General features: G+C 70.4%; 105 protein-coding genes and 1 tRNA gene (1 of these 106 cut by a window edge). 62 read left to right on the top strand and 44 right to left on the bottom strand.

Annotation, left to right across the window (positions count from 1 at the left end; all coding sequences use genetic code 11):
* The 3 genes from ACWEOW_RS12375 to ACWEOW_RS12365 all read right to left on the bottom strand — a co-directional run.
* Positions 1-352, bottom strand: the start of a protein-coding gene (locus tag ACWEOW_RS12375) for an alanine racemase (RefSeq protein ID WP_452269502.1). The gene continues 665 nt to the left of window position 1, outside the view; the window shows 352 of its 1,017 coding nt (coding positions 1-352); it begins with the start codon at positions 350-352; its stop codon lies beyond the left edge, outside the window.
* A gap of 6 nt (positions 353-358) precedes the next feature.
* Positions 359-1,477, bottom strand: a complete 1,119-nt coding sequence (locus tag ACWEOW_RS12370) for a lipid II:glycine glycyltransferase FemX (RefSeq protein ID WP_452269501.1) — start codon at positions 1,475-1,477, stop codon at positions 359-361.
* 83 nt (positions 1,478-1,560) lie between these two features.
* Positions 1,561-2,076, bottom strand: coding sequence for a winged helix-turn-helix transcriptional regulator (locus ACWEOW_RS12365; protein WP_452269500.1), 516 nt, complete (start codon positions 2,074-2,076; stop codon positions 1,561-1,563).
* A 78-nt stretch (positions 2,077-2,154) separates the two neighbouring features.
* On the opposite strand from ACWEOW_RS12365, the gene ACWEOW_RS12360 reads away from it, so the two are divergent.
* The 5 genes from ACWEOW_RS12360 to ACWEOW_RS12340 all read left to right on the top strand — a co-directional run bounded on the left by ACWEOW_RS12360 (position 2,155) and on the right by ACWEOW_RS12340 (position 8,474).
* Positions 2,155-3,678, top strand: coding sequence for an MFS transporter (locus tag ACWEOW_RS12360; protein ID WP_452269499.1), 1,524 nt, complete (start codon positions 2,155-2,157; stop codon positions 3,676-3,678).
* A gap of 84 nt (positions 3,679-3,762) precedes the next feature.
* Positions 3,763-5,361 (top strand): ABC-F family ATP-binding cassette domain-containing protein, encoded by a 1,599-nt coding sequence (locus ACWEOW_RS12355; RefSeq protein WP_452269498.1) that lies wholly within the window; start codon positions 3,763-3,765, stop codon positions 5,359-5,361.
* 75 nt (positions 5,362-5,436) lie between these two features.
* On the top strand, positions 5,437-5,628 hold the full coding sequence (locus ACWEOW_RS12350) for a hypothetical protein (protein ID WP_452269497.1): 192 nt from the start codon (positions 5,437-5,439) through the stop codon (positions 5,626-5,628).
* 25 nt (positions 5,629-5,653) lie between these two features.
* Positions 5,654-6,436 carry an enoyl-CoA hydratase/isomerase family protein gene (locus ACWEOW_RS12345; protein ID WP_452269496.1) on the top strand — a complete coding sequence of 261 codons (783 nt, stop codon included), beginning with the start codon at positions 5,654-5,656 and terminating at the stop codon, positions 6,434-6,436.
* Positions 6,437-6,566: 130 nt separating this feature from the next.
* The gene (locus ACWEOW_RS12340) at positions 6,567-8,474 is read left to right on the top strand and encodes an ABC transporter ATP-binding protein (protein WP_452269495.1); all 1,908 of its coding nucleotides are present in this window, start codon (positions 6,567-6,569) and stop codon (positions 8,472-8,474) included.
* Positions 8,475-8,519: 45 nt separating this feature from the next.
* On the opposite strand, the gene ACWEOW_RS12335 is transcribed toward ACWEOW_RS12340, so the two are convergent.
* Positions 8,520-9,344, bottom strand: a complete 825-nt coding sequence (locus ACWEOW_RS12335; protein ID WP_452269494.1) for an SURF1 family cytochrome oxidase biogenesis protein — start codon at positions 9,342-9,344, stop codon at positions 8,520-8,522.
* A gap of 33 nt (positions 9,345-9,377) precedes the next feature.
* Between ACWEOW_RS12335 and moaA the strand changes: the two genes are divergently transcribed.
* A complete protein-coding gene (gene moaA, locus ACWEOW_RS12330; RefSeq protein WP_452269493.1) occupies positions 9,378-10,400 on the top strand; it encodes a GTP 3',8-cyclase MoaA in 1,023 nt (340 codons plus the stop codon).
* A 44-nt stretch (positions 10,401-10,444) separates the two neighbouring features.
* On the opposite strand, the gene ACWEOW_RS12325 is transcribed toward moaA, so the two are convergent.
* Both ACWEOW_RS12325 and ACWEOW_RS12320 read right to left on the bottom strand, forming a co-directional pair.
* Positions 10,445-10,597: a hypothetical protein gene (locus tag ACWEOW_RS12325; protein WP_452269492.1), complete on the bottom strand. Its 153-nt coding sequence runs from the start codon at positions 10,595-10,597 to the stop codon at positions 10,445-10,447.
* A gap of 74 nt (positions 10,598-10,671) precedes the next feature.
* Complete coding sequence (locus ACWEOW_RS12320; RefSeq protein ID WP_452269491.1) at positions 10,672-10,965, bottom strand: DUF3099 domain-containing protein; 294 nt, start codon at positions 10,963-10,965, stop codon at positions 10,672-10,674.
* A gap of 132 nt (positions 10,966-11,097) precedes the next feature.
* Here ACWEOW_RS12320 and fabG point away from each other — a divergent pair, with 132 nt between their 5' ends.
* The 3 genes from fabG (at position 11,098) to ACWEOW_RS12305 (ending at position 15,004) form a co-directional block, all read left to right on the top strand.
* Entirely contained in the window at positions 11,098-11,817 is a 720-nt protein-coding gene (gene fabG, locus ACWEOW_RS12315; RefSeq protein ID WP_452269490.1) for a 3-oxoacyl-ACP reductase FabG, read from the top strand.
* An 83-nt stretch (positions 11,818-11,900) separates the two neighbouring features.
* Positions 11,901-12,662, top strand: a complete 762-nt coding sequence (gene fabI, locus ACWEOW_RS12310) for an enoyl-ACP reductase FabI (RefSeq protein ID WP_452269489.1) — start codon at positions 11,901-11,903, stop codon at positions 12,660-12,662.
* 62 nt (positions 12,663-12,724) lie between these two features.
* Positions 12,725-15,004, top strand: a complete 2,280-nt coding sequence (locus tag ACWEOW_RS12305) for a tetratricopeptide repeat protein (RefSeq protein ID WP_452269488.1) — start codon at positions 12,725-12,727, stop codon at positions 15,002-15,004.
* A gap of 15 nt (positions 15,005-15,019) precedes the next feature.
* Here ACWEOW_RS12305 and cphA read toward each other — a convergent pair whose 3' ends face one another.
* The 6 genes from cphA to glgC form a co-directional block, all read right to left on the bottom strand.
* Entirely contained in the window at positions 15,020-17,911 is a 2,892-nt protein-coding gene (cphA, locus tag ACWEOW_RS12300; protein WP_452269487.1) for a cyanophycin synthetase, read from the bottom strand.
* A 19-nt stretch (positions 17,912-17,930) separates the two neighbouring features.
* Positions 17,931-18,860, bottom strand: a complete 930-nt coding sequence (locus tag ACWEOW_RS12295) for a cyanophycinase (protein ID WP_452269486.1) — start codon at positions 18,858-18,860, stop codon at positions 17,931-17,933.
* A 9-nt stretch (positions 18,861-18,869) separates the two neighbouring features.
* A complete protein-coding gene (gene serB, locus ACWEOW_RS12290; RefSeq protein ID WP_452269485.1) occupies positions 18,870-20,108 on the bottom strand; it encodes a phosphoserine phosphatase SerB in 1,239 nt (412 codons plus the stop codon).
* A 91-nt stretch (positions 20,109-20,199) separates the two neighbouring features.
* Complete coding sequence (locus ACWEOW_RS12285; protein WP_452269484.1) at positions 20,200-21,060, bottom strand: LLM class F420-dependent oxidoreductase; 861 nt, start codon at positions 21,058-21,060, stop codon at positions 20,200-20,202.
* Positions 21,061-21,143: 83 nt separating this feature from the next.
* Complete coding sequence (locus ACWEOW_RS12280; RefSeq protein WP_452269483.1) at positions 21,144-21,776, bottom strand: class I SAM-dependent methyltransferase; 633 nt, start codon at positions 21,774-21,776, stop codon at positions 21,144-21,146.
* A complete protein-coding gene (gene glgC, locus ACWEOW_RS12275; protein ID WP_452269482.1) occupies positions 21,773-23,032 on the bottom strand; it encodes a glucose-1-phosphate adenylyltransferase in 1,260 nt (419 codons plus the stop codon). Before glgC ends, ACWEOW_RS12280 begins: the two co-directional genes overlap by 4 nt.
* A gap of 110 nt (positions 23,033-23,142) precedes the next feature.
* Here glgC and glgA point away from each other — a divergent pair, with 110 nt between their 5' ends.
* Together glgA and ACWEOW_RS12265 are read left to right on the top strand one after the other, a co-directional pair.
* A complete protein-coding gene (glgA, locus tag ACWEOW_RS12270) occupies positions 23,143-24,348 on the top strand; it encodes a glycogen synthase (RefSeq protein WP_452269481.1) in 1,206 nt (401 codons plus the stop codon).
* On the top strand, positions 24,345-25,271 hold the full coding sequence (locus ACWEOW_RS12265) for a hypothetical protein (protein WP_452269480.1): 927 nt from the start codon (positions 24,345-24,347) through the stop codon (positions 25,269-25,271). Before glgA ends, ACWEOW_RS12265 begins: the two co-directional genes overlap by 4 nt.
* Here the strand turns inward: ACWEOW_RS12265 and ACWEOW_RS12260 are convergent, their stop codons facing one another.
* Positions 25,272-26,012 carry a PIG-L deacetylase family protein gene (locus ACWEOW_RS12260; RefSeq protein WP_452269479.1) on the bottom strand — a complete coding sequence of 247 codons (741 nt, stop codon included), beginning with the start codon at positions 26,010-26,012 and terminating at the stop codon, positions 25,272-25,274.
* 53 nt (positions 26,013-26,065) lie between these two features.
* On the opposite strand from ACWEOW_RS12260, the gene ACWEOW_RS12255 reads away from it, so the two are divergent.
* On the top strand, positions 26,066-26,488 hold the full coding sequence (locus ACWEOW_RS12255) for a pilus assembly protein CpaE (protein WP_452269478.1): 423 nt from the start codon (positions 26,066-26,068) through the stop codon (positions 26,486-26,488).
* 15 nt (positions 26,489-26,503) lie between these two features.
* Here ACWEOW_RS12255 and ACWEOW_RS12250 read toward each other — a convergent pair whose 3' ends face one another.
* A complete protein-coding gene (locus tag ACWEOW_RS12250) occupies positions 26,504-27,268 on the bottom strand; it encodes a hypothetical protein (RefSeq protein ID WP_452269477.1) in 765 nt (254 codons plus the stop codon).
* A 481-nt stretch (positions 27,269-27,749) separates the two neighbouring features.
* Here ACWEOW_RS12250 and ACWEOW_RS12245 point away from each other — a divergent pair, with 481 nt between their 5' ends.
* From ACWEOW_RS12245 to ACWEOW_RS12220, 6 genes are all read left to right on the top strand, one after another.
* A complete protein-coding gene (locus ACWEOW_RS12245) occupies positions 27,750-28,535 on the top strand; it encodes an ABC transporter ATP-binding protein (RefSeq protein WP_452269476.1) in 786 nt (261 codons plus the stop codon).
* Between the two features lie 129 nt (positions 28,536-28,664).
* Positions 28,665-29,111: an NfeD family protein gene (locus ACWEOW_RS12240; protein ID WP_452269475.1), complete on the top strand. Its 447-nt coding sequence runs from the start codon at positions 28,665-28,667 to the stop codon at positions 29,109-29,111.
* A 103-nt stretch (positions 29,112-29,214) separates the two neighbouring features.
* Positions 29,215-30,414, top strand: coding sequence for an SPFH domain-containing protein (locus ACWEOW_RS12235; protein WP_452269474.1), 1,200 nt, complete (start codon positions 29,215-29,217; stop codon positions 30,412-30,414).
* Between the two features lie 77 nt (positions 30,415-30,491).
* Positions 30,492-31,259, top strand: a complete 768-nt coding sequence (locus ACWEOW_RS12230) for a sulfite exporter TauE/SafE family protein (protein WP_452269473.1) — start codon at positions 30,492-30,494, stop codon at positions 31,257-31,259.
* Between the two features lie 34 nt (positions 31,260-31,293).
* The gene (locus ACWEOW_RS12225) at positions 31,294-32,112 is read left to right on the top strand and encodes a TrmH family RNA methyltransferase (protein ID WP_452269472.1); all 819 of its coding nucleotides are present in this window, start codon (positions 31,294-31,296) and stop codon (positions 32,110-32,112) included.
* A gap of 87 nt (positions 32,113-32,199) precedes the next feature.
* The gene (locus tag ACWEOW_RS12220) at positions 32,200-32,520 is read left to right on the top strand and encodes a hypothetical protein (protein WP_452269471.1); all 321 of its coding nucleotides are present in this window, start codon (positions 32,200-32,202) and stop codon (positions 32,518-32,520) included.
* Positions 32,521-32,526: 6 nt separating this feature from the next.
* Here ACWEOW_RS12220 and ACWEOW_RS12215 read toward each other — a convergent pair whose 3' ends face one another.
* The 6 genes from ACWEOW_RS12215 to ACWEOW_RS12190 form a co-directional block, all read right to left on the bottom strand.
* The gene (locus ACWEOW_RS12215; protein ID WP_452269470.1) at positions 32,527-32,904 is read right to left on the bottom strand and encodes a DUF3037 domain-containing protein; all 378 of its coding nucleotides are present in this window, start codon (positions 32,902-32,904) and stop codon (positions 32,527-32,529) included.
* A complete protein-coding gene (locus tag ACWEOW_RS12210; RefSeq protein ID WP_452269469.1) occupies positions 32,901-33,671 on the bottom strand; it encodes a HipA family kinase in 771 nt (256 codons plus the stop codon). The genes ACWEOW_RS12215 and ACWEOW_RS12210 overlap by 4 nt, the downstream gene beginning before the upstream one ends.
* 5 nt (positions 33,672-33,676) lie before the next feature.
* Entirely contained in the window at positions 33,677-34,945 is a 1,269-nt protein-coding gene (locus tag ACWEOW_RS12205; RefSeq protein ID WP_452269468.1) for an MFS transporter, read from the bottom strand.
* A 76-nt stretch (positions 34,946-35,021) separates the two neighbouring features.
* Complete coding sequence (locus tag ACWEOW_RS12200) at positions 35,022-35,843, bottom strand: ABC transporter permease (protein ID WP_452269467.1); 822 nt, start codon at positions 35,841-35,843, stop codon at positions 35,022-35,024.
* Positions 35,803-36,612, bottom strand: a complete 810-nt coding sequence (locus tag ACWEOW_RS12195) for an ABC transporter ATP-binding protein (protein WP_452269466.1) — start codon at positions 36,610-36,612, stop codon at positions 35,803-35,805. The genes ACWEOW_RS12200 and ACWEOW_RS12195 overlap by 41 nt, the downstream gene beginning before the upstream one ends.
* A complete protein-coding gene (locus ACWEOW_RS12190) occupies positions 36,609-37,139 on the bottom strand; it encodes a MarR family transcriptional regulator (protein ID WP_452269465.1) in 531 nt (176 codons plus the stop codon). Before ACWEOW_RS12190 ends, ACWEOW_RS12195 begins: the two co-directional genes overlap by 4 nt.
* Positions 37,140-37,705: 566 nt before the next feature.
* On the opposite strand from ACWEOW_RS12190, the gene ACWEOW_RS12185 reads away from it, so the two are divergent.
* Complete coding sequence (locus ACWEOW_RS12185) at positions 37,706-38,101, top strand: hypothetical protein (RefSeq protein WP_452269464.1); 396 nt, start codon at positions 37,706-37,708, stop codon at positions 38,099-38,101.
* A 230-nt stretch (positions 38,102-38,331) separates the two neighbouring features.
* On the opposite strand, the gene ACWEOW_RS12180 is transcribed toward ACWEOW_RS12185, so the two are convergent.
* Positions 38,332-38,418: transfer RNA gene (locus ACWEOW_RS12180), tRNA-Leu, on the bottom strand.
* Between the two features lie 123 nt (positions 38,419-38,541).
* Here ACWEOW_RS12180 and ACWEOW_RS12175 point away from each other — a divergent pair.
* Positions 38,542-39,897, top strand: coding sequence for a M20/M25/M40 family metallo-hydrolase (locus tag ACWEOW_RS12175; RefSeq protein WP_452269463.1), 1,356 nt, complete (start codon positions 38,542-38,544; stop codon positions 39,895-39,897).
* Between the two features lie 56 nt (positions 39,898-39,953).
* On the opposite strand, the gene ACWEOW_RS12170 is transcribed toward ACWEOW_RS12175, so the two are convergent.
* The gene (locus ACWEOW_RS12170) at positions 39,954-40,139 is read right to left on the bottom strand and encodes a DUF5703 family protein (RefSeq protein ID WP_452269462.1); all 186 of its coding nucleotides are present in this window, start codon (positions 40,137-40,139) and stop codon (positions 39,954-39,956) included.
* 159 nt (positions 40,140-40,298) lie between these two features.
* Here ACWEOW_RS12170 and ACWEOW_RS12165 point away from each other — a divergent pair, with 159 nt between their 5' ends.
* Both ACWEOW_RS12165 and ACWEOW_RS12160 read left to right on the top strand, forming a co-directional pair.
* On the top strand, positions 40,299-41,087 hold the full coding sequence (locus tag ACWEOW_RS12165; RefSeq protein WP_452269461.1) for an LppX_LprAFG lipoprotein: 789 nt from the start codon (positions 40,299-40,301) through the stop codon (positions 41,085-41,087).
* Positions 41,088-41,228: 141 nt separating this feature from the next.
* Positions 41,229-41,723, top strand: coding sequence for a hypothetical protein (locus ACWEOW_RS12160; protein ID WP_452269460.1), 495 nt, complete (start codon positions 41,229-41,231; stop codon positions 41,721-41,723).
* 16 nt (positions 41,724-41,739) lie between these two features.
* On the opposite strand, the gene ACWEOW_RS12155 is transcribed toward ACWEOW_RS12160, so the two are convergent.
* Positions 41,740-42,675: an aldo/keto reductase gene (locus ACWEOW_RS12155; protein WP_452269459.1), complete on the bottom strand. Its 936-nt coding sequence runs from the start codon at positions 42,673-42,675 to the stop codon at positions 41,740-41,742.
* Positions 42,676-42,750: 75 nt separating this feature from the next.
* On the opposite strand from ACWEOW_RS12155, the gene ACWEOW_RS12150 reads away from it, so the two are divergent.
* Both ACWEOW_RS12150 and ACWEOW_RS12145 read left to right on the top strand, forming a co-directional pair.
* A complete protein-coding gene (locus ACWEOW_RS12150) occupies positions 42,751-43,902 on the top strand; it encodes an LLM class F420-dependent oxidoreductase (RefSeq protein ID WP_452269458.1) in 1,152 nt (383 codons plus the stop codon).
* Positions 43,903-43,986: 84 nt separating this feature from the next.
* Positions 43,987-44,847: an undecaprenyl-diphosphate phosphatase gene (locus tag ACWEOW_RS12145; protein WP_452269457.1), complete on the top strand. Its 861-nt coding sequence runs from the start codon at positions 43,987-43,989 to the stop codon at positions 44,845-44,847.
* A 114-nt stretch (positions 44,848-44,961) separates the two neighbouring features.
* Here ACWEOW_RS12145 and corA read toward each other — a convergent pair whose 3' ends face one another.
* Positions 44,962-45,963: a magnesium/cobalt transporter CorA gene (gene corA / locus ACWEOW_RS12140; protein WP_452269456.1), complete on the bottom strand. Its 1,002-nt coding sequence runs from the start codon at positions 45,961-45,963 to the stop codon at positions 44,962-44,964.
* A 110-nt stretch (positions 45,964-46,073) separates the two neighbouring features.
* On the opposite strand from corA, the gene ACWEOW_RS12135 reads away from it, so the two are divergent.
* From ACWEOW_RS12135 to mshC, 4 genes are all read left to right on the top strand, one after another.
* Positions 46,074-46,829: an MSMEG_4193 family putative phosphomutase gene (locus ACWEOW_RS12135; protein WP_452269455.1), complete on the top strand. Its 756-nt coding sequence runs from the start codon at positions 46,074-46,076 to the stop codon at positions 46,827-46,829.
* Between the two features lie 10 nt (positions 46,830-46,839).
* Positions 46,840-47,388, top strand: coding sequence for a DUF3090 domain-containing protein (locus ACWEOW_RS12130; protein ID WP_452269454.1), 549 nt, complete (start codon positions 46,840-46,842; stop codon positions 47,386-47,388).
* Positions 47,372-48,190, top strand: coding sequence for an SCO1664 family protein (locus ACWEOW_RS12125; RefSeq protein WP_452269453.1), 819 nt, complete (start codon positions 47,372-47,374; stop codon positions 48,188-48,190). The genes ACWEOW_RS12130 and ACWEOW_RS12125 overlap by 17 nt, the downstream gene beginning before the upstream one ends.
* Before the next feature lie 67 nt (positions 48,191-48,257).
* The gene (gene mshC / locus ACWEOW_RS12120) at positions 48,258-49,514 is read left to right on the top strand and encodes a cysteine--1-D-myo-inosityl 2-amino-2-deoxy-alpha-D-glucopyranoside ligase (RefSeq protein WP_452269452.1); all 1,257 of its coding nucleotides are present in this window, start codon (positions 48,258-48,260) and stop codon (positions 49,512-49,514) included.
* Between the two features lie 16 nt (positions 49,515-49,530).
* Here the strand turns inward: mshC and ACWEOW_RS12115 are convergent, their stop codons facing one another.
* Positions 49,531-50,385 (bottom strand): PAC2 family protein, encoded by an 855-nt coding sequence (locus ACWEOW_RS12115; protein ID WP_452269451.1) that lies wholly within the window; start codon positions 50,383-50,385, stop codon positions 49,531-49,533.
* A gap of 192 nt (positions 50,386-50,577) precedes the next feature.
* On the opposite strand from ACWEOW_RS12115, the gene metH reads away from it, so the two are divergent.
* A complete protein-coding gene (metH, locus tag ACWEOW_RS12110) occupies positions 50,578-54,363 on the top strand; it encodes a methionine synthase (RefSeq protein WP_452269450.1) in 3,786 nt (1,261 codons plus the stop codon).
* Between the two features lie 4 nt (positions 54,364-54,367).
* Positions 54,368-55,075: an HAD family hydrolase gene (locus ACWEOW_RS12105; RefSeq protein ID WP_452269449.1), complete on the top strand. Its 708-nt coding sequence runs from the start codon at positions 54,368-54,370 to the stop codon at positions 55,073-55,075.
* A 46-nt stretch (positions 55,076-55,121) separates the two neighbouring features.
* On the opposite strand, the gene ACWEOW_RS12100 is transcribed toward ACWEOW_RS12105, so the two are convergent.
* Positions 55,122-55,868: a LysR substrate-binding domain-containing protein gene (locus tag ACWEOW_RS12100; protein WP_452269448.1), complete on the bottom strand. Its 747-nt coding sequence runs from the start codon at positions 55,866-55,868 to the stop codon at positions 55,122-55,124.
* Between the two features lie 54 nt (positions 55,869-55,922).
* Positions 55,923-57,275, bottom strand: coding sequence for an aminotransferase-like domain-containing protein (locus ACWEOW_RS12095; RefSeq protein ID WP_452269447.1), 1,353 nt, complete (start codon positions 57,273-57,275; stop codon positions 55,923-55,925).
* Between the two features lie 60 nt (positions 57,276-57,335).
* On the opposite strand from ACWEOW_RS12095, the gene ACWEOW_RS12090 reads away from it, so the two are divergent.
* Positions 57,336-58,838 carry a CoA-acylating methylmalonate-semialdehyde dehydrogenase gene (locus tag ACWEOW_RS12090; protein WP_452269446.1) on the top strand — a complete coding sequence of 501 codons (1,503 nt, stop codon included), beginning with the start codon at positions 57,336-57,338 and terminating at the stop codon, positions 58,836-58,838.
* A gap of 13 nt (positions 58,839-58,851) precedes the next feature.
* On the top strand, positions 58,852-60,237 hold the full coding sequence (locus ACWEOW_RS12085; protein ID WP_452269445.1) for an aminotransferase class III-fold pyridoxal phosphate-dependent enzyme: 1,386 nt from the start codon (positions 58,852-58,854) through the stop codon (positions 60,235-60,237).
* 68 nt (positions 60,238-60,305) lie between these two features.
* Here the strand turns inward: ACWEOW_RS12085 and ACWEOW_RS12080 are convergent, their stop codons facing one another.
* Both ACWEOW_RS12080 and ACWEOW_RS12075 read right to left on the bottom strand, forming a co-directional pair.
* Complete coding sequence (locus ACWEOW_RS12080) at positions 60,306-62,282, bottom strand: asparagine synthetase B family protein (protein WP_452269444.1); 1,977 nt, start codon at positions 62,280-62,282, stop codon at positions 60,306-60,308.
* 148 nt (positions 62,283-62,430) lie between these two features.
* Positions 62,431-63,270, bottom strand: coding sequence for a RecB family exonuclease (locus ACWEOW_RS12075; protein WP_452269443.1), 840 nt, complete (start codon positions 63,268-63,270; stop codon positions 62,431-62,433).
* Positions 63,271-63,375: 105 nt separating this feature from the next.
* On the opposite strand from ACWEOW_RS12075, the gene ACWEOW_RS12070 reads away from it, so the two are divergent.
* The 4 genes from ACWEOW_RS12070 (at position 63,376) to arc (ending at position 68,054) form a co-directional block, all read left to right on the top strand.
* Positions 63,376-64,566, top strand: coding sequence for a site-2 protease family protein (locus tag ACWEOW_RS12070; protein WP_452269442.1), 1,191 nt, complete (start codon positions 63,376-63,378; stop codon positions 64,564-64,566).
* A gap of 125 nt (positions 64,567-64,691) precedes the next feature.
* Entirely contained in the window at positions 64,692-65,102 is a 411-nt protein-coding gene (locus ACWEOW_RS12065) for a single-stranded DNA-binding protein (protein ID WP_452269441.1), read from the top strand.
* Positions 65,103-65,113: 11 nt separating this feature from the next.
* Entirely contained in the window at positions 65,114-66,220 is a 1,107-nt protein-coding gene (locus ACWEOW_RS12060; RefSeq protein WP_452269440.1) for a tRNA (adenine-N1)-methyltransferase, read from the top strand.
* A gap of 55 nt (positions 66,221-66,275) precedes the next feature.
* The gene (arc, locus tag ACWEOW_RS12055; protein ID WP_452269439.1) at positions 66,276-68,054 is read left to right on the top strand and encodes a proteasome ATPase; all 1,779 of its coding nucleotides are present in this window, start codon (positions 66,276-66,278) and stop codon (positions 68,052-68,054) included.
* A 106-nt stretch (positions 68,055-68,160) separates the two neighbouring features.
* Here arc and ACWEOW_RS12050 read toward each other — a convergent pair whose 3' ends face one another.
* Entirely contained in the window at positions 68,161-68,574 is a 414-nt protein-coding gene (locus ACWEOW_RS12050) for a DUF3054 domain-containing protein (protein WP_452269438.1), read from the bottom strand.
* Between the two features lie 38 nt (positions 68,575-68,612).
* On the bottom strand, positions 68,613-69,602 hold the full coding sequence (locus ACWEOW_RS12045) for a ribose-phosphate diphosphokinase (protein WP_452269437.1): 990 nt from the start codon (positions 69,600-69,602) through the stop codon (positions 68,613-68,615).
* 189 nt (positions 69,603-69,791) lie between these two features.
* Between ACWEOW_RS12045 and ACWEOW_RS12040 the strand changes: the two genes are divergently transcribed.
* From ACWEOW_RS12040 to prcA, 5 genes are all read left to right on the top strand, one after another.
* The gene (locus ACWEOW_RS12040; RefSeq protein ID WP_452269436.1) at positions 69,792-72,416 is read left to right on the top strand and encodes a lysylphosphatidylglycerol synthase domain-containing protein; all 2,625 of its coding nucleotides are present in this window, start codon (positions 69,792-69,794) and stop codon (positions 72,414-72,416) included.
* 137 nt (positions 72,417-72,553) lie between these two features.
* Positions 72,554-74,074, top strand: coding sequence for a depupylase/deamidase Dop (gene dop, locus ACWEOW_RS12035; RefSeq protein ID WP_452269435.1), 1,521 nt, complete (start codon positions 72,554-72,556; stop codon positions 74,072-74,074).
* Between the two features lie 112 nt (positions 74,075-74,186).
* The gene (locus tag ACWEOW_RS12030) at positions 74,187-74,387 is read left to right on the top strand and encodes a ubiquitin-like protein Pup (protein ID WP_452269434.1); all 201 of its coding nucleotides are present in this window, start codon (positions 74,187-74,189) and stop codon (positions 74,385-74,387) included.
* Positions 74,384-75,217 carry a proteasome subunit beta gene (prcB, locus tag ACWEOW_RS12025; protein WP_452269433.1) on the top strand — a complete coding sequence of 278 codons (834 nt, stop codon included), beginning with the start codon at positions 74,384-74,386 and terminating at the stop codon, positions 75,215-75,217. Before ACWEOW_RS12030 ends, prcB begins: the two co-directional genes overlap by 4 nt.
* 2 nt (positions 75,218-75,219) lie before the next feature.
* Positions 75,220-76,098: a proteasome subunit alpha gene (gene prcA / locus ACWEOW_RS12020; RefSeq protein ID WP_452269432.1), complete on the top strand. Its 879-nt coding sequence runs from the start codon at positions 75,220-75,222 to the stop codon at positions 76,096-76,098.
* A gap of 101 nt (positions 76,099-76,199) precedes the next feature.
* On the opposite strand, the gene ACWEOW_RS12015 is transcribed toward prcA, so the two are convergent.
* The 6 genes from ACWEOW_RS12015 to ACWEOW_RS11990 all read right to left on the bottom strand — a co-directional run bounded on the left by ACWEOW_RS12015 (position 76,200) and on the right by ACWEOW_RS11990 (position 83,655).
* Positions 76,200-77,330, bottom strand: a complete 1,131-nt coding sequence (locus tag ACWEOW_RS12015) for a hypothetical protein (RefSeq protein ID WP_452269431.1) — start codon at positions 77,328-77,330, stop codon at positions 76,200-76,202.
* A gap of 308 nt (positions 77,331-77,638) precedes the next feature.
* On the bottom strand, positions 77,639-78,598 hold the full coding sequence (locus tag ACWEOW_RS12010) for an ABC transporter permease (RefSeq protein ID WP_452269430.1): 960 nt from the start codon (positions 78,596-78,598) through the stop codon (positions 77,639-77,641).
* A gap of 9 nt (positions 78,599-78,607) precedes the next feature.
* Positions 78,608-79,642: an ABC transporter permease gene (locus ACWEOW_RS12005; RefSeq protein ID WP_452269607.1), complete on the bottom strand. Its 1,035-nt coding sequence runs from the start codon at positions 79,640-79,642 to the stop codon at positions 78,608-78,610.
* A gap of 5 nt (positions 79,643-79,647) precedes the next feature.
* Positions 79,648-80,745 (bottom strand): ABC transporter ATP-binding protein, encoded by a 1,098-nt coding sequence (locus ACWEOW_RS12000; RefSeq protein WP_452269429.1) that lies wholly within the window; start codon positions 80,743-80,745, stop codon positions 79,648-79,650.
* The gene (locus ACWEOW_RS11995) at positions 80,742-81,746 is read right to left on the bottom strand and encodes an ABC transporter ATP-binding protein (RefSeq protein ID WP_452269428.1); all 1,005 of its coding nucleotides are present in this window, start codon (positions 81,744-81,746) and stop codon (positions 80,742-80,744) included. Before ACWEOW_RS11995 ends, ACWEOW_RS12000 begins: the two co-directional genes overlap by 4 nt.
* 94 nt (positions 81,747-81,840) lie before the next feature.
* The gene (locus tag ACWEOW_RS11990) at positions 81,841-83,655 is read right to left on the bottom strand and encodes an ABC transporter substrate-binding protein (protein WP_452269427.1); all 1,815 of its coding nucleotides are present in this window, start codon (positions 83,653-83,655) and stop codon (positions 81,841-81,843) included.
* A 243-nt stretch (positions 83,656-83,898) separates the two neighbouring features.
* Here ACWEOW_RS11990 and ACWEOW_RS11985 point away from each other — a divergent pair, with 243 nt between their 5' ends.
* From ACWEOW_RS11985 to ACWEOW_RS11975, 3 genes are read left to right on the top strand one after another with little or no spacing between them, the layout of a single operon-like run.
* Positions 83,899-84,582: a response regulator gene (locus ACWEOW_RS11985; RefSeq protein WP_452269426.1), complete on the top strand. Its 684-nt coding sequence runs from the start codon at positions 83,899-83,901 to the stop codon at positions 84,580-84,582.
* 4 nt (positions 84,583-84,586) lie between these two features.
* Positions 84,587-85,993 (top strand): ATP-binding protein, encoded by a 1,407-nt coding sequence (locus ACWEOW_RS11980; protein ID WP_452269425.1) that lies wholly within the window; start codon positions 84,587-84,589, stop codon positions 85,991-85,993.
* On the top strand, positions 85,968-86,648 hold the full coding sequence (locus ACWEOW_RS11975; RefSeq protein WP_452269424.1) for a GerMN domain-containing protein: 681 nt from the start codon (positions 85,968-85,970) through the stop codon (positions 86,646-86,648). The genes ACWEOW_RS11980 and ACWEOW_RS11975 overlap by 26 nt, the downstream gene beginning before the upstream one ends.
* On the opposite strand, the gene ACWEOW_RS11970 is transcribed toward ACWEOW_RS11975, so the two are convergent.
* Positions 86,621-87,688 (bottom strand): NAD-dependent epimerase/dehydratase family protein, encoded by a 1,068-nt coding sequence (locus ACWEOW_RS11970; protein ID WP_452269423.1) that lies wholly within the window; start codon positions 87,686-87,688, stop codon positions 86,621-86,623. The genes ACWEOW_RS11975 and ACWEOW_RS11970 overlap by 28 nt on opposite strands.
* Positions 87,689-87,756: 68 nt before the next feature.
* On the opposite strand from ACWEOW_RS11970, the gene pafA reads away from it, so the two are divergent.
* From pafA to ACWEOW_RS11955, 3 genes are all read left to right on the top strand, one after another.
* The gene (pafA, locus tag ACWEOW_RS11965) at positions 87,757-89,148 is read left to right on the top strand and encodes a Pup--protein ligase (RefSeq protein ID WP_452269422.1); all 1,392 of its coding nucleotides are present in this window, start codon (positions 87,757-87,759) and stop codon (positions 89,146-89,148) included.
* Between the two features lie 124 nt (positions 89,149-89,272).
* Positions 89,273-90,268 carry an FKBP-type peptidyl-prolyl cis-trans isomerase gene (locus ACWEOW_RS11960; RefSeq protein WP_452269421.1) on the top strand — a complete coding sequence of 332 codons (996 nt, stop codon included), beginning with the start codon at positions 89,273-89,275 and terminating at the stop codon, positions 90,266-90,268.
* 68 nt (positions 90,269-90,336) lie between these two features.
* Entirely contained in the window at positions 90,337-90,723 is a 387-nt protein-coding gene (locus ACWEOW_RS11955; protein ID WP_452269420.1) for an FKBP-type peptidyl-prolyl cis-trans isomerase, read from the top strand.
* 162 nt (positions 90,724-90,885) lie between these two features.
* On the opposite strand, the gene ACWEOW_RS11950 is transcribed toward ACWEOW_RS11955, so the two are convergent.
* The gene (locus tag ACWEOW_RS11950; protein WP_452269419.1) at positions 90,886-92,007 is read right to left on the bottom strand and encodes a DUF3866 family protein; all 1,122 of its coding nucleotides are present in this window, start codon (positions 92,005-92,007) and stop codon (positions 90,886-90,888) included.
* A 66-nt stretch (positions 92,008-92,073) separates the two neighbouring features.
* Here ACWEOW_RS11950 and ACWEOW_RS11945 point away from each other — a divergent pair, with 66 nt between their 5' ends.
* The 6 genes from ACWEOW_RS11945 (at position 92,074) to ACWEOW_RS11920 (ending at position 99,188) form a co-directional block, all read left to right on the top strand.
* Positions 92,074-93,060: a helix-turn-helix transcriptional regulator gene (locus tag ACWEOW_RS11945; protein ID WP_452269418.1), complete on the top strand. Its 987-nt coding sequence runs from the start codon at positions 92,074-92,076 to the stop codon at positions 93,058-93,060.
* Positions 93,057-94,064, top strand: coding sequence for a helix-turn-helix transcriptional regulator (locus ACWEOW_RS11940; RefSeq protein ID WP_452269417.1), 1,008 nt, complete (start codon positions 93,057-93,059; stop codon positions 94,062-94,064). Before ACWEOW_RS11945 ends, ACWEOW_RS11940 begins: the two co-directional genes overlap by 4 nt.
* 149 nt (positions 94,065-94,213) lie before the next feature.
* Positions 94,214-94,552, top strand: a complete 339-nt coding sequence (gene tatA / locus ACWEOW_RS11935) for a Sec-independent protein translocase subunit TatA (protein WP_452269416.1) — start codon at positions 94,214-94,216, stop codon at positions 94,550-94,552.
* 36 nt (positions 94,553-94,588) lie between these two features.
* Complete coding sequence (gene tatC / locus ACWEOW_RS11930; protein ID WP_452269415.1) at positions 94,589-95,395, top strand: twin-arginine translocase subunit TatC; 807 nt, start codon at positions 94,589-94,591, stop codon at positions 95,393-95,395.
* Positions 95,396-95,415: 20 nt separating this feature from the next.
* Positions 95,416-96,321 carry a diacylglycerol/lipid kinase family protein gene (locus ACWEOW_RS11925; protein ID WP_452269414.1) on the top strand — a complete coding sequence of 302 codons (906 nt, stop codon included), beginning with the start codon at positions 95,416-95,418 and terminating at the stop codon, positions 96,319-96,321.
* Positions 96,318-99,188, top strand: a complete 2,871-nt coding sequence (locus tag ACWEOW_RS11920; protein ID WP_452269413.1) for a DEAD/DEAH box helicase — start codon at positions 96,318-96,320, stop codon at positions 99,186-99,188. The genes ACWEOW_RS11925 and ACWEOW_RS11920 overlap by 4 nt, the downstream gene beginning before the upstream one ends.
* Before the next feature lie 92 nt (positions 99,189-99,280).
* On the opposite strand, the gene ACWEOW_RS11915 is transcribed toward ACWEOW_RS11920, so the two are convergent.
* Positions 99,281-99,643 (bottom strand): VOC family protein, encoded by a 363-nt coding sequence (locus ACWEOW_RS11915; protein ID WP_452269412.1) that lies wholly within the window; start codon positions 99,641-99,643, stop codon positions 99,281-99,283.
* A 126-nt stretch (positions 99,644-99,769) separates the two neighbouring features.
* Positions 99,770-100,711, bottom strand: a complete 942-nt coding sequence (locus tag ACWEOW_RS11910; RefSeq protein WP_452269411.1) for a 5'-3' exonuclease — start codon at positions 100,709-100,711, stop codon at positions 99,770-99,772.
* A 127-nt stretch (positions 100,712-100,838) separates the two neighbouring features.
* On the opposite strand from ACWEOW_RS11910, the gene ACWEOW_RS11905 reads away from it, so the two are divergent.
* Both ACWEOW_RS11905 and ACWEOW_RS11900 read left to right on the top strand, forming a co-directional pair.
* The gene (locus ACWEOW_RS11905) at positions 100,839-102,692 is read left to right on the top strand and encodes an adenylyl cyclase (protein ID WP_452269410.1); all 1,854 of its coding nucleotides are present in this window, start codon (positions 100,839-100,841) and stop codon (positions 102,690-102,692) included.
* An 85-nt stretch (positions 102,693-102,777) separates the two neighbouring features.
* Positions 102,778-103,236, top strand: a complete 459-nt coding sequence (locus tag ACWEOW_RS11900) for an Lrp/AsnC family transcriptional regulator (protein WP_452269409.1) — start codon at positions 102,778-102,780, stop codon at positions 103,234-103,236.
* A gap of 17 nt (positions 103,237-103,253) precedes the next feature.
* Here the strand turns inward: ACWEOW_RS11900 and ybaK are convergent, their stop codons facing one another.
* The 3 genes from ybaK to ACWEOW_RS11885 all read right to left on the bottom strand — a co-directional run bounded on the left by ybaK (position 103,254) and on the right by ACWEOW_RS11885 (position 105,893).
* A complete protein-coding gene (ybaK, locus tag ACWEOW_RS11895) occupies positions 103,254-103,751 on the bottom strand; it encodes a Cys-tRNA(Pro) deacylase (RefSeq protein ID WP_452269408.1) in 498 nt (165 codons plus the stop codon).
* Entirely contained in the window at positions 103,751-104,374 is a 624-nt protein-coding gene (locus tag ACWEOW_RS11890; RefSeq protein WP_452269407.1) for a TetR/AcrR family transcriptional regulator, read from the bottom strand. The genes ybaK and ACWEOW_RS11890 overlap by 1 nt, the downstream gene beginning before the upstream one ends.
* 76 nt (positions 104,375-104,450) lie before the next feature.
* Positions 104,451-105,893, bottom strand: a complete 1,443-nt coding sequence (locus ACWEOW_RS11885; RefSeq protein WP_452269406.1) for a KamA family radical SAM protein — start codon at positions 105,891-105,893, stop codon at positions 104,451-104,453.
* A 136-nt stretch (positions 105,894-106,029) separates the two neighbouring features.
* Between ACWEOW_RS11885 and kdd the strand changes: the two genes are divergently transcribed.
* The 7 genes from kdd (at position 106,030) to ACWEOW_RS11850 (ending at position 112,922) form a co-directional block, all read left to right on the top strand.
* Positions 106,030-107,145, top strand: coding sequence for an L-erythro-3,5-diaminohexanoate dehydrogenase (gene kdd, locus ACWEOW_RS11880; protein ID WP_452269405.1), 1,116 nt, complete (start codon positions 106,030-106,032; stop codon positions 107,143-107,145).
* On the top strand, positions 107,142-108,749 hold the full coding sequence (gene kamD, locus ACWEOW_RS11875) for a lysine 5,6-aminomutase subunit alpha (protein ID WP_452269404.1): 1,608 nt from the start codon (positions 107,142-107,144) through the stop codon (positions 108,747-108,749). Before kdd ends, kamD begins: the two co-directional genes overlap by 4 nt.
* Positions 108,746-109,519 (top strand): lysine 5,6-aminomutase subunit beta, encoded by a 774-nt coding sequence (gene kamE / locus ACWEOW_RS11870; protein ID WP_452269403.1) that lies wholly within the window; start codon positions 108,746-108,748, stop codon positions 109,517-109,519. Before kamD ends, kamE begins: the two co-directional genes overlap by 4 nt.
* Positions 109,516-109,950 (top strand): 3-aminobutyryl-CoA ammonia lyase, encoded by a 435-nt coding sequence (gene kal / locus ACWEOW_RS11865; protein ID WP_452269402.1) that lies wholly within the window; start codon positions 109,516-109,518, stop codon positions 109,948-109,950. Before kamE ends, kal begins: the two co-directional genes overlap by 4 nt.
* Before the next feature lie 83 nt (positions 109,951-110,033).
* Positions 110,034-111,617 (top strand): apolipoprotein N-acyltransferase, encoded by a 1,584-nt coding sequence (gene lnt, locus ACWEOW_RS11860; protein WP_452269401.1) that lies wholly within the window; start codon positions 110,034-110,036, stop codon positions 111,615-111,617.
* On the top strand, positions 111,598-112,389 hold the full coding sequence (locus ACWEOW_RS11855; protein WP_452269400.1) for a polyprenol monophosphomannose synthase: 792 nt from the start codon (positions 111,598-111,600) through the stop codon (positions 112,387-112,389). Before lnt ends, ACWEOW_RS11855 begins: the two co-directional genes overlap by 20 nt.
* A complete protein-coding gene (locus ACWEOW_RS11850; protein WP_452269399.1) occupies positions 112,386-112,922 on the top strand; it encodes an FxsA family protein in 537 nt (178 codons plus the stop codon). The genes ACWEOW_RS11855 and ACWEOW_RS11850 overlap by 4 nt, the downstream gene beginning before the upstream one ends.
* The last annotated feature ends 359 nt before the right edge of the window (positions 112,923-113,281 follow it).

Raw genomic sequence — 113,281 nt, 5'->3', positions numbered from 1 at the left:
TGACCCGTGCGTCGGGGTTCGCCGCGCGCAGGTCCGTGACGTCGTCGCTCGTCGTCACGGTGTGGACCACGCGCCGGTTGGCGAGGTCGGCAAGGTCGGCGTGGATCGCGCGGCGGTACGGCTCCATGACGAGGACGTCGCGGCCGAACGTCGCGAGCGCCTCCGGCAGCTCCGCGTAGGTCCCGATCGCGATGAGCTCGACGCCGAGGCGGCCGGACTCGGCGCAGAGGAGGCCACGGCCGAAGCCGTAGCCGTTGCCCTTGACGACCGGCACGAGCCCTGGGCGGTCCGCGACGAACCGGTCGTGGGCCGCGCGCCAGCGCTCCCCGTCGACGTGCAGCACGAATGACACGTCTGATCACCGCCGCTTCATGTAGAGGTCGAATGCCTTGTACAGCAGAGGGTTCAGGGGCAGGTCCCACTCACCCGCGAGCCGCACGGCCTCGCCGCCAGTGCCGACCTTGAACCGGATCAGCCCGATGTGCGGGTTGTCCTCGGCGACGGTGTTGGTGATGCCGCGCAGGTCATAGACCGTCGCTCCGGCCGCGAGCGAGTCGCGCAGCATGCGCCACTGGATCGCCGTCGAGCCCTGCAGCTCGCGCTTGGCGGCGGTGGACGCGCCGTAGGAGTACCACGCGTGCTCGCCGACCCTGATCCAGATCGTCGCTGCGAGCACGTCCCCGTCGTGCTCGGCCAGGTAGACGCGGATCCGCTCGGGGTCCTCGGCCGACATGACGGCATACATGTGCTCGAAGTATGCGAGCCCGCGCGGGGTGAACCGGTCACGCTCGGCGGTCTCGGCGTAGCAGCGGTGGAACGCCGGGAGGTCCGACGCGTCACCGACGCGCACGTGCACGCCGTTCTTCTCGGTCTTCTTGATGTTCCGGCGCCAGAGCTGGTTCATCCCGGCGAGGAGGTCTGCCTCGGTGCGCCCGGCCAGGGGCACCTGGAAGACGTACTCCGGCTGCCCGGCGGCAAAGCCGTCGTCGGCCGAGAGGTGCCGGAAGCCAAGCCGCCGAAGCGTGTCGACGACGGCCGTGCCGACCGGCTCGGTGACGTCCGGCGCGGCCTCGTCGTAGCGACGGACAGCGGGGTCGGCGATCGCTTCCTTGATCGTCGCGGTGTGCCAGCGGTGGGTGGCCACCGGCGGCCCGATCCGGAGCGCGAACGCCTTCTTCCGCTTGAGGTGGTCGCGGAGCGCTCGGAGCAGCTCGACCAGGCGCGGGGAGGACCAGTCGATGGACGGTCCCTCGGGGACGTAGGCCAGGGAGCGCCCGACGCGCGGCAGCGAGCGGTAGAGCACGAGTGCGGCCCCGACCATGGTGCCGTCCTCGAACCAGCCCACCGAGCCGTGCCGCCAGTCCTGCTTCACCTCACCCCATGCCGGGGTCTGCAGGAAGCTCGCCGACGGCTGCTTCTGCAGCCACAGGAGATGCTCCTCGGCGGAGATGTCACGAACGGTGATGCGCGCGTTCACGGTCGCTCACGCTACCCGAGGGGCGTGGTCGGGCTCGAAACGACGCCGGGGGTCGTCCGTTGGCAAGGGTCTGGGGTGCTGCCTCAGACGCGGATCGGGGCGAGCAGCCGGTGCGGCTTCCGGAGGGCGGCCGAGATCTCCGAGCGTGGCGGAGCCGTCGACGCTCCTGGACCGGGGAGGGTCTCGAGGTCGGCCGGTGGCGGCAGGGTGTCGCAGGTCGGGCAGCGGCCGGCGAAATCTAGGTCAGTGCCGCACGGGACGTGGCGGAAGAGGCGGCGCGGCCCGTGGGTGGAGGTCTGAGCATCCCCCCACTGGAGGAGGGCATACATCGCCGGCCAGAGTGCCTGTCCAGCGTCGGTCAGGACGTACTCGTCCCGTCCGCCATGCGCGACGCGCTCCATCACGCCAGCCTCGACGAGTGCTGAAAGGCGTTGGGTGAGAACGGCTTTGGAGATGTCCAGGCGGCGCGCGAAGTCGGTGAAGCGACGGATCCCGAACATGGCGTCCCTGACGATCAGCAGCGTCCACCGCTCGCCGACGATCTCGAGGGCGCGGGCCAGCGAGCAGTCCTGGCCGAGGTAGTCGGTGCCGAGAGCCATGGAATACATCGTAGGCGATGGTCTGTTGACCGTACTAATCCGCCGCGCAGGCGGGACGGCATACCTGAGGAGTGCACCGTGAACACGCCACCCCGGACGACCACCCGCAGCGCGAAGCGGCCCGCCGCCGGGCTCGATAATGCGGAGGTAGCCATGGCCGGTGATCCCGCGTCGGGGACCGCACCCGGGTCGGAGCCCGGGTCGGAACCCGGGCCCGTCACGCCCGGAGAGCCGCGTCGGGCACTCGCCCTCGCCGCTCTCGGCACGATGCTCGCGCTGGTCGCGTTCACGTCCCCCATCGCGACCCTCAACGCGGTCAGCCTCGACCTCGGCGCGGACATCTCCGGACGCACATGGATCCTCAGCTCGATGGGGATCGGGCTGGGGGCGGCCCTGCTCACTGCGGGCACGCTCGCCGACGACCGCGGCCGCCGTAGGGTCCTGACCGGCGGGCTCGTGCTCCTCGCGGCGGCATCGGTGGCCGGTGCTCTGGCACCGACGACCGTGGTCCTCGTGCTCGCCCGCGTGGCGCAGGGCATCGGTGCCGCTGCCGTGGTCGCCGCCAGCCTCGGGCTGGTCGCCCACTGGTTCCGTGCCGGCCACGAACGCGCCGCCGCGAGCGGCGTGTGGGGAGCCAGCGTGGGCGCCGGCATCGCTCTGGGGCCGCTGCTCTCGTCGTACCTCGAGCAGTGGGCGGCGTGGCGCGACGCATTCTGGGTCGTCGCCGTCGCCAGCCTCGGGCTCGCGGCGTGGGGTCGACTGCGCCTCGTCGAGGTCCGGTCGGCGACGCCGCGCGGGCTCGACGTCCCGGGTGCCCTACTCCTTGCCGCGTCGATGACCACCTTCCTGGCTGCCCTCGTCGAGGGTCGGCAGGGCTGGGCGAGCCCGTCGGTCGTGGTCCTGCTCGCCGGGGCCGTGGCCGCAGGTCTCGGGTTCCTGCTCGTCGAGCGGACGAGTGGGTCGGCCATGATCGACCTGTCGCTGTTCCGCAGCCCACGGTTCGTCGCAGCCACGGCCGGCGCGTTCGCGACCGGCGCGGGCATCATCGGCCTGCTGTCCTTCATGCCGGCCTTCCTGGGTCTGGCCTTCCGGCTGCCTGCCACCGAGGCGGCCCTGCTCTTCCTCACCTGGTCAGGGTCCAGCGTCGTGATGGCGCTGCTGGCGCGTCGGCTCCCGGCGAACGTGACGGGACGGGCGCGGCTTGCCGTCGGGCTCGTCGGCGTCGCCGCCGGGCAGCTCCTGCTCTTCGGGCTCACTCCTGCCACGACCTGGCCGCGACTGCTGCCGGGCCTGGTCGTGGCCGGGGTGGCCAGTGGGCTCCTCAATGCCGCCCTGGGCCGCGAAGCCGTCGCCAGCGTGCCGGCGGAGCGCGGGGGCATGGGCAGCGGCGCCAACAACACCGCTCGCTACGTCGGCTCCGCAGTCGGCGTGACGGTCGTGTCGGTAGTCGTGGCCGCGCACGCGTCGATGCCGCCGGCAGCGGGGCTCATCGCAGGGTGGAACGTCGCGGCGATCGTGACTGCCGCCATCTCGCTCGCCGGCGCCGGCATCGTGCTCGCTGCGCGCGAGCCGAAGCAGGGTGTCCTCCCGGCCGCCGGATAACGCGTCGAGACCACGCAGTCAGCGCTGGCAGAATAGAGGGGTTGTCCGGCCGGGACGGAGTCCGGCACTTGAGAGAGGTATGCCGTGATCGTCGCCACCGGGATCGAGCTGCGCGCTGGGGCTCGCCTGCTCCTCGAGGATGCGAGCTTCCGCATCGACTCCGGCGACCGGATCGGGCTCGTCGGCCGCAACGGCGCCGGCAAGACGACCCTGACGAAGGTGCTCGCGGGTGAGGGGCAGGCGGCAGCCGGCACGGTCACCCGCACCGGGGCGGTGGGCTACCTGCCGCAGGACCCGCGCACCGGTGATCTCGAGGTGCTGGCCCGCGACCGCATCCTGTCGGCGCGCGGCCTCGATGTGATCGTCCGCCAGCGCGCTGAGGCCGAAGCCCGGATGGCGAGCGAGGACGACAAGGTCCGCGAGAAGGCCATGCGCAAGTACGCCCGCCTCGAGGTCGAGTTCGAGACCCAGGGCGGGTATGCCGCCGAGTCGGAGGCGGCAGCGATCGCCAGTGCCCTCGGACTCGAGGAGCGCGTCCTCAACCAGCCGCTGCGAACGCTGTCGGGTGGTCAGCGACGCCGGGTCGAGCTTTCGCGAATCCTCTTCTCCGGCAACGAGACCCTGCTGCTGGATGAGCCGACGAACCACCTCGACGCCGACTCGATCGGGTGGCTGCGCGACTACCTGCGCGCCTACAAGGGCGGTCTCATCGTCATCAGCCACGACGTCGCTCTGCTCGACGAGGTGGTCAACAAGGTCTACCACCTCGACGCCAACCGCTCCGCCCTTGATGTCTACAACATGGGCTGGAAGACGTACATCCAGCAGCGCGAGACCGACGAGCGCCGCCGCAAGCGCGAGTTCGCCAACGCTCAGAAGAAGGCGAGCGCGCTGCTTGCACAGGCCGACAAGATGCGCGCGAAGGCCACCAAGGCGACCGCCGCGCAGAACATGGCCCGCCGCGCCGAGCGCCTGATGGCGGAGGTGGAGGGCGAGCGAGTCCAGGACAGGGTCGCCCGGCTGCGGTTTCCCAAGCCGGCGCCGTGCGGAAAGACCCCGCTGCGTGCCTCGGGGCTCTCGCGGTCGTACGGCTCGCTCGAGGTCTTCACGGACGTGGACCTCGCGATCGACCGGGGCAGCAAGGTCGTCGTGCTCGGGCTGAACGGCGCAGGCAAGACCACGCTGCTGCGAATGCTGGCCGGTGTCGACGAGCCGGATACCGGCGAGGTCGAGCCGGGGCACGGCCTCAAGCTCGGCTACTACGCACAGGAGCACGAGAACCTCGACGTCGACCGCAGCGTGCTCGCGAACATGAAGTCGGCGGCGCCCGACCTCGGTGAGACCGACGTCCGCAAGGTGCTGGGTTCGTTCCTCTTCTCGGGAGACGACGTCGACAAGCCTGCAGCCGTGCTGTCGGGGGGCGAGAAGACCCGCCTGTCGCTGGCGATGCTCGTGGTCAGCTCGGCCAACGTGCTGCTCCTCGACGAGCCCACGAACAACCTCGACCCGGCGTCGCGGGCCGAGATCCTCGGCGCGCTGTCGACGTACGAAGGCGCGGTGGTCCTTGTGACGCACGACGAGGGCGCCGTCGACGCCCTGGAGCCGGAGCGGATCCTGCTCCTGCCTGATGGCGTGGAGGATCTCTGGGGGCCCGACTACAAGGACCTCATCGCACTCGCCTGATTCATAAGTGGTTGTGATGGATCACATGATGGACGGTTATTGTATTTGGCGGGCACGGTCGGCACTCTGGTCACCATGCCGCTCGACCACCTCACCTGCCCGTACTGCGCGGGTGACGACCTGACGCCGTTCCCGGACCCGACCTCCGCATGGTCGTGCCTGGACTGCACGCGCGTCATCCGGGTGGAGACCGTGCAGCCCGCGTCGGTGACCGGCTGGGGAGTCCTGCGGGTCATCGCCCCGCGCCGCACCGCCGCGGCTGCCTGAGGCGGGCGTCGGTAGCCTGCGAGGCATGACGCATCCGCACCTTCGGGTCGAGACCGACGGCCCGGTCCGCACCATCACCTTGGACAACGCTGCGCGCCGCAACGCGCAGACGCCGTCGCTCTGGACCGCCCTGGCGCAGGAGGCGCGGGCGGTGCCCGACGAGGTGCGCGTTGTCGTGCTGAGCGGCGCGGGTCCGGCCTTCTCCGCGGGGATCGACACTGCCATGTTCACCCCGGCCGGAGTGCCGGGCGAGCAGAGCCTGGCCGAGCTGGCCCAGGGCGGTCCGAGCGGCATCCAGCGGGGCATCGCGGCATACCAGGACGGCTTCACCGCCTGGGGCGAGTGCCCTGCCGTCGTGGTTGCTGCCGTCCAGGGATATGCCATCGGCGCGGGCTTCCAGCTCGCCCTGGCCGCGGACCTGCGGGTGGCCACCGCGGACGCTCGGTTCGCGATGCGCGAGACGAGCCTCGGTCTTGTCCCTGACCTTGGCGGCACCAAGCCTCTGGTCGACCTCGTCGGGTACGCCCGCGCGCTCGAGATCTGTGCCACTGGGCGCTTCGTCGCAGCCGACGAGGCCCTCGCGATGGGTCTGGTCAACGTCGTCGCACCGGCAGAGGGCCGCGAGGGCCTCGTCGCCGCCACCGGGGCGCTCGTCGACGCCCTCCTTTCCGCACCGGCTCACGCGCTGCGCGCGCTCAAGCCGCTCCTGCGGTCAGCGGTCACCTCCGACCGCGGGCAGCAGCTGGCGACCGAGCGTGAGGCCCAGACCGGCCTGCTCCTGTCGCTGCTGTCCGAGCCGACCGCATGACCTGACCTGCCCGATCCGAGCCGCCGAGCTGCTGAGCTGGTCGGGCTGGTGGGGCTGGTCGGGCTCTGGTCGGGCTCTGGTCGGGCTCGGGCGCGCCGAGCGGGAATCGCTGTCGGTGCCGGGGAGTTTGATGGAGGAGAGGAAGGAGGCCCTGGCTTTGGGGATGCAGCCCTGGATGGCGATGCGGTCGATGTCGCGAGACTCGTCGGTCGCCGAGAAGACACTCGCGCCGGGCACCCGGCGACGGGTCCTGTCGTATGCCGCTCCGTACCGCGGGTCGATCATCGGCTTCCTGGTGGTCGTGGTCATCGACTCGGCCCTGGTCGTGGCCGTTCCGCTGCTGCTCAAGCGGCTCGTCGACGACGGCGTCATCCCGAAGGACTCCGGGGTGGTCGTCCGCCTGGCGGCGCTCGTGGCAGCCATCGCGATCCTCGACGCGGTGCTGACGATCGTCTCGCGGTGGTACTCCTCGCGGATCGGTGAGGGCCTCATCAACGATCTCCGCACCGAGGTCTTCGCTCATGTGCTGCGTCAGCCGATCGCCTTCTTCACCCGAGCCCAGACCGGATCCTTGGTCACCCGGCTCAACAGCGACGTGATCGGCGCCCAGCAGGCGTTCACCTCGGTGCTGTCCAACGTCGTGTCCAACATCGTGACCGTGGTCCTCGTCGTCGGCGCGATGCTCGCGCTGTCGTGGCAGCTGACCATCGGGTCGCTGCTGCTCGTGCCGCTGTTCCTGTTCCCCGCCAGGTTCATGGGCCGTCGGCTGGCCACACTCGCGCACCGGCAGATGCAGCTCAACGCCGACATGGGATCGCGTATGGCCGAGCGCTTCAACGTCGCCGGTGCGCTGCTCGTCAAGCTCTTCGGCACCCCGGCCCGCGAGGAGGCGGAGTACGCCGAGCGCGCCGGAAAGGTCCGGGACATCGGCGTCGAGATCTCCATCAACAGGGCGGTCTTCATGGTCGCCCTGGGCCTGGTGGCGGCTCTGGCAACGGCGATGGTCTACGGCTTCGGCGGCGTCATGGCCGTCAACGGCACGCTGTCCGTGGGCACGCTGCTCGCCCTTGCGGCCCTGCTGGCGCGCCTCTACGGGCCGCTCACCTCGCTGTCCAACGTCCGCGTCGATGTCATGACCGCTCTCATCTCGTTCGAGCGTGTCTTCGAGATCCTCGATCTCCAGCCGCTCGTCAAGGAGAAGCCGGGAGCGGTCGACCTGCCCGCGGGTCCCCTCGACGTCGAGCTCGACCACGTGTCCTTCGGCTACCCGTCGGCCGACGAGGTGTCACTGGCCTCGCTCGAGTCGGTCGCCTCGGGTGACCGTCGGGGGAGCGGGGAGGTCCTGCACAACGTCTCGCTCACCGCCCGCGCAGGGTCGCTCGTCGCACTCGTCGGACCCTCCGGCGGCGGCAAGACGACGCTGACCTCACTGGTGGCCCGCCTGTACGACCCGACGTCCGGCACGGTGCAGGTGGGGGGAGTCGACCTGCGCGACGCGACCATGTCATCCCTTCGCGACCGGGTCGGCGTAGTGACACAGGAAGCGCACCTGTTCCACGACACGATCCGGGCGAACCTCCTCTACGCACGGCACGACGCGACCGACGAGGAGCTGGACGCCGTTCTACGGGCCGCGCAGATCGGCGACCTCATCGACGAGCTCCCAGAGGGCCTGGACACGGTCGTCGGCGACCGCGGCCATCGTCTGTCCGGTGGTGAGAAGCAGCGGCTCGCGATCGCCCGGCTGCTGCTCAAGGCCCCCGACGTCGTCGTCCTGGACGAGGCCACCGCACACCTGGACTCGGAGTCCGAGGTCGCCGTGCAGCGAGCCCTCGACGCCGCCCTCGAGGGCCGCACCTCGATCGTCATCGCGCACCGGCTGTCGACGATCCGCCAGGCCGACCTCATCGTCGTGCTCGACCACGGCCGCGTCGTCCAGACGGGCCGGCACGCGGAGCTGCTGGCCGCGGGTGGGCTCTATGCCGATCTGCACGCGACCCAGTTCGACGTCGGCGAGGCCGCCTCGACCGTGGCCTGAGGGCGCCCGAGTCACCGTGTGCACGTCGGGCTCACCCGGCGCTGCTCAGGCATCCTCCTCGTCCCAGATCCGCACCTTCTTCGGCTTGGCCGGCTTCGCCGGTGAAGGAGCCGCCTGCGGGCCCGGACCCTCCAGCTCGGCCTCGCGGGTCGCGAGCTCGTGACGGATCGCCCAGAACACGAAGATCAGCCCACCGGGCATGAACAGCCACCACTGGAACGCGTAGGCCTGGTGCGGGCCGAGGTCCTCCTCGGGCTTCGGGAGCACGACGACCGGGTGGTCGCCCCGGAGCGCTGCGGGCTGTTGCGAGCCGAGCACGACATACGCGTCGACATTCGAGAGCGAGCCGAGCTGGGCTCGCGCGTCGTCGAGGCTGATGCTCGCCAGCTGTGGCCGGGGCAGCTCGCGACCGAGGCTCGGCTCGCCGGTCCGCAGCCACCCGGTGACCTCGACCGGCCCCACCGGAGGCGAGTCCGTTCCCGGGGTCGCCTCGGCGTTCTCGCCGTTGGGCACCCAGCCACGGTCGACCAGCAGCGTGAGGCCCTCGCTGGTCGTCATCGGGGTGAGGACCTCGAAGCCGACCGTGCTGTCGAGCGTCCGGTTGCGGACGAGCAGGTCCGAGCCAGCGGCATACGTGCCGGTGAAGGTCACTCGCGTCCACTGTTGCTCGGGCGTGAGGCCGCCCTGCAGCGGCACCTGGGACAGCGGCACGGGCCGTGACTGGTAGTTGGCCGCGATCGCGTCGACCTTCGTGCGCTGCTCGAGGTACCGGTGCCACTGCCACAGGCCGAGGTAGAAGCAGGCCACCGCGAAGGCGATCGCGAGGAGGGTCCCCACGAGCCAACGCCGAGTCAGCCAGAGTCGAAGCACGGATCGACGGTACCCCGGCTTAGAGTGGTGCTCATGACCCGCCTTCCCGATCCGACGGTTCGGCCGGCCGGGCTGGTCGACCAGTTCGGCCGAGTGGCCCGCGACCTGCGCGTGTCGGTGACCGACCGATGCAACCTCCGCTGCACCTACTGCATGCCGGCCGAGGGCCTGCCCTGGATGCCCAAGGCAGAGATGCTCACCGACGAGGAGATGCTTCGGGTCATCGGGCTGTTCGTGCGCGACGGGGTGACCCAGGTGCGCCTCACGGGCGGCGAGCCGCTGCTGCGCCGGTCGCTCGTCGAGCTCGTCAGCGGGATCGCCGCTCTCGAGCCGCGCCCCCGCATCGCGATGACGACCAACGGCGTCGGGCTAGAGCGGGTGGCGCACGGGCTGGCTGCCGCGGGGCTCGACCGCGTCAACGTCAGCCTCGACACCATCGATGCCGAGACCTTCACCCAGCTGACCCGCCGCGACCGCATCAACGACGTCGAGGCGGGCCTCAAAGCGGCTGCCGACGCCGGGCTCACCCCGGTCAAGGTCAACGCGGTGGCCATGCGGGGCATCAACGACGAGTCGGTGGCCGACGTCCTCGCGTGGTGCCTCGAACGCGGCTACGAGCTGCGGTTCATCGAGCAGATGCCCCTGGACGCCCAGCACGCATGGGACCGCGGCGACATGGTCACGGCCGACGAGATCCGAGCCCGGCTCTCCGAGCGCTGGCAGCTCACGCCCCTGCCGCAGAGCGAGCGAGGGAGCGCGCCGGCGGAGCGGTTCCTCATCGACGGAGGCCCACGCACCGTCGGCATCATCGCCAGCGTGACCGCGGCGTTCTGTGCCGCCTGCGACCGCACCCGGCTCACCGCCGACGGACAGGTGCGCAACTGCCTGTTCTCGAACACCGAGACCGACCTGCGCACCCCGATGCGCGACGGCGCCACCGACGACGAGCTGCTCGATCTCATCCGCGGCGAGATGTGGCGCAAGCGGCGCGGCCACGGCATCGGCGACCCGGGGTTCGTGCAGCCGGAGCGGCCGATGTCAGCGATCGGCGGCTGAGCACCGCCTGAGGTTCACCAGCAGGCGCCGAGCGCGTACGGCCGTCAGCCGTCCGCTGCCGTCAGCTGCTCGACCGGGATGACCTCGATGAGGAAGCCGCGCATCGCGACGAAGTCGGCCAGAGACTGGCGGTGGTCGTCGCACGCGAGCCACACCTTGCGACGGTCGGCCGCGTGGAGCTTCGGGTTGCGCCACACGACGGCATGTCTGGCGACCGCACGGCACCCTTTCGCGCTGCAGGCGTGGTCCGACGCGACAGGCCCGGCCTCGCTCACTGCTCGAGGCGGTTCGTGTCGTCCGGGGCCGGTGTGACGTGCTCGAAACGCCCTTCCTCACCCGGCCTGACGGCGTTCGCGATGACGACCGCGAAGTAGGGGATCGCGACCGCGCCGATGATCGCGGCCCACCGCACCCACCCCGAGGTGACGAAGACGAGACCGAAGCACGCCACCCGGATCCCCATCATCGTGAGGTACCGCTTGACCCGCTTGTCCTGGTCGTCGGTCGACGCCGTCGGCGCCGAGGTGACGGTGTGCACCACGGGATCGTTCTTCGGTCTTGCCACGCCTCCACCTTAGGCCGCCTGCCGAGAGGGTGACACCGTGCTGTCTACCCTTCGGTAGTCCGTTAGGTTTCGGGTCAGCAAGCGACACAGCAGACGAGCACCGGCGCACGCCGGACGGACGGAGGAAGCCAAGTGGCACCGAGCGAGCCGCGAAACGTGCTGGTCACGGGTGGCAACCGAGGCATCGGCCTCGCCATCGCCAAGGCGTTCGCCGAGGCGGGCGACAACGTCATCATCACGCACCGGTCCGGCGAGCCCCCGGAGGGCCTGCGCGGCGTCCGCTGCGAGGTCACCGACACGGCGTCGGTCGACGCAGCCTTCACCGAGGCGGAGCAGATCTTCGGCGGGCCCGTCGAGGTCCTCGTCGCCAACGCCGGCATCACCAAGGACACGCTGCTCATGCGGATGAGCGACGACGAGTTCGACTCGGTGATCGACACGAACCTCGCGGGCGCCTTCAGGTGTGCTCGCCGCGCAGCCACCGGCATGATCCGCAAGCGGCGCGGGCGGATCGTCCTGATCTCCAGCGTCGTCGGACTCTACGGCTCGCCCGGGCAGACCAACTACGCCGCCAGCAAGTCCGGGCTGGTCGGGCTCGCCCGGTCGATCACCCGCGAGCTCGGCGGCCGCGGCATCACGGCCAACGTCGTAGCCCCCGGATTCATCGACACCGAGATGACGGCCGTGCTTCCCGACGACCAGAAGAAGGCCTACCTGGCCAGCATCCCGGCGGGCCGGTTCGCCACGCCCGAGGAGGTCGCGTCGGTGGTGCGCTTCGTCGCGAGCGACGACGCGGCATACATCTCGGGGGCCGTGATCCCCGTCGACGGCGGGCTCGGCATGGGCCACTGAAACCACACCTCACGCGCGACTCGCGCAGCTGTCACCGCATCAGGCTCGCAGCACGTTCCGGACCACACGAGAAAGTCGCAGGCATGGGAATCCTCGAAGGCAAGAAGCTCCTCATCACCGGCGTCCTCATGGACAGCTCCATCGCGTTCCACGTCGCGAAGATCGCCCAGCAGGAGGGGGCGACGGTGGTGCTGACCTCGTTCGGGCGCACGATGAAGATCACCCAGACGATCTCCCGGCGGCTGCCCGAGACGCCCCAGGTCATCGAGCTCGACGTCGCCAACACGGAGCACCTCGACACCCTCAGCGAGCGGCTGCGCGAGCATGTGGACGGCCTCGACGGCGTGCTGCACTCCATCGGGTTCGCGCCTCAGGGCGCCTTCAACTTCATGGAGGGCACCTGGGACGACGTGGCGACGGCGCTGCACATCTCGGCATACAGCCTCAAGAGCCTTGCCACGGCTTCGCTCCCGCTGATGGCGGACGGCGGCAGCATCGTCGGCCTCACCTTCGACGCCAAGTTCGCGTGGCCGGTCTACGACTGGATGGGGGTCGCCAAGGCCGCCTTCGAGTCGACGAGCCGCTACCTCGCGCGCGACCTCGGGCCGAAGGGAGTGCGATGCAACCTCGTGGCCGCCGGTCCGATTCGCACCACGGCGGCCAAGTCCATCCCGGGCTTCGAGCAGTTCGAGAACAGCTGGGGCGACCGGGCTCCGCTGGGCTGGGACATCAACGACCCCGAACCGGCGGCCAAGGCCTGCGCCGCACTGCTGTCCGACTGGTTCCCGGCCACGACGGGCGAGATCGTGCACGTCGACGGTGGCGTCCACGCGATGGGACAGTGAACGTCACGCGTCATCGGAGCCGCAGGTGCGCGGGCGCCTGCTCGGGTCGCTAGAGTCTGCGCATGCCTGACGCCGGTAGCCAGTCCAGCAGCGTGACAACCACCGACGCACCGGCCGTCGAGCCCACTCGAGTGACCCGGCGCGAGCCCGTCCGCGTCGACGAGGTCCGCGTGCTCGACGGGCCCAACCTCTACTTCGCCCGCCCCGCCATCAAGGTGATCCTGCATCTGCCCGGCTACCTCGACCTCAAGCGCACCGAGGCAGAGGCGCTGGGGCACCGGCTGGGCATGCGTTCGGTCCGTCCCGGGCGCCGAGGCACCGCGCTGCGCCAGCGCTTCGTCATGCGCGTCATCCGCACTGTCATGCGACGGGTCGGCACCGAGATCGGCACGGGGCGCCTCGGGGTCCGGGTCCGCGCGGGCCAGACCGTCGAGGACATCGTGCTCGCCTTCCCATGGATCCACCGCACTCGTGGCCGGGCCGCCGGCGAGCAGATCGGCGTGGTGCTGACAGGCCTGCTCGACCGCACGCAGCGTGCGGAAGACGTGATCGAGGCGGCTGCGGTGGCCATCATGGCCTCGCCCGACGGCCCGGGCCCCAACGTCATCACCCCGACCGTGCCGGTGGCATCGGTGACCGGGACGAACGGCAAGACGACGACGACGCGGCTCATGGCCCACATGTGCATGACGGCCGGTCTCACGACGGCCTGGAGCTCCACGGACGGGATCGTCGTCATGGGCGAGACCAAGGAGGACGGCGACTTCTCCGGACCCGCAGGCGCCCGAGGCGTGCTCGAGACTCCGGGGCTCGACATCGGCATCCTCGAGACGGCCCGAGGAGGAATGCTGCTCAAGGGCATGGGCGTCACCGAGAACGACGTGAGCGTCGTGACCAACGTCAGCGCAGACCACCTGGGCCTGCAGGGGATCGACACGCTCGACCAGCTCGCCGAGGTCAAGGCCATCGTCACCACCGTCACCAAGCCGCAGGGATGGGTCGTGCTCAACGGCGACGACCCGCGGGTCTGGGCGATGCGTCACGGGATCAAGGCCAAGCCCTGGGCGTTCAGCCTCGACCCTGCCTCACCGGCTCTGTGGGAGTCGATCAACATGGGCGGGCGCGGCATCACCGTGCTCGACGGCGAGATCGTGGTGTTGACGCCGAACGGCGACCCCGACCGGCTCGTCAAGATCGTCGACGTGCCGATGACGATGAGCGGGCTCTCGCGCAACAACATCGCCAACGCCCTCGCCGGCGCGGCCGCCGCGCTCGGCCTGGGGGTGGCCCGGTCTGCGGTGGTCGAAGGGCTGCGCACGTTCGCTCCCGACCCCCAGCACAACTGGGGCCGGCTCAACACCTACACCCTGCCGCTGGACGGCGGCGGCAAGGCCACCGTGATCATGGACATGGCCCACAACGAGGCGGGGCTCGAGTCCCTGCTGGAGGTGGCTCGCGGGCTCGCCGCCCCGGGCGGGGCAGTCCGGCTCAGCCTCGGCTGCGCTGGCGACCGCGCTGACGACGCCATCATGTCGATGGGCGAGATCGCCGGCCGCGGCGCGGAGCAGGTCGTGCTCAAGATCGCCGAGCACTATCTGCGCGGTCGCGACCCCGAGGCGCTGCTCGGGCTCTTCCGGGAGGGGCTGGCCAAGGTCGGGGTCCTCGACGTGCCCGGCTACGGCACCGAGCTGGCGTCGTTCGAGGCCCTCGTTCCGCACGCCCTCGACGGCGACGTCATCGCGCTGATGTGCCACGCCGAGCGCGCCGAGGTCGACGGTTGGATCCGCGAGCACGACGGCAAGGTCGATGACGCCCGGGCGATCCGCCGCAAGGTCGTCGCCGCGCGTGGCGAGCACGAGCTCGAGTCGGAGATCGCGGCGCTGTGGCAGCTGGACGACGAGGACGCCCGCCTGGCCGCGGCCCAGACGCTCGTCGACGAGCACCCCAACGACGCCCGGCTCGTCTTCGAGCTCGCCGGCGCCAAGGACTCCATGGGCGACGAGCAGGGGGCGATCACGCTGTACGAAGAGGCGCTCGCCGGTGGCCTCAAGGAGCCCCACCGGCACCGCGGCCAGCTGCAGCTCGCCTCGAGCCTGCGAGTGGTCGGCCGGGTCGCCGAGGCCCAGGCCATCGTCTCCGAGGTGCTCGAGACCCGGCCGCACAACACCGCGGCCCTCATGCTCCGCGCGCTGGTGCAGGCCGACCTCGGGCAGGAGCGGCAGGCGGTTGCGGACCTGATCCGGGCCACGCTCGATGCCACGACGGACGCCGACACGCAGTCGTACCGCCGTGCCCTGCGTGCCTACGCCGACGAGCTCGCCCCCTCCATCACCACCGACTGACTCAGGCTGGTCCGCTCAGATCGCGGTGTCGTCGGCGCGCTCGGGCGCAGGCTCTGCCGGCACCGCTCCGAGGGCTTCGCCCTCGGCCTCCTCGCCCTCGGCCTCGGCGGTCTCGGTGAGGGTGCTGGGGTCGAGGTCGGGGTCGCTCGTGGCGGCGGCCGCCGCTCCGATCCGCGCGCCGGCCTGGGCGTGCTTGGTCCGCTCCTCGAGCTCCGCCACCACCATCGAGTGCTTGTCGACACACATCACCACGAGGTCGCCCGGGTTGGTGCGCGCCAGGACGTGCCGCGTGGCCTCGAGCTCGTCGAGCACGATCTCGACCTGGCGGCACCGGGCGCCTTGCTGCATCGCCGCCCGCGCGCCTTCGGCGACGAGTGCCGCGGTCTCACCGGGTCGGCGTCCCCGCAGCCGTGCGTCCTCTCGCACGACGAGCACGTCGAAGTGCTGCGCCGCGACGGCCCCGAGCTCGCGGATGTCGTCGTCGCGGCGGTCGCCCGCGGCGCCGATCATGCCGATGCGCGAAGACTTGGCCAGGTCGGACTGACCGCTCTTCTGAGCGGCATACCGGTCGACGAACGTGCCGAGCTCCTTCATGCCCGCCGCGTTGTGGCAGTAGTCGACGAACACCTCGGCGTTGTTGACGTGCACGAGGTTGAGCCGGCCAGGGGACAGGTAGTACGTCGTGGCGAAGGTGCGCAGGCCCTGCCTGATGTCGTGCAGCGGCGCCCCGGCCGCGAACGCGGCACCGGCGGCCGCGAGCGCGTTGGCGACGTTGAAGCGGGCCGCCCCGCCGAAGGTCGACGGGAGCAGGTGCGTCCATGCGAGCTGCATCGAGCGGCGTCCGTGCTTGATGACCATCATCTCGCCGCGGTCGCTGGGCTCCAGCACGACCGCGCGTCCGCCACGGCGGCAGTAGTCGTCGACGAACTCACGGACCTCGGTCCCCGGCTCGGACATCGTGAACCACACGATGCCGCCGGAGCATCGGCGCCGCATGTTCCGGACATGGGGGTCGTCCGCGTTGAGCACGGCGAAGCCGTCACGCGGGACCGCCTCCACGATGACCGCCTTGACGTCGGCGAGCTGCCTGAGAGTGTCGATTCCCTTGAGCCCCAGGTGGTCCGGGGCGATGTTGGTGACCACGGCGATGTCGTTGCGGTCGTAGCCGAGGCCTTCACGCAGGATTCCGCCGCGCGCGACCTCCATGACCGCGAAGTCGACCCGGGGGTTCTGCAGGACCATCCTCGCGGAGCGAGGTCCGGACGCGTCGGCCTTGATGACGAGCCGCTCGTCGATGACGACACCGTCGGTGGAGGTCATGCCGACCTTGCGCCCGATGCCCTTGAAGATGTGCGCGATCATCCGCGCCGTCGTCGTCTTGCCGTTGGTGCCTGTCACGGCCACGATCGGCACCCGGGACGTGGACCCGGGTGGGAAGAGCAGGTCGACGACCGGCTTGGCGATGAACTGCGGCTCGCCGACGGTCGGGTGGGTGTGCATGCGGAAGCCGGGCGCTGCGTTGACCTCGCAGATCGCGCCTCCGGTCTCGCGCACCGGGTAGGTGATGTCGGGGCAGATGAAGTCGATGCCCGCCACGTCGAGCCCGACGATGCGGGCGGCCTCCTCGGCGATCTCGACGTTGTCCGGGTGGGCGTCGAAGGTCCGGTCGATGGAGATGCCACCGGTGGACATGTTGCCGGTCAGCGCCAGCTTGACCATGTCGCCCTCGCCCGGCACCGACTCCAGGGTCAGGCCCTGGCCGGAAAGGATCTCCTTGGCGTTGGCGTCGACCTTGATCTTCGTGAGCACCTTCTCGTGCCCGACGCCCCGTCGGGGGTCCGCGTTGGTGATCTCGACGAGTTCGGCGACCGTGTGAGTGCCGTCTCCGATGACATGGGCCGGCACGCGCTCGGCGATGGCCTGCATGCGGCCACCGACGATGAGGCACCGGTAGTCGCGGCCGGTGACGAAGGACTCGACGATGATGGTGCCCCGGCGCGACTCGGCCTTGGCGATGTCGTAGGCCTTCTCGACCTCGTCGTCGCTCTGGAGGTTGAGGCAGACGCCTCGGCCGTGGTTGCCGTCGAGCGGCTTGACGACAACGGGGAAGCCGATCCGGCGCGCTGCGTCGAGGGTGCCCCGCAGGGTGCGCGCGGCCTCCTGCTTGGGCACGGGCAGGCCCGCAGAGCCGAGCAGCTTGGTCGTGAGGTCCTTGTCGCTGGCGATGTCGACGGCCAGCGCACCCGTCCTCGACGTCATCGTCGCTCGGATCCGCTGGGCGTGCACGCCCTGACCGAGCTGGACGAGGGAGGCCGCGTTGAGCCGGATGAACGGGATGTCGCGGGATGCGGCCTCCTCGAGGATGGCCGCGGTCGACGGGCCGAACGCGACGCGGTCGGCCTGGCGCAGGAACGCGTTGAACTCCGTCTCGAAGTCGAACCCGTCAGACGGGTCGACGAGGTGGTTCATGAGGCGCACGGACAGGTTGCCGGCGGCGACGCCGACGGTCTCGTCGGTGTACCCGTAGATGATGTTGTACTGGCCCGGCTTGCCCTTGACCCCGCGGGTCTTCCCGCGCCGCTGGTCGTGACCGGCGAGGGTCTGCAGCTGCAGGGCGACGTGCTCGGCGACGTGTCCGAGCCAGGTGCCCTCGCGCAGGCGCTCGACGAAGCCGCCACGGCGACCCAGCGAGCAGGTATGCCGCTCGAGCCCGGGGACGAGCTCCAGCAGCCGGTCCGTGAAGCCGGGCAGCGACACCGTGGGGTACTCCTCGAGGCTGCCCAGGTCGACCACGAGGTGGATCGCCTGCTGGTACGACCACACGTTCGGCCCGCGGTAGATGCGGGTCTCGATGATCTTGAGGTCCGGGCGAGCCGGTCCGGTCGGGGTCGGTACCTCGACGGGCATGCATTTCCTCCTGCGGGGCTCAGTGGGCGGCGCTGCTGGACGAGCGCGCCGCGCGGACCTTGGCCGGGACGACCGCGCCCTCGATGTCCGGGTGACGCTCGACGAAAGCGGTCAGCTCGACGTGCTCCAGGTCGAACGTACTGCCCGTGGGCAGCGAGTGCACGACTGCTCCCGAAACGAGCAGCGGGGCTCCTCGGCGAGCGTCGGGGGCGTCGGTGATGGCGTTGCGGGCGTTGACGAGGAAGATCGACCCAGCGCCGATGACGGACATCACCCGTCCGTTGCGGATCTCGGCGGCGGTGTTCTCGTCGATCCCCATCCCGAGCAGGTTCGGTGACGCCGCGACCATGGACATGAGGCGGCCGTACCGCCCGCGCTGCTCGAAGTGCTGGTCGATGATGACGTCCTCGACGAGCCCGAGGCCCGCCGAGATCTGGCTCGCGCGCTGGCGGGGCGTGAGGCCCTCCTCGCCGAGCGAGATCATGAACCGGCTCATGATCGATGCGCCGGCCGATGTCCCCGCCACGACCGCGCCGCGGTCGTAGGCACGGATGATGGCGTCGCCGACCGGCGTGCCGACGACGTTCTGGGCCAGCTTCACCTGGCTCCCGCCGGTGATGAAGATGCCAGTGGCCGCGTCGAGGGAGGCGACCATCGACGGGTCGTTCGCGTCCCGACGGGTGACGGGGTGCACTACGGAGACGTCCCCGCCGCGCAGCCGGGTGAACACGTCGCGGTAGGACTCGGACACCTCGTCGGCGAACGCCGAAGCGGTCGGGACGACGACGATGTGGGACCTGCGTCCTCCAGCGAGCTTGACGAAGCGCTTGAGCACGACCGACCGGCCGATGCGGTCCTCGGCCCCACCGATGACCAGCAGCGTGCGCCGGACATCGGACGTCGACGCCGACGGGGACGCCGGCGGCCCCGGGGGTGGGTCGCTTCGCATCGCGCCAGCCTAGTGACCGGCGTGCGGCACGGGCGGAGCCTGCGTCGGCGTGCCGTCGTCGAGATCGGCCTCCTCGATCTCCTCGCGGGAGATCCCCAGCAGGTAGAGCACCGAGTCGAGGTAAGGCACGTTCACCGACGTCTGGGCCCGCTCGCGCACGAGGGGCTTGGCGTTGAAGGCCACTCCGAGCCCGGCGATGTCGAGCATGTCGAGGTCGTTGGCGCCGTCGCCGATCGCGACCGTGCGGCTCAGGGGCAGCCCTTCCTGCGTCGCGAACTCGCGCAGCGCGGCGGCCTTGCCGGCTCGGTCGACGACGTCACCGACCACACGCCCGGTCAGGGTGTCGTCCACGATCTCGAGCTGGTTCGCGCGCACGTGGTCGATGCCGAGGTCGGCGGCAAGAGTGCCGACGACCTCGATGAACCCGCCGCTGACGAGTCCCAACGTGAAGCCGAGCCTTCTCAGGGTGCGGACCAGGGTCCGCGCCCCCGGAGTCAGCTCGACCGTCGCCCGAACGTCCTCGAGCACCGACGCGGGCAGACCGGCGAGCGTCGCGACTCGGGCCCGCAGTGACTCCTCGAAGTCGAGCTCGCCGGCCATCGCGCGCGCCGTCACCTCGGCCACCTCCGCCTCGCGGCCGGAATGCGCCGCGAGCAGCTCGATCACCTCTTGCTGGATCAGGGTCGAGTCGACATCGAGGACGACGAGCCGCCGCCCTCGGCGCGCGAGCCCACCTGGGGCGACGGCGACGTCGATGCCTGCCGACGTGGCGGCGAGGGCGAGCTCGCTGCGCAGCGACCCGACGTCCGCTCCGGAGATGTCGAACTCGACGGTCGTGACTGGGTAGCGCGACAGCCGCCGGATCCGGTCGATGTTGGCTCCGTGGTCGGCGATCCGGCTCGTGACGAGCGAGACGGCGTCGGCCTTCAGTGGCGCCCCGAGGACGACGACGGCGGCGCGTCCCTGGCGCGGGCGCGCACCGTCGCCGGTGCCCTCGACGACGGTGAGGGTCAGACCGAGCCGGTGTGCCGCCACGGCGGCTGCGTCCCGGAGCTCGTCGACGTGCTCGCCGGTGCGCAGCAGGAGCGCCAGTGTGAGGTGCCCGTGGACGACGACCTGCTGGATGTCGAGGACCTCGGCACCCACTCCCGACAGGGCTCCGAGCAGGGTTCCCGTGACTCCCGGCCGGTCGGCGCCGGTCACGGTGATGCTGAGGGTCTTGCTCTCGACAGGGTTCGGTGCGGTCACTTGCGTCAGGCTAACCACCGCGTATGCCGCACGGCCGCGCCTTCCGGCATACGGCCGTTGGCAGCCCCGCGGGGTCCCGACCCGGTCCGGCTCAGGCGCCGGCGTTGACCTCGTCGCGCCACGCGACGAGGTCACGCACGCGACCGAGGTCGGGGTGTGCGGCCGAGAGGCTGGCGGTGAACAGGCGGGTGCCGACGTCGTAGAGCTGCTGGGCGTTGCTCGCGTAGTCGCCGGACTGGTCGGGGTTACGCCCGGGGACGAAGGCCACACCGGCGGAGCGCTCGATCTCGAGGGGGTCGCGTCCACGGCGGGCGCACCAGCTGTCGAGGACGCGGTGCTTGTGCGCGATCTCTTCGGGCCCGCCGAAGCCATGCCAGATCGTCGCGTGCTCGGCGACGATGCGCAGCGTCTTCTTCTCGCCACCGCCGCCGATGAGGATCGGGATGTCCCGAGTCGGCGCAGGGTTGAGCCGGGTCCAGCGGTCCCTGATGACCGGGAGGTCACGGGCGAGGTTGTCGAGCCGGCTGCCGGGCGTGCCGAAGGCGTAGCCGTACTCGTCGTAGTCGAGCTGCTTCCAGCCGGCTCCGATGCCGAGGATGAGCCGGCCATCGCTCATGTGGTCGACGGTGCGGGCCATGTCCGCGAGCAGGTTCGGGTTGCGGTACGAGTTGCACGTCACCAGCGCGCCGATCTCGACCCTCTCGGTGGCCTCCGCCCAGGCACCGAGCATCGTCCAGCACTCGAAGTGGAGGCCGCCCGCGTCCCCGCTCAGCGGGAAGAAGTGGTCCCAGTTGAGGAGGATGTCGATCCCCAGCTCCTCGAGCGTCGAGACGAGCCGGCGGATCTCGGCCCACGTGGCGTGCTGCGGCGGGATCTGGATCCCGACACGCGCCGGACGTGGGTCGGCGGCACTGGTGGGAGGGGTCAGGTCCGGGGTCAGGTCCGGGGTCACTCGCGCTCCTAGGGAGATCCAATGGCGGTGAATGCCTCACCGGCCTCGACGACCGTATACGACACGGGCCGGCCGCCGGCTGGCTAGCGCAGGCGGGGCGTCGCCAGGACGACCAGCCAGTCCCAGGTCGCCCCGGTGCGAGCCGAGAGGTCGACGACGGCCAGGTCGGCCCCTTCCACGGCATCCCGGAGCGGGTCCGCCCGCCAGTACTGGAACCAGCGCGGAACGCCGAGCTTGTGGTCGCTCCACTCGGCCCCGTCACCGACCTTCACGGTGAACCCGAGCAGACCGCCGGGGACAAGCGCCCCGCGCACCTTGGTGAGCACGTCGTGCAGCTGCTCGGGCGTGAAGTGCAGGAAGACGGCGTTGGCGAGCACAGCGGCATACGGGCCGTGGCGGTCGTCGACCAAGGGGTCAACCAGGACGTCCAGGACCTCGGCATCGTGTCCCGCCGCGCGTTGCATGTCGACGAACGCCCTGGTGGCATCGGTGCGCCGGACCGGCCGGCCCAGCCGCTCCAGAGTGTCCGAGTCGCGGCCGTAGGCGCTCCCGATCTCGAGCACCTCACCCGGCGGCGCCAGCGCCGCAAGCCGCTCGACGAACGGGTCCGGAGTCTGCGTTCCCTGCCCGGTCTGCGACCGGTACACCTCCGCGCGCGCCTCGTATGCCGCGAGCGTCGTGGCGTTGTCGGACTGCCCGGACGCGGGTGCGGTCACCGTGTGACGACCTGGTCCTTGCCGACGACGACGATCCCCGTGTCAGTGACGTGCAGTCCTCGGGCACGGTCGTGCTCGTGGTCGATCCCGATCTGGCAGCCCTCGGGGATGACGGCGTTCTTGTCGATGATCGCTCGCCGGATCTGGGCGTGCCGGTTCACGGTGACGTTGTCGAGGATGACCGAGCCCTGGATGCTCGCGTACGAGTGCACGTGCACCAGGGGCGACAGGACCGACGCGTAGATGTGCGCGCCCGAGACGACGACGCCGGGGGAGACAGCAGAGTTGAGTGCCTCGCCGATCCGGTCGCCGCTGCCGTGGACGAACTTCGCCGGGGGATAGGGGCTGTGCTGGGTGTAGATCGGCCACTCGTAGTTGTAGAGGTTGAAGACCGGGTGGATCGAGATGAGGTCCATGTGGGCGTCGTAGTACGACTCGATCGTGCCGACGTCGCGCCAGTAGCCGCGGTCGCGGTCGGTCGAGCCGGGGACGACGTTGTCCTTGAAGTCGTAGACGCCCGCCTCACCGCGCTTCACGAAGTCGGGCACGAGGTCGCCGCCCATGTCGTGGCTGCTCGACTCGCGGTCGTGGTCTCGGGTGACGGCCTCCTCGAGCGCGTCGGCGGTGAAGACGTAGTTGCCCATCGACGCGAGGACCTCGTCCGGGTTGTCAGGCAGCCCTTGCGGGTCGCTGGGCTTTTCCCGGAACGCGGCGATCTTGGACGGGTCGCTCGGGTCGACCTCGATGACACCGAACTGGTTCGCCAGCGAGATCGGCTGGCGGATCGCGGCGACCGTGCAGGCCGCGCCCGTCTCGATGTGCTGGTCGACCATGGCGCTGAAGTCCATGCGGTAGACGTGGTCGGCCCCGACGACGACGACGATCTCGGGCCGCTCGTCGTGCATGAGGTTGAGGCTCTGGTAGATCGCGTCGGCGCTACCGAGATACCAGTTCTTGTCGACGCGCTGCTGGGCGGGCACGGTCGTGACGTAGTTGCCCAGGAGCGTCGACATCCGCCAGGTCTTGGTGACATGGGCGTCGAGGCTGTGGGACTTGTACTGCGTGAGGACGACGACCTTGAGGTAGCCCGAGTTGACGACATTGGACAGGGCGAGGTCGATCAGCCGGTAGATGCCGGCGAACGGCACCGCGGGTTTGGCCCGGTCCGCCGTGAGCGGCATCAACCGCTTCCCCTCACCCCCGGCGAGCACGATGGCAAGGACTTTCGGACCAGCGGATGGGCTTCGTCGGGCCATGACGTCACCCTAGGGCCATCGTCGGCAACCCGGCAGGTTTGTCCGCACTGGTGTCCGCTTTCTCCGCCGCGTCGCCGCGTCTCGAGACCCTGCGGGGCTAGGGTCAGATCGTGCGCGTCGACATCCTCAGCAAGGAGTACCCGCCCGCCATCTACGGGGGCGCCGGCGTCCATGTGGCCGAGCTCGTCCGGGCGCTGCGCGCGCGGGGTGACCTCGACGTCCAGGTGCGCTGCTTCGGGGCGCCGCGTGACGAACCCGGCACGACGGCATACCCCGACCTTCCCCAGCTCGCACAGAGCAACCCGGCGCTGCAGACCCTCGGTGTCGATGTTGCGCTCGCTGGTGACTGTGTCGGAGCGGACATCGTCCACTCCCACACGTGGTACGCCAACCTCGGTGGCCACCTCGCCTCGCTCCTCGGCGGTATGCCGCACGTCGTCACGGCACACTCGCTGGAGCCGATGCGCCCGTGGAAGGCCGAACAGCTGGGCGGCGGCTACCGCGTGTCGTCCTGGGCCGAGCGCACGGCCTACGAGGCCGCCGCAGCAGTCGTCGCGGTGAGCGCGGGCATGCGCGAGGACATCCTCAAGAGCTACCCGACCCTCGATCCCGACCGGGTTCACGTGGTGCACAACGGGATCGACTCCCAGCTATGGGCGGCAGACCGGTCCGACGCCGCGCGGGAGACCGTCCGCAGGCACGGCGTCGACCCCGACCGGCGGTCCGTCGTGTTCGTCGGCCGGATCACGCGCCAGAAGGGACTGCCGTATCTCCTGCGGGCCTGCGCCTCGCTCCCCGCAGACGTGCAGCTCGTCCTCTGTGCCGGCGCTCCGGACACGCCTGAGATCAAGGCCGAGGTCGAGGGCCTGATGAACGACCTCCGCGGCCAGCGCGAGGGGGTCGTGTGGATCCCGGACATGCTGCCGCGCAACGAGGTCGTCGCACTGCTCAGCCACGGGACGGTGTTCGCGTGCCCCTCGGTCTACGAGCCGCTGGGCATCGTCAACCTCGAGGCGATGGCCTGCGAGCTCGCCGTGGTCGCGACGGCGACCGGGGGCATCCCCGAGGTGGTGGTCGACGGCGAGACCGGCTGGCTCGTGCCGATCGAGCAGGTGCAGGACGGCACCGGCACCCCGGTCGACCCCGAGCAGTTCGTGGCCGACCTGGCCGCCGCACTGAACGACGGCGTGGCCGACGTCGACCGCGCGCGCCGGTTCGGACAGGCGGGGCGGCAGCGAGCCGTCGAGTCGTTCTCGTGGGCCTCGATCGGGGACCGGACGCTCGAGGTCTACCGGGCGGTCCTCGGCGGCGCATGACAGGCGCCTTCACACCCCGGCTGCCGTTCGACCAGGTTCCACCGGATCTGCGCGCCGCACTCGAGGCGGCGGTCGGCGCGCGCGTGGTCGGCATCGAGTCGGTGCACGGTGGCATGTCGCCCGGACCTGCCGCTCTGCTGACGCTCAGCGACGGCCGACAGGTGTTTGCGAAATCCGTTGCGGCGTCGATGAGCCCGAGCGCACACGAGCTCCATCGCCGCGAGCTGGAGGTGCTCCGTATGCTGCCCGGCTCGGTGCCGCACGCACCTCTGGTCGCGGGTTTCGAGCACGACGGGTGGCTCACCATCGTCACCGAGGCAGCGGACGGCACTGCCGTCGGGCCACCGTGGCGCTCCCAACACCTCGCGTCCGTTGCGGACGCCGTCGCCACGTGCGCCGGTCACGTAGGTATCGAGGGGCTGGCGCCGGCCGTCCAGCGGCTGCCGCCGCTGGACGGGTGGCGTGACCTGGCGCACGACCGTCCAGAGGAGCTCGACGGTTGGGAGCGCGCGCACATCGAGAGCCTGGTCGCCATGTCGGACGGGTGGTCCATCTGGACGACCGGCCCGCATCTGGTCCATCTGGACGTCCGCTGCGACAACGCGGTTCCGCACGGCGAGGACGTGTGGCTCGTGGACTGGGCGTTGGCGTGCCATGGCGCAGCATGGGTCGACGCCGCGTCGCTGGCGCTCGACGTCGTAGCGTCCGGTCATGTCGGTGGACCGCAGGTGGCGCTCAGCACGGCGCGAGGGATGCTGGCCCGGCTGCCTTACGAGGCAACGCGATTCGTCGTGGCGGTCACTGGCATGTTCCGCTTCTACTCGCTCAAGCCGGAGCGGCCCGGACAGCCCACCTTCCGCGACTGGCAGCGCCGCCGGTCGGCGGCGCTGCGACCCCTGGTCGAGCGCCTTGTCAGCCGATGATCAGGTGATGAGGTGGCCGGTGAGGGCGTACTTCACGCCGAGCGCCCCGGCCGCACCGCCGAGGATCATCTCGAGGAGCTCGGTCGGCTTGGGGTAGTCCGGACCGAGCGCCGTCAGGTAGTCGTCGTGCGACGAGAGAGAAGCGACGGCGGCGTCGAAGTGGTCGGAGACGTCGACCCAGTGCGTCGGATGGGGATCGCCGCAGACCAGCAGGCTCTTGGGCTTCCAGGGCTCGTGGCCCTCGTCGACGAGGCCCGGAAAGATCCATCGGTTGCCCGCGTCCGCTTTGGCATCGACGACGGCGAGGCCGACGGCCCGGTGGTCGGCCTGGTTGACGAAGCCGTTGGGGAAACGCTCGGCGTGAGTGAGGCTGACGAGCAGGTCGGGCCGGCGGATCCGGATCTCGCGAGCGATCGCGCGGCGAAGCGGCAGACCGTACTCGACGACGCCGTCCTTGAACCCGTCGAGGAACTCCACGACCTCGACGCCGACCTCTGCTGCACCGTCGCGCTCCTCCTGCTCGCGCAGTGGACCGGCCTCGTCCGGGTGGATCGTGTCGATCCCGGCCTCGCCCCGAGTGACCAGCAGGTAGGTCACCGTCTTGCCGGCCTTGACCCACCGGTCTACTGCGGCCGCGGTGCCGTACTCGAGGTCGTCCGGGTGCGCCGCGATGCACAGCACGGTGTCGAAGGTGGACTCGTCGAGCGGAGTGAGCTGCGGGAGCTGCGGGCTGTCAGTCATCCGGCCAATCTAGGTGACCTTGGCCCACGCGCGGCGGAATGTGAGGATGGGGCATGCTGACGATCGAGCTCGCCAGGCGCCTGAACGCGGCCGGTCTCGAGTGGAAGCCCGCGCGGGGCGACCGTTTCGTCGTGCCGGTGGACGGGATGGAGGAGGACGTCTTCGTCATCAGCGACCTCACCATCGACGTCCACCCCTTCCGCACGGGCGACGTCATCGGGTTCAACGGGACGACTGAGTGGGCGCTCGACAGCGTCGAGCGCAGCAAGGTCGTCTGGCTGCCGCGCGAGGACCAGCTCAGGGAGATGCTTGGTGACGCGTTCGTTGCGCTGGAGCAGCTCGATGGTGGGTATGCCGTCGTGATGCGTTCCAGCGACGGCGACCTGGATCGCCACGCCGACATCGACGCCGAGCGAGCTTACGCCAGAGCGGTGCTGGCGCACCTTGAGGCCGTCGAGCCCGGCCGCGATGGCTAGGGGCTAGGCGCTGGGTCAGGCGGGCCGCCAGCCGGCGATCGACATCACCGCAATGTTGGTCGCGTCCGTCAGGGCCGCGTCGGCGTCAGCACCGAGGTCGCGAAGCAGAAGGTTCCGTGCCTGGGCCGTGCCGGCGTCGAGCCCGCCCGACCCGAGCGCGGTGAGGCTGGACGCGCGGTGTGCCATCCGCGAGACGTTGCCGGCGAGTGCCATGATCCGCAGCGCCCGCCCGGACGTGCGTGGCGGGATCCCCCACAGGGCGGTGTCGAGGTCGGACTCGGCCTCCGCGCGCGCCTGCGCATCCCACGGGTGGCCGCCGACCGACACGAAACCGCTCGCGTGCTCGTGCAGCCGCGCAACGAGCTGCCGCTCGACGTCGCGCAGGTCGAGCATCTCCAGGCGATGACGCGGCACCGGGTCGGCGTCGTATGCCGTCCAGTCCACCCGGAGCCCGACGTCGCCGGCGGGACCGAACTCGGACAGGGTCGGGACGAGCACTCCACCGAGGCCCGCGACGAAGACGCACTCGCCGGCCGAGACTGCGTGGGCTGACGCCGCGACCGAGCCGGGCGGCATACGGCTCGTGTCACCAGGGCGGGGGAGCGCGACGAACAGCGCCCGCTCGCCGAGGTCGCGCCACACGTCCAGTCGGGCGAGGTCTCCGGCGACATGGTCGACGTCCGGGAAGGCGCGCGAAAGGGCCTCCGGGGTCGTGACGTCGCCCCGCCAGGCCGCGGTCACCCAGAGGGCGAGGCGCACTGAGGCGGGCAGCTCGGACACCCCGCCATCGTAGGGTGCGTCCCCGGAGCCGCGGCCGGGCCGTGTCATAGGGTCGAGCCATGAGCAGTCTTGGATGGCGCCTCCGCTTCGCTCCGGCGCGTGCCGCGGCGCCTGGTGGGCGTTGCCTTCCTCCGCTTCGCTCGCTCGTTCCTCCCACGCAGAGCGTGGGACCCAGCTCGCTGCGCTGCGTCCAGGCATCGCCGGCGCCGCAGTGCTTGTTGGCGCCTCGCTTCGCTGCGGCGCGTGCCGCGGCGCCTGGTGGGCGTTGCCTTCCTCCGCTGCGCTCGCTCGTTCCTCGCTCGCTGCGCTGCGTCCAGGCATCGCCGGCACCGCGGTGCTTGTTGGCGCCTCGCTTCGCTGCGGCGCGTGCCGCGGCGCCTGATGGGCGTTGCCTTCCTCCGCTGCGCTCGCTCGTTCCTCGCTCGCTGCGCTGCGTCCAGGCATCGCCGGCGCCGCGGTGCTTGTTGGAAGGTGATCTCGCATGAGCGATGTCCTCGCCTTCGCCGGAGTGACCGTTCGACGCGGCGCGACGACGCTCGTCGACGACGTGACGTGGGAGGTCGAGGAGGGGGAGCGCTGGGTCGTGCTCGGGCCGAACGGCGCGGGAAAGACGACGCTGCTGCAGATAGCCGCAGCGCGGATGCACCCCACGACGGGGGTCGCCGGAGTTCTCGGCGAGGTGCTGGGCGCGGTCGACGTCTTCGAGCTGCGGCCGCGGATCGGCCTTGCCAGCTCCTCGATGGCCGAGCGAATCCCCGGCGACGAGATCGTCGGGAACGTCGTCGTCACGGCGTCCTACGGCATCATCGGCCGGTGGCGAGAGACCTACGACGAGGTCGACTATGCCCGTGCCATGGAGCTGCTCAAGGCGCTCGGGGCCGACCACCTCGCCGACCGCACCTACGGCACGCTCAGCGAGGGTGAGCGCAAGCGTGTCCAGATCGCCCGTGCCCTGATGACCGACCCCGAGCTGATGCTGCTCGACGAGCCGGCCGCGGGGCTCGACCTCGGCGGACGCGAGGACCTCGTGCGGCGGCTCGGCGACCTCGCGGCCGACACCGAGGCCCCGGCCCTGGTCCTCGTGACCCACCACGTCGAGGAGATCCCACCGTCGTTCACCGACGTGCTCATGCTCCGCAACGGACGCGTCGTCGCGGCCGGTCCGCTCACGCTGACGCTCACCGCCGAGAACCTGACCGCCACCTTCGGGATGCCCCTGGTGCTCGAGCGCCACGGCGAGCGGTGGTCCGCCCGAGCCGCCACCTGATCGTGACCTCATCGGGCGCCTCCGGCCGTAGGTGCCGACAGGGAACTGAGGCAGACTTGGAGACGTCACAGGAGTGACGCACGGGACGTCGGCGTCCTGGCGCCGACCCGATGAAAGCAGGGTGGGAACGTGTTCGAGGGGCAGGCATGGCTGGTCTGGCTCGGGTCGGCCCTGGTGTTCGTGGCGATCGAGGCGGTCACCGCCGACTTCACCTTCCTGATGGTCGCCGGCGGCGCTCTCGGAGGCAGTGCGGCGGCTGCGCTCGGCGCTCCCGTCCTGATCCAGTCCGTCGTCGCGGCGGGCGTGACCATCGCTCTGCTCCTGACGGTGCGTCCCTGGCTCAAGAAGCGGTTCACCGTGCACGAGCAGCACCTCATGGGAGCGGCCGCGCAGATCGGCCGGTCGGCCGTGGCCCTCGACCGCGTGACCCCCGCAGGGGGCCGGGTCAAGCTGTCCGGCGAGACCTGGTCGGCCCGCACGCTCAACGGGAGCATCGAGCCCGGTGAGGAGGTCATCGTCGACTCCATCGACGGGGCCACCGCGGTCGTGAGCCGCGCCCGCGTCGTGGGCAGCTGACAGCTGCATCGAACGGGCTGGTCGTCCGACCAGCCCGCACCCGCCGCGCACCGATCGGGCCACCTCAAGCGCCCGAGCAACGCGGCTGATCAGGGAGAAGGTCGTGGACCCGGTACTCATCATCCCGCTGCTGATCCTCGTAGTGGTCATCATCGTCGTGCTGCGCACGGTGCGCATCGTGCCGCAGCAGACCGCGCAGATCGTCGAGCGCCTCGGCAGCTACAACAAGACGCTCACGGCCGGGATCCACTTCCTCGTGCCGTTCGTCGACAAGGTGCGGGCGAACATCGACCTGCGCGAGCAGGTCGTGTCGTTCCCGCCGCAGCCGGTGATCACCTCTGACAACCTCGTTGTCAGCATCGACACCGTCATCTACTACTCGGTCATCGAAGCCAAGTCGGCCGTCTACGAGATCGCCAACTTCATCCAAGGCATCGAGCAGCTCACCGTCACCACCTTGCGTAACGTCATCGGCTCCCTCGACCTCGAGCAGACCCTGACCAGCCGCGACCAGATCAACGGCCAGCTCCGTGGTGTCCTCGACGAGGCCACCGGCAAGTGGGGGATCCGCGTCAACCGGGTCGAGCTCAAGGCGATCGACCCGCCCGCCTCGGTGCAGGACTCGATGGAGAAGCAGATGCGCGCCGAGCGTGACCGTCGTGCCGCCATCCTCACGGCCGAAGGTGTCAAGCAGTCGGCCATCCTCACTGCCGAAGGTGAGAAGCAGAGCCAGATCCTGCGAGCCGAGGGCTCCGCGCAGGCCCGCATCCTCGAGGCCCAGGGGCAGGCCCGCGCGATCCAGCAGGTCTTCTCGGCGATCCACCGTGGCAAGCCGACCCAGCGGCTCCTGGCGTACCAGTACCTCCAGGTGCTCCCGCAGATCGCTCGAGGCGACGCCAACAAGATGTGGATCGTCCCGTCCGAGCTGACCGACGCCCTCAAGGGGATCGGCAACGCGCTCGGTGGCAACGAGGCGCCCCGTTCCGATATGGACGACGAGCCCTGGGTCGAGCCCGAGCTCGACGATGCCTTCTCCGAGACGATCCTCGAGGACCCGGCCAAGGCCCTCGCGGAGGCGCGCGGCCAGGCCGCCCAGGCCAGCGCCGAGTCCACCGAGCATGCCGCGCCGGTCGGGCGCCAGCAGCCCCCGATCCGGCACGGCGGCACCGAGGTTCCGCCGCCGCCGATGGCCGCACCGCCCGTCCAGGCCAGTGGCGCCGGGGCAGCACCCTCGGCGGCCGACCCCGACCCCGGCGACCTGCCGGAGCCGCCGGACCTGCCGGAGTCGCCGACCCAGCGCTGATCTGAGACCGGTCGGGCGCGATCCGGGCGGTGTGGACAGCCCCGTCGACACCCGGTCACCCCTTGTAGGGTGACCGGGTGTCGTTCTGGTCCGGGCTCGCCATCGCGCTCGCCGGCACCGGCGCAGGGATCATCAACACCATCGTCGGGTCGGGGACGCTGCTGACGTTCCCGACGCTGCTGTTCTTCGGGTACCCGCCGCTGGTCGCGAACGTGTCCAACAACATCGGCCTCGTCGCCGGGGGAGCCAGCGGCTCCTGGGGCTACCGGCACGAGCTCGTCGGCGCGAGCGGCACCCTGCGGCGGCTCATGCCGCTGTCCTTCGTGGGTGCCGTGGTCGGCGCGGGCCTGTTGCTCGTGCTGCCGGCATCGGCCTTCCGCGCGATCGTGCCCGTCCTCATCGGCATCGCCGTCGTCCTCGTGCTCATCGGGCCGAAGCTGCAGTCGCTCGCACGACCTCACGACGCTGCCCGCGAGCCGCGCTGGCACGCGCCGGCCATGGCCATCGGGGTCTTCCTGGCCGGTGTCTACGGCGGCTACTTCGGCGCCGCCCAGGGCGTGCTGCTCATGGGAATCTTCAGCGCGCTGTCCGCCGAGCCCATCCAGCGACTCAACGGCTACAAGAACGTCCTCGCCCTCGTCGTCAACTTCGTGGCTGCCGTCGTCTTCATCCTCTTCGCACGCGAGTACATCGACTGGCTCGTGGTTCTGCTGATCGCGACGGGGGCGTTCCTCGGGGGCATCATCGGCGCCCACGTCGGGCGCCGGATCCCGCCCGTCGCGCTGCGCTGCATCATCGTCGTGATCGGGGCCGTTGCCGCGGTCAAGCTCATCTGGTTCCCGTGACGGGCCGCAGACCCTCGAGCACTAGCCTGTCGGCGTGCCGATCGAGATCACTGACGCCGCCGACCCGCGGCTCGAGGACTACGTCGGGCTGACCGACGTCGCCCTCCGCCGCCGCACGGAGCCCGAGCGAGGTCTCTACATCGCCGAGAGCGAGAAAGTGATCCGGCGTGCACTGCGGGCCGGGCACGCCCCCAGGTCGTACCTCATGGCGAGGAGATGGCTCGACGACCTGTCGGACGTCGTCGCCGATGCTGAAGCCGCCGGTGTGCCCGTCTTCGTCGGCGAGCACGACGTCATCGAGCAGCTCACCGGCTTCCATCTCCATCGCGGCGCCCTTGCGGCGATGCAACGTCCCGTCCTGCCAGAGGTCGCGGACCTCGTCGCCGGTGCCCGACGCGTGATCGTCCTCGAGGACATCGTCGACCACACCAATGTCGGCGCCATCTTCCGCAGCGCTGCAGCGCTCGGCGTCGACGCCGTGCTCGTGACGCCCCGATGCGCCGACCCGCTGTACCGGCGGTCCATCAGGGTCTCCATGGGCACGGTCTTTCAGGTGCCCTGGACTCGAATCAGCCCGTGGCCCAGCGGAATTGATGCTCTTCGCGAGGCAGGTTTCACGGTCGCAGCCATGGCTCTGTCCGACGACTCGGTGTCCCTCGACGAGCTCGAGTCGAACCCTCCGGACCGCATCGCAGTCGTCGTCGGCACCGAGGGCGACGGCCTGTCCCGTCGCACCGTCGCGGCCGCGGACCTCACCGTGCGCATCCCGATGGCCGGAGGCGTCGACTCTCTCAACGTCGCCGCCGCATCGGCGGTGGCGATGTGGGCGCTGCGCGTCCGCGGGCCGCGGTAAGCCGGATCGGCCACGGAGGCCAGCGGATCCGTGAGACAACGCGGTTTCAGCGCGCCAATCCCCTTGGGGTTCTGGCAGACTCACCGCGTGGCTCGAACCGAGAGACAAGAGTCGGAGCGCGTCCGCCGTGCGCGGCGGAACCGGCGTGCACTGCTGATCTGGACGGCCGCCGTCTGCAGCGGCATCCCGATGATCTTCTGGTACGTCCAGACCCGGGCCATGGCCGCGTCGTCCCACGACGGTCCGGTGGACGCATCGCAGTGGTGGAAGCCAGCGCTCGCGTGCTGGGTGACGACGGCCGTCGCCTGGTTCGTCGGGCGCCACCTGCTCCTGCAGTACCTCGACAGTCGCGATCGGACTCGCGCGCTGATGGCAGACCTGCGAGGCGTCGAGCGTCGCGACGCCTGAGCCGGCCTAGGTGCGGACGAGACGGTCGAGCAGCCGCTCGAGCTCGACGGCCGGGTCGTCGCAGAGCCCGCCGTGCACAGGTCCCGGCTGGACGACGGTCGAGCGCGGCGCGATGATCCAGCCGAACCGCTGGCCGGGCTTCTCGAGGGTCGGCAGACCCTTTCCGGTCGCCCCACGGCATACGGCCCGGATCTGCTCGAGCATCGAGCGGACGCCGTCGAGGTCGCACGTCGAAGCGAGGGCCGACACCCGCCGCTCGTCCAGGTCCCAGGCGGCGTCGAGGAAGCCCGCGTCCTGGGAGTAGAGCACCACGCCGACGTTGATGAACTCTTCCCGGTCGACGCGCGGGACGAGCCTCAGCAGGACGTACTGGTAGGCGTTCACGCGGCGACCCCCTTCGGGAGCCACGCTGCCGCACCGTCCAGTCGAGCCAGGAGCATCTGCAGGTATGCCGCCCGCACCGCGGCAACGTCGGCGAGGTATGGGGTGGGCTCGATCCAGCCATCGGGCACCTGCGCGATCACAGCCTCGACCCCGTCCTCCGTGAGGAGTGCGGCGAGCTCGTCATGACGTGCGGAGACGTCGCCGGCGACGTCGCGCAGGACATGGCGGGTCGCATCGAACGGCTGGGTCGCAAAGCGCTCGGGCGACGGCGCCTTGGACGGCCAGGAGTGGTGGAAGTAGAGCGCTGCGCCGTGGTCGATGGCCCAGGTCCGCCCGTGCCACACCAGCAGGTTGGGGTTGGACCACGTGCGGTCCACGTTGGCGGTCAGGGCGTCGAGCCAGATGATCCGCTCGGCGAGGTCGGCAGCAGGGGGTCGAGAGCCGTCGTAGCCGAGCGACCCGGGCAGGAAGTCGACCCCGAGGTTGGTGCCCACCGACGCCGTCAGCAGGTCCTGCACCTCTTCGTCGGCCTCGTACTTGGCGATGCGCGGATCGAGGGTGATGACGGCGAGGTCGGGCACCGGCACGTCGACCAGCCGGGCCAGGCCCGCCACGATGACCTCCGCGACGAGGACCTTGAGGCCCTGTCCGGCGCCTCGGAACTTCATGACGTACGTGCCGTCGTCGTCGGCCTCGACGAGGCCGGGCAGCGAGCCGCCCTCCTTGAGCGGGGTCACGTAGCGGGTCGCGGTCAGCTCGGGCAGCACGGGGGTCACACTAGTGGCCGCTCGATGTCGAGCCGGGTGGCCCGGGCCCAGGTGCGGCCCAGCAGGGTGGCCACAGCGGCATACAAGCAGGCGAAGGCCATGAGCGGCCACCAGGCCAGCCCCGTCTCCGGCAGCAGCAGCGCCCCGAGCGCGGCGGCGAGCACCATGCCCGCGTTGTAGACCACGTCGTATGCCGAGAACGCCCGGCCCAGCAGATGGTCGTCGACGTGCGCCTGCATGAGCGAGTCGACCGAGATCTTGACGCACTGCGAGGTGAAGGACACCACGAAGCCGATGACGACGATGCTCCACGGCTGCATGAACGGGCCGAACACCGCACACGTGAGAGCGCCGAGGGCGAGCATGCGCGCCGCGAACGGGACTGCGCTCAGGCGCGGTGCCAGCCACGGCGTCACGAACGCGGCCAGGGCGAACCCGACCGCAGAGGCACCTGCGGCGATGCCGAAACCGAGCGCGCCGTTGCTGCCCTTGAAGGGGCCCCGGAAGAGCAGCAGCGACTGGAGCAGGAGGAACCCGAACGGGAGCCGGGTGAGGAAGACGAGAAGGAGCAGGACGCGGGCCCGCCGAGGCAGGGTCCGGACCGCCTCCACGAGACCGGTGATGACCGACCGCGTGATGTGACCTATCGACGGTGCGTCCCGCGTGTCGTCGGGACCGATGAAGGGCAGCCTGGCGGCCGCCCACGCCGCGACGAGAACACCGGCAGCAGCCGCGATGACGACGACGGCGTCGGTCGCGCCGAGCGCGCGCAGCCCGGTGCCGACCCCGCCGCCGATGAGGTAGGCGATCGATCCGCAGGTCGGGGCAACGGAGTTCGCGCTGACCAGGCGGTCGCGGGTCACGACGTGCGGCATCGCGGCCGCGATGCCGGCGAGGATGAACCGGTTCACCGAGAAGACCAGCAGGACGAGGGCGAAGAACGCGGGACCGGTGTCCGGCCCCGTCACCAGCCCGGTGACCGCCAGCATCGCGGCAGCGCGGATGAGCTGGCTGACGATGATCACCCGGCGTCGCGGCCACCGGTCGAGCAGCACACCGACGAACGGCCCCAGCAGGCTGTAGGGGAGCAGCACGACGGCGAACGCCAGCGCGATGCTGCGCGCGTCAGCGGCCTGCTCCGGGTTGAACAGGACATGGCTCGCCAGCGCCACCTGGAACAGGCCGTCGCTGAAGGACGAGGTGACCCGGCTGACGAAGAGCCGACGGAAGCCCTGCAGATGCAGGAGGGTCCAGAGGGCACGCAGGAAGGTCACGCGGCACAGCGTACGGTGGCGGGCCGAACGCGCGGTTACGTGTCGCTGCCTACGCGCGTCGCGCGCATGGCGAGTCTCATCGCGCGAGCCTGCCGATGAGCGCCGCCGCGCACGCGATGCCCGCGACGGCACTGCCGAGCAGCACGCCGAAGTCGAGCCAGTAGTTCGTCGGGGTGCCGATGAGCAGGCCACGCAGCGCCGAGACCTCGTAGGTCAGCGGGTTGACATGGCTGACCACCTGGAGCCAGCCGGGCATCAGCTCGATCGGGTAGAGCGCGTTCGAGGCGAAGAACAGGGGCATCGTGATGGCCTGGCCGATCCCCATCAGGCGGTCGCGCCTCAGCGCGACGCCGGCGATGCTCAGGGACAGGCACGAGAAGAACGCCGCGCCGAGCATGACCACGGCCACGACACCGACGAGGTGGATCGGGTTCCACGACATCGCCACGCCCATGAGCGCGGCCACCACCACGACGATCGCTGCCTGAGCGACCGACCGGACGCCCGCCGCGAACGCCTTGCCGGCTACGAGCGCCGAGCGCGGGCTGGGCGTGACCAGGAGCTTGGTGAGCACGCCCGAGTCGCGCTCCCAGATGATCTGGATGCCGTAGAAGATCGCGATGAACAGGGCCGACTGGGCGATGACCCCTGGAGCCAGGAAGTCGAGATAGTCGAGGCCGCCCGTCGGGATGGCGCGGATGCGACTGAACGTCGTGCCGAAGATGACCAGCCAGAGGACGGGCTGGATGGCCCGGGTGAGCAGCTCGCTGCGGTCATGCCGCAGCTTCTGCAGCTCGACGAGGCAGAACGTCCCGATCCGGGACACCAGCAGGAGGACGCCGGTGCGTGCCTGCGAGTCAGCCGAGGCGACGCGCGGTTCGACGAGTTGCCCGGACACTGCGCAGCCCTCCCTTCTCTGGGGCCGCACCGTCGAGGTTCTCGCCGGTGTGGTGGCGGAAGACGTCCTCGAGCGACGCATCGTCGCCCACATCGGACTTGAGATCGTCGGGGGAGCCCAAGGCGCGGAGCCGACCGTGGTGCATCAGGGCGATGCGGTCGCAGAGCGCGTCTGCCTCCTCCATGTAGTGAGTCGTGAGCAGCACGGTCATCCCATGGTCGTTCTGCATCTGCGCCACTCGGTGCCACACGCTGTCGCGGGCGACGGGGTCGAGGCCCACCGTCGGCTCGTCGAGCACGAGCAGAGCGGGGCGGTTGACGAGTGCCTGTGCCAGCTCGAGGCGCCGCACCATGCCTCCGGAGTAGGTCGAGGCGAGGCGGTTCTCGTCGGGGCGCAGATCCACCATGTCGAGCACCTCGTCGACGCGCGCCCGTCGCTCGCGGCGTGGCACGTCGAAGAGGCGTGCGAACCACTCGACGTTATCCCGCCCCGTCAGGTCGCCCTCGATGGACAGCGACTGCGGCACGTACCCGATCAGCCGCCGCACGCCCATCGCGTCCTCGCGCACAGACCGGCCGAAGACCCTCACATTGCCCTCCTGCAGCGGCAACAAGGTGTTGAGCAGACGGATCGTCGTCGTCTTGCCGGCGCCGTTGGGCCCGAGCAGGCCGAAGCACTCGCCCGGCTCGACCGCGAACGTCAGGTCATCCACGGCCCGGAACTTGCCGAAGCTGTACGACAGACCCCGGAGGTCGAGCGCTGCGGTCATGCCCCGGCCTGGTCGAGGGCCGGGCGGGGGCGCTCGGACCGCTTGTCGTTCGGGTCGGCGCTCGGGTCGGCCGCCTCCTCGTGCGGCAGGGCGGCAGCGACCCGTGCGAGCAGGGGGAGCGCCTCGGCCAGGCGCGCGCGGTCGCCCGCGCCGAGCTCGGCCAGCGCGGCGGCGGTTGCCTGAGCGCGGCGGTCGCGCCACTGCTCGAGGGTCTCGCGTGCGGCCGACGTCAGGTGCAGCCGGGCGAGTCGGCGGTCGCGCTCGTCGCGATCACGGACCACGACCTCGAGGGCGACCAGCTGCCCCACGAGCGTCGAGACGGTGTTCGGGGCGAGTCCCAGCAGGGTCGCCGCGTGCGCGACCGCCACTCCCGGGTTGCGGCGGATCACGCGGACCAGCTCGAGCTGTGCGCCGGAGAGGGCCAGATCGGGGAAGGGCGCACCGACCAGACGCCTGGACCGACGTCGCAGCAGTCCGAGCACGTCGTAGAGGTCGTCGGCCAGCCGGGTCACCTGTGTGTCACTCACACCACGAGATTACGTCTGTTGCAGAGGTGTGGCCAACGAATCGCCCACTGCCGGTCCGATCGTCCCCGATCGCCGCCAGGGAACGGCAGAGGGCCCAGGTCAGCGACCTGAGCCCTCCGGCCGGTGGTTGGCCAGGCTCTGACCGGGTGCACCGGGGCAATCGGGTGCCCGTTGGTACGAGTGTCGACATCGTGCGCCGGGTGGCGCGTCACGGTAGGCGAGGGCTGCTCGCGCCCAATGGCGTTCACGTCCTCGGCCTGGGCCGGTCGGCGGTACCGGTCACGGGTCAGACATCGATGGGAGTTCATGTGAGCGCGTCAAATCTGTCATCACTGCCTCTGCCGAGCCGTGGCCGAGCCGCGCTCGTGGCAGCCATCGCCTCGACGATGCTTGGGGCGCTATGGGGGCCCGCGTCGGCTGTGCCGACCATGTCCGGAGGGCGCCACCAAACGGGTGGCGCCCTGGCATCGGCACGAGTCCTGGATGCGCAGGGCCGGCCAGACCCGGATGCGCGGCAATAGCACGCTCGGCCCGGCGCAATCCGCGATAGTCGAGGCGGACATCTATTGACCAGGCGCCGGCTGGCCTCCCTGCTCGCGGCGATGGCAGCGCTGGCCGGCGCTGCCATCGCCGTTGCCTGGGCCGTCAACGCCGTCTCAGGTCCAGTGATCCAGCTGCCCCCCGGCGCGCCGCTCAACCACATCGTCGAGGGCTTCGGCTATGTCGGTCCCCGTACGCACGTCCACGACAGTGAGGTGATGCTCTGTCTGTCCGAGCCGGGGTCGGTCAAGGTCATTAGCGTGGAACCGATCAACCCGATCGGGCAGATCAAGGTCGAGGACTTCGGGTTCCGGCCCAACCCCTTCCTGACCTCTCCCCCGGGGAAGATGCTCGGGTCTGGACCGGGCACTCTCGCCCAGTCTGGCGCGACCTGGCTGGTGGCGTTTCCTGCCGCCGTATAGCCGACGCCGGCAGCGACTCCGGCAGCGACGCCGGCAGCGACGCCGTGTAGGTGCACGTCCGCACGCGCGACGGTGCCGTGCCCACGTCGAAGCCGGGCAACGGTCCGCGCGCACGGCCCCGTCGCTGGTTCGGAACGCAGCCGGTCCTGTGCGGCTCCGACCGTGTCCGGCCCCGCGCTTGCCGGAATAGAGGAAAGGCGCCCGGTTGGGCGCCTGACCTGCTGTTTCTCTGGTGTCGAGGGGGGGACTTGAACCCCCACGCCCGTTAAGGGCACTAGCACCTCAAGCTAGCGCGTCTGCCATTCCGCCACCCCGACAAGGTGATGTGCAAGGGGCCCTGGGAGTCCCTTGCGGCGAGGGGAAACGTTAGCACGGGGCCTGTCCAAAAGACCAAACGGGGCGGGACCGCGCGAGGGACCCTCCGGCATACCCTGATCGGCATGACCGACGACCGACCCGCCGCCGACCACACGCTCAGCCCGGAGGACGAGGTGGCGCGCATCTGCGCGGACCTGATCCGGATCGACACGTCCAACTTCGGCGACGGCAGCGGCCCCGGCGAGCGCAAGGCCGCCGAGTACGTCATGGGCGAGCTGGCCGAGGTCGGCCTCGAGGCCGAGCTGCTCGAGAGCGAGACCGGGCGGGCCAACGTCGTGCTGCGCCTGGAGGGAGCGGACCCCACACGTCCGAGGCTCGCCGTCCATGGCCACCTCGACGTCGTCCCGGCCAACGCCGCCGACTGGCAGGTCGACCCGTTCGCCGCAGAGGAGCGCGACGGCTGCATCTGGGGACGCGGCGCGGTCGACATGAAGGACATGGACGCGATGATCCTCGCGAACCTGCGTCACTTCGCGCGGACCGGCACCAGGCCGGCCCGCACGACCACGTTCGTCCTGTTCGCCGACGAGGAGGCGGGCGGCGTCTTCGGCAGCCACTGGCTCGTCGACAACCACCCGGAGTGGTTCGAAGGCGTGACCGAGGCGATCAGCGAGGTCGGTGGCTACAGCGTCACGGTGCCGACGCCGCAAGGGGAACGGCGGGCCTACCTGCTCCAGACGGCCGAGAAGGGCATCGCGTGGCTGCGCCTTCGGGCGCACGGGCGGGCCGGGCACGGGTCGGTCCCGAACGACGAGAACGCCATCGTCCGGCTCGCAGCCGCGATCGGCCGGATCGCGGCGTACGAGTGGCCACATGAGTACATCGCCTCGGTCCGCGCGCTGCTCGACGGGTTGAGCCAGCTCACCGGTGTGCCGCGCGGCGGCGACGGTGCGTATGCCGCCGACCTCGAGCCGCTGCTCAGCGCGCTCGGTGGGGCGCAGGGATTCGTGCGGGGCACGCTTCGCGACACGGCCAACGTGACCATGCTCGACTCCGGGTACAAGCACAACGTCATCCCGCAGACCGCGAGCGCGGCGGTCGACTGCCGCTTCCTGCCCGGCCACGAGCAGCAGCTCATGGAGACGATCCGGCAGCTCGCCGGCGAGCACGTCGAGGTCGAGGTCGTCCACACCGATGTCGCGCTCGAGGCGCCGTTCGAGGGCGATCTCGTCGAGGCGATGAAGCAGTCGCTGCTCCGCGAGGACCCGTCGGCCGCGATCCTGCCGTACTGCCTGTCGGGAGGCACCGACAACAAGGCGCTCGGCCGGCTCGGGATCCAGGGTTACGGCTTCGCCCCGCTGCGTCTGCCCGCCGACCTCGACTTCGCGCCGATGTTCCACGGCATCGACGAGCGTGTCCCGGTCGACTCGCTGCGGTTCGGCGCGCGGGTGCTCGGCGACTTCCTGCGGACCTGCTGACTGCGGGCCGCTCCCGGCGTCGAGAGCCGGTCGGCCGGATCGGCCCGGCGGCCCGGTCAGGCCGTGCGCTCGACCCGCATGATGCGGCGGCGGAGCCACATCCGGCGCACGCCGCCCTCGTAGATGACGGTCCTGGCGAGCTCCCAGCGGCCGTACTCGGCATGGTCTCTGACGGCCTGGCGCGCCTCTGCCTTGGAGGTGTGCCGGTCGAAGGTGAGGACCCGGTACTCGTATTCGGTCATCGCCGCCATTGTGACACCAACGAGACCCGAACCCGGGCAGGCATGCAACATCCGCGCGGTAGCCTCATGCGGTCAGAGAAGGCCGCGCCGGGGAGGGTGCGGCACCAACGGGTTCACCGCCTGGCGATGCCCGGCGTAGAGGGCCCAGGAGGGCAACACGTGAGACTCAACCTTCGCCGCACCGCGGCCGCAGCCATCATCCTGCCGGTCGTCCTCGGCGCCGCCGCTTGCGGCAAGACCGAGACGCCGTCGACGGGCACGACCCAGTCCCAGAGTGCCTCGAGCACTGCCACGGGCAACTCGTCCGCGCAGCCGTTCAAGGACAAGGACGCGCTCGTCGCCGCGCTCAAGGCGGCCACCGACGGCGCCACGACGGCCCACGTCACCATGGCGATGGACGCCTCCGGCGAGAAGATCAGCATGGTCGGCGACACGAAGGTCGACAAGACCAACCCGGCGATGCGGGTCTCCATGGACATGGGCTCGGCGATGAAGCTCGACATGATCCTCGTCGACGGCAAGGTCTACATGAAGGGCTTCCCGGGGCTGGCCGCGAACAAGTGGGCGGTCGTCGACAGCTCCTCGACGATCGGAAAGCAGCTCGCGGACTCCCTGAACCAGGCGGACCCGTCCAAGATGTACGACCAGTTCGACAAGGCCGTCACCAACGTGAAGTACGTCGGGGAGGACACCGTCGACGGCGACAAGACCTACAAGTACGACCTCACGCTCGACAGCAAGTCCATCGAGGACACGCTGCCGGCTGAGGAGAAGGGCAAGCTCCCGAAGACCCTCAGCTACACGGTCTGGGTCGACGAGAAGGACCACCTGCGCAAGGTCGTCTTCAGCCTGATGGGCGTCGACGCCGAGATGACCATGAGCAAGTACGGCGAGCCGGTGGACATCCAGGCCCCGCCGGCGAAGGACACGGTCAAGGCCCCGATGTGACCGGTCCATCCCTCGGTCGGTGAACGACCTGGGAAGCACCGGTAAACGGTCCCGGCACGAGCCTCGCTCGTGCCGGGACCGTTCCGCTTTCGTGGCCCGAATTCGGTTCTCCTTCCTGGTTGGGTCCACTACGGTCGAAGCATGACCGACCCGCGTTCCGCCCTGGAGCAGCTCATCGCCGCCCTCGAGCGTCACTTCGAGGCCGCGAACGCGAGCCGCGACCCCGACCACCCCATGGTCGTCGCCGCCGCGCAGGATCTCGCCGAGGCTTTCGACGACTATGACGAGGCGCTGTACGACGCCACCGAGGTGGCGACACCACTGGCGATCTACGGCGACGACTTCGATGGGCACGAGGACGAGGACGGCACCGACGGCCGCGTCTACGCCGGTCTCGACTCCGACGACTACGAGGACGTCGCTGACGAGGACGAGGACGAGGACGACGACCTCGAGGATGACGAGGACGACGAAGACGAGGACGAGGACGACGACGAGGACGACGACCTCGACGAGGACGACGACTACGACGACGACATCGACTTCGAGGACGACGAAGACGACGAGGACGACGAGGACGAGGACGAGGACGACGAGGACGCGGCGATCCAGGACGGTGCGGACTCGCGCCGCTGAGGTCCCACCGTCGCAGTCAGGCTGACACGTCGTCCAGTGCGGTGACGATCTGCTCCGGCAGCTCCAGGTCGAGGCTCGACAGAGCCGTGCGCAGCTGGGCGGCGGTCCGAGCACCGACGATCGGCGCGGCCACTGCCGGCCGGTCGCGCACCCAGGCCAGCGCGACCTCGGCAGGCTTCACCCCGAGCCCGCGCGCTGCCATCGCCACCGCGTCGGCGACCCGGACGCTGTGCTCGTCGAGGAACCGCTCTGCGAAGCCGGGGAAGTCGGGCGACGCGGCTCGCGAGCCCGACGGTATGCCGCTGCGGTACTTCCCGGAGAGCACGCCGCGCCCGAGCGGCGACCAAGGGAGCAGGCCGATGCCGAGCGAGTCGGCAGCGGGTGTGACCTCGGTCTCGGGAGCACGGCATACCAAGGAGTATTGAACCTCGTTGGCCACCAAGGGAACTCGCGCGCTCTCCAGGAGACTAAAGGCTCGCGCCGACTGCCACCCCGAGTAGTTCGACACTCCGACGTAGCGCGCCCGCCCGGAGCCCGCCGCCCACTCGAGAGCCGACAACGTCTCCGAGAGTGGGACATCGTCAGACCAGGTGTGCACGAGCCAGAGGTCGACATGGTCGGTGCCGAGCCGGCGCAGGGACGCCTCGAGCTGCGCCATCAGCCCGCCGCGCGAGACGTCGACCCGCCGCTCGCTGCCCACCCGCGCGACGCCCGCCTTGGTGCAGACGACCACCTCGTCGCGCGGCACCGTGCTGGACAGCAGGCCGCCGAGGATCGTCTCGGCGTCTCCGCCGCCGTAGCCGTATGCCGTGTCGATGAGGTTGCCTCCTGCGTCGACGAAGGCGCGCAGATGGTCGGCCGCCTCGTGCCGGTCGACGGCGTTGCCCCAGAGCATGGTGCCCAGCGCCAAGGGGGTGACCGAGAGACCGGAAGAGCCGAGACGCCTGCGCATGTCCCAGACCGTAGTGCGTCGCGTCACGCCGTCATCGCACGCCACGTCGGGGCCCACGCCGATAGCCTGCGGCTCATGAAGATCGGAGTGAACCTGGGCTACTGGGGCCGCGGCACCTCGGGGGAGGACCAGATCGCGATCGGCCGCGAGGCCGACCGCCTCGGGTTCGACAGCGCCTGGGTCGCCGAGGCGTACGGCTCGGACAGCCCGTCCGTGCTGGCGTGGCTCGGGGCGGTGACGGAACGGATCGGGCTCGGCTCGGCCGTGATGCAGATCCCGGCGCGCACGCCCGCGATGACCGCGATGACGGCGGCAACGATCGACACCCTGTCGCACGGCCGGTTCCGCTTGGGGCTCGGCGTGTCAGGGCCGCAGGTGAGCGAGGGCTGGCACGGCGTGCCGTTCCGGCACCCGCTCGGACGCACCCGCGACTACGTCGAGATCGTCCGCGCAGCCATCCGGCGCGAGACGGTCGCCCACGACGGTCCGCACTACCCGCTGCCGCTGCCGGGAGGCCCCGGTAAGGCGCTCAAGCTCGCCGCCCGTCCCGCTCGGCCGGACATCCCGGTCTACCTGGCCGCGGTCGGCCCGAAGAACCTTCAGCTCACCGGCGAGATCGCCGACGGCTGGCTGGCGATCTTCTTCAGTCCCGAGCACGCAGGCGAGCTGCTGGCCACGATCGAGGCGGGGCGCCGGGCCGGCGGCAGGGGCACCGATGCCGACCCGATGGCCGGCTTCGACGTCGTGGCCACCACGCCGGTCGTCCTGGTGGACGACGTGGAGACGGCTGCCGGCTTCGTCCGCGACTACTGCGCGCTCTACATCGGCGGGATGGGTTCGCGCGAGCAGAACTTCTACAACCAGCTCGCCTGCCGGATGGGGTTCGAGGACGACGCCGCGCGCGTGCAGGACCTCTACCTCGCCGGCCGGCATCGCGAGGCTGCAGAGGCAGTGCCACTCGACTTCATCGACGAGACCGCGCTGCTCGGCTCCCCGGCCCGCATCGCGCGCCGCATGCGCCGTTATGAGGAGGCGGGCGTGACGACCCTCGCCATCGCGGCCAGCGGCGGGATGACGCGCGACCAGGCGCTCGCGACGCTCCAGGTCGTCGCCGGGATCGCCGGCCTCGAGCATGCGGCGGGCGCCGCGACAGCCGGTCGGGACCACGACCCCGGAAGCATCGCGGACCCGGACCCAGGTCCGCCTGTCAGCGGGGTATCGGGATAGGCTGCGACACTGTGCCAAGCGGCCGCCTCGCCCCATCGGGACGCGGCCGGACCCCGATCCCGCGCAGAAGGCTCCCGCTGACCCATGGCTGATCTCAGCTACCTCGACGCTGTCATCCTCGGCGTCGTCGAAGGCCTTACCGAGTACCTCCCGGTCTCCTCCACCGCCCACCTCACCATCACCGAGAAGCTCCTCGGGCTCGAGGTGGATGACCCCGCAGTGACGGCATACACCGCCGTCATCCAGCTCGGCGCGATCGCCGCGACGCTGATCTACTTCTTCAAGGACATCGTGCGCTTCGCGGTCGCGTGGTTCCGCGGGCTGACGCGGTCCGAGGGCCGCACCGACCCCGACTACGGGCTGGCCTGGGCGGTCATCATCGGCTCGATCCCCGTCGGCATCGTCGGCTTCCTGGCCCGTGACCTGATCTCGGGTCCGCTGCGCAGCCTGTGGGTCGTCGCGGTGGCTCTGGTGCTGTGGAGCGCGGTCATGGTGTTCGCCGAGCGGCGTTATGCCGAGATCGAGGCCCGGGGCCGCGTGCGAGGCGAGCACTCCGTCACCCCCATCGACGGGCTCGCGATCGGGCTGATCCAGTGCTTCTCGCTCATACCCGGCGTCTCCCGGTCCGGTGCGACCATCTCCGCCGGCATCTTCCGCGGCATCGACCGTGTGACGGCGACGCGGCTCAGCTTCTTCCTCGCCATCCCGGCGCTCTCGGCGGCCGGCCTCTTCCAGGCGGTCGAGGAGAAGGACGGGCTCGCGGCGTTGGGGGGCGGCCCCGTGGTCGTCGGTCTCGTCGTCGCCTTCGTCGTTGCCTACGGCTCCATCGCCTGGTTGCTGCGGTTCGTCGCGTCGAACACCCTCATCCCGTTCGTCTGGTACCGCGTGATCCTCGGCCTCGTGCTCGCCGCTTCGCTGACCGCGGGCTGGATCTCGGCGACCTGACGCCGGTCGCGGGAGTGACCAGGGCACTCACTCGACCGGGTGGGGTGGCTGGTCGAGTGAGTGCCGAGTCTCAGGGGTTACATGACCCGGTCCGCTCACGGTCCGGGCGGCCCGCTACAGCCAGCCGGACCGCTTGAACGCCCGGTAGAGCAGGGTGCAGGCCCCGGCCATGATCCCCAGCACGAGGAAGTACCCGTAGCGGAACTCCGATGAGCCGAGATGGATGCTCGCGGACAGCTCGGGCATGTTCTCGAAGTTCATGCCGTAGATCCCGGCGATCATGGTGGGCACGGCAGCAATCGCCACCCAGGCCGAGATGCGGCGCATGTCCTCGTTCTGCTTGACCGAGACGCTCGCGAGGTGCGCCGAGAGGATGTCGGTCAGGAGACGGTCGTACGACTCGACGTGGTCGTTGACCAGCCGCAGGTGGTCGGCGACGTCTCGGAAGAACACGACGAGCTCGGTGTCGAGGGCGCGCCCCCGGCCGCGCTCCATGAAGTTGGCCAGGGTCTCGGCCAGCGGCTGGCTCGCCCGGCGGAACTCGAGCACCTCGCGCTTGAGCCGGTAGATCGTATTCGCATCGCCGGAGTGCGCAGACCCGAAGACCTGCTCCTCGATCTCGTCGAGGTCCTTCTTGATCTCACGGTCGACGAGGACGTAGTTGTCCACGACGGAGTCCATGACGGCGTGCAGCACCGTCATCGGACCATGGCCGAGGCGCTCCGGCTCGATCTCCAGGCGTTGCCGCACGCCGGCGAGCGCGTTGCCCTCGCCGTGGCGGACCGTGACGACGAACTTGTCGCCGATGAACAGCATCACCTCGCCGGTCTCGACGTCACTGGTCGCCTCGATATAGCGCAGCGTCTTGAGCACGACGAACGTCGAGCCTTCGTACTGCTCGATCTTTGCTCGCTGATGGCCGTACACCGCGTCCTCGACGGCCAGCGGGTGCAGGTTGAGCTCCTCGTTGACGAGCGCGAACTCCTCGTCGGTCGGGTCCTTCAGGCCGATCCACAAGAAGCCTTCCACCCCCAGGCGGAGGGCGTCGAGCTCGTCGCTGAGGTCGCCGCACCCGTGACGGCGGCCGTCCTTGTAGATGGCCTTGTCCACGATCACCCTCCTACTTCACCACGCGTGGCCGGGGATGGCACGCAGGTCCGCCGCGACGCCCTCCGCCGGCGGGCAGGTATGCCGGGCGATCGAGACCGCCGTCTACTCTGGCCGTTGTGCCCACCGTGATCTTCGTCCGCCACGGACGCTCGACGTCGAACACCGCAGGCACCCTCGCCGGCTGGATGCCGGGCGTCTTCCTCGACGAGACGGGGGAGCGTCAGGCGGCCTCGCTCGGTGAGCGCATGGCAGCCGCGACGCTCCCGATCGCCGAGATCGTGTCCTCGCCGCTGGACCGGTGCGTGCAGACGGCCGACCTGCTGGCGGCCGCGCTTCCAGCACAGGTCGGCCGTAGTGTCCACGACGGGCTGGGGGAGTGCCGTTACGGCGCCTGGACCGGGCGTCCCATCGCGGAGCTGGCCAAGGACGAGCTCTGGCGGGTCGTGCAGGACCGCCCCAGCCAGGCGCGCTTTCCCGACTCGGCGGCATACCCAGCCGAGTCGATGTCGGAGATGCAGGAGCGCGCCCTTCGCGCGGTCCGCGAGACCGACGCGCGCATCCTGGAGACGCACGGTGCGGACGCCGCCTGGGTGGCGGTGTCCCACGGTGACGTGATCAAGTCGATCCTGTCGAACGCCGCAGGCGCGCACCTGGACGACTTCCAGCGGATCACCGTCGATCCCGCCTCGGTCAGTGTCGTGCGCTACACGAGCCGCAGGCCGTTCGTGCTCCGGGTCAACGACATCGGCGGCGACCTGAGCGACCTGCGTCCACCACAGCGACGCGCCGTCGAGGACGGCGACGCCGACGTGGGCGGCGGCGCCGGTCCGGCGCAGCCCGGCGACTCCGGCACGACCGAGATCGTCGGATAAGGTCGAGATCATGACCGTCCAGGACTTCGACCCCGCAGACCGGTTCGTCGCCGGCACGGTCGGACCCGCCGGTCAGCGGGCCTTCTACCTGCAGGCGAGCGCCGGCGCGCGGATCGTCACGGTCGGGGTGGAGAAGCAGCAGGTCTCGATCCTCGCGGACCGTATCAACGACGTTCTCGACCAGCTCGCGCCCGCGGCCGCGATCGAGCCGGGCGAGCCGGGTGGCATGCCGGAGGACAGCGAGCCGTTGCAGACTCCGTTCGACGAGGACTGGCGGGTCCAGACGCTGTCGCTGGCCTGGGACGAGGATCGCCAGCGGCTGGTCATCGAGTGCCATGACCACGACCCGGACGAGACCGACGAGCAGGTCGACGACGAGGAGGTCGGGCCGCTCGGACGCAACTCGATGCGAGTCACGCTCGGCCCCGCCGAGGCGCGCGCCTTCGCCCGTCGCAGCACCGCCATCGTCGCTGCAGGTCGCCCGCCGTGTCCCTTCTGTGGCGGGCCGCTCGACCCCACGGGCCATATCTGCCCGCGGGCCAATGGCTACAAGCGCTGAGCTGCCCGAGCCGACGGAGTCGGCGGTCGACCTGACCGGCGAGATCGAGGTCGTCGGGCGCATCGCCGACTCGTCCAACCTCGCCGTGCTCGCGCGGGTGTCCTCGGCGCCCGGGTGCCACGTCATCTACAAGCCGGTGCGCGGTGAACGCCCCTTGTGGGACTTCCCCGACGGCACCCTTGCGGGCCGCGAGGTCGCCGCACACGTCGTGTCCGAGCTCGGCGGCTGGTTCGTCGTGCCGCCGACGGTGCTGAGGGACGGGCCCCTCGGCCCCGGCTCGGTGCAGCTGTGGATCGGCGACCCGTTCGACCCCGTGCCCGACGACGCCGTGGTCGACCTCGTCCCGGGGGGCCGGACACCGGACGGCTGGCGGGCGGTCTTCGACGGCGAGACACCGGGCGGAGAGGCCGTCACCGTCGTCCACTCCTCGGCTGACGACGTGCGCGGCCTCGCAGTCCTCGACGCCGTCATCAACAACTCGGACCGCAAGGGGTCGCACTGCCTGCGTGATGCCAACGGCCGGCTCTGGGCCATCGACCACGGCGTCACCTTCTCGCCGACGCCCAAGCTGCGGACCGTGCTGTGGGGCTGGGCCGGTGAGCCCCTGCCTCAAGCCGAGGTCGACCGTCTCGAAGGGCTGCAGGCCCTGCTGGAGCAGGAGCCGGCCCGCACCCGCATGCTCACCCTCCTGCCAGTGGGCGACGTCGACGCGCTCGTCAGCCGCATCGCCCGGCTCGTCCGGACCCGGGTGCATCCGTACCCGAGCCCGGACTGGCCGTCGGTGCCCTGGCCGCCGCTCTGAGTAACCCACACGCTCGATCGCCGACCGCGCGGAGAGACCCTTGAGGTCGCCGGGATAGGCTGCGCGCGTGAGAAGCTGGCCGATGCCGTTCATCCCCCAGGTCCCCGGCAGCGCGCCCGAGGTGCGCGTCCGCGACACGGCATCCGGCGACCTGGTGCCCGTCGGCACCGGCGACACGGTCACCGTCTACGTCTGCGGGATCACCCCCTACGACGCCACCCACCTCGGTCACGCGGCCACCTACGTGACGTTCGACCTGCTGGGCCGGGTGCTGCGCGACAGCGGCCGCGCCGTCCGGTATGTCCAGAACATCACCGACATCGACGACCCGCTGCTCGAGCGTGCCGAGCGCGACGGCATACCGTGGGAGGAGCTGGCCACACGCGAGATCGCGCTCTTCCGCGAGGACATGACGGCCCTGGCCGTGATCCCGCCCGACGAGTATCTCGGGGCCGTCGAGAGCATCCCGACCTTCGTCGGGCCGATCGAGCGGCTCGTGGCCGACGGGTGGGCGTATGCCGTCCCGGCCCCTGACGCGTCCCGTGAGGGAGCGAGCGACTACTACTTCGACACGGCCAGTGACCCGCGGTTCGGCGCTGTGAGCCACCTCGACGAGGCGGGCATGCTCGAGGTCTTCCAGGAGCGCGGGGGAGACCCTGACCGAGAGGGCAAGCGCAGCCGGCTCGACGCCTTGCTGTGGCGCGCCCACCGCGACGGGGAGCCGGAGTGGGACGGTGGGTCCCTCGGCTGGGGCCGCCCGGGGTGGCACATCGAGTGCGCGTGCCTGGCGATGGATCACCTCGGCGTCCCGGTCGACGTGCAGGGCGGTGGCACCGACCTCATCTTCCCGCACCACGAGATGAGCGCGGCCCACGGGCGTGCCCTCGCCGGCACCGATTCCTTCGCGGGCGCCTTCGTGCACCAGGGGATGGTGGGCCTCGACGGGGAGAAGATGAGCAAGAGCCGCGGCAACCTCGTGCTCGTGTCGCAGCTGCGTCGCGAAGGCGTCGACCCCATGGCGATCCGGCTGGCCCTGCTCGCGCGGCACCACCGGGACGACTGGATCTGGGACGACGGCCAGCTCGTCGACGCGCAGCAGCGGCTCGAGACCTGGCGAAAAGCCCTGTCGGGCAACGGAGGTCCGGTCGCCGACCAGACCGTCGACGACATTCGTGCAGCGCTGGCCGACGACCTGGACAGCCCGAGGGCAGTGGCCGCCGTGGACCGCTGGGCCAGCCAGGCGCTCTCCCGCGGCGGGGACGACCCCGGTGCTCCGGGCGTGCTCGCGCGAGCCCTGGACGCCATCCTCGGCGTGCGGCTCTGACGACCTGCGGCTCGGGCTACCGACCCGTCTGGTCGTCGTCGCGACCGCGAAGGTAGCGCTCGAACTCGCGTGCGATCGCGTCCCCACTCGCCTCGGGCAGCTCGGCCGTGTCCTGCGCCTCCTCGAGCGACTGGACGTACTCGGCGACCTCCTCGTCGGACTGCGCCAGCTCGTCCACGCCGCGCTCCCAGGCACGGGCGTTCTCCTCGAGCTCGCCGTGGGGCACGGTGATGCCGAGCAGTGACTCGATCCGGCGGAGCAGGCTCAGGGTGGCCTTCGGCGACGGTGGCGCACCGGCGTAGTGCGGCACGGCGGCCCACGCCGACAGGGTCGGGATGCCGAACTCGGCGGCGGTGTGGCTGACCACGCCGACGATGCCGGTCGGGCCTTCGTAACGGCTCGACTCCAGGTCGAACCGGTGGAGCACCGCATCGTCCTCGGCCGTCGCCGTGACGGGGATCGGCCGGGTGTGAGGCACGTCCGCCAGCAAGGCCCCGAGGGTGAGGATCGTCGTCACGCCGAGCTGCTGGGCCAGGTCGAGCAGCTCGGCCGTGAAGGCGCGCCACCGCATCGACGGCTCGATGCCCTGGACCAGCACGACGTCGTGGTCGAAGCCCGTCTCGGTAGCCACGAGGATGCGGGTCGTCGGCCAGGACAGCACCCGCCGGCCCTCCTCGATGGACACGCGCGGCCGGTTGACCTGGAAGTCGTAGTAGTCCTCAGGGTCGAAGGCCGCGATGACTTCGGCGTCCCACACCTCGCTCAGGTGGCGCACCACGCTGCTCGCCGCCTCGCCGGCGTCGTTCCAGCCCTCGAAGGCAGCGATGAGCACCGGGTCGGTGAGCTCCGGTACGTCCTCGAACTCCAGCACGTGGCCTCCTTCGCCGCGGGCCCGGACGGCCCACCCCATCAGCCTATGCCGGGCGGCCGTCAGCGTGCCGACGACGCGGCTGATCCGACCGAAGAGCGGGCAGTGCGGGAGACCTTCACAGCAGGTCCGTAGAATCGGGCCGGTCCCCTCACACGGCCACCAACCCCGGCCTCCAGCCCGAGAGGAGCCACGTTGACCCTGGCGCCCCAGCCGCAACCCGATGCCACCGAGACCCTGACCGCGACGCTCGCCCAGCGGATCATGATCATCGACGGGGCCATGGGCACTGCCATCCAGCGCGACCGGCCCGACGAGGCCGGCTACCGCGGCGAACGCTTCGCGGACTGGCCTACCGACGTCGTGGGCAACAACGACCTGCTGACCATCACCGCGCCCGACATCATCGCCGGCATCCACCGCGAGTACCTCGAGGCCGGCGCCGACATCATCGAGACGAACACCTTCAACGCCACCGCGGTGTCGCTGTCGGACTATGGCATGCAGGAGCTCGCCTACGAGCTCAACTACGAGGCGGCCGCCCTGGCCCGGCGCGAGGCCGACGCGATGACGGCCCGCACCCCGGACCGGCCGCGCTACGTCGCGGGGGCCCTCGGCCCGACGACCCGGACCGCGTCGATATCGCCTGACGTCAACGACCCCGGGGCCCGCAACGTGTCCTACGACGGGCTCGTCGCGGCATACCTCGACGCCGCCCGGGGGCTCGTGGACGGCGGGGCCGACGTGCTGTTCATCGAGACCATCTTCGACACCCTCAACGCGAAGGCGGCCATCTTCGCCGTCGAGACGCTCTTCGACGAGCGAGGGCGTCGCTGGCCCGTCGTCGTCTCCGGCACCATCACCGACGCGTCCGGGCGCACGTTGTCCGGCCAGGTGACCGAGGCGTTCTGGAACTCCATCCGGCACGTGTCACCACTGGCGGTCGGGCTCAACTGCGCGCTCGGGGCCAAGGAGATGCGGCCGTACATCGCCGAGATGGCGCGCATCGCCGACTCGTTCGTGTCGTGCTACCCCAACGCGGGGCTGCCGAACGCCTTCGGTGAGTATGACGAGGCGCCCGAGGAGACGGCCGCGATCGTCGCCGAGTTCGCCGAGGCCGGTCTGGTCAACCTCGTCGGCGGGTGCTGCGGCACCACGCCCGAGCACATCGCGGCGATCGCCAAGGCCGTCGACGGCAAGGACCGGCGCAGCGTCCAGACGATCAGCCCGGCGATGCGGCTGTCCGGGCTCGAGCCGTTCGCCATCACCGACGACAGCCTCTTCGTCAACGTGGGCGAGCGGACCAACATCACCGGCTCCGCGCGCTTCCGCAACCTCATCAAGGACGGCGACTACGACGCCGCCCTGTCGGTCGCGGCCCAGCAGGTCGACAGCGGAGCCCAGGTCATCGACGTCAACATGGACGAGGGCATGATCGACGGCGTGGCGGCCATGGACCGCTTCCTCAAGCTCGTCGCCAGCGAGCCCGACATCAGCCGGGTGCCGGTCATGATCGACTCCTCGAAGTGGGAGGTCATCGAGGCCGGGCTCAAGTGCGTCCAGGGCAAGGCGATCGTCAACTCGATCTCTCTCAAGGAGGGCGAGGAGCCCTTCATCGAGCACGCCCGACTCGTGCGCCGTTACGGCGCCGCAGCGGTGGTCATGGCGTTCGACGAGCAAGGGCAGGCGGACTCGCTCCGGCGCCGCACCGAGATCTGCGCCCGCGCCTACCGGATCCTCACCGAGCAGGTCGGCTTCCCGCCCGAGGACATCATCTTCGACCCGAACGTCTTCGCCGTCGCGACCGGCATCGAGGAGCATGCGGCATACGGCCTCGACTTCATCGAGGCGACCCGGTGGATCAAGCAGAACCTCCCTGGTGCGAAGGTCTCCGGCGGCATCTCGAACGTCTCGTTCTCGTTCCGCGGCAACAACCCGGTCCGCGAGGCGATCCACGCGGTCTTCCTGTACCACGCGATCGGCGCCGGCCTCGACATGGGCATCGTCAACGCCGGGGCGCTCGCCGTCTACGACGAGGTCGACCCAGAGCTGCGCGAGCGCATCGAGGACGTCGTGCTCAACCGACGGCCCGACGCGGCCGAGAGGCTCCTGGAGATCGCCGAGGCGCACAACCGGTCCGGGACGGTCGACGAGGCTACCGAGCAGCAGTGGCGGTCCCTACCGGTCACCGAGCGGATCACCCACTCGCTCGTGAAGGGTATCGACGCCTTCGTGGAGGCCGACACCGAGGAGCTGCGGTCGCAGATCGCCGAACGCGGCGGCCGCCCGATCGAGGTCATCGAGGGACCCCTCATGGACGGCATGAACGTCGTCGGGGACCTCTTCGGCTCCGGCAAGATGTTCCTCCCGCAGGTGGTCAAGAGCGCCCGGGTCATGAAGAAGGCCGTCGCCTACCTCATCCCGTACATCGAGGAGGAGAAGGCCAACAACCCCGAGCTGGCCAAGCAGAAGGACACCAACGGCACGATCGTCATGGCCACGGTCAAGGGCGACGTCCACGACATCGGCAAGAACATCGTCGGCGTGGTCCTGCAGTGCAACAACTACGAGGTCATCGACCTCGGCGTCATGGTGCCGGCGCAGACGATCCTCGACGCCGCGAAGGAGCACGAGGCCGACCTCATCGGGCTCTCCGGGCTCATCACGCCATCCCTCGACGAGATGGTCAACTTCGCCGCGGAGATGCAGCGCACGGGGATGACGATCCCGCTGCTCATCGGCGGGGCGACGACCTCTCGTGCGCACACTGCGGTCAAGGTCGACGGGCGCTACGACGGTCCGGTCGTCTGGGTCAAGGACGCGTCGCGGTCGGTGCCCACCGCCGCGGCACTGCTCAGCGACGAGCAGCGGCCGAGGCTCATGGCACAGGTCAAGGCCGACTACGACGCCCTGCGCGCCCGCCATGCCTCGAAGCACGACCGCCCGCTCGTGACCCTGGAGCAGGCTCGGGAGCGTCGGTCGCCGATCAGCTGGGAGGGGTACCGGCCCCCACAGCCCCACCTGCTGCTCCAGCAGGAGAAGGACGTCTCGACGATCACGCGGTCGCGCACGGTCACCCAGCACGTCAAGGTGCTGCACGACTACCCCTTGGGAGAGCTCCGCCGCTACATCGACTGGCAGCCGTTCTTCAACGCCTGGGAGCTCAAGGGCAGCTTCCCTGACATCCTCAACAACCCCGCGAGCGGACCGGCCGCACGCAAGCTGTACGACGACGCGCAGGCAATGCTCGACCGCATCGAGCAGGAGCACTGGCTGCGCGCCAACGGTGTCATCGGCTTCTTCCCGGCCAACGCCGTCGGCGACGACATCGAGGTGTATGCCGGCGAGTCCCGTGAGGCGCCCATCGCCGTCCTGCACCACCTGCGCCAGCAGGGCGACCACCGCGCGGGCGTGCCCAACCGCAGCCTCGCCGACTATGTCGCGCCACCCGGCACCCGCGACTGGATCGGTGGGTTCGCGGTGACGGCGGGCCTGGGCGCGGCCGAGCGGGTCGCCGAGTTCAGGGCGAAGCTCGACGACTACGACGCGATCCTGCTCGAGTCGCTGGCCGACCGGCTCGCCGAGGCCTTTGCCGAGCGGCTCCACGAGCGGGTCCGCAAGGAGTTCTGGGGGTATGCCCCCGACGAGCACCTCGACAACACGGCCCTGATCAAGGAGCAGTACGCCGGCATCAGGCCCGCCCCTGGGTACCCCGCGTGCCCGGAGCACACGGAGAAGGCGACGCTGTGGAGCCTGCTCGATGTCGAGGCCAACGCCGGCATCGAGCTGACCGACAGCATGGCGATGACCCCTGGCGCGTCGGTGTCCGGGTGGTACTTCTCGCACCCGCAGTCGCAGTACTTCGTCGTGGGGCGCCTCGGCCGCGACCAGGTGCAGGACTACGCCGACCGCAAGGGCTGGACCCTGGCCCAGGCCGAACGCTGGCTGTCGGCCAACCTCGCCTACGACCCGGAGGACTGACCCGGTGACCTTGTCGCAGACCGACCTCGACGAGGCCTCCCGGCCCACCCTCCCAGCCGCGGTCCTCTGGGACATGGACGGCACTCTCGTCGACACCGAGCCGTACTGGATCCAGGCCGAGCACGAGCTGGTCGCCGAACACGGTGGGGTGTGGAGCGACGAGTTCGCCCACCAGCTCGTCGGCAACGCGCTCGAGGTCTCGGCGCAGCTGATCCTCGACCAGTCCGGCATCGAGCTGAGCGTGCCGGAGATCATCGACGCCCTGCTCGTGCGGGTCATCTCCCAGGTGGAGCAGCGGGTGCCGTGGCGACCGGGCGCGCGAGAGCTGCTCGCCGAGCTCGGGTCCCTCGGCGTGCCCTCCCTGCTGGTGACGATGTCGTGGCGCACGCTCGCGGACACCGTCGTGGCCAACCTGCCCGACGGCGCGTTCAGCCACCTGGTCACCGGCGACGAGGTGAGCCATGGCAAGCCGCACCCCGAGCCTTACCTGGCCGCGGTGCGCCTCGTCGGCGCCGAGCCCGCTGACTGCGTCGCGATCGAGGACTCACCGGCCGGCGTCCGGTCGGCAACAGCCGCCGGCGTGCCGACGATCGCGATCCCACACGTCGTCCCCGTCCCGGACACCGAGGGATCGGTCCGCATCGACACGCTGGCCGGCGTGTCGGCCACCGACCTCATGACGATCGTGGCGCCGGTGCTGCCCCGGCCCTGACGGGTGAGATCGCCTGTTGCCGGCGCGAGCGGTGGGCCGTGGCGGGTCAGTGGCGTCCGCGTCGCTGGCTGCGCCGCTGGCCGCCTTTGGTGCGGGTGGTACGCCGGGGCGCGGCACCGCGCTGGGGCAGCGACCGGGTCCGCCCATCGCCCGTCCGTTCGGCCGTCGGCGAGCCCGTCGGCTCCCCACCCCGGCTGCTGCGCTCGGTGCGTCCGCGCACGATCCCGATGAACTCCTCGATGCGTGGGTCGGTGTCATCGACCCGCCACGCGAGCCCGACCGTCGAGCCCGCGACGCCTGCGACCGGGCGATGCACGACGTCCTTGCGGTGGTGGAGTCGGGCGATCGACATCGGAAGGATGACGATCCCGGAGCCTGACGCGACCACCGAGATCGCGTCCTTCGCGGTCATGGCCGGCATGGCTCGGGACCGGTCGACGACGTCGGGCGACGCGAGCGCGAGCCATTCGGGAACGTCCTCGGGGCGCTGCACCAGGACCTCGTGGCCGAGATCGGCCACGTCCACCACCTCGTACGCCGCAACGGGGTGGTCTTTCGCGACGACGACGACGGGGACCTCCTCGTAGAGCGAGATCAGGTGCATCCCTCGCCGGTCGACGGGCAGCCGCACCAGGCCCATCGACGCGGTGCCGTCGCGCAGGGACGCCAGCTCGGGGTCGTCGTCGACCGCGACGGCCTCGATCGGCTCGTCAGGCTTGCGCCGGATCCAGGTGCGGACCCACTTGTCGGGCGTCACGCCGGCGACGAACTCGATGCGGAAGGCTTCGCTCATGTGCGTCTCCGGCCTCTCGGGGTCGGGTTCGAGGCTAGCCGAACGCGCGCTCGCTCACCGGTGCTGCGCGGTCCAGGCGCCTGCTTCCGCGGCGTCGGCGATCCGGTCGGCCAGCTCCACGTGGCCCTCCCTGACCAGACCGGTGGTGACACGCACGTGTCCCGCCGGCCCGGAGGCCCCCTGGACCGAGAACGGCGAGCCGGGGGTCACCGCGATCCCCTGGCTGGCCAGCCGCAGGACCGCGGCCGGCTCGTCACGCACCGGGACCCAGATGTTGAGCCCGTCCGTGCCCGGCACCTCGACGCCGCGCTCCGCAAGTCGTCTCACGACGAGATCCCGGCGCCGCGCGTACTCGGCCCGCGCCCGGTTGACCACCCGCGTCGCCTCCTCGTCGCGCAGGAGCCCGGCGAGGACGCGCTGCAGCAGCCGGCTCGACCAGCCCTGGCCGAGGGCGCGGGCGTGTCGCACCGGTGCGAGCAGCGTGCTCGGGCCACTCACCGCCGCGAGCCGCAGGTCGGGGCCGTGTGACTTGCTGAAGCTCCGGACGTGGATCACGGTGTCGGGGATCCACGTGCCGAGGCTGATCGGCGGGGAGGTCGAGATCGGGCCGCTCGAGTCGTCCTCGACAACGAGACAGTCGTGACCGCGCAGGAGGGCCGCCAGCCGTCGAGCGCGGGTCGGCGACATCGATATGCCGGTCGGGTTCTGGCCGCGGGGCTGGAGCACGAGGGCCGCCGGGCGGCGGGTGAGTGCGGTCTCGACGGCATCGAGGTCTATTCCCGTCTCGTCGAGGGGCAGGCCTACCACCTCGACCCCGCGGTCCTCGAGCAGGTCCAGCAGCGGTGGGAAGCCGGGATTCTCGACGAGGACGATGTCGCCCGGACGCAGCAGCGCGCGAGTCACGAGGTCGAGGGCATCCATGGCGCCGTCGGTCACGAGAAGGTCCTCGACGGCATACGGCCACTCCGTAAGCAGCACCGCCTTCAGCTCGTCGAGCACCGGGTCGTCGAGGTAGCTGCTCGGGGTGGTCGGGTCGCTGAGGCTGGCCAGCACCGGCCCGAGGTGGGGCAGCAGCGCGCTGTCCGGTATGCCGGTCGACAGGTCGAGGGCGGCAGGTGAGGCGTGGCGCAGTGCTCGGGTGTACCGCTCGCCGCCGCGGACGGTCGGTGCCACGGTGGTCCCGCGCCGGCCGTCCGAGTGGATCGTCCCGGACCGCGCAAGCAGCTGCCAGGCGGCGCTCACCGTCGTCGGCGACATCATCAGCTCCTCGGCGACCTTGCGGATCGGCGGGAGCTGGTCGCCCGGAGCCAGGGCGGCGTCGCGGATCGCGCGCGTCACCGCCTGGGCAAGGCCCTTTGCGGTGGGGGTATCGAGGCGTTCCTCGATGGTGGAGATGACGGCGCGCATGTTTGTAACGTAGCAAAGATTTGTTTGTACCGCCTGTACGTGGCACGTAATCTGGACGCCATGACGACGATCTCGCTGACGCCTATCGACCACTGGATCTCCGGCAGTCGGGTCCCCGGCACCTCCGGTCGCACCGCTCCCGTGCACGACCCCGCCACAGGGGAGCAGACAGGTGTGGTGCCGCTCGCGTCCGTCGCCGAGGTCGACGCCGCGGTCAAGACCGCGGTGGCCGCAGCCCAGGAGTGGCGCACCAGCTCGCTGTCCAAGCGCGCCGCAGTGCTCTTCGCCTTCCGCCAGCTCCTGCACGACCGCACGGACGACCTCGCCGCGATCATCACCTCCGAGCACGGCAAGGTGCTCTCTGATGCGGCCGGCGAGATCGCTCGCGGTCTCGAGAACGTCGAGTTCGCCGCCGGAGTGCCGCAGCTGCTCAAGGGCGGGTTCTCCGAGCAGGCCGCGAGCGGGGTCGACGTCTACAGCATCCGTCAGCCGCTCGGTGTCGTGGCCGGCATCACGCCGTTCAACTTCCCCGCGATGGTGCCGCTCTGGATGTGCGCCAACGCCATCGCCTGCGGCAACGCCTTCGTGCTGAAGCCCAGCGAGAAGGACCCGTCCGCGGCCCTGTTCCTGGCCGAGCTCTGGAAGGAGGCGGGTCTACCCGACGGCGTCTTCACCGTCGTGCACGGCGACAAGGAGGCCGTCGACGCGCTGCTTGACCACGACGACATCGCCGCGGTGAGCTTCGTCGGGTCGACGCCGATCGCCAAGTACATCTACGAGCGCGGCACCGCAAACGGCAAGCGCGTGCAGGCGCTCGGCGGGGCGAAGAACCACGCCTTGGTGCTACCCGACGCGGACATCGACCTTGCCGCCGACTCGATCGTGTCAGCGGCATACGGGGCCGCAGGGGAGCGGTGCATGGCCCTGTCGGTCGCGGTAGCCGTCGGTGACGCAGGCGACCGGCTCGTCACGGCGATCTCGTCCCGCTTGCCCTCGCTCACGGTCGGGCCGGGCAGCGAGCAGGGCACCGACATGGGTCCGCTCATCACCCGCGAGCACCGAGACAAGGTGGCCGGGTACGTCGACGCCGGCGAGGCGGCGGGGGCGACGGTCGTGGTCGACGGCCGCACCCAAGAGGTCCCGGGCGACGGTTTCTTCCTCGGGATGACGCTGCTCGACGACGTGACGCCGGACATGACCGTCTACCGCGACGAGATCTTCGGCCCCGTCCTGTCCGTAGTGCGCGTCGCCACCTACGACGAGGGTCTCGCCCTGATCAACGGCAACCAGTACGCCAACGGCACCGCGATCTTCACCCGTGACGGCGGTGCCGCCCGACGGTTCCAGAACGAGGTCGAGGTCGGCATGGTCGGTATCAACGTGCCGATCCCGGTCCCGGTCGCGTACTACTCCTTCGGCGGCTGGAAGGACTCCCTCTTCGGAGACACCCACATGTACGGTCCCGAGGGGATCAACTTCTACACGCGCGGGAAGGTCGTGACGCAGCGCTGGCCCGACCCGGCCACCTCGTCGATCGACCTCGGATTTCCCCGCACCCGCTGACAGGACCGCTGACATGACAGACCTCGAGCACCGCACCGCGGTGAGTGCCCATCTCGACGCCATGACCGAGACCGACGTGCGGTCGCTCGACCGCGCCCACGTGTTCCACTCCTGGTCCGCTCAGGGCCTGATCGACCCACTGCCGATCGCCCGAGCCCAGGGGTCCTACTTCTGGGACTATGCCGGCAAGCGCTACCTCGACTTCAGCTCGCAGCTGGTCAACGTCAACATCGGGTACCAGCACCCGAAGGTCGTGGCCGCCATCCAGGAGCAGGCCGCGCGCCTCACGACGATCCAGCCGTCGTTCGCCAACGACGCCCGGAGCGAGGCTGCACGCCTCATCACCGAGGTCGCGCCCGAAGGGCTGACGGCCGTGTTCTTCACCAACGGCGGGGCCGAGGCGAACGAGAACGCCATCCGGATGGCCCGGCTGCACACGGGCCGGCACAAGGTGCTCGCGACCTACCGCAGCTATCACGGCGCAACGGCGGGAGCCATCACCATGACCGGTGACCCGCGCCGCTGGCCGTCCGAGCCCGGCTTCCCCGGCATCGTCCACTTCTGGGGGCCGTACACCTACCGGTCGGCCTTCCACTCCGAGACCGAGGAGCAGGAGCGCGACCGCGCCCTCGCGCACCTGCGCGACACGATCATGGTCGAGGGCGCGCACACGATCGCCGCGATCATCCTCGAGACCGTCGTCGGGACCAACGGCATCCTCGTCCCCCCGGACGGGTACCTCCAAGGCGTGCGCGACCTGTGCGACGAGCACGGCATCGTCCTGATCGCCGACGAGGTGATGGCCGGGTTCGGTCGCTGCGGAGAGTGGTTCGCGGTGGACCACTGGAACGTCCGCCCCGACCTCATCACCTTCGCCAAGGGTGTGAACTCCGGGTATGTCCCGCTCGGCGGGGTCGTCATCTCTGACGACATCCGGGCCAGCTTCGAGACCCAGGCCTTCCCTGGCGGCCTGACGTACTCCGGGCACCCTCTCGCATGCGCGTCTGCCGTCGCCTCGATCAACGCCTTCCACGATGAGGGCATCATCGACAACGCCCGTCGCCTCGGGACAGAGGTGATCGGCCCGCGCCTTCGCGAGATCGCCGGCAAGCATCCGAGCGTCGGTGAGGTGCGCGGCCTCGGGGTCTTCTGGGCGGTGGAGCTGGTGCGGGACCGGGAGACTCGGGAGCCGCTCGTGCCCTACAACGCGTCGGGCGATGCGGCAGCGCCGATGGCTCGGTTCGCGGCGGCGTGCAAGGAGCGGGGTCTCTGGCCGTTCACACACTTCAACCGCACCCACGTCGTGCCGCCGTGCACGACGACGCCGGCGGAGGCCATCGAGGGGCTCGACATCCTCGACGCGGCGCTCGACGTCGCAGACGAGTTCACGACGGGCTGACCCCCAGCGTGTCGGCGGCCGTCCGCCTCAACGGATGGTCGCCGACACGGTCCTCTGACCTCGAATCGTCACGGGGTGCCGACCGGCGTGCTCCGGCGCACCGAGTCCGGCATCGGCGCGGCGGACTCACCCGCGGCGCGCGCGGGCGCCACGTCGCAGAACTCGCGCAGCCACAGCTCGACGTTGAGAATGCGCCAGAAGACCATCGAGTCGTGACCGCTGCGACCGGCGAGCCAGTCGTCGAAGGCGGCCACCACGGCTTCTTGGTCGAAGTACGGACGGCGTGCGAACGACTCCGACACGAACACGTCCCGCACCACGTCGCCCATCTCGTGGAACCACTCGTTCTGTGGGGTCGTAAAGCCGATCTTGTTGCGGCGCAACGTGATCGACTCAGGAAGCACGTCGCGCACTGCCTCGCGAAGGAGGCGCTTGTTCCAGCCTGCGCCCACGACCGATGCGTCCGGCTGTGCGAACACGAACCGCACGAGGTCGGGGTCGAGGAAGGGAACGCGGCCCTCCACCGAGAAACGCATCGAGTTGCGGTCCTCGTATCGAAGCAGCGAGGGGAGGGACCCGACGAACAGGTCGTGGACGAGCCGCTCGCGCAGCGAGCTGGTCGGCGCGGCATACCTCTCGGTGCGGTGCGCCGTGCCGAAGGCGGGGTCGAGCAGGGGGGTCACCGAGGCGGAGCGCATGGTGGGCAGGATGCGGCGGGCCCGGTTGCGCGCCAGCCCGGCGAACACGTCGCGGAGCGCGAAGGCCTCGCGGACGCCACGCCCGCGGTGACGGCCGAGCAGCTCGCGCACGTGCACGACGACCTGCGGGACGTAGCCGGCGAGGACCTCGTCCGCACCCTGGCCGTCGAGCATGACGGTCACGTGCCGGCTCGCCTCGCGCATCACGCAGTACTGCGCGTACGGCCCGGACGAGATGACCGGCTCCTCCTGGGCCCGCACGAAGTCGGTGAGGTCGGCAACGAGCTGGCGGCTGGCCGGCTTGACCGCGTGGCCGCTGACCCGGTCCCGCCGGCCGTCGAGCGCGGCGTCGACCCAGCGCTGCTCGTCGTTGCGGTAGCCGGGAAAGACCGCTGAGAAGGTGTTCTGCCGTGGACCGACCGAGCGCGCGGACTCGTCGGGGAGAAGCTCGTCGATGAGCGCAGTGACGGCCGAGCTGTCGAGACCTCCCGACAGAGAGGTGCCGACCGGCACGTCGGCGCGCAGCCGTATCCGGACCGCTCGTGTCAGTGCTCCCCGGAAGTGGGCGCTGACGTCGGGATCGTGCCGCTCGTCGCGGCGGGTCGGCTCCACGAGCAGGTCGCCGCGCAGCGAGGTGAAGGCGCGCCGGCGGACGCCCCGTGCCGAGATGGTGAGGACCTCGCCCGGAAGCACGCGCTCGATGCCGTCGAAGAACGTGTGCGGCCCGTCGTCGTGGACGCGGAAGCAGAGGTACCGGTACACGCTCCGGTCATCAGGCCGGGGCTCGACGAGGCCGGTCGCCAGGATCGGGCGGATCTCGCTGGCGAAGAGCCAAGCCTCAGCGGACTCGCCGGACTCGCCGGACTTACCGGACTCACCCGTCTCACCGGACCCCGGCAGCCCGACCCGGGCGACATGCAGGGGTTTGATGCCGAAATGGTCACGAGCGAGGGTGAGCGTCTGCGCGTCGCGGTCCCACAGTGCGAGGGCGAACATGCCGTTGAACCGGTCGAGCGCGGCCTCGCCCCACTGGGCGAGCGCGTGGAGCACGACCTCGGTGTCGCAGCGCGTCGTGAACGTGCGCCCGAGCGCTTCCAGCTCCTGTCTGAGCTCGCCGTGGTTGTACACCTCGCCGTTGTAGACCAGCGTGTAGCGCCCGTCCGGGGTGCTCATCGGCTGGCGACCGCCCTCGCGGTCGATGACGGCGAGCCGCTGGTGGGCCAGGCCGGCCGGACCGTCCAGGTGCACGCCGGAGCCGTCGGGTCCGCGGTGCTGCTGGGCCGCGTTCATCCGGTCGAGCAGCGCCCGGTCGGGCGCCAGCCCGAAATACCCGGCGATCCCACACATCTGCCGTTTCCTCCCGCTCGAACGACGGCACCTCAGGTGATCCGTGCCCTCTCGAGGGTGCCCGTACGCGCTGGGAGGCATCTGAGTGGTTGGTGGGGACGAGCCGGTACCGGCCCCGGCGCGCCGCTCGCGTCGCCGATGTGGAGCCTCAGGAGTCGATCTCGACGAGCCCGGTGACCGAGGGGTCAAGGGCCCGCTGGGCCGAGTCTGCGGGCAGCGGGGGAGGGGTGCCGCCCCAGGCGGGGCAGAGGGACCGATGCTCGCACCAGTCGCACAGGCGGCTCGGACTCGGCCGCCAGTCCTCGGTCGCGGCCGCCCGCTCGATCGCCGCCCAGAGCGCCTTGACCTTGCGCTCGGTGCCGAGCACGTCCTGCTCGTCCGGCTCGTAAGCCACGATCTCGCTGTTGCCGAGGTAGACCAGCTGCAGCCGCTTCGGGATCTGCCCTCGAAGCCGCCACAGCACGAGCGCATAGAACTTCATCTGGAACAGCGCCTTGGCCTCGAAGCGCTCAGCCGGTGAGCGTCCCGTCTTGTAGTCGACGACGCGGATCGCCCCGCTGGGTGCGACGTCGACGCGGTCGATGTAACCACGAAGGACGAGCCCGTCGATCTCGGTCTCGACGTAGAGCTCGCGCTCGGCGGGCTCGAGGCGGGTCGGGTCCTCCAGAGCAAACCACGTCTGCAGGAGCGCTGCGGCGCCGGCGAACCACTCGTCGGTGCGGCCATCCTGCGCCGACAGCAGCTCGAGCATGGCCGGCTCCTCCCCGACGAGCCGCTCCCACTCCTGAGGCACGAGACCGACAGCGGCCGTGAGCGTGCGCTCGTCGGCAGGCAGGTCGAACAGCCGCTCGAGGACGGCGTGCACGAGCGTTCCGCGAGCCGTCGCCGGTGTGGGCGGAGACGGCAGCTTGTCGATGACCCGGAACCGGTACAGCATCGGGCAGGTCATGAAGTCCGAGGCCCGACTCGGTGACAGTGCGGAGACCATGTTGTGACTGTATGCCGCGCTGCCGACAGCTCCGGGCCGCCATCCACAGAGCCCCCACAGACCCGGCACAGGCCGTGAGTGCGCGCAGGGCTTAGGGTCTCTCCTATGAGCACTCCCGCCCGTGCGGACGCCGCCCCCGGGTGGCGGATCGGCAGCCTCGGGGGGACCCCGGTCTATCTCGGACGGTCCTGGCCGCTGCTCGTGCTGCTCATGTTCGGCCTGGTTGCACCGAGCCTGACCAGCAGTGGGCGCTCGGTGGGTTTCGCCGTCGCCGTCGCCGCCGCCAGCGCGGTGATGCTCCTGGTGTCCGTGCTCGTGCACGAGGCGGCCCACGCTCTTGCCGCTCGGGCGCGCGGGCACGGCGTCGACCGGGTGGTGGCCGACGTATGGGGCGGTCACACGGTCTACGACACCCGTGGCGTGACGCCGATGTCCACGGCGCTCATCGCCGTGGTCGGGCCGGTGTCCAACCTCCTGCTGGCCCTGGTCGCCTGGCTCCTGCAGTCGGTCGTCACGAACCAGCTCGCCAACGGCGTGCTCGACGCGATGACGTACACCAACCTGTTCGTCGGGCTCTACAACCTGCTTCCGGGCCTGCCGCTCGACGGCGGCCAGATCGTCAGCTCGCTCGTGTGGCGCGCCACCGGGCGCAAGGGAGCAGGACTCCTCGCCGCCGGCTGGCTCGGCCGCCTCGTCGCCATCGGCAGCGTGGTCTGGTTCGTTGGCATCCCGCTGCTGCAGGGCGAGCGGCCCACCGTTCTCGCTCTCGTGGTGACCGGCATGATCGGCGTGTTCCTCTGGCGCGGCGCCAACGCCTCGATCCGGTCCGGTGAGATTCACGACGCCACGTCCGGGCCCGCGGACGATGTGCTCGAGCCGCTGGTCGTGGTGCCTTCGTCGACAACCCTCGCGCAGGTCGAGCAGGGGCTTGCCACGGGCGCCTGGTCGCTCGGCGTGGGCACCGAGTCGCCCGGGCGCAGTGGTCCGTGGGTGGCCGCCGCCGACCCCAGCGGGTGGCCCGTCGGGATCGTCGACGACGATGCGGCCAAGGCAGTCCCGTCCTCGGCTCATTCGGCCACGCCGATCTCGGCGGTCACCGTGGCCCAGCCGTCGTCGTGGATCGTCGCACTGCCGGCAGCCGCCGTGCTCACGGACCTGATCCGGGTGATGAGCGAGCGCGAGCTCGGTCTTGCCGTGGTGATCGACGAGCAGACCCGACACGTGCGGGGCATGGCGACCGCGGAGCGGATCAACGACGTGGTCGGCTCGGAGCTGGCCCGGCGTTCGCGTCGCTGACCCGGTTGTCCACAACCCCATGGCTCGGGGTCCCGGTTGTCCACATGTTGCCCCGGCGCAACCGGCGACGGCGCGGTAGCGCCCCATCGTGGTGCGGACAGACTCCCGAGCACCAGGAGGTACCGATGGCCGCCCGCACCAGCCGATCCGCACCCAGACCGCCAGAGCAGGAGGCCGTCCGCAACGAGGTGGTCCTGTGGGGGCGCCTGGCCGCGGAGGCGCAGGAGCGTGAGCTCCCGAGTGGCGACGTCATCGTCACGCTGCGCGTCGTGGTCCCACGCCGTGGCGGGCCGTCGCGGCCGCGCGCGGCGACGGCAGGAGCACCCCGGCGCGCCACTGTCGACACGATCGACGTCGTCTGCTGGACCGCGGCCACCAGACGGGCCGCGCTGCGGCTCGGCGCCGGCGAGGCCATCGAGATCGGGGGTGCGCTGCGCCGGCGGTTCTTCGGTGCCGCTGTGGGCCGCCAGAGCCGCTACGAGGTCGAGGCTGGTGTCGTGCGCCGGCTGTCGGGAAGCGGCTCTGGCGCCTCCTAGACTGTGCTCCCATGAGCGACGTCCCGAAACCCCACACCACCGGCGTCGCCCACAACCGCCGTGGGTCGTTCGAGCCCGGTGAGCGGGTCCAGCTGACCGACCCCAAGGGCCGGCTTCACACGATCACCCTCGAGCCCGGGCGCGAGTTCCACACCCATCGCGGGTTCCTGCGGCACGACGACGTCATCGGTGCGCCCGACGGCTCCGTCGTCACGAACACGGCCGGAGTCGAGTACCTCGCGCTCCGGCCGTTGCTCAGCGACTACGTCATGTCGATGCCACGGGGCGCCGCGGTCGTCTATCCCAAGGACTCGGGCCAGATCGTCCAGATGGCCGACATCTTCCCTGGAGCGACCGTCGTCGAGGCGGGGGTCGGCAGCGGCGCGCTGTCGATGTCGCTCCTGCGTGCGATCGGCGAGGAGGGTCGGCTCCTGTCCTTCGAACGGCGCGACGACTTCGCCGAGATCGCCAAGGGCAACGGACGGGCGTTCTTCGGAGGTGACCACCCGGCGTGGACCATCACCGTGGGTGACCTCGTCGACACCCTGCCGCAGGTCACCGATGCCGGTTCCGTCGACCGCGTCGTGCTCGACATGCTCGCGCCGTGGGAGTGCCTCGACGTCGTCGCCGACGCGCTCATCCCCGGCGGGGTCCTGATCTGCTACGTCGCGACCACCACCCAGCTGAGCCGCGTCGCGGAGGGGATGCGGGCGCACGGCGGTTTCACCGAGCCCAGCGCCTGGGAGTCGCTCGTGCGCGGGTGGCATCTCGAGGGGCTGGCCGTGCGCCCGCAGCACCGCATGCACGGCCACACGGGCTTCCTCATCACGACCCGGCGCCTTGCACCGGGCGTGGAGCCCCCGGAGCGCAAGCGTCGACCCGCCAAGGGAGCCTACGGCCAGGTCGACGGCCGGCCAGGCGACGCGGGTCCCGACTCCGGCGACCCCGAGGGCGCCCTGGATGCAGCTGAGGTCGCCTCCGTCCCTGGCTCGACGGTCTCGACCGACATCCCCGCCGATGCGTGGACAGCAGAGGCTCTGGGTATGCGCGTCAAGAGCGAGAAGACGATCCGACGCGTGCGTCGATCACTGGCTGAAACGTCCGACGACATCGGCTGATCGCGAGTTAGGGTCGAATCGTCACGTTGTGTGAGTGACGGATGAGGAGGCCGAGATGTCAGACGACGTCCGCAACCAAGGTCCTACCGGTGCCCGGGGGCCCGGTTCCCACGAGTCCGGGGCCCCGGGGGCGGGGGAGCGAGAGCTCTCCGCGCTGCGCGCCGAGGTCGAGTCTCTTCGGGACGCCGCCCGTATGTCACCACAGCGAACGCGTGAGCTCGAGGCACGGCTGGCCCATGTCCAGACGAGCCTGGCGACGCTCTCGACGCAGAACGAGCGCCTCGTGCGCACGCTCAAGGACGCTCGCGAGCAGATCGTCACCCTGAAGAAGGAGGTCGACCGGCTGGCCCAGCCGCCGAGCACGTACGGCTTCGTGGTCGACGCGCCGGAGGACGGCAGCATCGACATCCTCACTGGCGGTCGAAAGATGCGTGTCGCCATCAGCCCTTCGGTCGACCAGGCCGAGCTCGGCCTTGGCCGCGAGGTCATGCTCAACGAGGCTCTCAACGTGGTGTCGGTGCACGGCTATGAGCGCGTCGGCGAGGTGGTCACGGTCAAGGAGCGCCTCGACCAGGACCGAGTCGTCGTGGTCACACACGGCGACGAGGAGAGGGTGTGCCGCCTGGCGAACCCCCTTCTCGCAGAGCGCATCCGAGTTGGTGACTCGCTCGCCCTCGACCCCCGCTCCAACTTCGTGCACGAGGTCATCCCGAAGCTCGAGGTCGAGGAGCTCGTGCTCGAGGAGGTGCCGGACGTCGCCTACGAGGACATCGGTGGCCTAGCCGGGCAGATCGAGCAGATCCGCGACGCGGTCGAGCTGCCGTTCCTGCACCCCGAGCTGTTCAAGGAGCACGCGCTCAAGCCGCCCAAGGGCGTCCTGCTCTACGGCCCGCCCGGCTGCGGCAAGACGCTCATCGCCAAGGCCGTGGCCGCGTCACTGGCTCGCCAGGTGGCCGAGCGCAGCGGCGAGCCACCGACGCGGAGCTACTTCCTCAACATCAAGGGTCCGGAGCTGCTCAACAAGTACGTCGGTGAGACCGAGCGACACATCCGTCTGATCTTCCAGCGGGCTCGCGAGAAGGCCTCCGACGGCACACCGGTCGTGGTCTTCTTCGACGAGATGGACTCCCTTTTCCGCACCCGCGGCTCCGGGGTGTCCAGTGACGTGGAGACGACGATCGTGCCCCAGCTGCTGGCCGAGATCGATGGCGTGGAGCGGCTCGACAACGTCATCGTCATCGGTGCCTCGAACCGCGAGGACATGATCGACCCGGCGATCCTGCGCCCGGGCCGCCTCGACGCCAAGATCAAGATCGAGCGGCCCGACGCCGAGAGCGCCCGGGACATCTTCAGCAAGTACCTCACCACGTCCCTGCCGCTGCACGAGCACGACCTGTCGGTGCACGGTGGCGACCGCGACGCGACCGTCGAGGCGATGATCACGGCGGCCGTCGAGCGGATGTACTCCGAGATGGAGGAGAACAGGTTCCTCGAGGTCACCTACCAGGGCGGTGACAAGGAGATCCTCTACTTCAAGGACTTCAACTCCGGCGCGATGATCCAGAACATCGTCGACCGGGCCAAGAAGCTGGCCATCAAGGACTTCCTCACGACCGCCCAGAAGGGCATCCGCGTCGAGCACCTGCTGGCCAGCTGTGTCGATGAGTTCAAGGAGAACGAGGACCTGCCCAACACGACCAACCCGGACGACTGGGCCAGGATCAGCGGCAAGAAGGGCGAGCGGATCGTTTACATCCGGACGCTCATCAAGGGCAAGGACGGCACCGAGCCGGGTCGCTCCATCGCGACCGCCAACACCGGCCAGTACCTCTGATCGACCGCAGGACGCACCCGCACGGAGCACCCACCCGAGCAGGGTGGGTGCTCCCGGGGTCGCTCGAAGGTCGAGCGGCGGCATACGACCCGGCGGCGCGCTGATCTCACGTGTCGTCGGCGTGGGCACCCACACGCGGTCGCGCGGTGCGGCGGGCGGCAAACGCCGCGAGCGCCCGCCATCCCAGGAGCAGCAGGGCGAGCACGAGCGCTGCCACGACGACGAAGCTCGGCGCGGTGCCCGAACCGGTGGCGCGGCGAAGGACCATTCCGATGACCAGGGTTGCGAACCACACCGTGATCCCCGGGCCGACGTCGACCGGCCAGCCCTTGCGCAGCATCCGGACGACCAGCCACCCGACGACCGTGCCGACGAGGAACGGCCAGGCAGTCTGCAGCGACCCGAGGACGGGGTTCGCCTCGTCGTGGCTGGCCCGGCCGATCGCGGCGAACACGATGACCAGCAGGACGTCGAGCAGGAACGCCACGACCGGGCGGCGCAGTGCGGCAAGGGTTTTCATGAACGGGCCATCACGAGGGCTGTCACCTGGGGCCCTGCTCACGCCGACGTCTCGAACGGCAGCCTGGCCTGCGGTGGTGCGTGCATCGGGTCCACGCCCTCGAACAGGGAGCTGATCGACCGGCCGTGATGGATGCGGCTGATCGCCTCGGCGAAGAGTGCCGCGACGGACCGCACCTTGAGCTCGGGCCACCCTTGCGGGGCGGGAACAGTGTCGGTGGTCACGACCTCCGTGACGAATGGGTGCCCGCGCAGCCGTTCGACGGCCTTGCCGGCGAAGAGGCCATGTGTGCAGACGATGGCCGCCTCGGTGGTACCGGCGTCCTTGAGCCGGTCGAGCAGCTCGAGCATGGAGCCTCCGGTGGCGATCTCGTCGTCGAGGATGATGGCGCGACGGCCGGACACGTCACCGACGATCGACTCGATGACGACCCGGTCGTCGGCTACCCGCTGCTTCGACCCGGCCGCCACGGGCAGTCCGAGGAGCCGCGCGAACTGCGTCGCCACCTTGGCGTTGCCGAGGTCGGGGCTGACGACGACGCCGTTGCGCAGGTCCCGGTCGCGGAAGTGGTCAGCAAGAACCCCGATCGCCGTGAGGTGGTCGACCGGGGTTGAGAAGAAGCCATGGACCTGAGGTGCGTGAAGGGCCATCGTCAGCACCCGATGTGCACCGGCCGTCGAGATCATGTCGGCCACGAGCCGGCCGCCGAGCGAGATGCGCGAGGCGTCCTTCTTGTCCGAGCGGGCGTAGGCGTAGTGCGGCATGACGGCGGTGATCTGCGCCGCCGACGCGCCCCGCGCGGCATCGATCATCAGCAGCAGCTCCATGAGGTGCTCCTGGGTCGGTGGCACGAGCGGCTGGATGAGGTAGACGTCCCGCTGTCGGCAGTTGGCGAGCAGCTGCGCCTGCAGGCAGTCGTTGCTGAAACGCTTGATGTCTACCGGGGACCTCGTCACCCCGAGATGGGCACAGATCCGGTCGGCAAGCGACGGATGCGCAGAACCGCTGAACACGACGACATCGTTCATTCGAGCCATCCCTCTCGAGAAGCGCGTGCGATTCGCAGACTATCCGACCGGGGCAAGGTCTGCGCGACCCTCTGGGCCCCCTGTGGACATCCTCCCGTGTGTGTCTCAGGTTCCGCTGAGAGTGTGTCCAGCACGACCTCAGACGCGTCGTAGCGGTACGTTCTGAGCCGACTGAGGCACGATGAGGGCGTGTCAACCGAACACGAGGCAGCGAAGGCGCTCGCCGGACCGCCTTCGAGGGTGGCTGGGCGAGCAGAGGGGAGCGAGGTGCCGGACGCCGAGGGCGCGGACAGGCTGGACCGATCAGACGAGCGCGACAGCTCGGACCTGCTCGGCTCAGCGCCCCCGCCCGCGGGCCCCAACGAGCCGGGCGACCCGGGCGACCCGGGCGACCCGGGCGGCCCCGGCCCCGCGGACCAGGGAAGCGGTTCGGCACAGCCCGACCTGCCGGTCGACGTCGTCGAGCCCCCGATCCCGGAGCGTGTCCGTCGCCCCGCGGACGGCGTGCGGCTCGCGGTGGCGGTCGTCCTGCTCGTCGTGGGGCTCCTCGTGGCCGAGCTCGCAGCCGGCACCCGTGGCGCCGTCGAGCAGGACCTCACCGAGGCCACGAGTGGCCTGCCACGCCTGTTGCTGACGCTGCTCGGCTGGGCGAGTGGCATCGGGGTCCTGCTGCTGCCCATCGGCATCGGCGTGGACCTGGTGGTCCGGCGGCGTCCGATGCAGCTCATCCAGGCACTCGGCGCTGCGGTGGTCGCAGGGGTGCTCGTCATCGTCCTGACCATCCTCGTGTCCTCCGGCAACGGTGGTTTCCTCACCGACCTGCTCACCAGGCCCGCGTCCACCTCGACCGGACGCACCGGCCCGCTCGACATCGTGGTCGTCTCGATGGTGGCGCTGATCACGGTCGCCGACATCTCTGGGCGCAAGTGGATCTCGCCGATCGCGACGATCGTCGTGCTCGCGACGCTGGTCACGACGCTGCTGTCGGGAGTGATGACGCTCGCGGCGCTGATCAGCTCGCTGCTGCTGGGCTGGATCGTGGGCCTCGCCTTCCGGCTCGCCTTCGGGGTGACCTCGACGCGGCCGCCGGGCACCGAGGTGGGCCGGGTGCTCGTGGCCACGGGTATGCCGCTTCGCCGGCTCGAGCTCATCGACGCCAACGACGCCGGTGACAGGCGGTATGCCGGCACGACCGACGACGGGCCCGTGGACGTCCACGTGATCGACCGAGACACCTTCGGGCTGGCGTCCGGACGCCGGCTGTTGCGCGTCCTTCGGCTCCGCAGCGGGTTCACCCGGCCACCGTCGTTCACGCTGCGGGCAGAGCTCGAGCATCGCACCCTGATGGGGCTGCTCCTGCACGAATCGGGCATCGCGGCGCCGCGACCTGTGGCGGTGAGCGAGGTCGGTGCCTTCTCGGCGGTGATCGCCTACGTCGAGCCGTCGGGGCGGCCGATCGGTGAGGTGGGGGAGGAGGTCACCGACGCCCAGCTCGCGTCGACGTGGCGGATGGCGCAGACCCTGATCCGTCGTCGCGTGGTGCACCGTGCCTTCAGCCCGACGACGGTCCTCGTCGACGACGACGGTGGCGTGGCGCTCGCCCGGCTCGGCAGCGGGGACCTCGCGGCCGACGACATCAGCCTGCGGATCGACCTCGCCCAGCTGCTCACCACGGTCGGTCTCGCGGTGGGGCCAGAGCGCGCGGTCGACTCGGCGGTCGCCGTGCTCGGCGAGGAGGCAGTCGTCCGGGCGGCACCGCTGCTGCAGTCGGTCGCCCTCAGCCCGGACACGCGAGCGGCGATCAAGGGGCACAAGGGAATCCTGGGTGAGCTGCGCGAGCGAGTCGTCGCCCTGCGGCCGTCGAAGGCCGCAGCCGAGCCCATCCAGCTGCGCCGAGTCACGCTGCGCGGCCTGGTCACCCTGGTGGGGGGCGGGGTAGCGGCCTACCTCATCCTCACCCAGCTGGCGAAGGTCGACTTCGGCCAGGTCATCGTCGGCGCCGACTGGCGCTGGGCCGGGCTGTTGCTGCTGTTCGCGGCTGCCACCTTCGCAGGAGCCTCGGTGGCCCTGGCGGGCGCAGTCGAGATCCACCTGCGCTTCGTCCGGACGTACATGACGCAGCTCGCCGTCGCCTTCAGCGGGCTGGTCGCCCCCGCGGCCGTCGGCAACATCGCCCTCAACACCCGCTACCTGCAGACATCGGGCCTGACGCCGACCGTGGCCGGCGCGAGCGTCGGTGTCGCCCAGGTGGCCCAGTTCTGCTCGTACTTCGCGCTCCTCGTCATCTCGGGTGTCCTCGCCGGCACGGGACCTGCGGTGTCGTTCAGCCCGTCACCCGTGCTCGTGGCCGCGATCCTCATCGTTGTCATCGTCATCCTCGTGCTGGTGGCCGTGCCACGGGTGCGTGCGCTCATCACGGACCGCGTCATGCCGCAGATCCGCTCGGCGCTGCCACAGGTGCTTCGCGTGCTCCAGCACCCGAAGAAGCTCGTCCAGCTGCTCGGCGGCGCCCTGCTGCTCGACATGTCGTTCGTGGCCGCCCTGGTGTGCGCGACGAGGGCGTTCGGCGCCGAGGCGCCGGTCGCCGCCATCGCGGTCGTCTACTTCGCCGGAGCCATCATCGGGTCTGCGGTGCCGACGCCCGGAGGCCTCGGCGGCATCGAGGCCGCGATGTCTGCGGGCCTGATCGCCATCGGCGTGGACGGCGGCACCGCTGTGTCCGCCGTGCTGCTGTACCGCCTCGCGACGTACTGGCTGCCCATCCCGTTCGGCTGGGTCTCGCTCAACCGACTCCAGAGGATCGGGGCCCTCTGACCTGGGGCAGCCGGCATACGGCTGGTGTCGCCCCGGCCCGCAGCGCGGGGATCAGGCGGGGCGATCCAGGTCCGGGAGCGGGTCACCATGTGGTGCCGCCGGAGCCGCCCAGCCGTCCGCCGGTTATCGTCCTGACCATGACGGTGCGTCGGATCATGGGCCTGGAGACGGAGTACGGCATCTCGGTGCCGGGCGACCCGCTGGCCAACCCGATGTTCCTGTCCGGCCAGGTCGTCAGCGTGTATGCCGCGTCGCAGGGCATCCGCTCCAACCAGTCGAGCTGGGACTACGCCTTCGAGGACCCGCTGCGTGACGCCCGCGGGTGGCAGCTCGACCGGCAGACCGCGGATCCCAGCCAGCTGACCGACATCGAGGACCCGACGCTGGCCAACGTCGTGCTGACCAACGGCGCGCGCTACTACGTCGACCACGCGCACCCGGAGTACAGCTCACCCGAGGTCACCCTCCCGCGGGACGCCGTCATCTGGGACCGGGCCGGTGATGCGATCGCCCTGGAGTCGGTGCGGCTGCTCGCCGAGCGCCCGGGGCAGGCGCCGGTCAACCTGTACAAGAACAACGCCGACGGCAAGGGCCAGTCCTACGGCACCCACGAGAACTACCTCATGCCGCGCCGGACGGCCTTCCCCGACATCGTCCGCCACCTCATCCCGTTCTTCGTGACGCGGCAGGTCGTGTGTGGGGCGGGTCGGGTCGGGCTGGGCGTCGACAGCCGCGGAGCGGGGTACCAGATCTCCCAGCGGGCCGACTTCTTCGAGACCGAGGTCGGCCTCGAGACCACCCTCAAGCGACCCATCATCAACACCCGCGACGAGCCGCACGCCGTGGCTGACCGCTACCGCCGCCTGCACGTCATCATCGGCGACGCCAACCACCTCGACGTCGCGTCGCTGCTCAAGACCGGCACCACCTCGCTCGTGCTCGGGATGATCGAGGACGGGCACCTCACCGAGGACTGGTCGATCCGGCGCCCCGTCGCGACCCTGCAGGCCGTGTCGCACGACCCGTCGCTCAAGGCGACCTTCGAGCTGACCGACGGCCGCCAGGTCTCGGCTCTCGACGTGCAGTGGATGTACCTCGAGGCCGCTCGGGCCTGGCTCGACCGCCGTGGCGACGACCCGGAGCCCGAGGCGACCCGCGAGGTGATGGCGTACTGGGAGGATGTCCTGACCCGCCTCGGCACCGATGTCATGTCGTGCGCGCCCATGCTCGACTGGGTCGCCAAGCTCCAGCTTCTCGAGGGCTACCGAGCCCGTGACGGCCTCGCGTGGGACGACCACCGCCTCGCGGCCATCGACATCCAGTGGGCCGACGTGCGACCGGAGAAGGGGCTCGTGCACCGCCTGCGGGACCGAGGGCGACTGCATGACCTCGTGAGCCCTGAGGAGATCAAGTCGGCCCAGACGACGCCTCCTGAGGACACCCGGGCGTGGTTCCGCGGCACCTGTGTGCGCCGGTTCACCCAGCAGGTCTTCTCGGCCAGCTGGGACTCTGTCGTCTTCGACGTGCCCGGCCACGCCAGCCTGCAGCGCGTGCCGATCCTCGAGCCCGAGCGGGGGACCAGAGCGCAGGTCGGCACGCTGCTCGAGGAGAGCCCCGACGTGACGGCGCTGCTTCGGGGTCTGTCCACCCCGGAGTGAGATCCCTGTGGAGTGAGATCCCCTTCGGACTGAGATGCGGTGCGCTGAGCGGGCGGGCCCACGCGTTAGGGTCAGAGGTGAGAGGTACTCACACACGTCCTGGGAGGTGGCCATGGCCGGTCAAGAGCACGTCAAGCCGCAGCGTCGCGACGAGGAGCCGCCCGAGGCGCCAGAGACTCCGCCCCCGGCCGGTGCCGCGGTCAAGGAGGGCCTGACCGACGACATCGACAGCGTCCTCGACGAGATCGACGGGGTGCTCGAGTCCAACGCCGAGGAGTTCGTGCGCGGGTTCGTCCAGAAGGGCGGCCAGTGACGAACCACGCCTCGGGGCGTCCACGGCGCCTCGACGACGCCTACCTCGCCGCGGGCTCGTCATCGTTCACGGAGTTCGTCGCGTCCTACCGTCCGGAGGTGCTCCCGACGGGTCGACGCCTTCCCTCGGGCGCCAGCCTCGAGGCCCCGCACGGCACCACGATCGTGGCCCTGCTCTACGACGGTGGCGTGGTCATGGCGGGTGACCGGCGCGCCACCATGGGCACGCTGATCGCGAACCGAGACATGGAGAAGGTCTTCGTCGCCGACGAGTACAGCGTCGTCGGGATCGCCGGCACGGCCGGCGTCGCGATCGAGCTCGTCCGGCTCTACCAGGTCGAGCTCGAGCACTACGAGAAGATCGAGGGCGCCATCATGTCGCTCGAGGGCAAGGCGAACCGCCTCGCCTCGATGATCCGGGGCAACCTCGCCCTCGCGATGCAGGGTCTGACCGTCGTGCCGACCTATGCCGGGTTCGACCTCGACACCGCAGTCGGGCGGATCTACTCCTACGACGTCACGGGCGGGTGCTACCAGGAGAACGGGCACCACTCCACCGGCTCGGGCTCGGTCTTCGCGCGCGGGGCGCTCAAGAAGCTGTGGCGGCCCGGCCTCACCGAGCAGCAGGCGGTGGGCGTCGCGATCGAGGCGCTCTACGACGCCGCGGACGACGACTCCGCCACCGGTGGACCGGACCTTGGCAGGCAGATCTGGCCCACCGTGGCCGTCGTCGACCACGCCGGGGCTCACTTCGTCGACCGCGAGGTCCTGCACACCCATGTGCAGCAGGTGGTCGATGCGCGCCGCGACAACCCCGGAGGTGCGCGATGACCATGCCTTTCTACGTCCCCCCAGAGCAGGTCATGAAGGACCGGGCCGACTTCGCGCGCAAGGGAATTGCTCGCGGTCGCTCGGTCATCGTGCTCGGCTACGACAAGGGGATCGCCTTCGTCGCCGAGAACCCCTCCCGGGCCCTGCACAAGGTGTCGGAGATCTACGACCGCATCGCGTTCGCCGCGGTCGGCCGGTACAACGAGTTCGAGAGCCTGCGCGTTGCCGGGATCCGGTATGCCGACCTGCGTGGCTACTCCTACGACCGCACCGACGTGACCGCGAGGGCCCTGGCCAACACCTACGCCCAGACCCTCGGCGCGATCTTCACCCAGGAGTCCAAACCGTTCGAGATCGAGATCGTGGTCGCCGAGGTCGGCGTCACGACCGAGGACGACCAGATCTTCCGGCTCACCTATGACGGGTCGGTCGCCGACGAGCAGGGCTTCGTCGCGATGGGCGGCGCGAGCGACGCGGCGGAGGAGCGACTCGGCACCGCCTGGCGCCCAGGCCTCACGCTCGGCGAGGCGCTCAAGGTCGCTGTCGACGTGCTCGGCGCCGGTGACAACGGCGAGCGTCGCTCCCTCGACGCCTCTCAGCTGGAGGTAGCGGTCCTCGACCGCGACCGGCCGCGCCGCTCGTTCCGTCGCATCATCGGCCCGCTGCTCGGCCGGCTGCTCAGCGCGGACGACCCGACGTCCGACGCCCCACCTGTCGACGAGCACCATCCGGGTCATCCCGAGGTTCTCGACGGCGCCACCGACGAAGCCAGCGACGCCCCCGGCAGCGATACCGACCCCGGACCCGACCCTGGACCCGGCACCGGGACGGACCGTCCGGGCGACCCCCTCGCCGAGGGCGGGGCGCAGGACCCCGCCTGACGGCATACCCGGTCGACGAGGGGCACGGGCCCCGGACGCGGAGCATGACGAAGGCCGCCCACCACGTGTGGTGGGCGGCCTTCGGTCATCGACCGGACGGGTCAGCCGTGCGCGGCGACCTTCTCGCCCTGCGGGCCACGCTCGTAGTACGACGCCTCGTCGGAGCCGTAGGAGCCGTCCTCGGCCGCCTCGCCCTCGGCGGGCTGCTCAGCCGGCGCCGCCTGCTCGGCCTCGGCGCGCGGGGCCTCCTTGGCGGGCTCCTCCGCCGGTGCCGGGGTGGGCTGGGCGTTCGGGGCAGCCTTGTCGGGCGCAGCGAGCGACTCCATCAGGCTGCCGCCACCGAGGGTGGCGAGCATCTGGCGGACGTTGCCGAGCTGGGCCGTGATGCTGTCGCGCTGCGCGGTCGTCGCGGCGAGCTCGCGCTCGGACTCCTCGCGGATGCGGCCGGCGTGGTCGCGCGCCTCGGACACGATGGTGTCGGCCTGGCTCTGCGAGGTCTGGAGCAGTCGCTCGGCCTTGGCGCGCATCTCCGTGGCGTCGCGCTCGGCGCGCTCGGTGACCTGGCGCAGGCGCCCCTCCGACTCGGCGAGCAGCGACTCCTGCTGAGCCCGGCGCGTCTCGAACTCGTGGTCCGCCGACTCGCGGCGGGCGGCGAGCTTGACCTCGAGCTCCGCGGAGGCCGTGGAGGCGCGCAGGCGGTGCGCCTCGAACTCGGCGGCCGCCTCTTGGCGCTGAGCCGCCGTGACGCTCTGCGCCTCGGCGACGATGGCCTGCGCCTCGCGGTTGGCCTGGGCGATGATCCGCACGGCCTCGTCGTCGGCGCGCGTGCGGGCCTGCTCGGCGTAGGTGGCGGTCGTGGACTTCAGGTCCGCGGCCGCGCGGTTGGCGCGCTCGCGGATCTCGTCAGCCTCGCCCGTGGCCCCGGCGCGCATGTCCGACGCCTCCTGCTCGGCCAGCATGAGAATCTGGCCGATGCGCTCACCGAGGTCGGCGAAGGTCTGGGTCGGGGCAGCGGAGGCGTTCTTCTTGAGGTCGGCCATGGCCCGCGACTGCTGACCGAGCTGTCCCCGCAAGTCGGTCAGCGCCGCGTTGAGCTTGGTCAGCTCGACACTGCGCTCGGCAGCATCCTTCTTCGCTGCCTGAAGGGTTCGGTTCTGCGACTCGATGAAGGCGTCGACCTCCTCGGGCTCGTAACCACGGCGGGAGAACTTGAAGTTGGGTCTGTCGATCATTTCCATCCAATGCAGGGGGAGGTGGAGGGCTATTCGTGAGGGGACAGCCGCCATTGTGGCAGGCCGCATCTGTGTGAGTATCACAGACCTCGGCGCGGCGTCTCGCCCCCCGTTCAGATCGTCTCGACAACGAGACCTGACACGCCCGAATGCTGGTCTCCCACCCCTCGGACGTCCCGTATGCCGCCTGGAAGGCCCATAATGCCGCCTGGACGGCCCGTGCGCTCCCGAAGCCATGCGGGAACGCCCGGAAGGGTGGGGCCGGATGCCCACGCCCCTCAGGGCGCCCTACAGGTGGATCCCGCCGGTCAGTGCAGGCGGACCCGGGGGTCGAGGACGGCATACAGGATGTCGACGACGATGTTCGCGACCACGACGGCCAGGGACGCGAACAGCACGATCCCGATGATGACCGGCAGGTCCTGCTGGTTGATCGCGTCGATGGCCGTCTTGCCCAGGCCCGGCAGTGAGAACACCGTCTCCGTCACCACGACGCCGCCGAGGAGCGCACCGACGTCGATGCCGAACTGCGTGACGATGGGGGTCATCGCGGCCCGGAGGGCGTGGCGGGTGATGACGCGGTTCTCCCCGATGCCCTTGGAGCGGGCCGTACGGACGTAGTCCTCACCGAGGACGTCGAGCATCGAGGCTCGGGTCAGGCGCGTGTACGTCGCCGCGGAGACCAGGGCCAGGGTCAGCCAGGGAAGGACCATGTGAATGAACCACTGGGTGGGGTCCTCGGAAAACGGTATGTAGCCACCTGGCGGGAAGATCGCGAACCCGGCCAGGGTCAGCCGGAAGTACAGGAAGTACAGCAGCAGCAGGCCCAGCAGAAAGGTCGGCATGGAGTAGAACAGCAGGCTCGTCGCCGTCAGCGAGCGGTCCAGGAACGAGCGCGGCCGCACGGCCGAGAGGACGCCGTTGGTGACACCGAGCACGAGCCAGATGATGGCGCCGCCGATGACGACGGACAGCGTGATCGGCAGGGCCGCGGCGATGATCTGCGTGACGGGCTGCTGGTGGTAGTAGTCGTAGCCCAGGTCGCCATGCAGCAGGTTGCCGAGGAAGTCGAGGTACTGCCTCCACACCGGCTGGTCCAGGCCCAGCCGGTGCGAGATCAGGGCCACGGTCTCGGGGGTCGCCTGCCGACCGGCGAGGGTGCGGGCGACGTCGTTGGGTGCGATGAAGAACAGCGCGAACACCGCGATGGTGATCAGCCACATGACGAGGATCCCGAGGGCGATGCGGCGGATGAGGAATCGGGACACGGGAGCCTCCTACTCGGCGAGGATCTTCTCGTCGGACAGGACGACCGCCTCGGACTCCGTCTCGGCGGTCATCCTGTCGCTGCGTGGGTCGAACGCGTCCCGGACGCCGTCACCGAAGAGGTTGAAGGCGAGCGTCGTGATGAGCAGAGCAAGTCCGGGGAAGACGACGAACCACCACGCGACCGTGTAGTAGTTCTGCGAGTCGCTGATCATCCCGCCCCAGTCGGCGGTGGGCGGCGGGAGCCCGAGCCCGAGGAAGCTCAGGGTCGCCTCGACGACGATGACCACCGGGATGAGCAGGGACGCGTAGACGATGACCGGCGCGAGGATGTTGGGCAGGATGTCCACGAACATGATGCGGTTGTCCGAGGCGCCGAGCGACCTTGCGGCTTCGACGAACTCACGTTCTCTGAGCGACAGGACCTGCCCTCTGACGATACGGGCGACCGAGGCCCAGCTGAAGAAGCCGATGACGAGCACTGTGACGAGCAGGCTGGGGCCCGTGATCGAGACCAGCGCAACGGCCACCAGGATGAACGGGATAGACAGCACCACGTCGATGAGACGCGCCAGCAGCGTGTCGACGAGGCCGCCGAGGAAGCCTGCGGCGAGACCGACGATGACCCCGATGATGACGGTCAGCGCCGTCGCGACCACACCGACAAGCAGGGAAATCCTTGCCCCATAAGCGATTCGAACAAGAATGTCACGGCCGAGGTCGTCCGTCCCGAGCCAGAACTCCTTCGAGGGGGGCGTTGGCAGACCGTCCGCGGTCAGGCCGGTCTGGCGGTACTGCTCGTTGACCGGGTGGCCCGTGATCGCGGCGAACACGGGCGCGAAGATCGCCATCAGCAGGATCAGGAAGATGACGACCAGGGAGATCATCGCGACGCGGTCGCGTCGCAGCCGCTGCCAGGCGAGCAGCCAGGGGCTACGTCCCTCGATGCTCTTCTGGCCGGTCTGGCCGGCGCCACCCGGGCCGACCTGTGCCTCGGGCGTGGGCTCGGGGGTTCCCGCGCCGGATGACGTCGAGGTCGGAATCATGCCGCTCACGATGCTTTCCCTTCAGGTGCAGTGTCGGCTGTGAGGGACCCGTCGCCTGCGGGGTCGATCTCGGTGTCGGAGATCTGCGGGTGCGACGCCGCGAGGTCCTCGCCCACCTCGAGCGGGTGGTGGCAGGCGGTCCGGTGGTCGTCCGGGTCGCCGAGGACGGGAACGAGAGCTGGCGCGGTCGCGACACAGTCGCTGCGCGCCTTGGGGCACCGGGTGTGGAAGTGGCAGCCGGTCGGCGGGTTGGTCGGCGACGGCAGGTCGCCGTAGAGGATGGTCCGCTCGCGGCTGTCGGCGATGTCCGGGTCCGGTACCGGGAGGGCGGACAGGAGCGCGCGCGTATAGGGGTGCCGGGTCTTGGCGAAGAGCTCCTCCGTCGGCCCGATCTCGACGACTCGGCCGAGGTACATCACGGCCACGCGGTCGCTCACGTGCCGGATCACGGACAGGTCGTGCGAGATGAACAGGTAGGTGAGGCCGAAGTCCTCCTGCAGGTCGATGAGCAGGTTGATGATCTGGGCCTGGATCGACACGTCGAGCGCCGACACCGGCTCGTCGCAGATCACGAGGCGGGGCTGCAGCGCCAGGGCCCGCGCGACCCCGATGCGCTGCCGCTGGCCGCCGGAGAACTCGGCGGGGAAGCGGTTGTAGTGCTCCGGGTTGAGGCCGACGCGCTCCATCAGCTCCTGGACCTTGCGCTTGACCTCCTTCGACGTGCCGAGCGAGTGGATGACGAAGGGGTCGCCGATGATCGACCCGACCCGGCGGCGCGGGTTCAACGAGCCGTACGGGTCTTGGAAGATGACCTGGACCTCACGGCGGACCTCGCGCAGCTGGCTGCGGGACAGGTTGGTGATGTCGCGGCCGTCGAAGACGACCTTGCCTCCGCTGAGGTCGTAGAGACGGGCGATGCACCGCGCAAGCGTCGACTTGCCGCACCCTGTCTCGCCGACGAGCCCGAGGGTCTCGCCCGGCTGGATCTCCAGAGACACGTTGTCGACCGCGTGGACGTCGTCGTGGGAGCCACGCCGCAGACCCCCGGTCTTGACCGGGAACGTCTTCGAGACCTGGTCGGCAATGAGCAGCGGCTCGGTCATGCGGACTCCTTCGCAAGGTCCTGCCCCATCGATGCGGCGTCCTTCGGCAGGAAGCAGGCGGAGGTGTGCTCAGGGTCGTTCGCGACAGGCTCGAGCGCCGGCAGCTCCTGCCAGCAGCGGTCGAACACGTCCGGGCAGCGGGGCGCGAACGGGCACCGGACCGGCGGGCTGATGAGGGACGGCGGCGTGCCGCCGATCGGCGTGAGGCGCTCCCTGGCCCCACCCTGGGCAGGCAGCGACGCGAGCAGTCCCTTCGTGTAGGGGTGGTGTCCCAGGTAGAAGACGGTGCGGCGGGGGGCGCGCTCCATGGCCCGGCCGGCATACATGACGACGACGTCGTCCGACATCTCGGCCACGACCCCGAGGTCGTGGGTGATGAGGATGATCGCCGTGCCGAACTCCTCCTGGAGCCGGCGCATGACGCCCAGCACCTGGGCCTGGACGGTCACGTCGAGCGCGGTCGTCGGCTCGTCGGCGATGAGCAGTGCCGGGTCGAGTGCCATGGCCATGGCGATCATGACGCGCTGGCGCATGCCGCCGGAGAACTGGTGCGGGTAGTCGTCGAGACGCTGCGCGGCGTTCGGGATGCCGACGAGACCGAGCAGTTCGGCCGCCCGGGCCCGCGCGGTCGCCGTGGAGGTGTTGCTCCGGTGGGCCCGGATCATCTCGACGATCTGCCAGCCCACCGAGTAGTAGGGGTGCAGGCTGGACAGCGGGTCCTGGAAGATCATCCCGATCCGCGCACCGCGGATCTGCTGGAGCGTCTTGGTCGAGGCGCCGATGAGCTCGACGCCGTCGAACTTGGCCGAGCCCGACACGCGCGCTCCGCGGGTCAGGCCGGTGATGGTCTGGGTGGCGACGCTCTTGCCCGAGCCGGACTCACCGACGATGGCGAGCGTGCTCGCACGCTCGACGTCGAACGAGAGCCCGCGCACGGCCTGGACGACGCCGTCGGGGGTGTTGAACGAGACCGTGAGGTCGCGTACCTCGAGCAGTGCCATGGGACACGCCTTCCGATGACGGGTTGTGGGACGGTCACGCGGCTGCCCGAGCCGGCCGACGGGATATGCCGTCGGCCGGCCCGGCGAGCGCGGATCAGCCGCCTTGCTTGTCCGCGGAGAGCCAGACGTTGGTCGGGTCGTAGTTCTGGATCGCCGGAACGTAGACCGCGCCGTTGACCTGGCTGGCGTGGTAGTTGGCCTGCTTCGGGTTGGTGATCGGGAAGAACGGGGCCTGCCCCATCACCTGCTTGTCGGCATCAGCCCACTGGGTGGCCGCCTGGTCCTCGGTGGCCGACTGGGCCGCCTTGGTGATCATGTCGTTGGTCGCCGAGTCGTCGAAGAGCCCGAAGTTGCTGCCGATCGGCGGGAACGCGGGCTTTCCGAAGAACAGCGGCTTGAAGAACGACAGGGCCGCGTTGCCGTACCAGTCGGCTCCCCAGCCGGCCACCGCCAGGTCCCAGACCCCGCGCTGCGCGACGGTGGGCACCTGCAGGTACTTCGTGTAGAAGTCGGCGTTCGGGGAGGGGACGCCCTGCACGGTGATGCCGGCCTTGGACAGGTCCTGCTGCACCGTCTGGAAGGTCTTGCTGCTGCCCTCTGACGCGTTGCGGTAGAGCATCTTCAGCGTGAGCCCGTTCGGGAACCCCGCCTCACTGAGCAGCTGCTTGGCCTTGTTCGGGTCGTACGGGTAGAGGTCGAAGTTCGAGGACCCACCGACGATGTTCGACGGCAGCACGTGGCTGAGCGACTCGTTGAGGTTGGGACCGCCGATGACCTGGATGATGTTGGCGCGGTTGATCGCGTACTCGAGCGCCTCACGCACCTTGAGGTTCGCCATGGCCTTGTTGTTGTTCGGGGAGACCATGTTGAACACGACGTAGGGGTTCGAGGAGGCCGACGGGCCGATCGTCAGGTTCGGGTCCTTCTTGGCGATGAGGGCCGGAAGCTGCGACGGCGGTGGGAAGTTGTCGAACTCCATGTCGGCACTCGGGGTGCCGGTCTGCAGCTGCTGCTGCGTCGAGTCCTGCGTGACGGTCTCGTTGATGACGACCTTGTCGACGTAGGCCTTGCGGATCGGGTCGCTCGCGCCGTCCCAGGCTGGGTTGCGGCTGAAGTTGATGCTCTTCGTCGGCGTGTACGAGTCGATCTTGTAAGGGCCGTCGGAGATCGTGTGCGCCGCGAGCTCAGGGCTCGCCGGGACGTACTGGTCGAGCTCCTTCGGTGCGGGCGAGAAGGCGGGCAGCGTCAGCATGTCCGGGAAGTAGCTCGCCGGGTTGTTCAGCTTGAACTCGACCGTCTGGTCGTCCTTGGCGACGACGCCGGGCAGGTCCGTCTTCTCGATGTAGTCGCCGATCGCCGAGGCGGTGTGCCCGACCTTGGCGAACCCGTCGCAGAAGGCCTGCATGCCGACGATCAGGCTCTCGTAGTCGGGCAGGCCGCCGAACGGCTGTGCCGGGTTGCACGTCCGCTTGACACCGCGGACCTCATCGGCTGCGGTGATCTGCCGTGCCGGGCTGGTGTCCCACTTCGCGCCCTGGCGGATCTTGATCGTGTACGTCTTGCCGTCGCTGCTGATGCCGTTACCGGCAGTCGGCATGTCGGTGGCGAGGTCGGGCACGGCCTTGGTGGTCTGGCCGTCGACCGCTGGATAGTTGAAGAGCTGCCGGCTCCACAGACGCAGCGCCAGATAGCCGATCGAGTAGTAGCTGATGTTCGGGTCCATGTAGTCGACGTCGCCGCTCCCGAGCATGTTCAGCGTGCCGCCCTTGACCGCGCTCGCCGACCCCGAGCTGCCACCGGCACCTGTCGCGCCGGCGTTCGTCCCGCCGCTCGAGTTGCAGGCGGCTAGGGCGAGGCAGCTCGTGGCCACCGCCGCGACGGCTGCCACGGGCCATTTCCTCACGGGCATCGCGTTCTCCTTGGTTGGATCGAACCGACCGGATGGCGGCCGGCGCGGACGCCGAGCCACGGCGACCGTCGGCGTCAACCTAGGCACGCCGGAAGGCCCCGCCGGGGCCCCGGAGGCAGATGACACGAGACCGCAAACTGGCCGTCATCGGATGTGGCGACAGGTCACGTTTAGTCACAAATTCCCAGGTGTTTCGCAGGCAGGACTCGACCTGTTTCCAGCCGGTCTTCGGAGACTGTGGGGGTGGCGCGGAGAGTGCTCCTCGTCGAGGACGATGCGAGGGTCAGACGCGTCCTCCGGCTAGCACTGGAGGACGAGGGCTTCACCGTGCTGGAGGCCGCCGACGGCGAGCAGTGCCTCGAGCGGGTCAAGGAGGTGGCGCCCGACATCGTCCTGCTCGACCTCATGCTCCCCGACCGGGACGGGTTCTCGGTATGCCGTGACATCAGGCGCGGCAGCGACGTGCCGGTCATCATGGTCACGGCCCGCACGGACAGCCACGACGTCGTCGCGGGTCTCGAGTCCGGCGCCGACGACTACGTCACCAAGCCGCTCGTGGCCAAGGAGCTGGCCGCCCGCATCCGCGCCCTGCTCCGCCGCACCGAGCCGACCGCCGGCCGTGCCCCGCGACACGTCGTGTCCGGCGATCTCAACATCGGTGTCGACGACGGCGTGGTGACCCGAGAAGGGGAGCCGATCCCGCTGACCCGCACCGAGTTCCGGCTCCTGGTGGAGCTCGCGGTGGCGGACGGCCGGATCTGCAGCCGAGAGCACCTGCTCGACCGGGTCTGGGGTTACGGCTACTTCGGCGACAGCCGCATCGTCGACGTGCACATCCGCCGGCTGCGTACGAAGGTCGAGCTGGACCCGGCATCCCCGCGCCATGTCGTCACCGCTCGGGGGCTCGGCTACCGGCTCGCGAGCTGAGACCGTGCGGCTGTTCGACCGTCTGCGCCGGGCCGAGAACCCTCGCCCGAAGACTCGCCGCCGGCTGTTGCACCCCTCGAGCCTGCGGGCCCGGGTCGAGCTGACCTTCGGGCTCCTGGCGCTGGCCATCTCTGCCCTGCTGTCCGTCGTCTCCTGGGTCACCGTCTCGCGGTACCTGCTCTCGCAGCGCGAGGACACCGCGGTCACCGAGACGGCTCTGGACCGCTCTTCGGTCCTGGAAAGTCTGGGCCGAGGCTCGACCTCGGTCGCCTCCATTCTCGGCGGGCTCCCGACCAACGACGCCGTGTCGTCGGTCGCGCTGGCGTCCGGGCACTGGTACGGCACCAACCCGGCCCTCGGGCCGGCGACGCTGCCCACCGCGCTCGTCGACGCCGCCGCGACCCAGCAGACCGTGACCCAGCGCGTCCTCGTCGACGACCGGCTCTACCTCATGGTGGGGGTTCCGCTCCAGCAGCCCGGAGACGCCCTGTTCGAGGTCTACTCGCTCGTCGAGCTGGACAGCACGCTGCAGGCGATGGCGTGGGTCCTCGCTCTGGCTGCCGTCGTCACGACGTTCGTGGGCGTCGGTCTGGGGCGCTCGGCGAGCCGGGTCGCGCTCCGGCCCCTGGCCGAGCTGACCCGCGTGGCCGGCGCCGTCGCAGGGGGCCGCCTCGATGCACGGCTGCGGCCGCGGGGCGACCCTGATCTCGACCCCCTCGCAGAGTCCTTCAACCGGACCGTGAGCCAGCTTGAGCACCGGGTCCGGGCCGACTCCCGGTTCGCCGTCGACGTGAGCCATGAGCTGCGGACGCCGCTGATGACCATGCTCAACTCGATGGAGGTCATCACGAACCGCAAGGCCCTGCTGCCGGAGTCGGTGCGCGAACCGGTCGACCTGCTCGCCGACGACCTCGACCGGTTCCGGTCCCTCGTGGTGGACCTTCTCGAGATCTCCCGCCACGACGCCGGCGAGGATCTCGTGCTCGAGCCGGTCGACATCGGTGAGCTGACCCGGCGGGCCGCCGACGCGGTCGCCGGCCGACCTGTCACGTCCGTCGTCGGCGCAGGCCCCGACCTGGTGGCTCTCGTCGACAAGCGGCGCCTGGAGCGCGTCGTGGCGAACCTCGTCGGCAACGCGCAGAGCCACGGCGGCGGGTGCGAGGCGGTCACCGTGAGTCGCACCAACGGCACGGTCCGGATCGTCGTCGACGACGGGGGTCCGGGCATCGCCGAGAGCGACCGCGGACGAGTGTTCGACCGGTTCGCGCGGGCTGGGGGCAGCGGCGAGCAGGGCGTCGGCCTGGGCCTGGCGATCGTGCAGCGTCACGTGTCCGCCCACGGCGGCCGGGTCGCGGTCGAGACGAGCCCTCAAGGAGGTGCCCGCTTTGTCGTCGAGCTTCCCGTGCGCTGATCAGGCCACCACGCCGCCGTATGCCGCCTGGCCGGCCAGGCGGCATACCCGGCGCCGAGCGCGTCGGGGGCCCGGACGGCATACCTGGCGTCGCGGGCTGCTCGCGCTGGCACTGGGGCTCGGGGTGACGCTCGGTGCGGCCGGCTGTGTGATGTTGCCGCAGGACCAGCCGGACCCTGTGCTGCTCCCGTCCCCGTCCGGAGCCGCGTCCCCGGGCGTGGCCGAGCCGGGCGTCCCACTGAGCATGCAGGTCTACCTCATTCACGGCGACCGGCTGCAACGCGTGACCCGGACGGTGAGCCAGGGCACGGGCATGACCCCCGTGCTCGGGGCGCTCACCGCGCCCCTTGACGAGATCGAGCTGGCGAGCGGGCTCCGCTCGGCGGTGCCGACGACGACCCGGCCGCTGGCTGGCACCGTGACCAACGAGGGTACGGCGCGGATCGCGGTGCCCCCCGGGTTCGACCGGCTCTCAGTGCGCGAGCAGCAGTTCGCCATGGCCCAGCTCGTCTTCACGGTCACCGCCAACACGCTCGCCAGCGACGTCGTGCTCGTCAACGGCTCCCGAGTCATCGCCGTCCCGGACGCCCGCGGGGAGCTCGCCGCACACCCGGTCACCCGGCAGGACTACGCCGAGCTGGCTCCGGTCCGCTGACCGCCCCACCCGGTTCGAGGGGCCTCGCGGGACAGGGCCTCGATGAGGGCGAGCTCGACGTCCCGGTCGAGCCCGGCGCGAGGCCGCGGCCGGTCGAGACCCAGGCTCTGCTCCCACGCGAGTGCATCGGCGACGGTCTCCTGGAGCGGACGGGCGGTCAGGCCCGCGCTCGCCGCGGCCTCGGCGCTCCGGTCGAGGAACGCGCGCCAGTCCGGGTCGCGCAGCCACAGCGGGAGCGACCGCGGCCCCATGAACTCCTCGACACCGGCAGCGGCCAGAGCGTCGTCGGGGGCACTGACCACCTCACCGTCGAAACCGGCCACCGCCGCGCACGTATCGAGGACGCTGCGCAGCGAGGTCGTCGGACCCATCGCGTTCATGGTCCCCGTTACCCCGGCCAGGCCGGCCGCGACGAGCCACTCGGCCAGGTCGGACACGTGCACCCACTGGACCGGTCGCTCGGTGTCCTGAGGGACGAGAACGGGCCGCCCGTCCGACACGGCGAGTGCGAACCGACCCGGCCAGTATCCGAACCGCTCGCTGGGGTCACCCGACCCGACGATCAGCCCAGAGCGAGCGATGAGGGCTTGCCCGTCGCGCCCATCGAGCACCGCCTGCTCGCAGGCGACCTTCGCCTCGCCGTACTGCTCGGGAGTGCCCTCGCCGGCCTCGAGGGCCGGCAGGAGGGCGGCCGACTCGTCCGCGCCCGGCTCGTCATGGCGGGCGTAGACCGAGCAGGAGCTGACGAAGGCCCAGCCGTCGGTGCGTTCGCCGAGGGCCTCGACCGCACCGCGGACGTGGCCCGGCTGCCGAGCGACATCGACCACGAGGTCCCACTGCTCGGCGCGGGGCAAGGCGGCATATGCCGTGGGGGAGGACCGGTCGGCATGGACGAGGCGCGCCCCTTCCGGCACCTCTCCCGAGTCGCCGCGGGCCAGGCAGGTCACCTCATGGCCGGCGGCCAGTGCGGTCGCGGCCACGGCACCGCCGAGCCAGGACGTTCCTCCGAGGACGAGCACGTTCGACATGAGCGTCAGCACAGCACGAATATCCGGCGCGAGGAACGGGTGTTCGCCTGAGGCGAAGGATGGCCGCCTAGAGTTGGTTCATGGAGCGGCGCATCTTCGGGATCGAGAACGAGTACGGCGTCACCTGCACGACGCAGGGACAGCGACGGCTCACGCCCGACGAGGTCGCGCGTTACCTCTTCCGCCGGGTCGTCGCCTGGGGCCGTTCCAGCAACGTCTTCCTCGGCAACGGTGCACGTCTCTACCTCGACGTCGGCTCCCACCCGGAGTACGCGACGGCGGAGTGCGACTCCGTGCGTGAGCTCGTCATCCAGGACAAGGCGGGGGAGCGGATCCTCGAAGGTCTCGTGGAGGACGCCCAGGCGCGCCTGCGCGACGACGGCGTCGAGGGCGAGATCTTCGTCTTCAAGAACAACACCGACTCCGCGGGCAACTCCTACGGTTGCCACGAGAACTATCTGTACGGACGCACCGGCGACTTCCAGCGTGTGTCGGACATGTTCATCCCGTTCCTCATCAGCCGGCAGATCACGTGCGGCGCGGGCAAGGTCGTCGCGACCGCCCACGGCGCCTCCTTCGCCGTCAGCCAGCGGGCGGACCACATCTGGGAGGGCGTCTCGTCGGCGACGACGAGGTCGCGCCCGATCATCAACACCCGGGACGAGCCGCACGCGGACGCCGAGAAGTACCGCCGGCTGCACGTCATCGTCGGCGACTCCAACATGTCCGAGACGACCAACCTGCTCAAGGTGGGCAGCGCCGACCTCGTGCTCCGCATGATCGAGGCCGGGGTCGTCATGCGCGACCTCACGATGGAGAACCCGATCCGCGCGATCCGCACGATGAGCCACGACCCGAGCGGACGGGCCACGGTCCGCCTCGCCAACGGCCGCGAGCTGTCGGCGCTGGACATGCAGCGCGAGTACCTCGACAAGGCGGTGGAGTTCGTCGACCGAGAGGGGCTCACGAGTCCCGACACGAAGCAGGTCATCGACCTGTGGGGCCGGGCTCTCGACGCCATCGGCAAGGGAGACCTCGACGCGATCGACACCGAGATCGACTGGGTGATCAAGCACCGCCTCATCGAGCGCTACCGCGAGCGCCACGGTCTCGCCCTCACCGATGCCCGGGTGCAGCAGCTCGACCTCGCGTACCACGACATCAACCGGCGTCGCGGCTTGTTCTACCTGCTCCAGCGGCATGGCAAGGCGGCCCGGGTCGCCTCCGACGTGGAGATCTTCGAGGCGAAGGTGAGGCCGCCACAGACGACGCGCGCCAAGCTGCGGGGCGACTTCATCCGGGCCGCGCAGGCGCACGGCCGGGACTTCACGGTCGACTGGGTGCATCTGAAGCTCAACGACCAGGCGCAGCGAACGGTCCTGTGCAAGGACCCCTTCCGCGCGGTCGACGAGCGGGTCGAGCGGCTGATGGACACGATCGAGCGCACGCCGACGATCCAGCGCCCGCTCTGACGGCGTGGACCGCATGCGAACCTGTCAGTGCGCTGTGTGGTGGTCATAAGGGCGGGGGTTACAGTGGCCGGGCTTTGCCTCCTGGCACCTCGTCCGTCCCCTCCCGAGCCGAAAGTCACTTCCTGTGCGTTACAACCGTCCAGCAGCGCGTGCGGCCGCTGCCCTCATCGCCGTGTGCGGCATCACCGCCCTGACTGCCTGTGGCTCGAACCCGAGCGGCGGCAGCGGCGGCGCGACGACGTCCGTCCCGGCTTCGGTCGCCCTCAAGAACCTCACCGCCACCGGTGCGGTCGACATGAAGACTGCACCCAAGGTGACGCTCGGCAAGACGCCGATCAGCTCCACGGATGTCGAGCGCAAGGTGCTCACGCCGGGTGGCGGCAAGGCAGCCACGGCGGCTGACACCGTGGTCCTGCGCGCGGAGATCTACAACGGCACCAGCGGCAAGCTGCTCGACGACGGCTTCGCGGCCGGGCGCAACGAGGAGGGCTACCGCCTTGGCCGTACGGACCTGATCCCCGGGTTCGTCGAGGGCCTGGTCGGCGCCACCAAGGGCGGGCGCATCGCCTTCACCATCCCGCCGTCGAAGGGTTTCGGCACCGCCGGGAACCAGCAGCTCGGAATCTCCGGCACCGACACCATCGTCGTGGTCGCCGACGTCTCGGACGTCCACACGGGCATGACGAAGATCGACGGCACGCAGGCCGCGAGCCCCGCCGGCCTGCCGACCGTCGAGTTCAAGGACGGGTCGACCAAGGCGCCGACCGTGACCGTGCCGAAGTCGGCGGCCCCGACCGAGACCAAGGAGGCCACCCTCATCGAGGGCACTGGCCCGGTCGTCAAGAAGGGCCAGACGATCAGCGCTCAGTACCACGGCGTCCTCTGGAAGGACGGCAGCGTCTTCGACTCGTCGTGGACGCGCGGCCAGGCCGCGGACTTCCCGATCGGCGTCGGCGCCGTCATCCCTGGCTGGGACAAGACGCTCGTGGGTAAGAAGGTCGGCAGCCGCGTGCTCATCGTGATCCCGCCGAAGGACGGCTACGGCAGCAAGGGCAGCGCGCCGAAGATCTCCGGCACCGACACCCTCGTCTTCGTCGTCGACATCCTCGACGCCTACTGACCGCGCTGGACACGCGGGCGCAGCGAGCCAACGAAACGACTGAGTCACCAACGAAAGGGATACGCAGCATGGCACTCGACCCGAACCGCACCAAGCCGGAGATCGACTTTCCGGAGGGGGAGGCGCCTGCCGACCTCCTCGTCGAGGACGTCATCGTGGGCGACGGTCGCGAGGCGAAGGCGGGCGACACCGTCAGCGCACACTATGTCGGCGTTGCGCACTCCTCGGGCGAGGAGTTCGACTCCTCCTGGAACCGCGGCGCGCCCCTCGACTTCCGGCTCGGGGTCGGCATGGTCATCCCGGGCTGGGACAAGGGGATCGAGGGCATGAAGGTCGGCGGCCGCCGCAAGCTGACGATCCCGGCGCACCTGGCCTATGGCGACCGTGGTGCGGGTGGCGCGATCGCGCCGGGGGAGACGCTCATCTTCGTCGTCGACCTCGACGACGTGCGCTGAGCCATTACATAGGCTCGCTGCGCTCGCCGTGTTCGGCGCGCCGTCACGTCACGCCTTCCCTCCTCGGCTCGCTCGCTGGCGCTCGCTTCGCTCGTCGGTCCAGGCGCGACGCGCGCCGAACCATCACATAGGCTCGCTGCGCTCGCCGTGTTCGGCGCGCCGTCACGCGCGCCGAACCATCGCCAGACCGGCGGCGTAGCGCCCTGCGACGGCCGCGCTGAGGAATCCGGCGCGGTCGTCGTCGTATCCGCGGCCCATGGTCCGCAGCGGGACGGGGCTCATGCGCAGCACCTCGTCGAGCCCGTCGCACTCGACCTCGCGCGCGACCAGGCGCCCCGCGGTCGAGTCGCACAGCGCGTGCGCCTCGAGCAGGACCTGCTTGCCGAAGTCGCCGGGCAGCAGCGGGACGGGCACGTCGGCGGGCACCAGCGCCACCCGCCCGTATGCCGTCCGGCTGTGATGAGAGACGCCGCGGTGCCGTTCGCGGGGGTCGGCCTCCGAGATCCGTAGCGAGCAGACCGGAGCGCCGCCGAGGGTCGCCGCCGCGTTGACGACCTCGCCGGCGGACGTTCCGGAGAAGCCCCATCGAGTGCCCGTACCGAGGTTGCCGGGGCCCTGCGTCACGACCACGACGTCCGCGGCCGAGACGTGGCGCGCGGCGAGCAGCCCGGTGTGGACGTTGACCGCCTCGAGGTCGCCGCCGTACGCCTGCCCGACGGTCAGAGACGCGGCGAGCCAGCCAGCGGCGCGCAGCCCGGCGACACTGCGCGAGAAGTCGATCGGCAGGGCGCCTCCATCGGTCATGACGTAGGCCACCCGGAGGGTGGAGTCGACGTCGCGTACTCCGGCGATGATGGCCGGCAGCGCGGAGTGGAGGTCGGCGACCACGACGGGCAGGCCATCGAGGTCGTCGGCCTCAGCCAGGAGGCCGTGGTGGGCGCTGCCCTGCTCGTCGACGCCGAGGACCATCGTCTGACTCGGGGTGTATCGCGCCTTGACCACGTGGCCAGGCACGGAGGACAGGTCGTCCACGGGCACCGGCAGCGCCTCGGGTGCGGCCACGACGATCGCGACGCCCCCGGTGCCGAGGCCCCGCTCCAGCGCGGTCGTGTTGAGCAGCACGCCGGTGCCGGGGCCGAGCTCGCCGAGCAGGTCGACGTAGCCGACCGCACGAACCACGTCGTCCCCGAACGCCTCGTCCGGGGCGAGTCGGACGGCATACTCGACGGCACCGCCCCAGCGTGAGCGCACCTCGATGACGACGCCCTCACGCCACTGGATCATGTCGCGACCATACCGACCGATCCGTCAGGTAGCGTCGGACTGCTCCCACCCACAGGAAGGTCATCGATGAGCCCAGCCTCAGCGTCGGCCGAGAAGACCGAACGGCTGCTCAACCTCATCCTCGCGCTCAAGTCCGCCCGCCGCCCGGTGTCGAAGCAGAAGATCCGCGAGTCGCTGCCCGCCTACGCCGCTGCCACGTCCGACGAGGCCTTCGACCGCATGTTCGAGCGCGACAAGGACGAGCTGCGCGACATGGGCATCCCGATCACCACGACCGTCATCGACGTCCTGTTCGACGACGAGGTGGGCTACCGCATCGACTCCAGCGAGACGACCCTCCCCGAGATCAGCTTCGAGCCCGACGAGGTCGCGGCGCTGGCCCTCGCCGCCCGCGCCTGGTCGACGGCGAGCATCTCGGGCGCTGCCTCGGCGGGCCTGCGCAAGCTGCGCCTGTCGGGCGTCGAAATCGACGAGTCCGTCGCCGTAGGCGCCGAGCCACGGATCCGCACTAAGGAGCCGGCCTTCGAGGCGGTGCATGCGGCGGTGTCGCAGCTTCAGCCGATCACGTTCGACTATCGCAAGAACGACGGCCAGCTGAGCACCCGCCACATCCAGCCGTGGGCGCTGACCAACTGGCACGGGCGGTGGTACGTCACGGCGTACGACCTGGACCGGCAGGACGAGCGCGCCTTCCGGCTGAGCCGGTTCGAGGGCGCGGTCCGCAAGCAGGGCCGAGCCGGGTCGTATGCCGTCCCGCCCGGGCACGTGCCCGAGGTGGCCCTGGAGGCGCAGCAGCTGCCAGAGCCGGAGGGCGTCGCCGTCGTGCGGCTGCGCCACGGCCGGGGGCACACGCTGCGCCGCTTCGCCCTGCGCACCACGGAGATCGACGAGAGGTGGGCGCAGGTCGAGGTGCCGTACCGGCGGGGCACGACCGAGCGCGACGTCGTCGCCCTCGGCACGCACGCCATCGCCGTGTCGCCGCCCGAGCTCGTCGAGACCGTGCGCAAGACTCTGACCGCTGTGGCGGAAGCGAACGAGGGGCAGGGGCGATGAGCGACGCACGACGCAGAGCGACGCGCCGACCCGCGCGTAAGGTCCCGGAGACGGCGACCCAGCGCCTCAGCCGCCTGCTCGACATGGTGCCGTGGCTCGTCCAGCACCGCGGGGTGCCCATCGCAGAGGCGGCCCGGGAGTTCGACGTGACGCCGGAGCAGGTCGTCGAGGACCTTCAGCTGCTGTTCGTCTGCGGGACGCCGGGTTACGGCCATGCCGAGCTGATCGACGCGGAGTGGGACAGCGGGCACATCTACCTCGACAATGCCGACGACATCGCCGCCCCGATGCGGCTGACCCGTGACGAGGCGGTCACGCTGACCGCGGGCCTGCAGGCCCTGGGGTCGACGCTCGTCGGCTCGGACGTCGCGGAGCGCACCCTGGCCAAGCTCCGGGCTGCCGCGGCAACGACGATCGAAGACCCGGGCGGGCGCATCGCGCTCGACTTCGACGACGGCAGCCAGCATCCGGCCATGGCGACCCTCAAGGAGGCGTTCGCTCGCGGTCGCCGGGTGCACCTGCGCTACTACGTCGCGACCCGCGACGAGTCGACCGAGCGCGACGTCGACATCATGCGCATCGTCAACCTCGACGCGCAGTGGTACGTCGAGGGCTACTGTCACCGAGCCCAGGATGTGCGCCTGTTCCGGCTCGACCGCATCGAGTCCTCCGCCGTCCTCGACGTCGACGGCACACCGCCCCCGCAGGCCCGTCCCCGCGACCTCGACGACGTCTTCGTGCCCGGCGAGAACGACCTGACCGTCGTCATCGAGGCGAGCCGCTGGGCCGCCTGGATCGCCGACTACTACCCCAACGAAGGCGTGGAACGGGCGGACGACGGGTCGCTGCGGGTCATCCTCAAGGTGGCCGACCCGGCGCTGGTCCGGCGCCTCATGCTCCGTCTCGGCGGCGAGGCCCGCGTCGTCGAGCCGCCCGAGCTCGCTGCGGCCGTCGTGGACGAGGCGCGCTCGGCCCTGGAGCCCTACGGCCGTCTCGACGACTGACCGCGGCCGTCCACATCGTGGTCACCTGACGGTCCCGGGCGACGGCCCGGCAGTCGACGTGATCCGGCCCACGTATGCTGTGTGCAGTGCGGCGCCGTTGCTGCGCTGACGGCCCGACCCCGGGCTGGCTTTCGACGAGGAGACATCACATGCCCAACCTGGGTGCCCCCGAACTCATCATCATCGCGATCATCATCATCGCCCTGTTCGGTTGGAAGAAGCTCCCCGACATGGCCCGCAGCCTGGGTCGTTCGGCGCGCGTCTTCAAGTCCGAGGTGGACGAGCTGAAGAAGGACGGCAAGCCCACCAGCGAGGCGTCCCAGTCGACCGTCCAGAGCGACGTCGTCACCCCCGAGGCCGAGCGCGCCGCCGCCGAGGCACGTCTGGCCGACGCCGAGCGTGCAGCCGCCGAGGCTCGCGCCGAGGCCGAGCGTCTGCGCGCGGCCAACGCCGAGAGCAGCGACGTCCGCCGCGACACCACCCTCTGAGTGGTCCTCGCTACCTCTAGTTCCCGGCGGTTCTGAATGCCCTCGTTGCTGCGCAAGCGCAACCCCGAAGGTCGGATGTCCCTAGCGGACCACCTGAGAGAGCTGCGCAACCGCATCACCATCAGCGCGATCGCCATCGTCGTCGGTGGCGTCGTCGGATGGCTCAACTACGACCGGATCATCAACGCCCTGATCCAGCCGCTGAAGGACCTCGCGGCCAAGACCGATGGCCTGATCAACATCAACTTCGCGGGGATGACCGATCCCTTCGCGACCCAGATCACGGTGTCGCTGTTCACCGGCGTGATCCTCGCGTCGCCGGTGTGGCTGATGCAGATCTGGGGCTTCATCGTCCCCGGGCTGACGAAGAAGGAGAAGCGGGTCGCCAGGCTCTTCGTGGTCGCCGCGGTCCCGCTGTTCCTGACGGGATGCCTCTTCGCGTTCCTCATGGTGCCCAAGGCCGTCACCGTCCTGCTCAGCTTCACGCCCAAGGGCACGGCGAACCTGCAGGACGCGACGGCATACCTCAGCTTCGTGCTGAAGTTCATCATCGCCTTCGGCTGCGCGTTCCTGCTCCCGGTCTTCCTCGTGGCGCTCAACCTCGTCGGGGTGATCCCGGCGCGGGCGATGCTCAAGGGCTGGCGACCGGCGGTCATGATCATCGCCGTGTTCGCCGCGGTCATGACGCCGACGCCCGACGCGTACACGATGCTCTTCCTCATGGCGCCGATGGTTGCGCTGTACTTCGCCTCGGTCGGGCTGGCGTTCATGTTCGACCGGCGCAAGGAGGAGCACAAGCCGGACTGGCTGGACGTGCCCGACGACCAGGCGTCGGCGATCTGAGGTTCAGGTAGCGTTCGGCTGTGCCCGACCGCGTCGCCCTCATCGTCAACCCCACATCCGGCAAGGGGGCGGGTCGGGCGATCGGTGCGCAGGCGCGCCGGCTGCTCACGGAGGCCGGGCACGACGTGCTCGACGTCTCCGGCGACGACTACCAGCAGGCACGTGCCCGCGCCCGGGACGCCGTCGAGGCGGGTGTCGACACCCTTGTCGTCGTGGGGGGTGACGGGATGGTGCACCTCGGGGTGAACCTCTGCGCCACCACACCGACGCGGCTCGCGGTCGTAGCGGCGGGCACCGGGAACGACTTCGCCCGCAACCTCGGGCTGCCGGTCCGCGACGCGGTCCGGTCCGTCGGGCTGCTGTCGACCGGCCGGACCCGCCAGATCGACCTCGGCCGGGTCACCCATGACGTCGCCGGCGAGAAGTGGTTCGGCGGCGTGCTGGGCGCCGGCTTCGACGCTGTCGTCAACGCTCGCGCGCAGGCGATGACCTGGCCGCGCGGCCAGATGCGCTACAACCTGGCCATCCTGCGGGAGCTGCCTGTCTTCCGGCCGATCCCATATGCCATCGAGGTCGACGGGCACCGCATCGAGACCCGTGCGATGTTGGTGACCGTGGCCAACACGACCTCGTTCGGCGGCGGGATGCGCGTGTGCCCGGATGCCGACGTGGCCGACGGCCTGCTCGACGTCATGATCGTCCACGAGCTGTCCGTGCCTGCCTTCCTGCGGGTCTTCCCGAAGGTCTACTCCGGGACGCACGTCACCCATCCGGCCGTCGAGCTGCATCGAGGCACGCGGGTTCGTCTGGAGGCAGAGGGAATCCATTCCCAGGCGGACGGCGAGTCTTTCGCCGACCTGCCCATCGACACCGAGGTCGTCCCCGGCGCACTGCGCGTCGTCGTCCCGACGGGAGCGAGCCGATGATCCCCACCTGGCCCCAGCTGGCCGAGTTCGCCGCGGGCTACGACTTTCCGCTCGACGACTTCCAGGTCGAGGCCTGCAGGGCAGTCGAGGAGGGGCGCGGCGTGCTCGTCGCCGCACCCACCGGGGCCGGCAAGACCGTTGTCGGTGAGTTCGCCGTGCACCTGGCTCTTGCCACCGGGCGCAAGGCCTTCTACACCACGCCGATCAAGGCGCTGTCCAACCAGAAGTACGCCGACCTCGTCCGTCGCCACGGCGCAGACAACGTCGGCCTGCTGACCGGCGACGCGTCGATCAACGGCGAGGCACCCGTTGTCGTCATGACGACCGAGGTGCTGCGCAACATGATGTATGCCGGCTCGACCACGTTGCGCGGGCTCGGCTGGGTCGTCATGGACGAGGTTCACTACCTCGCCGACCGCTTCCGCGGCGCGGTGTGGGAAGAGGTCATCATCCACCTGCCGCCCGACGTGAGCGTCGTGTCGCTGTCGGCGACGGTGAGCAACGCCGAGGAGTTCGGAGCCTGGCTCGGAGAGGTGCGCGGAGACACCGCCGTCATCGTGTCGGAGCATCGCCCGGTGCCCCTGTGGCAGCACATGATGGTCGGGCAGACGATGTTCGACCTGTTCGTGGAGGAGATCGAGGACGGCCGGGAGGGCACTGTCGCATCGGGAGGCGGCGGGGGGTCCTCGCTGGTCCCGGTCACGGTGAACCCCGACCTCGTGCACGCGATCCGCGGCTCGGAGGGCCGGGGGGCGTGGGACTCGCACTGGGTCAGCTCCAGGGGCGGTCGCGACAAGGGCCGGCCTCGCCATGGGTCCAGGGGCCGAAACGGCTCGCACGGCCGCGACGACTGGTCGGGCCGTGGCCGGCGGGACTCCGGTGGGCGCGGCCCGGGCGGTGGTGACGCTGGCCGCGGCTTCGCGCGGGGCGGTCGTCCCGGCGGGGGAGCAACCCGCTCGGAGGTGATCGACCGGCTCGATCGGGAAGGGCTGCTGCCGGCGATCACGTTCATCTTCAGCCGCGCCGGGTGCGAGGCCGCCGTCGCCCAGCTGCTGGCCACCGGCGCGCGGCTCATCCCCGACGCCGAGGGCGAGCGCAACCGGCGGCTCGTCGAGGAGCGAATCCAGGCCCTGGCCGACGAGGACCTCTCCGTGCTCGGATACTGGGACTTCGTCGACGGCATCACCCGAGGCTTCGCCGCGCACCACGCAGGGATGCTCCCGACGTTCCGCGAGATCGTCGAGGAGCTGTTCACCGACGGCCGGATCCGCGCCGTCTTCGCGACCGAGACGCTTGCCCTCGGGATCAACATGCCCGCGCGGACCGTGGTCCTCGAGAAGCTCGTGAAGTTCAACGGTGAGAGCCACGTCGACGTCTCGCCGGCGGAGTACACCCAGCTGACCGGTCGTGCCGGCCGACGCGGGATCGACATCGAGGGACACGCCGTCGTCATCTGGAACCGCGGGCTCGACCCGGCCGCGGTCGCCGGGCTGGCCTCCACGCGCACCTACCCGCTGCGCTCGAGCTTCCGCCCCACCTACAACATGGCCGTCAACCTCGTCCGCCAGTTCGGGCGGGACACGGCCAGCGAGATCCTCGAGACGTCGTTCGCGCAGTTCCAGGCGGACCGGGCGGTCGTCGGCTTCGTGCGAACGGTGCGGCGCAACGAGGAGGCTCTCGCGGGATACGCCGAGTCGATGCACTGCCACCTGGGTGACTTCTCCGAGTACGCCGCGATCCGCAACGAGATCCGGACGCTCGAGAAGGAAGGCGCCAAGCAACGGTCCGCCTCGATGCGGGCCGCCGCGGCGGTGTCGCTCGAGTCCCTCAAGATCGGCGACATCGTGCGTATCCCCGCCGGCCGTCACGCCGGGCTGGCCGTCGTCGTCATGCCGAACCGCGGCGGCAAGGGCGACGCCCCCTCACCATCGGTCGTCACCGAGGACCACCACCTGCGGCGCCTGACACTGCACGACGTGCCCGGCCCCATCGAGCCGCTCGGCACGATGCGAGTGCCCAAGCAGTTCAACGCGAAGAACCCGAAGGCGCGTCGCGACCTTGCCGCGACCATGCGCGCCACCATGCCGCACGACCCGCCACCGCGCCGCCGGAGCGCGCCGGCCGAGGACCCGACCGAGGCGCGTGTCGACGCGCTGCGGCGCCGGCTGAAGGCCCATCCGTGCCACCAGTGCCCGGACCGCGAGAACCACGCCCGGTGGGCCGAGCGCTGGTGGCGCCTTCGCCGCGAGACGGACGGGCTCCAGCGCAAGATCGAAGGCCGCACCAACTCGGTCGCCAAGACCTTCGACCGCATCTGCGACCTGCTCGTCGAGATGGGCTACCTCGGCGAGGGCGGCCAGACCGTGACGGCGGAGGGCGACCGGCTTCGTCAGCTGTACACGGAGAAGGACCTCATCGCTGCGGAGAGCCTGCGTGAGGGCATCTGGCGGCGGCTCGACGCTCCGTCGCTGGCTGCCGTCGTGTCCACCCTGGTGCATGAGCCGCGACGGGAGGAGGGCGGCCTGGCGCCGCGATGGCCCAACGACGAGGTGCGGGAGGCCTACGACCGCATGGTCGACATCTGGTCGGACCTCGAGGATGCCGAGGGCGACCTCGCCCTGCCACGCACGGGCATGCCCGACGCCGGCATCGCCTGGTCGATCCACCGCTGGGCCAGCGGTCGCCGGCTCGAGGAGGTCCTTCGGGGCACCGACCTTGCGGCGGGCGACTTCGTCCGTCGGTGCAAGCAAGTGGTCGACCTGCTGGGGCAGCTGACCGACGCGGCCGACGCGGAGACTGCGGCCGTGGCGCGCAAGGCCACCGACGGCATCCTCCGTGGCGTCGTGGCCGCCGATCGGCTGGACTGATCTGGCTCTGGACAGGCTCGCCGGACCGGCTCGACAGCGACCAGGGCGCGACCCGGGCGCGACCAGGCGCTCGATCGGCAGCCGCGGCCGGCTCACTCGTCGGCCGACTCCCAGGCACCGAGCTCGTTGCCGGCCGGGTCGGTGAAGTAGAACCGGCGACCGCCCGGGAACGAGTACGGCTCGCGGGTCACGGTGCCACCGGCGGCGACGACCGCGGAGACGGTGGCGTCGAGGTCGTCGGAGTAGAGCAGGACGAGGGCACCGCCGGGCGAGCCGGGCGACTCGGGGTTGAGGCCGCCGACCTCGCCGTCGCCGTCCGGGGCCTGGATGCCGGCGTAGTCAGGACCGTAGTCGTTGAAGGCCCAGCCGAACGCCGCGGCGTAGAAGGCCTTCGATGCAGCGAGGTCGGGAGCGGCCAGCTCGATGTAGTCGATCGCGTGGTGCACGTGTGCCATGGCGTCCTCCTGGCGGGGGCCGGTCGGTCTGGGCGCCGACCAGCATTCCGCTCATCCTTGCGGCAGGCACCGACAGCCCAGCATTCGCGGCGCCGGTCCTTCACGACACGGGGACACACCTACGTCTCAGTCCAGCCGCAGTGCCGTGATGACCCGGTCGAACGACGACGTGAGGCCGTGCTCGACGGCGAGCTTCGACATGAGCGCCGGGTCGGCGACCGCCGTCGGGACCGTCACGTCGACGTCGGGCACGGCCGCGTCCCTGACGACCTCGACGACCCGCGGCGCCACGTCGAGATAGCCGCTCGCCGCTTCGAGCCGGGTCCGCTGCACCCCCTTGAGCGCCGGGTCGCCGCCGTCGATCGCCGCCCGCAGCGCCTCGAGGGTGCCGTACGTGGTGATGAGCTTCGCCGCCGTCTTCTCCCCGATGCCGGCAACGCCAGGGAGTCCGTCGCTCGTGTCACCGCGCAGCACCGCCATGTCGGCATACGCCGCGCCGTTCGGCACGCCGTACTTCTCCTGGATGAACGCCTCGTCGACGAAGTCAGGGGAGCGGACGCCACCCCGCGCCGTGTAGACGACGCGCACCTCGTGGGCGTCATCGACGAGCTGGAACAGGTCACGGTCGCCGGTGACGATGTCGACCGGCATGCGCCCGGAGTATGCCGTCGCGTAGGTGCCGATGACGTCGTCCGCCTCGTGCCCGTCCACGCCGACTCGGGCGATGCCGAGTGCGCGAAGCGCGTCCTCGATGATCGGCACCTGGACGGCGAGGGCCTCGGGCACCTGCTCCCCGGCGTACTCGTCGTCGCCCGGGCCGGCCACTCGGTGCGCCTTGTAGGACGGGATCGCCTCGACGCGGAACGCCGGCCGCCAGTCGTTGTCCCAGCACGCCACGAGGTGGCTCGGCCGGGCCCGCTCGACGAGCGAGGCGATCATGTCGAGCAGACCGCGAACGGCATTCGTCGGTGTGCCGCTCGGGCCGATCACCTCGGGCACCCCGAAGAATGCGCGGAAGTACAGCGAAGCAGAGTCGAGAAGGAGCAACCGGGCGGAGGTGGACGGCATACGCGAGAGGCTACCGGTGCGAATCGGCGAAAACCCTTGCCCGTCCTCGAAGGTGGGGACGATCATGGCGAGCGGGCCGCCCGCCGGCGTCGCCCACAGGGCTCGGGGACCATCTCGAGGAGTGTCGATGACGACAGCGTCACGCATAGCTCGTCCCATCTTCAGCACGCACCCCGGCCGACGACGAGCCGGGCAGGCTCTGCTGGCCATCGTGCTGGCCCTCATCGGCGGCCTCGCACTGGTCGCGCCGGGCTCGGCAGTAGCGGCGCCTCCGGCTGCTCCCGACCTCGGACCCAACGTCGTCGTCTTCGACCCGAGCATGTCGGTCGCACAGATCAAGGCGAGTGCTGATGCGATCTACAACCAGCAGGTCGACAACGAGATGGGCAGCGGGCGGTACACGCTCCTCTTCAAGCCGGGGACGTATGGCAGCGCCCAGGATCCGCTCATGCTCCGGGTCGGCTACTACACCGAGGTGGCCGGCCTCGGCGCGCTGCCGACCGACGTCGTCATCAACGGCCATGTCGACGTCTACAACCGGTGCCTCGCGCCCGACAACTGCGTGGCCCTCGTGAACTTCTGGCGGTCGCTGTCGAACCTGACGATCAACGTCATGGGGGAGACGGGCTGCCGCGGCTCCGGCAACTTCTGGGCGGTCTCGCAGGCTGCGCCGATGCGCCGGGTCAACATCGTCGGCAACCTCACGCTGATGGACTACTGCACGGCCGGGCCGCAGTACGCGAGCGGCGGGTTCATCGCCGACTCGCGCCTGAACTCGGTCGTCAACGGGTCGCAGCAGCAGTTCCTCGTGCGCAACGGCAGTATCGGCTCGTGGAGCAACGCCGTGTGGAACCAGGTGTTCTCCGGGGTCGTCGGCGCCCCGCCCACCACGTTCCCGAACCCGCAGTACACGAGCCTCGCGACCACGCCCGTGAGCCGGGAGCGTCCGTTCCTGTTTATCGACAGCACCGGCCGCTGGCAGGTCCGCGTGCCCTCGGCGGCGTCCGACACCTCCGGCGTGACGTGGGCATCCGGACAGACGCCGGGGCGGACCATCCCGCTGTCCGACTTCTACATCGCACGACCCACGGACTCGGTCGTGACCATCAACAGCCAGCTGGCGCGGGGCAAGCAACTGCTTCTCACGCCGGGGGTGTACACCGCCGACCGGAGCATCAGCGTCAAGCGAGCCAACACCGTCGTCCTCGCCATGGGCCTCGCGAGCATCACGGCGAGCGGTGGAGCGGTGCCCCTCGTCATCGCCGATGTGCCGGGTGTCATCGTTGCGGGGCTGATCGTGGACGCAGGCCCCGTCAGCTCGCCGGCCCTCATCCGCGTCGGCTCCCGCGAGCAGCAGGACGAGCCGGTGCTGACGCCGGCGTCCAACCCGACGACCCTGCAGGACGTGTTCCTCCGCGTCGGCGGACCGTTCGCCGGGCGCGCCACGGTCGGCCTCGAGGTCAACCTCGACCACACCCTGCTCGACGACATCTGGGCCTGGCGCGCCGACCACGGCACCGGCGTGGGATGGACCGTCAACCCCGCGGAGAACGGCGTGGTCGTCAACGGCGACGACGTCACCGCGACGGGCCTGTTCTCCGAGCACTTCCGCCAGTACGACACGGTCTGGAACGGCGAGCGCGGTCGAACCGTGTTCTACCAGAACGAGATGCCCTACGACCCGCCCAACCAGGCGGCCTGGCAGCACGACGGAGTCCTCGGCTGGGCCGGCTACAAGGTGGGCGACAGGGTGCGCACCCATGAGCTCTGGGGTGGCGGCGTCTACATCTTCACGAACGTCGACCCGACCATCCACGCGAGCCGGGGGTTCGAGGTCCCGGTCACACCCGGAGTCAGGCTGCACGACATCATCACGGTGAACCTCAGTGCGGGGACGATCGACCACGTCGTCAACGACACCGGCGACCCGGTCAGCAACGCCGCGATCGGCGTCCCGAGCTACGTGGTGTCGTACCCGTAGAGCGGGGACTCGACAGCGTCGGGGCGGCCGTACCGGCATGAGGAATGGCCGCCCCGGCCCGTAACCCCTGGTCTACCCTTCGGCCATGGAGGATCTCGACCGTCGCCTCGTCGGCCTGCTGCTCGCCGACGGCCGCATGAGCTACACGGATCTCGGCAAGGCGACGGGCCTGTCTACCTCCGCGGTGCACCAGCGGGTGCGGCGCCTCGAGGAGCGCGGAGTCATCACCGGGTACACCGCGACGGTCTCGCCCGAGGCGCTGGGCCTGTCGCTCACGGCGCTCATCTCCGTGACCCCTTTCGACCCGAGTGCACCCGATGACGTCCCCGAGAAGCTGAGCCACATCGCCGAGATCGAGGACTGCCACTCGGTCGCCGGCCTCGAGAGCTACATCCTCAAGGTGCGCGTCTCGACGCCGGGCAACCTCGAGGACCTTCTCGCTCGGATCCGCTCGGCCGCCAACGTGTCGACACGCACGACGGTCGTGCTCTCGACGCCGTGGGAGGGCCGCAGCGCTTCGGCCCTGCCACGCGAGGACGCCTGACCGCACTCCGGGCAGGCCTACGGCCGGCCGATCCGCCCGCGGACGGCACGGGTCACCGTCGCGAGGTCACCGGGAGAGAGCTCGATGTCGAAGCCGCGGCGGCCGCCCGACACGAACACGGTGTCAAAGGCGTATGCCGTCTCGTCGAGAACCGTGGGCAGCGCGCGCTTCTGCCCGACCGGGGATATGCCGCCGACGACGTAGCCGGTGACCCGCTCGGCCGTCGTCGGGTCGGCCATCGTGACACCCTTCACGCCGAGCGCAGCCGCCACCGCTTTGAGGTCGAGCTGCCCGGCGACGGGCACGATCCCGACGGCCAGGCTCCTTCCGGTGTCGACGAGCAGCGTCTTGAAGACGCGTGCGGGATCCACCCCGAGCACGGCAGCCGCTTCCAGCCCGTAGCTCGGCGCCGACGGGTTGTGGGTGTAGGGGTGGCGGCGGTACTCGACCCGGGCGCGGTCCAGGGCGACGGTCGCCGGCGTGGCGGGGCCGTCGCCTGGTCGTGACTTCGCCATCAGGCGCGGGTCGCGACGGAGGCCAGCCCGTCCCAGATCGTCGTGACCACGAGGTCGGTGGCCTCGTCGGCGGTCATGCCCGGATGCGCGCTGCGCCACACTGCGAGCCGCTCGCAGCCCCCGATGAGGATCTCGGCCATCGCGGTCACCCGCGTGGCCTGCAGCTCCGCGAAGGCCGGGATGGTGCGCAGGCCGTCGGCAAACGCCTTCGCGGTCTGCTGCCGGATCCGTTCGACCGACTCGGACGCCGCACCGATCAGGGCGCCTTCCGTGCGGAGCAGGGCGAAGGCCGCCTCGTGGGCGTCGATGAAGGCGAAGAAGGCGTGGACGACACCGGCGACTCGGTCCCGGACCGCGGCATGCGGCTCGGCCCCCCACGAGTCGATGAGCGCCCCCATGAGCTGACGACGGGCTCGCTCGATCGTCGCGGCGAGGAGCCCCTCCTTGGAGCCGAAGTAGTCGTAGATCAGTGGCTTCGTGACGCCGACGTGCTCGGCGATCTCGTCCATCGTGGCGGCCTGGATCCCGCGCTGGGAGAAGACCCTTTCGGCGACCTCGAGCATCTGCGCCTCCCGCTCGGCACGAGGCACGCGGGCGCGAGTGGCGGGAGAGCGGGTGGTCACGCGCGCAGTCTACGGGTGGCGCCGTGAGGGCCAGGGGCGATCCCACGGCCCCACGGCATACCGCGTCGGCGGAGTCTCAGACGAGCTGGGATTCCGCGGCCGCCCGGCTGCTCGCGGCGTGCTCCGACGCAGCGGCCATGACCGACTCGTGGTCGACCGCGTCGTGCCACCACTGCTGCCCGGCCGCCGGCAGGGTGTAGATCGGGTCGTAGTAGACGTACTCGCGGGACATCGCCTCGGTGTCGTCGCCCTCGATCGACGTCCGGTAGTTCTTGCGCCAGTAGGAGATGCCGCGCTCGGTGTCGTACTCCTCGACCTGGTGGACCCAGCGCTTGCCGACGAAGGGCACGTCGCAGACGATGCGCGGCGTCGAGAAGCCGGGCAGGTAGCCCATGATCGAGTGCTGGAGGTGCTGCGCCTCGGCCAGCGAGAGCCGCCAGTGCTCGGCGAACGGGATCATGTCGCACATGTAGAAGTAGTACGGCGTGATCTGTGCGCCGTCGGCCAGTGAGAAGCACAGGTCGAGCAGCTGCTCAGGGGTGTTGTTGACGCCCCTCATGAGGACACCCTGGTTGCGCACGTCGCGAACACCCGCCTCGAGCATCGCCTTGGATGCTCGGGCCACCGATGGCGTGACCGACTGGGCGTTGTTGACGTGAGTGTGGATCGCGAGCGATACACCGCGCTCGCGCGCGGTCTTGGAGACCCGCGCCACGCCCTCGACGACGTCCTCGGCGAACCAGTGCTGGGGCAGGCCCATCAGCGCCTTGGTCGCCAAGCGGATGTCGCGGATGTTGTCGATCGTCAGGAGCTGGTCGAGGAAGGACTCGAGGTTCTTCCAGGGCATGTTGGCCACGTCACCACCTGAGACGACGACGTCGCGGACCGCCGGCGTCCGGCGCAGGTAGTCGAGCATGGCTGAGTACCGGTCGACCGGTTTGAGGTCGAACTTCAGCTTGGCGACCTGCGGCGTCGAGTTGCCGACGAGGTCCATACGGGTGCAGTGGCCGCAGTACTGCGGGCAGGTCGGCAGGAGCTCGGCCAGAACCTTGGTCGGGTAGCGGTGGGTCAGCCCCTCGGCGACCCACATGTCGTGCTCGTGGAGCGAGTCACGCGAGGAGTGCGGGTGCGACGGCCAGTCGGTGCGGCGGTCGGAGAAGACGGGCAGCATGTAACGCCGGACCGGGTCGGCGTAGAACGCCTCCGTGAAGTCAGCGCCCGCGGCCGGCATCGGAGTGTCGGTGCCCGGGACCATCGTGTTGAGCATCTGCGGTGGCACAAGCATCGACATGGTCGCGCGCTCGGCCTGGTCCTTCTCGAGGTCGGCGTAGAAGCGGTCGTCGAGCAGGTCGCCCATCAGGGCTCGCAGCTGCTTGACGTTCCTGACACAGTTGACGCGCTGCCACTGCGCGCTGTCCCAGTCGGCCTGGGTGACTCCTGCCCATCCCGGGAACCTCGTCCAGTCGGGCTCGACGAGCTCGCGACGGCGGTAGGCGTAGGGCTGCTCAACCTTGCTCATGCGGCCAATGTAACGGCGGGAGCGTCTCCTCTCCAACCGGTGGACCTCACGGATTGGTGAAGATGCGCCCGCGCGGGCCCTATGCTGACGAAAGATCTTCGGCCTAGGCCCCACTGAGACAGAAGGATTTGTAATCGTGTCCGACCCGATGTCCGACGCCCCCGAGGCGGCCCAGAACGCCCGCGAGTCATCGCCCGTCGGGCTGCACCGGGTCCTGGAGCCGAGCGGTGAGTCGATCACGCTGCCCCAGGCCGCGCGCCGTCTCGACGCCCGCCCGCAGCTGTGGGCCGACGAGGTGCGCGTGGACGTGGAGACCCTCAACCTCGACGCCGCCTCGTACCGGCAGCTTGCGGAGAAGCACACCGTCGGCGGCGTCGTCGACGGGGCAGCGGTCCGTGCCGAGGTGCTCGAGATCATCGCCTCGCGGGGCAAGATGCAGAACCCCGTCACCGGGTCGGGCGGCATGCTCATCGGTCGGGTCGCCGAGGTCGGGCCGCGCAGCACTCTCGGGCTCGAGGTCGGCGACCGGGTCGCCACACTCGTCTCCCTGTCGCTCACGCCCCTGCGGGTCACCGACGGCCTCGAGGGCTGGGACGGTCTCTCGGAGCAGGTGCCCGCGCAGGGGCACGCGATCCTCTTCGGGCGCAGCATCGCCGCCCGGCTTCCGGACGATCTCGACCCGAGGCTGGCGCTCATGGTGATGGACGTCTGCGGAGCCCCGGCGCTGGTCGAACGGGTCGTGGGGGAGTATGCCGCCCGCGGCCACAAGCCGACCGTGGCCGTCCTCGGGGCTGCCGGGAAGTCAGGGTCCCTCTCGCTGGCGGCGGCGCGCGCCGCCGGTGCTCGGCGCGTCATCGGCGTCGTGCCGTTCGAGCGCGAGCGTGCCCTGCTGGAGCCGACGGCACTCGCCGACGAGGTCGTCATCGCCGACGCCAGGTCGCCGCTCGGCCTGTCGGCAGCCGTCGAGGCCGCCGGTGGGCCGGCCGACGTGACGGTCGTGTGCGTGGACGTGCCTGGGTGCGAGCAGCCCGCGATCCTGGCCACGGCCGAGGGCGGCACGATCATCTTCTTCAGCATGGCGACCAACTTCGCGGCCGCCGCGCTCGGTGCCGAGGGGCTCGCCGCCGACGTGAGGATGCTCGTCGGCAACGGCTACGTCCCCGGCCATGCCGAGCTGGCGCTGTCCCTGGTTCGCGAGGTCCCGGCCGTTCGCGCCCTCTTCGAGTCCCGGCTGGATGGTGCCCTCGCATGAAGGATCAGCGGGTTCTGGACCTCGACCCTGCGGTCGTCCGGCGGGCGCGGTCGCTCGCGCGCAAGGCCGCTGCGCCCGTGGTCAAGATCGCGAAGAGCCACACCACCGTCTCGGTCGAACGGGCGACGCTGCGGCTCGCCGGCCTGTCCGGCGCCGACCATGAACGCGTGCCGTGGGTGAACCACCTCGTCACGGCGGTCCGTGACGAGGTCGGGCTGGAGCACGGCGTCACGACGCCGGTCTACGACGCGCTGCTGCGGGGGGAGGCGGAGGACCTGACCACGCTCGCCCAGAAAGCGGCGAGCGGGAGCGTCCAGTTCAGGCTCCCTGGCGGGCGCGAGGCCCAGGCGGCACAGCGCGCGGCAGCCAAGGGAGTCGGTGCCGGCCTCAAGCGCATCGACGCCGCACGCCGGACCCGAGACCGGTTGGTGCGCAAGCACGGAGACCCCCAGAGCAAGCCCTGGATCTACCTCATCGTCGCGACGGGCGACATCTACGAGGACATCCCACAGGCCCAGGCAGCGGCTCGCGAGGGGGCCGACATCATCGCGGTGATCCGATCCACCGGACAGTCGCTGCTCGACTACGTGCCCGAGGGGGCCACGCGCGAGGGGTTCGCGGGCACGTACGCCACGCAGGAGAACTTCCGGCTCATGAGGGCCGCGCTCGACGACGTGAGCGCCGAGCTCGGCCGCTACGTGCGCCTCACGAACTACGCGTCGGGCCTGTGCATGCCCGAGATCGCCGCCCTCGCGGGCATGGAGCGTCTCGACATGATGCTCAACGACTCGATGTACGGCATCCTCTTCCGCGACATCAACCCGATCCGGACCTTCGTGGACCAGCGGTTCTCCCGGCAGATCCACGCCCGCGCGGGGATCATCATCAACACCGGCGAGGACAACTACCTGACCACGGCGGACGCGGTCGAGGCCGCCCATACCGTCACCGTGAGCCAGCTGCTCAACGAGCGCTTCGCCAAGGAGGCCGGTCTCGAGGACTGGCAGCTGGGCCTGGGGCACGCCTTCGAGATCAACCCCGACATCCCTGACAGCTTCCGGCTGGAGCTCGCCCATGCCCTGCTGGCGCGCCAGCTCTTCCCGGACGCCCCTCTCAAGTGGATGCCGCCGACGAAGCACATGACGGGCGACGTCTTCCGGGGGTACCTGCTCGACGGTTTCTTCAACCTCGTCGGGGCTATGACCGGTCAGGGCATCCTGCTGGTCGGGATGATGACCGAAGCCGTCGTCACGCCGTTCCTGTCGGACCGCGACCTGGCGCTCCAGAACGTCCGCTACGTCATGAACGCTGCCAGCGGCCTCACCGAGGACTTCCGCCCGCCGCGCGACGGCCTCATCCAGACGCGTGCCCGCCAGGTGCTCTCGGAGGCGGTCGACCTGCTCGACCGCATCGTCAGCGACACCGACGCCGCGGGCGACGCGCCACTGCTCGCCGCGATCGCCGACGGAACCTTCGGACTCATGAAGCGCCCCGCCACGGGTGGCAAGGGGCTCGACGGCGTCTTCGAGCGCGCGACGGCATACGACAACCCGGCCATCACGGCTCTCGATGCGTGGCAGGACGCGAAGGGAGGATCCCGATGAGCGCCCAGCAGGCCACAGCCACGCAGGGCAGCATCATCCGGCCCTACGGTGACACGACCGGTGACGGCATGATGCAGATGTCGTTCACGCTGCCGCTGCCGCACGACAAGCGCGCCGAGGGCGCCGCCCTCCAGCTCGCCCGAAAGATGGGTCTCGACCCCGCACTGCTCGTCCACGCCAAGGCGATGGGCCCGGACTTCACGTTCTTCGTGGTCTACGGCTCCTCGACACATCTGGTCAATCTCGACGACGTCCATGTCGTCGAGCGGGAGTACCCGCTGCTGTCGGCCAAGGATGCGAACCTCGCGATCCGCAAGCAGCTGCGCCGCAAGCTGGTCGTGGTCGGCGCCTGCATCGGCACCGACGCCCACACGGTGGGCATCGACGCGATCCTCAACATCAAGGGCTTCGCCGGAGAGAAGGGCCTGGAGTACTACCGCGAGATCAAGGTCGTGAACCTCGGCGCTCAGGTGCTGGTTCCCGACCTCGTCGCCCGCGCCCGCGCGGAGAAGGCCGACGCGGTGCTGGTCAGCCAGGTGGTCACCCAGAAGGACGCCCACATCCACAACACCACCCAGATGTCGGCGGCGTTCCGCGAGGCCTACCCCGCGGGACAGGTGCCGATCCTCATCGCGGGCGGACCCCGCTTCGAGGAGGGGTCAGCCGCCACGCTGGGCGTCGACCGCATCTTCGGCCGCGGGACGACCCCGGGTGAGGTCGCGAGCTACCTCGTGCACGAGATCGGCGTCAGGAAAGGCAGGAAGGCATGAGCGGGACCCAGGCGGACACGACCCACCCGACGGAGGCTGCGCCGAGGACGACACGCGCGAGCGTGGGCCAGCGCATCACGCACCGTCGCTACGTCCCCTACAGCCACGCGCACTACGCCGGGAACCTCGTCGACGGCGCGTACTCGCTGGCGGCCTTCGGCGACGTCGCCACGGACCTGTGCATCACGACCGACGGCGACGAGGGCCTGTTCGCGTCCTACAGCGACGTCCAGTTCCGGGCTCCGGTCCGCGCGGGTGACGTCATCGAGATCAGCGCTGAGCTGGTCCGGGTCGGCACGCGGTCGCGTGAGATGGCGTTCGAGGTGCGGGTCGTCGGCCGCGGCGACACCTCGCGGGGTGAGTCGGCCGCGGTCGTGCTCGACCCGCCGCTGGTCGCGACGACGGCCCGCGGCGTCGTGGTCGTGCCCTGACGCCCGACCCGGCCCGAGGTCTCGCAAGCCCACGCCTGGCGGCCGGTGACCGCGCACCGGGCCAGGCGGCATACGGTGACCTCGTGCGACCCGACCCCCGACGCCGCCTCCTGCTGCGGCTGGCCGCCGCCCTCGCGGGCGGTGGCCTGCTGTGCCTGGCCTTCCCCACGTTCGACGTGTGGCCGGCCGCACCGGTGGCGCTGGCGCTGATGGCGTGGGCGTGGTCGGGTCTCGGCCCCTTGCGCGGCCTCCTGCTCGGCACCGCCTCCGGCCTCGTCTTCTTCGTCCCGACGCTCAGCTGGTCGGGGATCTACGTGGGGTCGGTGCCGTGGCTCGCGCTGTCCACCTTGGAGGCGCTCTTCTTCGGCATCGCGGGTGCGGTCTACGGGTGGCTGACACGGGACCGCGGCGTCCGGCCTCTTGCCTTCGCGCTGACGTGGGTCGTCGCGGAGGGCTTCCGAGCGCGGGCACCGTACGGTGGTTTTCCGTGGCTCAAGCTGGCCTTCGGCCAGGCAGACTCACCGTTCGGTCGCCTCGTCGCACTCGGTGGGCCGCCGTTTGTGGGCTTCGTGATCGCGCTGGCCGGGGCCCTGCTCGCGCTTGCTGCTCAGCGCCTGGTCACGGCTCGCCGAGAGGGCCGCCGTATGCCGTCCCGCGGGGTCGCGCTGCCGGTGGCCGCGGCACTCGCGCTCGGGGTCGCCGGTCTGGCCGTGCCACTGCCGACGGACGGGCCGACCGCGCAGTTCCTCGGGGTGCAGGGCAACGTGGCCCGCCCGGGTCTGGACTTCAACGCGGAGCGTCGGCAGGTGCTGGACAACCACGTCGCGGCGACGCTCAAGGCCCAGGCAGACATCGAGGCGGGGCGGGCGCCGAAGCCGGACCTCGTCGTCTGGCCCGAGAACGCCTCGGACATCGACCCGCTTCGCAACGCGGACGCGAAGGCCGAGATCCTCGACACGGTCGAGCGGCTCGGCCGGCCGCTCATCGTGGGGGGCCTGCTCGAGGAGCCTCCCGGCTACGTGTCCAACGTCGCCCTGCTCTTCGAGTCGGGCGAGGGCAACACCGACCGGTATGTCAAGCGCCACCCGGTGCCGTTTGCCGAGTACATCCCGAACCGGGCCTTCTGGCGGATATTCAGCAGCGAGGTCGACCTCGTCACCCGCGACTTCGTCAAGGGCCCCGAGCCCGGCGTGTTCACGGTGCGAGCGCAGGACGGACGGCCGATCCGGGCGGGCCTGGCCATCTGCTTCGAGGTGGCCTACGACGACATCATGCGCGACGTGGTCACCCAAGGGGCAAACGTTCTTGTTGTCCAGACGAACAACGCGACCTTCGGCTACACCGCCGAGTCCCCGCAACAGCTGGCCATCAGCCGCCTTCGGGCCATGGAGTTCGGGCGTTCGGTGGTGCATGTCTCGACGGTCGGACAGAGCGCGCTGATCACGCCGGACGGAACTGCGCACCAGGTGACGTCGTTGTTCACGCAGGCAGTGGTCCGAGGGGCCCTACCATTGCGGGACGCCACGACGCTGGCCACCCGCGTGGGTGAGGCACCCGAGTGGGTCGCGGCCGGCGCTCTGCTCGCCCTGGTCGTGGCGGGCCTACGGCGCCCCCGACCGGTGACCCCGGACCAGATGAAGGAAGAGGATGACGACGACGAAGCGTGAGCCGGTCACCCGGGTGGCCGTGCTCATCCCGACCTACAACGAGCGGGAGAACCTGCCCGGCATCGTCGCGCGGGTGCGCGCGAGCGTGCCTGCGGCCGACGTCTTCGTCCTCGACGACAACTCACCCGACGGCACCGGCGCTCTGGCCGACGAGCTGGCCGCGGGCGACCCGCAGGTGCGGGTCATGCATCGCAAGGGCAAGGAAGGGCTCGGCAAGGCGTATCTCGCGGGCTTCACGACCGTCCTGGCCGACGGGTACGACGCCGCCGTCGAGATGGATGCCGACGGCTCGCACCAGCCCGAGCAGCTGCCGTCGCTGCTCGCCGCGCTCGCCGACGCCGACGTCGTCATCGGTGCACGGTGGATGCGCGGCGGTGAGGTGCGCAACTGGCCGCTGCGCCGCAAGGTGCTCTCGGTCGGCGCCAACGCCTACACCAAGATGCTGCTCGGGATGCCGGTCAACGACGCGACCGCCGGCTACCGCGTCTACCGCTCCACCGCGCTGCGCACCATGGGGCTCGACGGGGTCGAGTCGCAGGGATACTGCTTCCAGATCGACCTGACGCTGCGCGCAGTTCGGGCGGGGCTGAAGGTCGTCGAGGTGCCGATCACGTTCGTCGAGCGAGAGGTCGGGGTGTCGAAGATGGGCAAGGACATCGTCCGCGAGGCGCTGACCAGCGTGACGCGGTGGGGCGTGGAGCACCGGCTGGAACAGCTGCGCCGGGCCGGGGCCCGCGTGCGCGGCCGCGGCGCGGTGCGGGAGCGACCATGACCAGCCCCACGCCGGCCCGCCGCAGCGGGCTGCGACCCGGGCGGCTCCTCGGGCTGGCCCTGCTTGTCCTGCCCATCCTCGAGATCTTCGTCATCGTCGCCGTGGGTCAGGCCATCGGCGCCTGGCCGACCTTCCTGCTGCTCGTGGCCGGCTGCGTGCTCGGCGTGCTGATCATCCGTCACCAGGGCGGCCGGGCGTGGCGCGCCCTGAACCAGGCGGTCCAGAGCGGCCGGATGCCGGCGCGCGAGCTCGCCGATGGCATCGTCGTCCTGCTCGGCGGCACCCTGCTGCTCGTGCCGGGGTTCATCACCGACGTGCTCGGGCTCATCCTCGTCCTGCCCTTCACCCGGCCGGTCGCGCGCAGCCTGCTCGCCTCCGTCATCAGCCGCCGGATGATCGTGGTGTCCGACCGGTTCACCGGGCCCACGGTTGCGGACCGGGCCCAGTGGGACCAGCAGGCACCACCGCAGGGCCCCCGCCGCTCCGCTTCGAGCGACGAGGTCGTCGAGGGCGAGATCATCGACGAGGACTGAGGTCGTCCCCACCGCACCACGACGCACGGCCCCCAACCCCCCGGTCGAGTGGGCACCCCGTCCCACCCGCCCCACGGCATACGGCCCCAACCCCCGGTCGAGTGGGCGCCCCCTCCCACCCGCGCCACGGAAGATGTGTGACTGGTGTGACTGGGTGCCCACTCGACGGGAGAGGTGGGGCATGCGAAAAGCCCGCCTCCACGAACAGGGCGGGGCGCTGTCCCGCCGGGTGATGTAGTCGGAATGTCTCACCGGCCCTCACCCCCGGTCGAGTGGGCGCCCGGTCCCACCCGCCCCACGGAAGATGTGTGACTGGTGTGACTGGGCGCCCACTCGACGGGAGAGGTGGGGCATGCGAA

The organism is Monashia sp. NPDC004114 (assembly GCF_053603855.1).
The sequence above is the reverse complement of the archived record's forward strand: the minus strand, read 5'-3'. Positions and strand labels throughout refer to the sequence as shown.

Excerpts from the sequence above, each read along its gene's own strand:
- ACWEOW_RS12365 (WP_452269500.1), bottom strand. The coding sequence starts at position 2,076 with ATGGCTCTCGGCACCGACTACCTCGGCCAGGACTGCTCGCTGGCCCGC.
- ACWEOW_RS12350 (WP_452269497.1), top strand. The coding sequence starts at position 5,437 with ATGCCGCTCGACCACCTCACCTGCCCGTACTGCGCGGGTGACGACCTG.
- ACWEOW_RS12345 (WP_452269496.1), top strand. The coding sequence starts at position 5,654 with ATGACGCATCCGCACCTTCGGGTCGAGACCGACGGCCCGGTCCGCACC.
- ACWEOW_RS12340 (WP_452269495.1), top strand. The coding sequence starts at position 6,567 with ATGGAGGAGAGGAAGGAGGCCCTGGCTTTGGGGATGCAGCCCTGGATG.
- moaA (WP_452269493.1), top strand. The coding sequence starts at position 9,378 with ATGACCCGCCTTCCCGATCCGACGGTTCGGCCGGCCGGGCTGGTCGAC.
- fabI (WP_452269489.1), top strand. The coding sequence starts at position 11,901 with ATGGGAATCCTCGAAGGCAAGAAGCTCCTCATCACCGGCGTCCTCATG.
- ACWEOW_RS12305 (WP_452269488.1), top strand. The coding sequence starts at position 12,725 with ATGCCTGACGCCGGTAGCCAGTCCAGCAGCGTGACAACCACCGACGCA.
- cphA (WP_452269487.1), bottom strand. The coding sequence starts at position 17,911 with ATGCCCGTCGAGGTACCGACCCCGACCGGACCGGCTCGCCCGGACCTC.
- ACWEOW_RS12295 (WP_452269486.1), bottom strand. The coding sequence starts at position 18,860 with ATGCGAAGCGACCCACCCCCGGGGCCGCCGGCGTCCCCGTCGGCGTCG.
- glgC (WP_452269482.1), bottom strand. The coding sequence starts at position 23,032 with ATGGCCCGACGAAGCCCATCCGCTGGTCCGAAAGTCCTTGCCATCGTG.
- ACWEOW_RS12265 (WP_452269480.1), top strand. The coding sequence starts at position 24,345 with ATGACAGGCGCCTTCACACCCCGGCTGCCGTTCGACCAGGTTCCACCG.
- ACWEOW_RS12260 (WP_452269479.1), bottom strand. The coding sequence starts at position 26,012 with ATGACTGACAGCCCGCAGCTCCCGCAGCTCACTCCGCTCGACGAGTCC.
- ACWEOW_RS12255 (WP_452269478.1), top strand. The coding sequence starts at position 26,066 with ATGCTGACGATCGAGCTCGCCAGGCGCCTGAACGCGGCCGGTCTCGAG.
- ACWEOW_RS12245 (WP_452269476.1), top strand. The coding sequence starts at position 27,750 with ATGAGCGATGTCCTCGCCTTCGCCGGAGTGACCGTTCGACGCGGCGCG.
- ACWEOW_RS12195 (WP_452269466.1), bottom strand. The coding sequence starts at position 36,612 with ATGACCGCAGCGCTCGACCTCCGGGGTCTGTCGTACAGCTTCGGCAAG.
- ACWEOW_RS12175 (WP_452269463.1), top strand. The coding sequence starts at position 38,542 with ATGACCGACGACCGACCCGCCGCCGACCACACGCTCAGCCCGGAGGAC.
- ACWEOW_RS12170 (WP_452269462.1), bottom strand. The coding sequence starts at position 40,139 with ATGACCGAATACGAGTACCGGGTCCTCACCTTCGACCGGCACACCTCC.
- ACWEOW_RS12160 (WP_452269460.1), top strand. The coding sequence starts at position 41,229 with ATGACCGACCCGCGTTCCGCCCTGGAGCAGCTCATCGCCGCCCTCGAG.
- ACWEOW_RS12155 (WP_452269459.1), bottom strand. The coding sequence starts at position 42,675 with ATGCGCAGGCGTCTCGGCTCTTCCGGTCTCTCGGTCACCCCCTTGGCG.
- ACWEOW_RS12150 (WP_452269458.1), top strand. The coding sequence starts at position 42,751 with ATGAAGATCGGAGTGAACCTGGGCTACTGGGGCCGCGGCACCTCGGGG.
- ACWEOW_RS12145 (WP_452269457.1), top strand. The coding sequence starts at position 43,987 with ATGGCTGATCTCAGCTACCTCGACGCTGTCATCCTCGGCGTCGTCGAA.
- ACWEOW_RS12130 (WP_452269454.1), top strand. The coding sequence starts at position 46,840 with ATGACCGTCCAGGACTTCGACCCCGCAGACCGGTTCGTCGCCGGCACG.
- ACWEOW_RS12125 (WP_452269453.1), top strand. The coding sequence starts at position 47,372 with ATGGCTACAAGCGCTGAGCTGCCCGAGCCGACGGAGTCGGCGGTCGAC.
- ACWEOW_RS12100 (WP_452269448.1), bottom strand. The coding sequence starts at position 55,868 with ATGAGCGAAGCCTTCCGCATCGAGTTCGTCGCCGGCGTGACGCCCGAC.
- ACWEOW_RS12095 (WP_452269447.1), bottom strand. The coding sequence starts at position 57,275 with ATGCGCGCCGTCATCTCCACCATCGAGGAACGCCTCGATACCCCCACC.
- ACWEOW_RS12090 (WP_452269446.1), top strand. The coding sequence starts at position 57,336 with ATGACGACGATCTCGCTGACGCCTATCGACCACTGGATCTCCGGCAGT.
- ACWEOW_RS12085 (WP_452269445.1), top strand. The coding sequence starts at position 58,852 with ATGACAGACCTCGAGCACCGCACCGCGGTGAGTGCCCATCTCGACGCC.
- ACWEOW_RS12080 (WP_452269444.1), bottom strand. The coding sequence starts at position 62,282 with ATGTGTGGGATCGCCGGGTATTTCGGGCTGGCGCCCGACCGGGCGCTG.
- ACWEOW_RS12075 (WP_452269443.1), bottom strand. The coding sequence starts at position 63,270 with ATGGTCTCCGCACTGTCACCGAGTCGGGCCTCGGACTTCATGACCTGC.
- ACWEOW_RS12070 (WP_452269442.1), top strand. The coding sequence starts at position 63,376 with ATGAGCACTCCCGCCCGTGCGGACGCCGCCCCCGGGTGGCGGATCGGC.
- ACWEOW_RS12065 (WP_452269441.1), top strand. The coding sequence starts at position 64,692 with ATGGCCGCCCGCACCAGCCGATCCGCACCCAGACCGCCAGAGCAGGAG.
- ACWEOW_RS12060 (WP_452269440.1), top strand. The coding sequence starts at position 65,114 with ATGAGCGACGTCCCGAAACCCCACACCACCGGCGTCGCCCACAACCGC.
- arc (WP_452269439.1), top strand. The coding sequence starts at position 66,276 with ATGTCAGACGACGTCCGCAACCAAGGTCCTACCGGTGCCCGGGGGCCC.
- ACWEOW_RS12050 (WP_452269438.1), bottom strand. The coding sequence starts at position 68,574 with ATGAAAACCCTTGCCGCACTGCGCCGCCCGGTCGTGGCGTTCCTGCTC.
- ACWEOW_RS12045 (WP_452269437.1), bottom strand. The coding sequence starts at position 69,602 with ATGAACGATGTCGTCGTGTTCAGCGGTTCTGCGCATCCGTCGCTTGCC.
- dop (WP_452269435.1), top strand. The coding sequence starts at position 72,554 with ATGACGGTGCGTCGGATCATGGGCCTGGAGACGGAGTACGGCATCTCG.
- ACWEOW_RS12030 (WP_452269434.1), top strand. The coding sequence starts at position 74,187 with ATGGCCGGTCAAGAGCACGTCAAGCCGCAGCGTCGCGACGAGGAGCCG.
- prcA (WP_452269432.1), top strand. The coding sequence starts at position 75,220 with ATGCCTTTCTACGTCCCCCCAGAGCAGGTCATGAAGGACCGGGCCGAC.
- ACWEOW_RS12015 (WP_452269431.1), bottom strand. The coding sequence starts at position 77,330 with ATGATCGACAGACCCAACTTCAAGTTCTCCCGCCGTGGTTACGAGCCC.
- ACWEOW_RS12005 (WP_452269607.1), bottom strand. The coding sequence starts at position 79,642 with ATGATTCCGACCTCGACGTCATCCGGCGCGGGAACCCCCGAGCCCACG.
- ACWEOW_RS12000 (WP_452269429.1), bottom strand. The coding sequence starts at position 80,745 with ATGACCGAGCCGCTGCTCATTGCCGACCAGGTCTCGAAGACGTTCCCG.
- ACWEOW_RS11995 (WP_452269428.1), bottom strand. The coding sequence starts at position 81,746 with ATGGCACTGCTCGAGGTACGCGACCTCACGGTCTCGTTCAACACCCCC.
- ACWEOW_RS11990 (WP_452269427.1), bottom strand. The coding sequence starts at position 83,655 with ATGCCCGTGAGGAAATGGCCCGTGGCAGCCGTCGCGGCGGTGGCCACG.
- pafA (WP_452269422.1), top strand. The coding sequence starts at position 87,757 with ATGGAGCGGCGCATCTTCGGGATCGAGAACGAGTACGGCGTCACCTGC.
- ACWEOW_RS11955 (WP_452269420.1), top strand. The coding sequence starts at position 90,337 with ATGGCACTCGACCCGAACCGCACCAAGCCGGAGATCGACTTTCCGGAG.
- ACWEOW_RS11950 (WP_452269419.1), bottom strand. The coding sequence starts at position 92,007 with ATGATCCAGTGGCGTGAGGGCGTCGTCATCGAGGTGCGCTCACGCTGG.
- ACWEOW_RS11945 (WP_452269418.1), top strand. The coding sequence starts at position 92,074 with ATGAGCCCAGCCTCAGCGTCGGCCGAGAAGACCGAACGGCTGCTCAAC.
- ACWEOW_RS11940 (WP_452269417.1), top strand. The coding sequence starts at position 93,057 with ATGAGCGACGCACGACGCAGAGCGACGCGCCGACCCGCGCGTAAGGTC.
- tatA (WP_452269416.1), top strand. The coding sequence starts at position 94,214 with ATGCCCAACCTGGGTGCCCCCGAACTCATCATCATCGCGATCATCATC.
- tatC (WP_452269415.1), top strand. The coding sequence starts at position 94,589 with ATGCCCTCGTTGCTGCGCAAGCGCAACCCCGAAGGTCGGATGTCCCTA.
- ACWEOW_RS11920 (WP_452269413.1), top strand. The coding sequence starts at position 96,318 with ATGATCCCCACCTGGCCCCAGCTGGCCGAGTTCGCCGCGGGCTACGAC.
- ACWEOW_RS11915 (WP_452269412.1), bottom strand. The coding sequence starts at position 99,643 with ATGGCACACGTGCACCACGCGATCGACTACATCGAGCTGGCCGCTCCC.
- ACWEOW_RS11910 (WP_452269411.1), bottom strand. The coding sequence starts at position 100,711 with ATGCCGTCCACCTCCGCCCGGTTGCTCCTTCTCGACTCTGCTTCGCTG.
- ACWEOW_RS11905 (WP_452269410.1), top strand. The coding sequence starts at position 100,839 with ATGACGACAGCGTCACGCATAGCTCGTCCCATCTTCAGCACGCACCCC.
- ACWEOW_RS11900 (WP_452269409.1), top strand. The coding sequence starts at position 102,778 with ATGGAGGATCTCGACCGTCGCCTCGTCGGCCTGCTGCTCGCCGACGGC.
- ybaK (WP_452269408.1), bottom strand. The coding sequence starts at position 103,751 with ATGGCGAAGTCACGACCAGGCGACGGCCCCGCCACGCCGGCGACCGTC.
- ACWEOW_RS11885 (WP_452269406.1), bottom strand. The coding sequence starts at position 105,893 with ATGAGCAAGGTTGAGCAGCCCTACGCCTACCGCCGTCGCGAGCTCGTC.
- kamD (WP_452269404.1), top strand. The coding sequence starts at position 107,142 with ATGAAGGATCAGCGGGTTCTGGACCTCGACCCTGCGGTCGTCCGGCGG.
- kamE (WP_452269403.1), top strand. The coding sequence starts at position 108,746 with ATGAGCGCCCAGCAGGCCACAGCCACGCAGGGCAGCATCATCCGGCCC.
- kal (WP_452269402.1), top strand. The coding sequence starts at position 109,516 with ATGAGCGGGACCCAGGCGGACACGACCCACCCGACGGAGGCTGCGCCG.
- ACWEOW_RS11855 (WP_452269400.1), top strand. The coding sequence starts at position 111,598 with ATGACGACGACGAAGCGTGAGCCGGTCACCCGGGTGGCCGTGCTCATC.
- ACWEOW_RS11850 (WP_452269399.1), top strand. The coding sequence starts at position 112,386 with ATGACCAGCCCCACGCCGGCCCGCCGCAGCGGGCTGCGACCCGGGCGG.